This is a genomic window from Lentzea flaviverrucosa (assembly GCF_003350445.1).
Taxonomy (GTDB): domain Bacteria; phylum Actinomycetota; class Actinomycetes; order Mycobacteriales; family Pseudonocardiaceae; genus Lentzea; species Lentzea californiensis.
Genome location: NZ_QQAU01000018.1, coordinates 57,672 through 169,881, shown reverse-complemented (window position 1 = coordinate 169,881; position 112,210 = coordinate 57,672). Strand labels below are relative to the sequence as shown.

The following is a 112,210-nucleotide window of genomic DNA, read 5'->3' as shown; positions in this document are numbered from 1 at the left end:
CCAATGCGCTCAGGTCACCTTGCGAGGGCGGGCGCGTAGGCAGCCGCGCGGGTCGGCTTGTGTCCGCTTGTCGCGTTCCAGCGGAGTGGTCACCAATGCACTCAGGTCACCTTGCGAGGGCGGACGCGGAGGCAGTGCCTGGGTCGGCTTGCGTTGGCCTGTTCCTGTTCCAGCGGGGTGGTCGCCTGTCGTGCGGGCGGTCGCCTTGCGTGGGTGGCCGGGCGGGCAGTACCGGGCCGGTGCGGGTCATCGCCGCTGCGCGACGATAGCGATTGGGGCTTGACCTCGAGCCTCTGGCGGGATGCTTAAACGGCCGGAAAAGGCCGGGCTGAAAAGCGCCCGGCCGTGCCCATGAGGGGAGCATCCCGCCCACTCAAGGTAAAGCCCCAATCGCGCAGTGCGTGGGTCACCACCGCTTATCCGGCAGGCCTAGGTTCACACGGCTCGGCTTCGCCCTTGCGACTGGCGGCAGGGCGGCTCGACTTCGCCGTTGCCCTGCGCGTGAGGAGGGACGCCTCGGCTCCGCCCTTGCGTTGGGCGGCAGGGTGGCTCGGCTTCGCCATTGCCCTGACCGTGCGGGGAGTCTCCTTGAGATGCCGCGCGTATCGACCAGTCGCCACCAGGTGCCGCGCCCCCTCGCTGCGACTTGCATGTCGGCGGACCTGTCTGTCGTTCGCGCGGCGACTGTCTGGCGGAGGTGTCCGTGCCAAATCGGAACTGAGCTTCTCCTGCCCCCGCGCTCGGTCCCGTGCTCGTGCTGGCCGGGACAGCAAACGGCCCCTGGTTCCGGAAGGAACCAGGGGCCGTGAGTGATGCGAGACGTCAGGGCTTGGGGAAGATGATGACCCGGCGCTGCGGCTCTTCGCCTTCGCTTTCGCTGTGCACGCCCGCGACCGCGGCGACGGCGTCGTGGACGACCTTGCGCTCGAACGGGGTCATGGGGTGCAGGCGGGCGCGTTCGCCTGAGGCGGCCACCTTTTCTGCGGTGGTCTTGCCCATCTCCGCCAGTTCTGCTCGGCGGCCTGCTCGCCACTGGGCGATGTCCAGCATGAGGCGGGAGCGGACTCCCGTTTCCTGCTGGACTGCCAGGCGGGTGAGTTCCTGGAGCGATTCGAGGACGTTGCCTCGGGGGCCCACCAGCTTGGCGAGGTCTTCGCCGCCGTCGATGCTGACGATGGCCCGGCCGCTTTCCACGTCCAGGTCGATGTCGCCGTCGTAGTCCAGCAGGTCCAGCAGGCGCTCGAGGTAGTCGCCCGCGATGTCGCCTTCCTGGACGAGCAGGTCCTCGGTCTTGCTCTGCGACTGCGGCTCGGCCGTGGTCTCGGACTCGGCTGCGGCCTCCGACGACGCCTCCACGTCGTCGGTCGCCTGCAAGGTCTCCGACACGATGTCTCCTCTCCGGGGCAACGCCCGAAATCAGCGGCGCTTCTTGCTGCCCGGCTTCTTGCTGGTGGATCGGCCTGGGGTCAGGCCGGGGATCTCGGTGTTCGCGTTGCCGTTCGTGGCGTCGTCCGTCGAGGCCTTCGGCGGTCCGCTCGGGCCCGCGGTCGGCATGCGCTTGGCGCCGTTGGCCGGCTTGGCTCCGGGGGCGGGCTTCTTCGGGTTGACCGGCTTCGCACCCGGCTTCGGAGCGAGGGCCTGGCGGGTCTCGACGACCGTGGCCTTCTTCTCCTCTTCCTCGGAGTCGATGCGCTTGTAGACGAAGTGCTGCTGGCCGAGGGTCCACGCGTTGTTGGACAGCCAGTACAGCAGGATCGCGACGGGGAAGAAGAAGCCGCCGGCGAGGACGCCCAGGGGGAAGATCCAGAGCGTCAGCTTGTTCATGATGGCCGTCTGCGGGTTGTCCAGCGCGGCCTGGTTCTGGCGGGCGACCGAGTGGCGGGCCGTGAAGTGGGTCGCGATGGACGCCACGATCATCAGCGGCACCGACAGCAGGATGACGTTCAGGCGCTCGGTGCCGTACTGGGCCAGCTGGTCGCCGGGCATCGTGATGAACGTCGAGAGGTTCGTGCCGAAGAGCTTGGCGTTGACGAACGAGTCGACGCCCTGCTTGTCGAAGAAGTAGACCTCGCCCCAGCCGGGCTTGAACGAGCGCAGCACGTGGAACAGGCCGATGAACACCGGGATCTGCACCAGCATCGGCAGGCAGCCGCCGAGCGGGTTGACGCCGTGCTCGGACTGCAGCTTCTGCATCTCCTGCGCCTGGCGCTGGCGGTCGTTCGGGAACTTCTTCTTGATCTTCTGCATCTCCGGCGCGAACTCCTGCATCTTTCGCATGGAGCGCACCTGGCCGACGAACGGCTTGAAGAGGATGGCGCGGAGGGTGAAGACCAGGAAGATGACGGCCAGTGCCCAGGCGAAGCCGCTCGACTCACCGAAGACCTTGCCGAACACCCAGTGCCAACACCACAAGATGAAGGACACCGGGTAGTAGATGAAGTTGAGCACGGGAGCTACTCCTCGGTGGATACGTCGGGGACCTGCCGCCTCGGCGGAACGGGGTCCAGGCCTCCAGGGTGCCAGGGTCCGCAGCGCAGCAACCGGCGGATGGTCAGCCAGGTCCCTCGAAGTGCGCCGTGGACTGTCAGGGCTTCCACCGCGTACGCGCTGCAACTCGGGTAGAAGCGGCAGGTCGGCGGCAGCAGCGGCGAGATGAACTTCCGGTAGAAGTGCACCGGCAGCAGCGCGACCTTCGCGGGCAACGTGGTCATCGCAGCACCTTGCGCAGGGCAGAAGAGAAATCGGCGGCGAGTTCGGAACTCGACGCCTCGGCTGCTGGAGCCAACGCCCGGACCACGACGAGAGTTCCCGGCGGCATCTCTGCCAGGGCGGGACGCACCACGTGGCGCAGGCGCCTGTAGACGCGGTGGCGTACCACCGAGTTGCCCACTGCCTTGCTCACGACGAAGCCCACCTTGGACGAATCCAAGGTGGGCACGTCAGGCTTCAAGACGTGGACGACCAACCGGGGTCGTCCGGCGCGGCGGCCTCTGCGGACCACCAGGCCGAAGTCCTGGCTGCGGGTGAGCCGGGCGGCCGGTGGTAGCACGACGACGCTGCGCTTACCAGCCGCGGTCAGGCGGACAGAGTCGCACGGCCCTTGCTGCGGCGCGCGGCCAGAATGGCGCGGCCGGCGCGGGTCCGCATGCGCAGCCGGAAGCCGTGCGTCTTCGCGCGGCGGCGGTTGTTGGGCTGGAAGGTGCGCTTACCCTTGCTCACGGTCGGTCTCCCGGTGCTTCACTGCTGACAAAGCCTTGTGGTTGTCCCCGACGGCAGTGGACGTAGGCGCGCGAAAGGCGCCCGTCGCAAGCGGGAGACTCGTACGAGGGTACGCATGCCCGGGTGCGCCGACCAAATCGGGGTGGGCCACGCCACGTCTTGTGAGCCGTGCCGGGCCTTGTTACCGTTCGTCCTTCGCGCTGCCGGGGCTGGCGTGGGAGCCGCCACCGACCGGCAACACAACGCACCTTTTAGTGCACAGTTGTGGATAACTCTGTGGATACCTCTATTCTCCGTGTCCACGTGTGGAGTCTTTGGCTCCGGTGGAGGGGAGGGGAGCGCGGAGGTGTCGAACCAGCAGGTCGATCTTGGTCTCGTGTGGGCCGAGGTGGTGCAGGAACTGGCGACCAGCCACCTGTCCCCCCAGCAGCGCGCGTGGATGAGGGTCACCCGTCCTATCGGTTTGCTGGATGGAACGGCACTGCTCGCTGCTCCCAGTGACTTCGCGAAGGAAGCGATCGAACGCGCATTGCGCGATCCGATCACCGCCGCGCTGTCCCGCAGGCTGGGCCGGACCGTCTCCCTGGCGGTGAAGGTCGACTCGCCGGAGCCGGTGAGTCCCGTGAGCCCGCCGACCACGCCGATCCCGGTCCACTCGATCCAGCCCGTGGCGCCGGTCCAGATCCCGCCGGCTCCCGGCGTTCCGAACGGCGACACGCCCGGCTCCGTGATCACGGACGACGTGGGCGCGGCCGACGGTGCGGAGGAAGAGGTCGACGAGGCCGGCGACGCGCTCGCCGCCGTCACCGAGATCTGGCCGACGTTCAACACCGCCAACGCGGCGGTCGGCGCGGCGTCGAACGCGAACCTCCCGTACACGCGGCCCGCGAACCCGTCGCCGTCGCAGACCCGGCTGAACGAGAAGTACAACTTCGACACGTTCGTCATCGGCGCCTCGAACCGGTTCGCGCACGCCGCGGCGGTCGCGGTGGCCGAGGCTCCCGCCAGGGCGTACAACCCGCTCTTCATCTGGGGTGAGAGCGGCCTCGGCAAGACGCACCTGCTGCACGCCGTCGGGCACTACGCGCAGCGCCTGTTCCCCGGCATGCGCGTGCGGTACGTGTCGACCGAGGAGTTCACCAACGACTTCATCAACTCGCTGCGTGACGACCGCAAGGTCGCCTTCCAGCGCCGCTACCGGGACATCGACGTCCTCCTCGTCGACGACATCCAGTTCCTGGAGGGCAAGGAAGGTACGCAGGAGGAGTTCTTCCACACGTTCAACACGCTCCACAACACGAACAAGCAGATCGTGGTGTCGAGCGACCGGCCGCCCAAGCGGCTGGAGACGCTGGAAGACCGCCTGCGCACGCGGTTCGAGTGGGGCCTGATCACGGACATCCAGCCGCCCGAGCTGGAGACCCGGATCGCGATCCTCCGCAAGAAGGCGGCTCAGGACAGGCTCGCGGCCCCGGCCGACGTGCTGGAGTTCATCGCCTCCCGCATCGAGCGGAACATCCGCGAGCTCGAAGGCGCGCTCATCCGCGTCACGGCGTTCGCGTCGCTCAACCGCCAGCCGGTCGACATCCAGCTCGCCGAGATCGTCCTGCGCGACCTGATCCCGGACTCGCACGCGCCGGAGATCACCGCGCCGATGATCATGGCGGTCACCGCCGAGTTCTTCCAGGTCTCGATGGACGACCTGTGCGGCCCCGGCAAGACGAAGGCGCTCGCGCAGGCACGGCAGATCTCCATGTACCTGTGCCGCGAACTGACGGACCTGTCGCTGCCGAAGATCGGCCAGACGTTCGGCGGCCGCGACCACACGACGGTCATGCACGCGGACAAGAAGATCCGCAAGGAGATGGCCGAGCGCCGGCGGATCTACGACCAGGTGCAGGAGCTGACGTCGCGCATCAAGCAGCGCGCCCGCCACACTCCCTGATCCACCCGGGTGGCAACGAAGGGGTCCTCCATCGCGGAGGGCCCCTTTTTCGTGTGCCCGGAACGCAGCGGGCGACCGGGCCCCGGCGCCCGGGGACGCGACCGGTGGGGTGTGAGACGGACACCCGGGGACGCGGCCGCGGCTCGACGGCCAACACCCGGGGACGACTTCGGCGCAACGATGGGACTGCATCAGTACGTGCGCCTCCAACCACCACCACGCGCCGCACACGTACCCGGGTAGACGAGGCTCGAACCGCCGCGCGGCGAAGCTTTCTGTTCGTCCCCTGCACTCGAAGGGGTGGGGACAACTGGAAAAGTCTGTGGCCCCGGCCACGATCTGGCCACAGAAGCCTGTTGAACACCCGGGTACAACTGGCCCACACCCGGGGACGCACCCGGGGACAACTGTGGACGATCTGTGGATCGAGACCTGTGCACAACTGGTTGTCCCCGGGTGGGCCGATCTGTCCCCGGGTGTTGTCCCCCCTTAGTCCACATGGTGGGTGACACCTTGACCTGCATGTTTAAGGGCTGTCCCCACAATCCACAACCCTTACTGTTACTGCTGTTTGATCTCTTCTAGGAAGAACTCAAAAGCAAAACAGCGTGGACAACTCCCGGGGATCGGTGGCCGAACCCCGAAGTGACGGGAAGGGCCAGGACGCTCTAACGTTGGCGCTCCGCACCTCGGTCAGCCGAGGTCGAGGCTCCCTGACCCCCACTGGCACGTTGTCGTGGTCGGGCTTGTCGACTGTCGAGGAAAGGACGCCTCATGAAGATCCGCGTCGAACGCGACGGCCTGGCCGACGCAGTCGCCTGGGTCGCTCGAAGCCTTCCGTCCCGTCCACCGGTCCCCGTGCTGGGCGGCGTGCTGCTCGACGCGGAGTCGGACGACTCGCTGACGGTCTCCGGGTTCGACTACGAGGTCTCCGCCCAGGTCGGTGTCCCGGCGACGATCGCCGACGGTGGCCGCGCCCTGGTCTCCGGGCGTCTTCTCGCCGACATCACCAAGGCGCTGCCGAACCACCCCGTCGAGATCGCGGTCGACGGCTCTCGAATGATGATCAGCTGTGGCAGTGCCAGGTTCAGCCTCCCGACGATGCCGGTCGAGGACTACCCGGCCCTCCCGTCGATGCCCCAGCTGATCGGCGAGCTCCCCGGCGAGGTCTTCGGTGAGGCGGTCAGCCAGGTCGCCGTCGCGGCCGGCAAGGACGACACGCTCCCGATGCTGACCGGCGTCCGCGTCGAGATCGGCGAGGGCAAGCTGACCCTCGTCGCCACCGACCGGTTCCGGCTCGCCATGCGGGAGTTCCCCTGGGAGCCGGACGCAACCCTCGGCGAGGTCGCGGTCCTCGTCCCGGCCCGCACCCTCGGCGACGCGGCCAAGACGCTCGGCTCGTCCGGCGCCAAGGTCGAGATGTCGCTCGCGGCCAACGACGGACTGCTCGGTCTCTCCGGCTCCGGCAAGCGGACCACCACCCGCCTGCTCGACGCGGACTTCCCGAAGTACCGTCAGCTGCTGCCCTCCGAGCACAGCGCCGCGGCGATCATCGACATCGACGCGCTGCAGCAGGCGATCAAGCGCGTGTCGCTCGTCGCCGAGCGCGGCACCCAGGTGCGCCTCGAGTTCGTCGACGGTGGTCTTCGTCTCTCCGCCGGTGGCGACGACGAGGGTTCGGCCGAGGAAGAGCTCCCGGTCGAGTACACCGGCGACGCGGTCACCATCGCGTTCAACCCGGGCTACCTGCTCGACGGCCTCGGTGCGGTCCGCACGCAGAAAGTCCACTTGTCCTTCACCACACCCAGCCGACCGGCGTTGCTGAAGCCGGTGGACGAGGATGGGAACGTGGCGCCGGGCTACCTGTACCTGCTCATGCCCGTTCGCCTTCCCGGCTGAGAAAACCCTTACCGGGTACCAGAAGAACGTAGGGGAGAACACCGTGCAGCTCGGACTCGTCGGCCTCGGCAAGATGGGTTTCAACATGCGCGAGCGGGTGCGCCGGGCCGGTCACGAGGTGATCGGCTACGACCGCAACCCCGAGGTCAGCGACTCGGAGTCGTTGGCGGACATGGTGTCCAAGCTCGAAGCGCCGCGCGTGGTGTGGGTGATGGTGCCCGCCGGCGACATCACCCGTGACACGGTGAAGGAGCTGTCCGGGCTCCTGTCACCCGGCGACCTCGTCGTCGACGGCGGCAACTCCAAGTTCACCGACGACCGGGTCCACGCGGACCTGTTGGCGGAGAAGGAGATCGGCTACCTCGACTGCGGCGTGTCCGGCGGTGTGTGGGGCCTCGAGAACGGCTACGCGCTCATGGTCGGCGGCGACGCCGCGCACGTCGAGCAGGCGATGCCGATCTTCGACGCGCTGCGTCCCGACGGTCCGCGCGAGGAAGGCTTCGCGCACGCGGGCAAGGTCGGCGCCGGCCACTACTCGAAGATGGTCCACAACGGCATCGAGTACGGCCTGATGCAGGCGTACGCCGAGGGCTTCGAGCTGCTCGACAAGACCGACGTCGTGGACAACGTGCCCGCGGTCATCTCGGCCTGGCAGCGCGGAACCGTCGTGCGGTCGTGGCTGCTCGACCTGCTGGTGCGGGCGCTGGAGTCCGACCCGGAGCTCGACGACCTGCGCGGGTACGTCGAGGACTCGGGCGAGGGCCGGTGGACCGTCGAGGAGGGCATCAACAACGCGGTGCCGCTCCCGGTGATCTCCGCCGCCCTCTTCGCGCGGTTCCAGTCGCGGCAGGAGGACTCGCCCGCGATGCGTGCGGTCGCCGCGCTGCGCAACCAGTTCGGTGGTCACTCGGTGCACCTCGCCGGACCGTCGTCCGGCGCCGGCAGCACCCAGGGCTAGCGAGAGTGCACGTCAGACACCTCCAGGTCAGCGACTTCCGGTCGTGGGAGCTCGCCGACCTGGAGCTCGAACCCGGCGCGTCAGTGCTCGTCGGGCGCAACGGCCAGGGCAAGACGAACCTGGTCGAGGCGCTCGGGTACGTGGCGACGCTGGGTTCGCACCGCGTCTCCACCGACGCGCCGCTGATCCGGCACGGCGCCCAGCGCGCCGTCGTGCGGGCGGCCGTGGTCAACGACGACCGCGAGCTGCTCGTCGAACTGGAGATCACCGCCGGCAAGTCGAACCGGGCGCGCATCAACCGGGGTCCGGTACCGCGTCCGCGTGACGTGCTCGGGATCCTGCGCACCGTGTTGTTCGCGCCGGAGGACCTCTCTCTCGTACGGGGCGATCCGAGCGACCGGCGGCGGTTCCTCGACGAGATGCTCGTGCTGCGCACACCGCGTTATGCCGGTGTCCGCAGTGACTACGACCGTGTCCTGAAGCAGCGCAGCGCGTTGTTGAAGACGGTGAAGCACTCGCGATCGGCGGACCTCTCGACGCTCGACGTCTGGGACGGGCACCTCGCCAAGCACGGCGCGGAGCTGCTGGCGGCGCGGTTGAAGCTGATCCGCGACATGGCGGATCACGTGACGTCGGCCTATGCGGAGGTCGCTCCGGAGTCCCGTCCGGCGCTCATCGCGTACCGGTCGAGTGTCGGCGACCTGCCGGAGGACCGGGAGAGCATCGAGGACCTGCTGCTGGCCGAGCTCGACCGGGTGCGGCGGCAGGAGATCGAACGGGGCGTGTGCCTCGTCGGCCCCCACCGCGACGACCTGGACCTGACGCTCGGCGAACTGCCGGCGAAGGGCTACGCCAGTCACGGAGAGTCATGGTCTTTCGCGCTCGCCCTGCGACTCGGCGGATACGAACTGATGCGTGTCGACGGCATCGAACCGGTGCTCGTGCTGGACGATGTGTTCGCGGAACTCGACCGCGGCCGGCGTCGGCAACTGGCGAAGGTGGCGGCCGCCGCCGAGCAGGTGCTGATCACCGCGGCGGTGGCGGAGGACGTTCCGGACGAGCTGGTCGGTGCCCGGTTCGAGGTCCACGGCGGGGAGGTTCGGCGTGTCTGACTCGGAGGCTGACTCTCGGGGTTCAAAGCCCCCACATGTAGCTCGATCGGGTGTGTCTGCCCACACATCTGGGGACAAGTCTGTGGATGGTGTGGATAACTCCGTCACAAATCCGGACTTGTCCACAGGTTCATTCACACCTGAGGGTGAGCAGCTCAAGGGTTCGGACCTCGCCCGAGCTGCTTTGGAAGCGGCGAAAGCGGCCGCGAAGGCCCGCGGGCGGGTGCCGGGGAGCAAGTCGCAGGGCCGTCCGGTCAACCGTCGGCGGCGTCGCTGGTCGGGCGCGGGCCCGGACGACCGCGACCCCCAGCCTCTCGGCCGGATCGCCTCCAGGATCGCGGCGGACCGCGGCTGGGTCGAGCAACTCCAGGGTGGCCAGGTCTTCGGTCGTTGGGCAAAATTAGTAGGTGAGGACGTCGCCGAGCACGCGACACCAATCGCTCTCAGTGACGGGGAACTGACGGTCCAGGCGTCGTCGACGGCGTGGGCCACCCAGCTGCGCCTGCTGCAGCGCGAGCTGATCAAACGGATCGCCGCGGGCGTGGGCAACGGCGTCGTCAAAAGGCTCAAGATCAAGGGACCGGACGCTCCCAGCTGGCGACACGGCCCCAGGCACGCGCCTGGGCGCGGTCCGCGTGACACCTACGGGTGAGGTCCTGTCAAGGGCTCAGCGGCGATTCTGTGGCGCAACGAGTGTTCACCTGCGGATTTGAACCCCCTTTTCAGCGGTCCTGACCCGTCTGATGGCGCTTGAGGCGCTCTGTGACCGAATCAAAGGTGTCCTTGACCCCGTTCTGTCGGGGTGCACCGGTAGAATCACAGAAGCGTCACCCATCACCGTGCGGGTCCTGCCCGCATCAGCGAGGAGACTCCAGGCCCGTGTCAGCTAAGAAGAATGAGTACGGCGCGTCCTCGATCACCGTCCTCGAAGGCCTCGAGGCAGTGCGCAAGAGGCCGGGCATGTACATCGGCTCGACCGGCGAGCGCGGTCTGCACCACCTGGTCCAGGAGGTCGTGGACAACTCCGTCGACGAGGCGATGGCCGGTTACGCGACGAAGGTCGACGTCACCCTGCTGGCCAACGGCGGCGTCCGGGTGATCGACGACGGTCGCGGCATCCCGATCGACATGCACCCGGTGGAGAACGTGCCGACCGTCGAGGTCGTCATGACCAAGCTGCACGCGGGCGGCAAGTTCGACAGCGACTCCTACGCGGTGTCCGGCGGTCTGCACGGCGTCGGCATCTCCGTGGTGAACGCGCTGTCCACCGCCGTCGACCTCGAGATCAGGCGCCAGGGTCACGTCTGGACCCAGCGCTACGAGGCCTCCAAGCCCGCGCACGAGCTGCGCCAGGGCGAGGCGACCGACGAGACCGGCACCACGACCACGTTCTGGGCCGACCCGGAGATCTTCGAGACCACGACGTACAACGTCGAGACGATCGCGCGCCGGCTGCAGGAAATGGCGTTCCTCAACAAGGGGATCACCATCATCCTGCGCGACGAGCGGGTCTCGGAGGAGGACGAGGAAGCCGACGCCGAGGGCCACCAGGCCGCGGTGAAGGAACGCGTCTACCACTACCCGGGTGGTCTGGAGGACTTCGTCCGCCACATCAACCACACGCGCGAAGCGGTGCACCAGAAGGTCATCGCGTTCGAGGCGAAGGGCCAGGACCTCGAGGTCGAGGTCGCGATGCAGTGGAACACCGGCTACACGGCCTCGGTCTACACCTTCGCGAACACGATCAACACGCACGAGGGCGGCACGCACGAAGAGGGCTTCCGCGCCGCGTTGACGCGCGTCGTCAACGAGTACGCGCGTGAGAAGAAGCTGCTCAAGGAGAAGGACACCAACCTCACCGGTGACGACATCCGCGAGGGTCTCGCCGCGATCATCTCGGTGAAGTTGAAGGAGCCCCAGTTCGAGGGCCAGACGAAGACCAAGCTGGGCAACAGCGAGGCCAAGTCGTTCGTGCAGAAGTCGACGAACGAGCACCTGGCCGACTGGTTCGAGCGCCACCCCAACGAAGCGAAGACGATCGTCACCAAGGCGGTCTCGTCGGCGCAGGCCCGCATGGCCGCGCGCAAGGCCCGTGAGCTGGTCCGCCGCAAGGGCGCGCTGGACATCGGCGGCCTGCCGGGCAAGCTGAAGGACTGCCGCTCCACCAACCCGGAGGAGTGCGAGCTCTACGTCGTCGAGGGCGACTCCGCCGGTGGCTCGGCCAAGGAAGGCCGGGACTCCATGTACCAGGCCATCCTGCCGATCCGCGGCAAGATCATCAACGTGGAGAAGGCGCGCATCGACCGCGTGCTGAAGAACAACGAGGTCCAGAGCATGATCACCGCTCTGGGCACGAGCATCCACGACGAGTTCGACCTGTCGAAGCTGCGCTATCACAAGATCATCCTGATGGCCGACGCCGACGTCGACGGCCAGCACATCCGCACGCTGCTGCTCACCCTGCTGTTCCGCTTCATGCAGCCGCTGCTCGAACACGGCCACGTCTACCTCGCCCAGCCGCCGCTCTACAAGATCAAGTGGCAGCGGATCGAGCCGGAGTACGCGTACTCCGACCGCGAGCGCGACGGCCTGATCAAGGAAGGCCTCGCCGCCGGCAAGAAGCTCGGCAAGGACGACAACATCCAGCGCTACAAGGGTCTCGGCGAGATGAACGCCGCGGAGCTGTGGGAGACCACGATGGACCCCGCGAACCGGGTGCTCCTCCAGGTCACCATGGACGACGCCGCCACCGCCGACGAGCTGTTCAGCGTGCTCATGGGTGAGGACGTCGAGGCGCGCCGCTCGTTCATCACGCGCAACGCCAAGGACGTGAAGTTCCTGGACGTCTGAGTCCGGTCCCTTCTAGACATCCACGGCTGGCGAAGAGGAAAGAAGAACCGTGACTGAGACGACCCTTCCGCCGGAGCACGACCGCACCGAGCCGGTCGACATCCAGCAGGAGATGCAGAACTCCTACATCGCGTACGCGATGAGCGTCATCGTCGGCCGGGCACTGCCGGACGTGCGTGACGGGCTCAAGCCCGTGCACATCCGCGTGCTCTACTCGATGTTCGACTCGGGCTTCCGGCCGGACCGCGGCTACAACAAGTGCGCCCGCGTCGTCGGCGACGTGATGGGCAACTACCACCCGCACGGCGACTCGTCGATCTACGACGCGCTCGTGCGGCTCGCCCAGCCGTGGGCCATGCGGTACCCGCTGATCGACGGCCAGGGCAACTTCGGCTCGCCGGGCAACGACCCGGCCGCCGCCATGCGCTACACCGAGTGCCGCCTGACCCCGCTGGCCATGCAGATGCTCGCGGACATCGAGGAAGAGACCGTCGACTTCCGCGACAACTACGACGGCCGCATCCAGGAGCCGACGGTCCTGCCGTCCCGCATCCCCAACCTGCTGATCAACGGCAGCTCGGGCATCGCGGTCGGCATGGCGACGAACATCCCGCCGCACAACCTGCGCGAGGTCGCGTCGGGCGTGGTGTGGGCGCTGGACAACTGGGAAGCCTCCGACGAGGAGACCCTCGAAGCCGTCATCGAGCGGATCAAGGGCCCGGACTTCCCGACGCACGGCCAGATCCTCGGCAACTCGGGCATCCAGGACGCGTACCGCACCGGCCGCGGCTCGGTGAAGATGCGCGCGGTCATCGAGGTCGACGAGGACGCCAAGGGCCGCACGATCCTGGTCGTCACCGAGCTGCCGTACCAGGTCAACCCCGACAACCTCGTCGAGAACATCGCCGCGCTCGTGCGCGACGCGAAGCTCACGGGCATCTCGAACATCGCGGACGAGTCGAACAGCCGCCGCGGCATGCGCATCGTGGTCACGCTCAAGCGCGACGCGGTGGCGAAGGTCGTGCTGAACAACCTCTACAAGCACACCCAGCTGCAGTACTCGTTCGGCGTGAACATGCTGGCGCTGGTCGACGGCGTGCCGCGCACCCTGCGGCTCGACCAGATGATCCGCCACTACGTGAAGCACCAGATCGAGGTCATCGTCCGGCGGACCAGGTTCCGCCTGCGCAAGGCCGAAGAGCGCGCACACGTGTTGCGCGGTCTGGTCAAGGCGCTCGACCACCTCGACGAGGTCATCGCGTTGATCCGCCGGTCGCAGACGCCGGACATCGCGCGCACGGGCCTGATGGAACTGCTCGACGTCGACGAGATCCAGGCGAACGCGATCCTGGAGATGCAGCTCCGCCGCCTCGCGGCCCTGGAGCGCCAGAAGATCATCGACCAGTTGGCCGAGATCGAGGTCGAGATCGCGGACCTCAAGGACATCCTCGCGAAGCCGGAGCGCCAGCGTGCCATCGTGCGCGACGAGCTCATGGCCATTGTGGACAAGTACGGCGACGACCGGCGCACGGAGATCATCCCGTTCGACGGCGACGTGTCCATGGAGGACCTGATCGCGGTCGAGGACGTGGTCGTCACGATCACGCGCACCGGCTACGCGAAGCGCACCAAGACCGACCTCTACCGGGCGCAGAAGCGCGGCGGCAAGGGCGTGCAGGGCGCACAGCTCAAGCAGGACGACATCGTCGCGCACTTCTTCGTGTGCTCGACGCACGACTGGATCCTGTTCTTCACGAACAAGGGCCGCGTGTACCGCACGAAGGCGTACGAGCTGCCCGAGGCGAACCGCAACGCCCGCGGCCAGCACGTCGCGAACCTCCTCGCTTTCCAGCCGGAGGAGGAGATCGCGCAGGTCATCCAGATCAAGAACTACGAGGTGTCGCCGTACCTCGTGCTCGCCACCCGCAAGGGCCTGGTCAAGAAGTCGAAGCTGACCGACTTCGATTCCAACCGATCGGGTGGTCTTATCGGCATCAACCTCCGCGAGGACGACGAGCTGGTCGGAGCGGTGCTCTGCTCGGCGGACGACGACCTGCTCATGGTCTCCGCCGACGGCCAGTCGATCCGCTTCCACGCCACCGACGACGTGCTGCGCCCCATGGGACGTGCCACGTCAGGCGTGCAGGGCATGCGGTTCAACGCCGATGACGAGCTGCTTTCCGTCGGTGTCGTCCAAGAGGGTTTGTTCGTTTTGGTCGCGACGGACGGTGGGTACTCGAAGCGAACGCCCATCGAGGACTACCCGGTCCAGGGGCGTGGCGGCAAGGGTGTGCTGACCATTCAGCACGACCGTCGTCGTGGCAGGCTGGTGGGCGCGCTCATCGTCGACGTCGACGACGAGCTCTACGCCATCACCTCGAGCGGCGGGGTCATCAGGACTCGGGCCGAGCAGGTGCGCAAGGCTGGACGGCAGACGAAGGGCGTGCGGCTGATGAACCTCGGCGAGAGCACCACTTTGATCGCCGTCGCACGCAACGCGGACGAGCCCAGCGACGTCATCATCAGTGAGGCGTCTGCCTCGGAGGACTCTGCCGCTGACGAGGCAGTCACCCCCACCGACTCGGCTGAGTAGTCGGCATCGCTAGCGAGAGGTCAAGGACAAGCTCGTGACTCCACCCGAGAACCGCGAAGGTCGGGACGCGGACAAAACCGCGGTGATCACCAAACCGACTCCGCAGAACTCCGCGCAGAAGCCGGCGGAGAAGAAGGCGGACTCGGCTGCGGCCTCCGGTTCCTCGGGTGGAACCGCGCAGGACAAGACCAAGCCCGTGTCGGCGGAGAAGGCGGCCGAGGCCGTACCCGCCCAGGAGAAGCCGGCCGCGACTGCGGCTCCGGCCACTCCCGCACCGACCGCCACGCCGACCCCGGCTCCTGCTCCGGCCGCCACCCCGGCTCCGGCGGAGGAGAAGACGGTCTCGCTCGGCGGCGCCACCGCGGCACCCGCGCCCGCCGCCGACGAGCCGGTCGTCGTCTCGACACCGCCGCCCTGGCAGCGAGTGACGAACGACACGGAGGCTGCCCACAGCGACGCCACCGAGACGTACGTGGCTCCGGGCGCACCGCCCGTCCCGTCCGCAGCCGAACCGGCCCCGGCGTTCCCGCAGACAGACCCGGACACCGTCAAGGTCCAGAAGCCCGTGGTCACGGGCTCGGCCGTGCCGGTCGGCCTGGGCAGCAGCCGCACGTCGGTGAACATGGGCAACAGCGGGGCCCGCCCCGCCGCGTCCAGCCCGTCGTCCCGCCGTCCAGGCCGTGGCCCGCGCCGCGCCTCGCTCCAGGTGAAGCGCGTCGACCCGTGGTCGGTGCTCAAGCTCGCCCTGGTGCTGGGCGTCGCACTGTTCTTCGTCTGGCTCGTGGCGGTCGGCGTGCTCTACGGCGTCCTGCACGGCATGGGCGTCTGGGACAAGATCAACAGCACCGCGAACGACCTGCTCCAGGCCAACGAGCCGGGCGAACCGTTGATCAGTGCCGGCCGCGTCTTCGGCGTCTCGGCGATCATCGGTGCCGTCAACATCGTGCTGTTCACGGCCCTCGCAACCGTTGGCGCGTTCGTCTACAACGTGTCCGCGGATCTGGCCGGCGGTTTGGAGTTGACGCTCTCCGAGCGTGAGTGACCCCCGATTTGGGAGCGGCGAGGACGATCCTGTAAGGTTCTCCTCGTCGCCCCAAGGGGTGACGGTTGATCGAGGGCCTATAGCTCAGGCGGTTAGAGCGCTTCACTGATAATGAAGAGGTCGGAGGTTCAAGTCCTCCTAGGCCCACTCGATTCGGGGCTTACCGTGTAGGCGGAATGCGCCTACCTTTTTCCGAATCATCGTTCCTCATCTGGGGGCCAAGCCCCCAGACCCCCGGCCGGGGGCAAGCCCCCGGAGCCCCCATCACCGTTGGTCAGTCGGCTCTCGCCGTTCTGCTGTAACGTGGTGGGGTCGCTTACTTTTTCGGTCTTTGGGAGGGATTCGAAGTGGCTAAGAAGATCATCGCACTCGTCGTGGTCGCCGGTGCGGTTCTGTTCTTCGTCAAGCGCAGCCGTTCGGCCAAGGCCGACGCGGACCTGTGGCGCGAGGCCACCGCTCCCACCGACTGATCTTTGCTCTGACGGGCGGCCCGCCGCCCCCAGACCAGGGGACGTAGCTCAATTGGCAGAGCACCGCCTTTGCAAGGCGGGGGTTAGGGGTTCGATTCCCCTCGTCTCCATCCGCTTTCACCGAAGCCCTGTTCGCGCCGTTGCGAACAGGGCTTCAGTGCATTCCGCACATCACGTCACGCCGAGGCGAGCGACTTCTTCGGCGCCTTGCGCAGGGCGTCGATGCTCCACGCGCCGGCACCGGTGAACGCCAGCAACAGGAACGCCCACGAGTAGATCGCCGCGAGCTCGCCGCCGTTCTCGATCGGCAGCAGGGCCTTCGGCTGATGCACCACGAAGTAGGCGTAGGCCATGGCGCCGGAACTGAGCAATGCGGCCCAGCGCGTCCACAGTCCGATGACGATGAGACCGCCGCCGATCAGCTCGATGAGGGCCACGGGGCCGGACGGCCACGAGAGCAGATCGACTCCCTTGGACAGCTTCTGGACGCCGTGGAACACGAAGAGCAGACCGATGATGATGCGGAAGAGCGCCAGGGCGTGCTCTCGTCGTTGCTCCAGGAACTCCATGATCGGGTCCTTCCAGGGCGGGGATACAGGGGCAAAGGCACAAAAGGTATGGACCAATTTAGAGTGTCCCGCTAGAGGCGCTTTTGGTATCTGGTTGACTGTTGCCCCTATGAAACGAGCACTGCTGCTGCCCCTGCTCGGCGTCCTCGCCGCATGCGGCACCCCCGTCGCCCAGGACGTGCCGGTTCCCACGACCCAGCCCCAGCCGGTCACGACCACTACCAGCGCGGCTCCGACAGTGCCGCCCGCGCCCCAGCCCGCGAACGACGGCACGTGCCCGTACCTGGCGACCGGTTTCGTCGCGGAAGCCAACGGACAGCGCGTACCCAAAGTGAAACTGTCAACGGACGAACCTCACCCGGCGTGCTTCTTCTACGCCACCGCAACTGAGATCCAGTTGACCGTGCAGGTCTACGCGGGGGATGAGCGCGTCGCGAAGCTCATCGTGAACAAGGCGGCGCCGGACGGTTCACAGCCCGCGAGCTCGCCCACCGGCTGGACCGGAGGGTACGTCAGTAGCGAAACCGGTGTCGTCTACGCCGTGGCGAAGGGCGACGCCGCTGTGGTCGTCACGAGCAACCAGAAGCAGTCGATCAAGGCGCGCCGCATCGCCGAAGAGGCGATCAAGGGTCTGAAAATTTAAGTGCGCATGACACCGCCCCCGCGCGAAAGTGCACGGGGGCGGTGGAAGACACGACGAACGTCAGCGGTCGCCGTACTTACTTGATCGGCTCCTTCTGGGAAGGCACCTGCCCGTTGAGGACGGGCTCCGCGTGCGGAACCTGGTCCTCTTCCTGCAGGTGGACCTCCTGCGGCCGGCGCGTCATCGCGACGTAGCCAGCCGCCGCGGCCGCGACCAGGAGACCGAGCACCCACGGCCAGCGGCGGCGCTTCGGTGCGTCCGCACCGAGCTGGGCCGCGGCCTTGCGGATCTCCTTGGCACGCACCTTGGCGTCCTTGCGCGCGCTCTTCGCCGCCTTCTTCACTTCCTTGCGCACGACCTCGGCCTTGCCCATGAGGTCGGAGCGCGTCTGTGCGCTCTTCTTGGCGAGGCGCTTGCGAGAGCGACGCGTCTGCTTCTCCCAGTCCTCGGCCTTGCCCATGAGCGTGTCAGCCCGCTCGACGAGTGCGCCGCGAACCTGATCCGCCGTGATGCCACGTTCGGCAAGCTTGACCTCAGCGACGTGACCAGCGCGAACGACACCCTGACGCGCGGCCTTCAGACCGGTGCCGACAGCCTTGCCAACGTTCTCGCCGGCTCGGGTCATGACGTCCACCTCGTCCATCTCTGCTCCACGGTTTGTCGTCCGGTGATGTCATAGAGGTACCCATCGTGCCCCTTTCTGAACATGTCCGCCCGTGGATGGCACGATGGGGTGGTGGCTGACAGCAACGAATCCTTCGTCGGGACCAAGGTGACGGCGACCCTGCACACCACGCAGGGCGACATCCGCATCAACCTGTTCCCCGACCACGCCCCCAAGACGGTGGCGAACTTCGTCGGGCTCGCCGAGGGCACGAAGACCTACACCGAGGCGAACGCGAGTGGCACGAAGACGGGTCCGTTCTACGACGGCACCCTCTTCCACCGCGTCATCGCGGGCTTCATGCTCCAGACCGGCGACCCGACCGGCACCGGTCGCGGTGGCCCCGGCTACCGCTTCGCGGACGAGTTCAACTCCGAACTGCAGTTCAACAAGCCCTACCTGCTCGCGATGGCGAACGCCGGCCCCAACACCAACGGCTCGCAGTTCTTCGTGACCGTGGCGCCGACGACGTGGCTGAACTTCAAGCACACGATCTTCGGTGAGGTCGCCGACCAGGAGTCGCGCAACGTCGTCGACGCCATCGGCGGCACCACGACCGGTGCGGGCGACCGTCCGGTCAACGACATCAAGATCGAGCGGATCACGATCGAACGCGCGTGAGCAACGCCCCCGTGCCACCGGACGGGCCGATCGGAGCGCAGCCGGACATCCCGGTCTGCGCACGTCATTCCGATCGGCCCACCCGGCTGCGCTGCAGCAGGTGCGACCGTCCGGCGTGCCCGGACTGTCTGCGCGACGCCTCGGTCGGCATGCAGTGCGTCGACTGCGTGAACGAGGGCGCCCGCACGGTCCGCCAAGCCCGCACGTCCGCGGGAGCGGTGGTCTCCACCGGCCGCCCGATCATCACGCAGGTGATGATCGCGCTCAACGTGCTCGCGTACGTGGCCACGGTCGTCCAGTCCGGCAGCCCGATGAACAACTCGCGGGCCGGCCTGTTCACCACGACGTCGATGATCCCGGAGCTCACCGCCAACGGTGAGTGGTGGCGAATCCTCACGTCGGGCTTCATGCACTTCGGCCTGATCCACCTCGCGCTCAACATGGCCGCGCTCTTCGTGGTGGGCCCGGTGGTCGAGCAGGAGCTGGGCAAGCTGCGGTACAGCGCCGTCTACTTCCTGTCGCTGCTCGGCGGCAGTGCGGCGGCGTTCTTCTTCGGCACCGTCTGCCAGCAGCTCGCCGGAGCGTCCGGCGCGGTGTTCGGCCTGATGGGCGCGCTGCTGATCGTGTTCAAGCGGCAGAAGCGCGACATCTCGACGATCCTCGTGGTCGTCGGCATCAACCTGGTGTCGAACCTCTTCACCAACGCCTCGCTGCTCGGGCACCTCGGCGGGTTCGTGATCGGCGGCCTGCTGACGCTCGCCCTGGTCAAGGCGCCCGCGAAGAACCGCAACGCCTACCAGATCGGCGCTGTGGCGGCGGCCGCGTTGTTGCTCGGGGTCATGTTCGTGCTGCGTGCCTCCCAACTCGACACAGCAGCCGAAGTGATCCTGGAATACGCCAGGACCTGCCGCTAGAACCGGTTCACGGCCGCAGTGCGTGCAGCACGCCGGCGACTTCTTCGGGATCGGCGCCGAGGTCCATCCTCGTGAGCACCACGAGATGGTCCTCGGCGTCGAGTTCCAGCGTCTGCTGTTCCCTGCCGAGCCGGCGAGTGGTCTGCAGCTTGACCTTCACCTCGTGCCAGGGCAGCTGCGTCCTGCCCGTCAACCCGCGCACGGTGAGGCCGTCGGCGTCCGCGGTGAGCCTCGGCCGCGCGACCGAGAAGAACAGCGCGAAGAAGGTGACCATCAGCGTCACCAGCCCGATGAGGAGACGGCCGGCGTTGTCGTCGGCGGTGATCGTCGCGATGGCGAAGGCACCGACAGCCAGCCACGTGGCGGCGACCTGCGCGGCCGGAGGGGACCAGGTTCGAGTCACACTGTCGAGTGTCCCGCATGAATTGTGGACAACCGAACGGGCCCGCATGAGGGAAAACCGTCGCTTGTGCATTTTGGTGCAAAGTTGTCCACAGGACTTGTCCCCAATGGGGATGACTTACAGCCGTGTGCTTCGGTGACGCTGGGATGAACCAGGTGAACCTGGGGCGAACAAAGGTCGGCCCGGACGTGTGACGTCCGGGCCGACCAGTACGAACGGTGACTTGCCGAGCGCTCAGCGCCAGCGCATCGTCATCAGCAGGCCGATGATCATCAGCGCGAAGCCGATGGCGAAGTTCCACGCGCCCAGCTCGAGCATGAACGGGATCTTCTCGGCCGCGATGTAGTTGACGACCAGCCACGCGAGGCCCAGCAGCATGAAGCCGAGCATGACAACGACGTAGACCGGGTGAGACGGCCCCGCTGCCTTTACCTTGACCGGCGTGCGGCGGTCGGTGGGTGCGGTGTAGACCGCCTTCTTCCGGACCTTCGACTTGGGCATGCTGTCCTCGCCTGACGTGGATATCCGTGAGTGACGCGAGTTTACGTGCACTACTCGGTAGACACGTTAACGTAGCGACGGTGGTCAGCGAACCATCCTTGTAGACGCAGTTGTTTTCAGTTCACAGTCCGCGCGGAGGTTCTCAGGTGAACTCGGGACCCCAGCAGCCGCCTCCACGGCGTCCTGTACCTCGTCGAGATGACCTGCACCACGTGCGGGCCACACCGGCCCCCCACCCCGTGCCGCCGCCCGAGGCGACGCAGTTCACCAGTGCTTTCTCCGGAAGCCTGCCCCCGAACGCGCAGCAGCGCCCGCCGTTCCCCGGTCCGCCCTTCCCTGCCCCGCCGCCGGGCACGCCCGCTCGTGGCATGCCCCAGCCGGGCCGACCGGTGCCGCCTCCCGGAACGCCGCCGGGCGGAATGCCCCGCAGGCCGATGCCGATGCCGCCGCCACGTCCCCGCCCGGTCGACCCGCCCACCGAGGTGATCCCGCGCGTCGAGGACGACTACGACGACGAGTACTACGACGATGACGAGTACTACGACGACGAGCCCGCGGCGAAGGACGCCCCGCCGCCCGACAGCACCGCGCGCAAGGCCGTGCGCGGCGTCGGCGAAGCCCTCATCACGATGGGCCTGGTCGTCCTGCTGTTCGTCGTCTACGAGGTCTACGTGACCGACCTGCTCTCCGCGGAGAAGCAGCAGGACGCGACCGCCGCGCTCGACTCCGAATGGAGCTCGAACGTCGTCACGCCGCCCCCGGCCGACCCGAACCGCAAGTCGCAGCTGAACCTCATCGAGGGCAAGGCCTTCGCGAAGATGTACATCCCGGTCTTCGGCAACGACTGGAAGTTCTCCGTCGTCGAGGGCACCACGGACAAGCACCTCGAAATCGGCCCCGGCCACTACAAGGACACCGCCCAGCCGGGCGAGGCGGGCAACTTCTCCATCGCCGGCCACCGCGTCGGCAAGGGCGCGCCGTTCAACGACCTCGACCTGCTCCAGTCCTGCAACTCGATCGTCGTGCAGACCCAGACCCAGTGGTACGTCTACCGGGTGCTGCCGATGAGCAGCGAAGTAGCCGGCTGGGCCTCGAACCCGAAGTCGAAGGAAGCAGCCTGCGCCGGCGTGGCCCCGCTGTCGACGACGCTCGGCGACGCCTACGCGAAGACCGTAGGCCAGGAGATCGTCGTGCCGACCCAGGGCGAGGTCATCGCCCCCATCCCGCACCACGTGGGCGCGGCCGTGCCCGCAGACAAGCAGGCAAGGCTGCTCACGCTGACGACCTGCCACCCGCGCTTCTCCGACAAGCAGCGCCTGATCGTGCACGCCATCGAGACCAAGAGCTACCCGGTGGCCGACGGCTTCGCGCCGCCCGAGATGACGGAGGGCTGATGTACGGCTGGATCTGGCGGCACCTGCCGGGCCCGCTGTTCCTGCGGGTCATCGAGGCCGTCGTGCTGGTCACCGGCATCGTCGCGCTGCTGATGTTCGTGGTGTTCCCGTGGGCGGAGCCGAAGCTGCCGTTCAACAACGTCACCACGCAGTGAGCCGCTCCTCGGTGAGCCGCAGTTCAGGTCGCCTGACCGGGTGATGTCCGGCGGCGATCATGGAGCTGGACCCGCTGTTTGTGCAGCTCAGCTTGGTGTTGGGTTAGCGTGGTCTTGTGCGGCGGGGGAGTTGTCCACAGGATGTCGGGCGGCGCAGGAACCAAAATCTCGCCGTCGTCGTTGCGCATGAGGAAGCGCGCGGGGGCAGCGGGCACCAGGCTCGCCGTCCTCCTTGTTTCAGAGGCCGGTGGACTGCTCACCGGCCAGCTGCTGGCAACGCTGAAGCCTTGAAGCCTTGAGGCCGGTGACCGCCGGTCGCTGAGCCGTTCGTCGGCGGTGCGGACGATCTCCGCAGGCGAGAGCCTCGCAGGCATGAGGTCGACGTTGTCGAGTTCCATGCCGAGCGCCCACAGCTCGGTCTCGCCGTTCTCGCGATGGAGTCTCAGGCCGGCACGAGCCGGGCAACGTCCCGGGCGAACCACCAGGAAGCCTGCTGCTGGGTCATCGGCTTGATGCCGAGTTCGACGAGCAGGTCGCACACGAGCCAGATCGCGTCCTCGGCCGCCACCCTGAGACCGGCGAGGTCGCCGTTGAGGCGCAGCAAACGGTTGCGGAGCTCGGTGTTCACGGACCCAGTGGCCGCACGGACCCAGTGGCCGCACGGACGCGACCGAGATAGGTGAAGCCGCCACCGCGCGAACACGCGATGGCGGCTTCATCGGGGACGGCGCTCACGCCGTTCAAGTTCAGCCGTGCAGCCCCACACCGTGCAGCGCTCAGCCGTGCAGCCGTGCAGCCCCACACCGTTCAAGCTCAGCCGTTAGAAATCGCAGTCATCTCCTCGCGAGACACGACCTTCACGCGCTGACGCCCGTGCGCCGCACCCAGCGCGATCTCGTGGGCGTCGAGCCGGCCCCAGCCCTCGTTGGTCACGAACGGCACGCCGCGCTGCTCCAGGAACTCGACCACTGCCGCAGGCGACGGCGACGTGGCGAGGGGGAGTGCGGGGGCGTCCTCGAGGAGGCTGGTGATGGTCTCCAGGGCGTCGCCCTTGGTGTGGCCGATGAGGCCGATCGGGCCGCGCTTGATCCAGCCGGTCGTGTAGACGCCGGGCATGGGCACCTCGTCGAGGTCCAGCACGCGGCCGGCGAGGTGGGGGATCGTGCCCGAGACGTGGTCGAACGGGAGGTCGGCCAGGTGTGTCGAGAGGTAGCCGACGGCGCGGTAGACGGCTTGGACGTCCCAGTCGGTGAAGACGCCGGTGCCTCGGACGTTGCCGTCGCCGGTCAGTTCCTGGGTTTCGGTGCGCAGGCCGGTGACGCGGTCGGAGCCGAGCACCTCGACCGGTGCCTCCAGGAAGTGCAGGTGCAGGCGGCGCCAGCGGGTGCCCACGTCGCGGATCGCCCACTCCTGGAGGGTCTTCACGATCATCTCGACCTGCTTGTTGGTCCTGATCGCGTGCATCGAGGCCTCGTCGAACTCGATGCCCTCGGCGTGGACGATCACCTCGACGTTCGGCGAGTGGTCGAGTTCGCGCAGTTCCAGTGGCGTGAACTTGGCCTGGGCCGGGCCGCGGCGGCCGAAGACGTGCACGTCCGTGACCGGGGACGACGCCAGGCCCTCGTAGACGTTCTCGGGGATCTCGGTGACCAGCAGCTCGTCTGCGGTCTTGGCCAGGATGCGGGCCACGTCCAGGGCGACGTTGCCGACGCCGAGCACCGCGACGGACCGCGCTTCCAGCGGCCAGGTGCGCGGGACGTCGGGGTGGCCGTCGTACCAGGACACGAAGTCCGCGGCGCCGTAGCTGCCGGGCAGGTCGATGCCGGGGACGTCCAGAGCGCGGTCGGCCGAGGCGCCGGTGGAGAAGATGACGGCGTCGTAGAACTGGCGCAGGTCGTCGAGCTTGATGTCGACGCCGTACTCGACGTTGCCGAAGAAGCGGACCGACGGCCGGTCGAGCACCTTCTGCAGGGCCGTGACGATGCCCTTGATGCGCGGGTGGTCGGGCGCGACTCCGTAGCGGACTAGGCCGTAGGGCGCCGGCAGCTTCTCGAAGAGGTCGATCTGCGCGTCGACGTCGGACTTGGTGAGGATGTCGGCGGCGTACACGCCCGCCGGTCCAGCGCCGACGACCGCGACGCGCAAGGAACGACTCATGACACCTATTTTAGGCAAGCCTTACCTGAGCGGAGACGAGAGCTAACTCACTCGACTCGACCGACTAGGCTCTCTCCATGCGCGTGCTCGTGGTCGACAACTACGACAGCTTCGTCTACAACCTGGTCCAGTACCTGGCTCAGCTGGGTGCGGAGTGCGTCGTGCGGCGCAACGACGAGGTGGACCTCGACGAGATCGGTAAGGTCGACGGTGTCCTCGTCAGCCCCGGCCCCGGTACACCGGAGCGCGCGGGCGCGAGCATGGACGTCATCAAGAAGTGCGCCGACACCGGCAAACCCGTCTTCGGCGTGTGCCTCGGCCACCAGGCCATCGGCGTCGTCTGGGGTGGCACGGTCGACCGCGCGCCCGAGTTGCTGCACGGCAAGACCAGCATCGTCTTCCACGAGGGCAAGGGTGTTCTCGCCGGCGTGCCGCAGCCGTTCATCGCGACGCGCTACCACTCGCTGACGGTGCTGCCGGAGACGATTCCCGCGGAGTTCGAGGTCACCGGCAAGACCGAGACCGGCATCGTGATGGGCATGCGCCACAAGGAACTCCCGGTCGAGGGTGTGCAGTTCCACCCCGAGTCGGTGCTGACCGACGGCGGCCACCGGATGCTCGCGAACTGGCTGAAGGTCTGCGGCTTCGAGGTCCCCGAGTCCACCGTCGCGACGCTCGAGAACGGCATGCGCACGCTCGCCGCGGCCGCGCGCATCTGACGAAAGACGAAAGGGGCGGCTTCCCAACGGAAGCCGCCCCTTTCACGTTCCGCGGATCAGCCGCCGCCGATCCCGAGCTGGGCCACTGTGACGTTCACCGCGGTGCCCCGCGTGATCGCGGTGCCCTTGGCGATCTGCTGCGTGAGCACCTTGTCGCGCTTCGACGGGTCGGTGTTCTGGACCTTCTCGACGTTGAAGGAACCGTTCCAGCCCAACGCCCTGAGCTTCTGCTCGGCTTCCTTCTGCTCCAGGCCGACGAGGTCCGGCATCTCGAGCTGGTTGCCTTTCGAGACCGTCAGCGTGACCGCCGTGCCCTTGTCGACCTTGCTGTTGGCCTGCGGGTTCTGCGTGAGGACGGTGCCCTCGGGCTTGGCGCTGTCGACCGGGTTGATGACGACCTTGAAGCCGGAACCCTCCAGGGTCTGGCGAGCGTCGGCCTCGTCGTCGCCCAGCACGGACGGCACGTTCACCCGGTCCGGCGCCTTGCCGAGCTGGATGGTGATCGTGCTGCCCTTCTTCTGCTTCACGCCGACGTCGGGGGTCTGCGCCGCGACCTTGTTGGCCTTGGACGCGTCGTCGACCTCGATCGACTCGCCCTGCGCCAGCTTGAAGCCGTTGGGGTCCTTGTCCAGGATCTGCTGGGCCTCTGCCGCGGTCTTGCCCTTCAGATCGGGCACGACGCCCTCACCGGGAAGCGCGCCGATGGAGATGGTGACCTTGGTGCCCTTGGCCAGCGAGGTGCCCTCGGCCGGATCGGTGCCGATCACCTTGTTGATCTGGTCTGCCGTGCACTTCGGCGCGGCGCCGGCCGGACCCGGTTCGCAGGGAACGTTCTCCTGGGCCGGCACGAGACCCGCCTTGGTGATCGTCTCCTTGGCTTCGAGCGCGCTCAGACCGATGACCGACGGAACGGACGCCTTCTCCGGCGCCGCGTTGTCGTTGCCCATCAGGTTCGTGGTGATCCACGCGGCGAGACCGAGGACGGCCACGCACAGGATCACCACGAGCGTGATCATGATGGCCTTCTTGCGCCGCGCGCGACGCTCTTCTTCCTCGTCGGCGATCGGGTCGTAGTCGTCGTCCGGCTCCGACTTCAACGCAGCCGGGCGGTGCCTTCCACCGGACACGACCTGCGTGCGGGCGGGACGCGCCGCCGCCTGCTCGTTCATCACGGCGGTGCGGTCCTCGGCCGTCATCACGGCGGGCGCGGACGGACGCTGGCCCGACAGCACGCGCACCAGGTCTCCGCGCATCTCCGCAGCCGACTGGTAGCGGTTCGCCGGACCCTTCGACATCGCCTTCAGCACGATCGCGTCGAGCTGCGGCGACACCTTCGGGTTCAGCTGCGACGGGGCCTTCGGGTCTTCCCGCACGTGCTGGTACGCGACCGCGACGGGCGAGTCACCGGTGAACGGGGGCTCGCCGGTGAGCAGTTCGAACAGCACGCAACCGGCCGCGTAGACGTCGGAACGGGCGTCGACGGACTCGCCGCGCGCCTGCTCCGGCGAGAGGTACTGGGCCGTGCCGATGACGGCGGCGGTCTGGGTGACCGCGGCCTGGCCGTCGTGCAGCGCGCGGGCGATGCCGAAGTCCATCACCTTCACGGCACCGGACTTCGTGATCATCACGTTCGCCGGCTTCACGTCGCGGTGGACGATGCCGTGCCGGTGGCTGAAGTCGAGCGCGGCCGAGACGTCGGCCATGACCTCCATCGCGCGCTTGCCCGACAGCGGACCCTGCGTCTTCACGATGTCGCGCAGCGTCCGTCCGTCGACGAACTCCATCACGATGTACGGCAACGGGCCGTACTCGGTCTGCGTCTCACCTGTGTCGTAGACGGCGACGATCGCCGGGTGGTTCAGGGCGGCGGAGTTCTGGGCCTCACGCCGGAAACGTTCCTGGAACTGGGAGTCACGGGCGAGGTCGGCCCGCAGCACCTTGATCGCCACGTCTCTGCCGAGGCGGACGTCCCGCCCCTTGTGGACCTCGGACATGCCGCCGTACCCGAGAGTCTCACCCAGTTCGTAGCGGTTTGAGAGCAGTCGCGGAGTGCTCATCGGTGCTTCGTCCCGCTCCTCGTCGACGGTGTTCCGAACTCGGTTCTGGTCTTGCTCATGGCGCGCACGTCACCTTCACCTGCGAGCCGACCGGCACCTCGCCTGTGGGCGCGATGGCGGTGACCCGGCACTTCTTCAAATCGCCCGGAGCTGTGCCCTGCGCGCTCTGCACCTGCGGCTCCAGGCCGTGGTCGATCAGGTCGATGCTGACCGCGTCACCGGAACGGCCGATGTAGTCGTCCTCGTTGATCCGCATCGGCTGACTGCCCGGTATCCGGTCAGCGGAGTCGGGCTTCGCCTGACCGCTCGCCGGGGCGTTCGGGTTCGCCGTGCTGGACGTCGTCGGCCGGCCGCCTTGCCCGGTGCTGCCATTGTTCTTGACGGTCAGCTTCCACAGAACTACCACGCCGACCACCAGCAGCACAGCCACCAGGAAAGCGACCATAACCCAGACGACGGTCCGGTTTCTCGCCGCCGGTGTCGGCATGGGGGTGAACGTTCCGGTCTGGTGCACCGGCTGCATCCCGGTCTGGTGCGCCGGCTGCATCGTCGGATGGGTACCGGGACGACCCTGTCCTCCCGGGTGGTGCGCCATCTGCGGTGGAATCGACAGCGGCTGCGACACCTGCGGAGGAGGCGGAGGCTGTGGTGCCTGCACGACCTGCTGTTGCTGCTGCTGCGGGATCACCTGGGGCATCGTGAACCCGGACGGCGTCGGCAGCGGCTGGCCCACCCGCACCGCGCTGACGGCCGCGGCGAACTCCCCGCCGGTCCGGTAGCGCTGCCTCGGATCCTTCACCAGCGTGGCCTCGATCAACGCCCGTGCACCCGGCGGGACGTCCGGCGGCAACGGCGGCGCGATGTCGCGGATGTGCATCATCGCGACCGTCACCGCGTTGTCCGAGAGGAACGGCCGATGACCGGCCATGCACTCGTAACCACACACTGCCAACGAGTAGACGTCGCTCGCCGGTTCGGCCTCGCCACCAAGAGCCTGCTCGGGCGCGATGTAGTGCGCGGTGCCCATCACCATGCCGGACCGCGTCACGGGTGCCGCGTCCACGGCCTTCGCGATGCCGAAGTCGGTGATCTTCACCTTCCCCGACGGCGTGACCATGATGTTGCCGGGCTTCACGTCGCGGTGCACGAGCCCGCGTTCGTGGGCCGCCTGCAACGCGTTCCCGGTCTGTTCCAGCAGGTCGAGCGTCACGTCGGCGGTCAGCCGGCCCCGGGAGATGATCGTCGCGAGTGGTTCGCCCTCGACGAGTTCCATCACCAGGTACGCCGTGTCCTCCGGCCCGTCCGCGACCGACGCGGTCTCGCCGTAGTCGTGCACCGACGCGATGCCGGGGTGGTTGAGCGACGCGGTCATCCGCGCCTCGACGCGGAACCGGTGCAGGAACTCGGGATCTCCGGAGAGCTCCGCCTTGAGCACCTTCACCGCGACGCGGCGGTCGAGCCTGTCGTCCGCCGCTTCCCAGACCTCGCCCATGCCACCGACCGCGATCCGCCTGCTCAGGCGGTAGCGGTCGGCGAGGAGCTGGCCCTTGGTCAGCATCAGCGGCCTGCCAGGTACGCGTTCATCACGGCGCGCCCGATCGGAGCGGCGACCTTGCCACCGGTGGCACCCAGCCCGCGGTCGCCACCGTCCTCCACGATGACCGCGATCGCGATCTCCGGCTTCTGGGCCGGCGCGAACGCGATGTACCAGGCGTGCGGCTTGAACTTCGTCACGTCGGAACCGTGCTCGGCGGTACCGGTCTTGGACGCGACCTGCACGTTCTGCAGGCGGCCCTCACCACCGGTGTTGATCTCCGACTGGATCATCATGTCGCGCAGGGCGTTGGCGTTGGCCGTGCTCATCGCGGTCTCGACCTGGTCGGGCTCGGTGTCGTCGATAGACTTCAGGTCCGGGCCGAGGATCTTCGACACCAGGTACGGCTGCATGCGCTTGCCGTTGTTCGCGATCGTCGCCGCGATCACCGCGTTCTCCAGCGGGGTGATCTGCACGTCGCGCTGGCCGATGCCGGTCTGGTAGAGCGCCGCGTCGTCCGGGATCGGGCCGAGCGTCGAGGTCTCGACGACCAGCGGCACCGTGAGGTCCGGGTCGTTGAAGCCGAACTTCTCGGCCTGGCGGCGCAGCTTGTTCGCGCCGAGCTGGCCCGCCATCTCACCGAACGCCGTGTTGCACGACTTGGCGAGCGCGGTCTCCATCGACACCGTCTCGCCGGGACCGCACGGGGTGCCGTTGAAGTTCGGCAGCGGGGTCTGGCTGCCGGGCAGCGTGATCGAGCCCTTGGCGGTGTACTGCGTGTCCTTGTTCTTGCCGTCGGCCAGTGCCGCGGCGGCGACGAGGACCTTCAACGTCGAGCCGGCCGGGTACAGGGCCTGCGTCGCGCGGTTGACCAGCGGGTCGCCGCCGTCCTTGGAGGTGAGCTGCTTCCACGCCGCAGCCTGCTCGTTCACGTCGTGGCTCGCGAGCAGGTTCGGGTCGTAGGACGGTGTGCTGGCCATCGCGAGGATCTCGCCGGTGTCCGGCTTGATGGCGACGACCGAGCCGGTGAAGCCCTTCGCCACCAGCTGGTCGTACGCGGTCTGCTGCACCTTGGCGTTCAGGGTGAGCTGCACGTTGCCGCCGACCGGGTCACGACCGGTGATCAGCGCGGAGATGCGGCGCGTCAACAGCCTGTCGTCCGAGCCGTTGAGCAGGTCGTTCTCGGCGCGCTCCATGCCGGAGGTGCCGTACGTGACCGACAGGTAGCCGGTGACGGGCGCATAGGCCGGACCGCTGTTGTACGTGCGCAGGTACCGGAGACGGTCAGTCGTCTCCTTGACGTCCGCGATCACCGTGCCGTCGGCGATGGTGATCAGACCGCGCTTGCGGGCGTACTCGTCGAGCAGAACCCGGCGGTTGTAGGCGTTCTTGCGCCACTCGTCGGCGTTGATCACCTGGACCCACGTGGCGTTGCCCAGCAGGAGCAGGATCATCACCATCATGGCCATGCCGACGCGGCGGAGCGGTGTGTTCATTTGGGACGCTCCACCATCACAGTGTGCTGGTCGGCGATAGCCGGCTGTTGCGGTTTCGGCTTCGCGACCCGCTGCGGGGCCCGCGCCGCCGCAGAAATCCGCAGAAGCAACGCGACCAGGATGTAGTTCGCGAGAAGTGAGGAACCGCCGTAGGACAGGAACGGCGCGGTGATACCCGTCATCGGGATCAGCTTGGTGACGCCGCCGACGACGATGAAGACCTGGAAGCAGACCGCGAACGCGAGACCGCCGCCCAGGAGCTTGCCGAAGCTGTCGCGCACCGAGATGGCGCCGCGCAGGCCGCGCAACGCGAAGACCATGTAGACCAGCAGCAGTGCCGCGAAGCCGACGAACCCGAGCTCCTCGCCGATCACGGCGGTGATGAAGTCGGTGTTCGCCTCGGGGATCATCTCCGGGCGGCCGGCGCCGAGGCCCGCACCGCCGATGCCGCCGGTCGCGAGACCGAACAGCGACTGCGAGATCTGGTACCCGCCACCGATGATGTCGTAGCGGGCGATCGGGTCCTGCCAGTTCGCGACGCGCTGCTGCACGTGGTTGAAGAGCTTCCACGCGATGACGGCGCCGCCGGCGAACAGGCCGAGACCGAGCACGACCCACGCCGCTCGTTCGGTCGCGATGTAGAGCAGCACGAGCACGATGCCGAAGAACAGCAGCGAGGACCCCAGGTCCTTCTGGAGCACCATGACCGCGACCGTGACGCCCCAGGCCGCGAACAGCGGGCCCAGGTCACGGGCACGCGGCAGGTCCATGCCGAGGAAACGGCGGCCCGCCACGGTGAACAGGTCTCTCTTCGACACGAGGAACGCGGCGAAGAAGACCATCAGGAGGATCTTGGCGAACTCACCCGGCTGGAGCGACAGCGGACCGATGCGCAACCAGATCTTCGCGCCGTTGATCGTCGGCGCGATGAAGCCGGGCAGCACACCGGGGAGCAGCAGCGCGACCAGTCCGACGAGACCGAACGTGTAGCCGAAGCGCGCCAGCATCCGGTGGTCCGGGAGGAACTTCAACGTGGCCGCGAACATCAGCAACCCGATGCCGGTCCAGATGACCTGCTTGAACGCCACCGGGTCCCACGTGGAGCCGTCCGGGAAGACGGTGCCCTCCAGGGCCAGGTCGATCCGGTGGATGACCACCAGTCCGAGCCCGTTGAGCAGTGCGACGCACGGCAGGATCGCCGGGTCGGCATAGGGCGCCCACCTGCGCACGGCGAGGTGGGCACATGCGAAGAGTGCGAGGTACGCGAGACCGAGGTAGAGGATCCTCAGGCTCAGCGAGCGCTCCTGGTTCAGTTCGACCAGGATCAGCGCCAGCGTCACGAGACCGGCGGCGAACGACAGCATCACCAGTTCGGTGCCGCGTCGTGTCGGCGCCTTCAGCCCCGGCGACGTGTTGGTCGTCGCCGACGCGCCTGGTGAACCTTCCCCGGCGGGGACGGGCGAGCCCATCAACTACGGACCCTCCCGGCATTCCACACCCGGCTTTTGCTGGGAGGGGGTGAGCGAAGGCTCGGTGGAACCGGTCTCCGGGTTCGGAGAGCCGTTGACGGGCGGCGTGTTCGGAGTGCTGGACGGAGTGCTCGGCGTCGTCGACGGCGTCGTGCTGGTCGACGAGGTGTCCTTGCACAGCGGCAGCATGTGCTCCGTGCGCAGCAACCGGACCGCGGCGCGGGCGCCGTCGAGTCCGTTGTCGCTGCGGATGCCCGCGGTGATGGTCTTCCGGCCGGCTTCCTGCAGGTCGTTCAGCGTGATCGGGGTGCAGCCCGTGGATCCGGGCGGGCACGAGTCCTCGACCTTGGACGACAGCTTGAAGCCGAGCACCGAGCCGTTGAGGCCGCGGAAGATCGCGACCTGGCCGGTCTCGGTGGCGCCGACGTAGAACTGGGTGTTGAGCCACAGCTTGCCGCCGACCGCCACGACACCGGTCAGCAGGAGGAGCACGAAGATGATCGCGAACGCCTTGATGGCGTTGCGCTTCTTGCGCTTCGGGTCCTGCGGAGGTGGTGGCGGTGCGTCCATCCGCTGCGGCATCGGCGGGCGCTGCTGCGTGAGCGCGCTCGCCCGCGACGCCGCGGAGTCGGGCGGGGTGTTGTGCTCCTCGCTGCCGTCGCCGGCCGCGCCACCGAGGATCGGGTAGTCGTCGCCGAAGTCGACGTCCTCGACGTCCGCCACGATCACCGTGACGTTGTCGGGGCCGCCGCCCTTGAGCGCGAGCTCGATCATCCGGTCCGCGCAGGCCTGCGGGTCGGGGATGCGGATCGCCTCGTCGAGCGTCTCCAGGCTCACGACGCCGGACAGACCGTCCGAGCAGAGCAGGAACCGGTCGCCGACGCGCGCTTCGCGCACCGTGAGGCTGGGCTCGAAGTCGTGCCCGGTGAGGGCGCGCAGCAGCAACGAGCGTTGCGGGTGCGTGGCGGCCTCGTCCGGGGTGATCCGGCCCTCGTCGATCAACGACTGGACGAACGTGTCGTCGTGCGTGATCTGCGCGAAGGAGCCCTCCCTCAGGAGGTACGCGCGCGAGTCGCCGATGTGCACGAGCCCGAGGCGGTTGCCCGCGAACAGGATGGCCGTGAGCGTGGTGCCCATGCCCTCCAGGTCCGGGTCGCTCGTCACGAGCTCGGAGATGGCGCCGTTGCCACTCGCGACCGCGTCGCGCAGCTTGCCGAGGAGGTCGTCGCCGGGCTCGTCGTCGTCGACGTGCGCCAGCGAGGCGATGACCACCTTGCTCGCGACTTCACCGGCGGCGTGGCCACCCATGCCGTCGGCTACTGCGAGCAGGCGGGGGCCCGCGTACACGGAGTCCTGGTTGTTGGCGCGAACCAGGCCCCTGTCGCTGCGGGCCGCGTATCGAAGAACCAAGGTCATGAGCGCAGCTCGATCACCGTTTTGCCAATGCGGATCGGGGTGCCGAGAGGTACGCGCAGGGGTGCGGTGACCTTGGCTCGGTCTAGGTAGGTGCCGTTCGTGGAACCGAGGTCCTCCACGTACCAGTCGGTACCGCGCATGGACAGCCGCGCGTGCCTGGTCGACGCGAAGTCGTCGTCCAGCACGAGGGTGGAGTCGTCAGCGCGGCCGATCAGGATCGGCCTGCCGTCGAGCGAGATGCGGGTGCCTGTGAGCGCCCCGTGGGTGACCACGAGTTGCCGAGGTGCCTTGCTTCCCCTCGCCGGCTTCTCGGACCTCCGGAATCCGGGCAGACCTGATGCCCGGAGCCCTGAGGCTGCGTAAAGATCAGAGCGGACCACACGTAGGGCGGCCAGCACAAAGAGCCAGAGGAGCACGAGAAAGCCCGCTCTGGTCAGCTGCATCACCAGCTCTGGCACCGGTTGTAACCGCTCCTGCCTTGAGTTGCTTACCGACGCCCGTATCGACCTCTAGCCCGCGGTGCGGAAAACCAGTGACGAGTGGCCGATGCGGACGACGTCGCCCTCCGCGAGCTGCCAAGTCTGCACTGGCGTGCCGTTCACCGTGGTGCCGTTTGTCGAACCGAGATCAGCGAGCATCGCATTCTGCCCGTCCCAGGAGATTTCCAGGTGGCGCCTGGAGACCCCGGTGTCCGGGAGGCGGAAGTCGGCTTCCTGCCCACGACCTACGACGTTTCCACCCTGCTTCAGGTTGTACGTCCGGTTGGATCCGTCGTCGAGGTGCAGCGTCGCGTTGAGCTGACGGTTCGCGCCCTGGGTGGCCGGCGGGGCGTATCCGCCCTGGTTGTAGCCCTGGTCGTAGCCGCCCTGCTGGCCGTAGCCCTGCTGCTGGCCGTAACCCTGGTCATAACCGCCGGCGGGCTGCTGGCCGTAGCCCTGGTCGTAACCGCCGCCCTGCTGGCCGCCGGCGTAACCCTGGTCGTAGCCCTGCTGGCCGTAGCCCTGCTGCTGGCCATAACCCTGGTCCTGGCCATAGCCCTGCTGCTGGCCGCCGCCGTAGCCCTGGTCGTAGCCCTGCTGCTGGCCGTAGCCCTGGTCGTAGCCGGTGGCGGGCTGCTGGCCGTAGCCCTGGTCGTAGCCCTGCTGGCCGTAACCCTGCTGGCCGTAGGCCGGGTCCTGTCCTGGTTGGCCATAACCCTGCTGCTGGCCGTAACCCTGCTGGTCATAGCCCTGCTGCTGGTCGTAGCCCTGCTGGCCGTAGCCGCCCTGACCATAAGGGTCCTGGGCGGGCTGGCCCTGTCCTTGTCCGTAGCCGGGAGGCTGGCTCATGGGTCGGTCTCCTGCGGTGCGAGGTGGTGCTGACCGTCGGCTGGCCGCTTTCACGTCGGGGTCGACGGACGAGCTGGTTCGGAACTGTCCGGTGTGCAGCGCCTCGGAGCGCTCCAGGGAGACTACGACGTCACCATAGGTATCCCATCCGGACTCGGCCAGGTGCTCTCGCAGGCCCTCTGCGAGAAGCTGTGTGATGCGTAGTTCATCCTGCTCGTCGCCCGCAAGTCGTTCGTGGTCCTGAGGCCCGAGCAGCACCTTGTAGTGGTTGGGGGCTAGCAGTCTGCCACCCGCGAGCTCGCGGATGTTGCTGTCACCCTCCCGATGCAGTGCCTGTGCCACCTCTTGGGGCACGACGCTGCCGCCGAACACGCGCGCGAAGGTGTTGCCGACCAGACCTTCGAGCTTGCGCTCGAAGCGTTGCAGGCCCATGTCGACTCCTTCCGTTCATGCCGATCGGCCCGGGCTCCTGTACCGATCGTATCCGGGTACGACCAGCCCTACAGGGGGCGATTAGGAACCTGGTTTGGACGCGTGCTAGTGTTTCCAACGTCTCCAGGGGCAAGTGGCGGAATGGCAGACGCGCACGGTTCAGGTCCGTGTGTCCGAAAGGACGTGGGGGTTCAACTCCCCCCTTGCCCATCGAAAGACAGATGGAACCCCCCTCGCGGAATCGCGAGGGGGGTTCTTTCGTTGATCGGCAGTATCGGATTCCTTGATCTACCAGGTGATGTCTGTCACTCGTTCGGGGGGCGCCATGTGGGCGATAGCGGCTGCCGACTTCGGCGCTGAACTCGAACTCGTCGAGGTTCCCCGGCCCACGCCAGAACCAGGTCAGCTCCTGGTCCGGCTGTTCGCGGCGAGCGTCAACCCGTTCGACCGCAAAGTCGTGAACGGGATGCTCCGCGGTTCCGCTCCTCACCAGTTCCCACTCGTTCCCGGAACTGATGGTGCGGGTGAGGTGGAAGGTTCCGGAGAGAGGATTTTCGGCACGTTCTTCCGCCGTCCCGTCGGCGGCGGAACATACGCCGAGTACGTCACAGTTCCGGCCGAGAACGCGTTGGCGCCGTTGCCGGAAGATCTGGATCCCGCCGTCGCCGCCGCATTGCCGACCGCGGGTATGACCGCTTTGCAGTTGGTCGAGTCACTGGGCACCGCGCAATCCGTGCTGATCGTCGGTGCCTCGGGCGGCGTCGGGTCGTTCGCCGTCCAGATCGCGCGTGCGGCGGGCAAGCGGGTCATCCCGATCGGCCGCGGCGACTCCCTCGTGGAGGCCGACGCGCTCATCGACCTCGTGAGCGCCGACCGTTCGTCGTTCGAGGCGAACGCGCGTCACGCGCCGCTCGCCTTCAACACCAACTACGTTTCCGCTGATCCGGGGCAGAACTTCGGCCTGAAGGGGTCGCGGGACATGTTGGTGCGACTGGCGTCCATGGTGCAGTCGGGTGACCTGGAAGTACCGATCGGCCGACGCGTGCCGTTGCGCGAGGCGACCGACGTTTTCGCAGGTCACGAGCCCGGCAAAACAGTGATCATCATGTAGGTGGTCGTTCTGGCGCGGTGAACGGTCGGCGGACGGTGACCGGTGCCGCTGACCGGCTTTTTGCCCACACGCCTGGCGCACACACCCTGAGCAGCCTTTTTGGTGCGTCCATCCGGATTAACGTCACCCAGACGGCAGCACAGCAGGACCGAACTCCCCTCGCCACTCCTCGACCGGTCACCGACCGGTCGGCGCCGTCGATCGCAGGGGGTCCTGTGACCTGGGGGCGGGCCGCGCGCTTCCTGCTAATTCTTATGCCAGAGCACGAGTCGAAACGCGGCGGATCTCCCGCCGCGGGTGACGAGGAGGCACTGGCGTGAGCAGCACCCCAGCAAGGATCGCGGCGCTCGACAGCTCGAACGGTCTGTCGACCACCCCGGTCCCGGTTCCGGAACTGCCCGCGTCCGTCGAGGAGCTGGCTGCCGCTGCGGCGATCCGCCTCGGCTGGCACGGCGTGGTTCTCCCCGAAATGGTCCTGATGGGCCGCAAGGTCGTCGTCGTGGCCGAACTCCTGGCCGACGCCCACGCCGAGCGCGTGTGCGTGGGTGCGGGCCCCGAGGCCGACAAGACCACCGTCTCCACGTGGGTGTGGCCGGAGATGGAAGGCCGCGTTCCCCCCGCCGCGGTGCGGATCGTCGGCGTCCTGGCCGTCGCCCGTCACTGGAGGACCGCCCTCGCTTCCGCCGTCCCCTTCGCCCGCTACGGCAACGCCGCGGTCGTCCTGCCCGAGTCGGTCGCGTTCTCGCACGACTACCTCGCGAACTGCCTGCCGCGCGTGCGCCGCTACGGCGTCTCGGTGCTGCTGGCCGACGACGAGAAGGACCTCTCGGTCGACGTGTCCGGCCGCCAGGAGAACGCCCCCTCCGAGGACACCGCCATCACCCGCTGGGTCAACGAACTGGTCTACGAGCAGGTGCTCGCCACCGCTTCCTGATCTACGGTCGGGCCATGCGAGTAGTCATAGCCGGCGGACACGGGCAGATCGCGCTGCTTCTCGAGCAGCAGCTGGCCACCCGTGGAGACGCCGCCACAGCACTGGTCCGCAATCCCGACCACTTCGCCGATGTGCAGGAAGCCGGAGCCGTTCCGGTGTTGTGCGACCTGGAGTCCGCTGATCTGGACTCGGTCGCCGCGTATTTGAACGGTGCTGATTCGGCCGTGTTCGCCGCTGGTGCCGGCGCCGGATCTGGTGCCGCCCGCAAGGACACCGTGGACTACGGAGCCGCTGCGCTCTTCGCCTCTGCCTGCGTCGAGGCCGGGGTGCGGCGGTTCCTGCAGGTGTCCACCGTCGGGATCGAGTCCGCGGACTCGCCGTCGGTGGACCCCGAGTTCGCGGTGTACCTCAAGGCCAAGAAGCTGGCCGAGGACGACCTGAAGCCGCGTGACCTCGACTGGACGATCCTGCGGCCGGGGCCCCTGGTGAACGACGCGCCGACCGGGCTGGTCACGCTGGCCGAGTCCCGGCTACCGCGGTCGTCCGTCACCCGTGCCGACGTCGCCGCCGTGCTGGCCGAGCTGCTCAACGCTCCCAACACGATCGGCAAGACGCTGGAACTGGTGAACGGCGAGACGCCGGTCGCCGACGCCGTTCGCGTGATCCTTTAGGGCGATACACGCCCTAGCCGAGCACGCGGTCCAGGTAGGGGTTCGTGAACGTCCTGCCTGGATCGACCTCGTCCCGCACCCGCAGGAAGTCGTCGAAGTGCGGGTACAGCGGACGGAGCTCCGTCGCGGTCAGGTCGTGCATCTTGCCCCAGTGCGGGCGGCCGCCGACCGACGCCGCGATGCTCGCGTACGCGTCGAAGAAAGCCTTGTACTGCATGCCGAGTGCCTGGTGCATCGAGATGTACGCGGTGTCGCGGCCGTTCGCCGTGGAGAGCCAGATGTCGTCGGCCTGGGCGACGCGCACCTCGCACGGGACGATCAGGTGGTCGCGCTCTCCCAGCTTGGCGGCAACGGCCTGGAGTTCGCGGATCACGTCCATCAGCGTCTCGCGGGGGATCGAGAACTCGGTCTCCACGAACCGCACGCGCCTGGGCGTCACGAAGACGTTGTGCGAGTAGTCCGAATAGGACCGCTCGGAGATCAGCGAGCCGCAGAGTTCGTTGAGGCGCCTGGTGTAGCGGGGGAAGGTCTTGGCGACCTTGGTGACCGCGCCGAACGCGGCGTTCTCCATGACCTCGTACTCCCAGGCCTGGCGGAGCTTCGAGAGCGGGCGCGCGGCTTCGGTGATCCTGTTGTTGCGCTTGAGGATCACGCGGTCGGAGTGGGTGAACCAGTGGAACTCGACGTGGTCCTCCACGGCGCAGAGGTCGTCGAACTGCTCCAGCACGGCGTCGAGGCGGCCCGGGGCTTCCTGGGCCTGCAGCACGAAGGACGGGACGCAGCGCAGGGTCAGGGTGCTGATGACGCCCAGCGCGCCCAGGCCGACGCGGGCGGCGTTGAAGAGGTCCGGGCGTTCGGTCCGGGAGCAGGTGACCACGGAGCCGTCGGCGAGGACCAGTTCCAGCGCTTCGATGGCGGTGGCGAGGACGCCCAGTTTTCCGCCGGTGCCGTGGGTCGAGGTGGAGACCGCGCCGGCGACGGTCTGGGCGTCGATGTCGCCCAGGTTCGGCATCGCGAGGCCCAGGCGGTGGAGGTCCGCGTTGAAGACGCGCAGGGGAGTGCCGGAGCGGACGGTCACCAGCCCGCTTTCCGCGTCCGCGCGTACGATTCCGGTCCAGCGGTCCAGGTCGAGCGCGGTTTCCGGGGCTACGGCGATGTCGTTGAACGAGTGGCCGCTGCCCCGCGCGCGGACGCGGCCGCCGGAGAGGACGGCTGCGGCGATCTCGTCCGTGCTGGACGGGTGGACGACGCGCGCAGGCGTGCACGAAGCCGTTCTAGCCCAGTTCGTCCACACGCGAACCTCCACGAGAGAGTGTGACCTGCGAGTAACGTAAGTGAAAGCTCTTCACGTTTCAAGGGTTCAGGACGTACCGTCAGAGCATGCGCCGAACTCGACTCGATGCCGCGACGAAGGACCTGGATCCTCCGTTCGCGATCGTCGACCTGGATGCCTTCGACCACAACGCGGCGGACCTCGCCCGTCGCGCTGCCGGTCATCCGATCCGGGTCGCGAGCAAGTCGATCCGCGTGCGCGAACTGGTGAGCCGGGCGCTCGAACGGCCCGGTTACGCCGGCGTCATGTGCTACTCGCTGGCCGAGGCCCTGTGGCTGTCCGAGCAGAACGTCACCGAGGACCTGCTCGTCGCCTACCCGACCGCGGACCGCGCGTCGTTGCAGAAGCTCGCGGCCAACGAGACCGCGCGCCAGCGCGTCACGATCATGGTCGACTCCACCGAGCACCTCGACTTCGTGGACGCCGCGATCGGGCCGCACGCCGACATCCGGGTCTGCCTGGAGCTCGACGTCTCGTGGCGACCGCTGCCCGGCGTCCACATCGGACCACGCCGTTCGTCGATCCACACGCCACAGCAGGCCAAGGCGCTCGCCGCGAAGATCGTGCAGCGGCACGGTTTCAAGCTGGTCGGCGTCATGGCCTACGAGGGACAGATCGCCGGCCTGGGCGACAACCCGCCGGGCCAGCCGCTGCGTGCGATCGGGATCCGGCTCATCCAGAGCAAGTCCGGACCAGAACTCGTCGAACGCCGGACCGCCGTGGTCACCGCGGTCCGGCAGGTCGCCGACCTGGAGTTCGTCAACGGCGGCGGCACCGGCAGCCTGGAGCTCACCGGCTCCGACCCGTCGGTCACCGAGCTCGCGGCGGGCTCCGGCCTCTTCGGACCGACCCTGTTCGACGGCTACCAGGCGTTCAAGCCGGAACCGGCGGCGCTGTTCGCGTTGTCCGTGGTGCGCAAGCCGACCAAGCGGGTGGCCACGCTGTTCGCCGGCGGCTACATCGCGTCCGGCACGCCGACACCCGACCGCCAGCCGTCGCCGTACCTGCCGGCCGGCCTGAAGACGCTCGGCCTCGAAGGCGCGGGCGAGGTGCAGACGCCGGTCACCGGCAAGGCGGCGGAGCAGCTGCGGATCGGCGACCGCGTCTGGATGCGGCACGCCAAGGCGGGTGAGCTGTTCGAGCGGTTCGACGAGGTGCACCTGGTGCACGGTGACCGCATCGAGCGCACCGTGCCCACGTACCGCGGTGAGCGCAGGAACTTCGGCTAGGCGGGCAGGCGCGACGACAGGTAGCCCCTGACCAGCGCCCTCGCCTCGGTCAGGATCGCCTGGTCGCCCGTCGGGTTCTTCCGGAACGCCATCTTCATCACGGCGTCGGCGGCCTCGACGGCGATCGCGATCGGCAGCTGGACCTCGTTCATCGGGATGCCGAACTTGCCCGAGATCAGCTCCGAGATCTTGTCGGAGATGACGGCGTTGTTGTCGCGGCGGTCGTCGAGCAGGCGCATGTCGACGACGTCGCCGAAGTGCAGCTTCCCGAACGCCGGGATCTCGCGGTGCATCGTCACGTAGACGTCGAACACCGTGTCCACGGCGTCCCACCAGTGCTCGAGCGTCGCCTGCTCGAGCCGTTCGGTGATGCCGAGGGAGAACTTGTCGACGTTGCGCAGCGTCAGCGCCTGCACGACGGCTCTTTTGTCAGGGAAGAACTGGTAGAGCGAACCGACTGCCACGCCCGCTCTCTCCGCGATCAACGTCGTGGTGACGCCGTCGTAGCCCACCTCGTCGATGAGGGTCGCGCAGGCCTCGAGCATGCGCTCGACTCTCTTGGCGCTGCGCTGCTGCACGGGCTGACGGCGAAGCGGGGTGGTGCTCGTCACGGCGACTCCCAGTAGTTCGGGTACTTCCATCTTGCCTGTTGTACGGCTCTTTCACTTCCCTGAACCTGTCAACACGCCTACGATCCGAACAAGTTTCACATTTGGAGGATCGATGAGCGACTTCCTTTGGGGAGTGTCGACGTCCGCGTTCCAGATCGAGGGCGCGTTCGACGCTGGCGGCCGAGGCCCCTCCGTGTGGGACGAGTTCTCTCCTGTACACGAGAACCAGAACGCTTCCGTTGCGTGCGACCACTACCACCGGTGGCGTGAGGACGTTGCGCTCATGACGCAGCTCGGCGTGAACGCGTACCGGTTCTCGATCGCGTGGCCGCGCATCCAGCCGTCCGGCAAAGGACCTGTCAACGCCGAGGGCCTCGACTTCTACGACCGCCTGGTCGACGCGCTCGTCGACGTCGGTATCGCCCCCGTCGCGACGTTGTACCACTGGGACACCCCGGCGGAACTGGAGGCCGAGGGCGGCTGGCTGACCCGGGACGTCGCCGACCGGTTCGCCGACTACACGGCGCTGGTCGCAGACCGGCTCGCCGACCGCGTGAAGCTGTGGATCCCGATCAACGAACCCGCGATGGTGACGTTGCAGGGCTATGCGATCGGCGAGCACGCTCCCGGGAAGGCGTTGCTCATCGACGCGTTGCCGACCGCCCACCACCTGAACCTCGCTCACGGCCGTGCGGTCGAAGTGCTCCGCTCGTTCAACGCGCAGGCCGTCGGCACGGCGAACAACCACACCCCCGCCTGGCCGGTTGGGCCGAATGACGTAGCAGCCGCCGAGGCCTACAGCGAAATTCACAACTGGATCTACGCGGACCCCATGTTGTCGGGCCGATATCCCGACGCAGTCGCCGAGCTTCTGCCTATCGCCGATGGTGACCTGGCCACGATCCACCAGCCGCTCGACTTCTACGGCGTGAACTACTACAACCCGACGCGGCTCAGGGCGCCGTCCGAGGGCAACCCGCTGCCGTTCGAACTGGTGGAGATCGACGAGTACGAGCGCACCGGGTTCGGCTGGCCGATCGTGCCGGCCGGGTTGACCGAGATGATCACGACGCTGCGCGAGCGCCACCCGGACCTGCCGCCGGTGTACGTCACCGAGAGCGGCTGCAGCTTCCCCGACGAGATCAACGACGCCGAGCGGATCTCCTACCTCGACGGACACCTCAAAGCCGCGCAGGATGCGGACGTCGCCGGGTACTTCGTGTGGTCGCTGCTCGACAACTTCGAGTGGGAAGCCGGGTACTCGCAGCGGTTCGGCCTGGTCCAGGTCGACTACGAGACGCAGGCACGCACGCCGCGCGACTCGTTCCACTGGTACAGAAAGGTGATCAGCGGTGAGTGAAGCCCTCGCTGAGCCGGTGGTGCGGGTTCGCCGCGGCTGGATGGCCTGGCTGTTCTGCGCGAACCTCGGGTTGTGGCTGGCGGTCTACGCGCCGATCCAGGTGCTGCTGCCGCAGCAGGCCGAGATGCTCGACAAGGCCGACAAGGAGCTGGTGTTCGGCATCGTCACCGGCTTCGGCGGCCTGGTGTCGTTGCTGGTCGTGCCGTTGATCGGGTTCCTGTCCGACCGCACGACCTCGCGGTTCGGCCGTCGCCACCCGTGGACGCTGGCCGGTGCCGTCATCGGTGCCGTCGGTCTCGCCGTGCTCGCCAACGCGCCGTCGGTCGTCGTGATGACCATCGGCTGGTGCCTGGTGCAGGCCGGTATCGGCGGCATGCTCGCCGCGCTGACCTCGGCGGTGCCGGACCGGGTGCCGGTCGAGCAACGCGCCCAGGTCGGCGGGCTGATCGGCATCAGCCAGATGCTCGGCACGGTGCTGGGCGCGGTCGTGGTGACGCTGCTGGTCAGCGGACTGACCGCGGGCTATCTGGCGTGCGCGGTCATCGTGCTGGTCGGCGCCGTCTTCTTCGTCCTGCGCACACCGGACACACAGCTCGTCGTGAAGCCGGTCAAGCCGACGTTCTGGATCTCGCCCAGGCAGAACCCCGACTTCGCGTGGGCCTGGGGTGGTCACCTGATGATCAACCTCGGCAACGCGTTCGGGACGCTCTACCTGCTCTACTTCCTCGGCGACGTGGTCCACCACGAGTCGCCGGAGGACGGGCTGCTGGTGCTCATGGCGCTCTACGGGGTGGCGCTCGCCGCAGGAGCGGTGCTGTTCGGCGCACGGAGTGATCGTTCCGGCCGCCGCAAGCCGTACGTCTACGGTGCCGCGGCCGTGATGGCGCTGGCGGCGCTGATCCTGGTGGTCTGGCCGACCTGGATCGGCGTGCTGATCGCGTCCCCGCTGCTCGGTGTCGGTTTCGGCACGTACTGGGCCGTCGCGATCGCGCTGCTCACGCAGGTGCTGCCGACCGCGTCCGACCGGGCCAAGGACCTGGGCGTGCTCAACGTGGCCAACGCGTTGCCGCAGGTCATCGCCCCCTTGCTGACCGCGTTGATCCTGGCCAACCTGGGCGGTTACCGCGGTCTGTTCGCGGTCTCCGCGCTGGCGACGACGCTGGCCGCGGTGTTGATGAGTCGAGTGCGATCGGTGGTCTGATGCAGCTGTCGGGCAAGGAAGTTCTGGTCACGGGGGCGTCCCAGGGGATCGGCGCGGAAGCGGCGTTCCGCTTCGCCGCTCACGGCGCGCACGTCCACCTTGTGGCCAGGAGCGCCGAACTGCTGGATCTGCAGGTCGAACGGATCAAGGAGTTCGGTGGCTCGGCGACCGCTCATCCGGCGGATCTGTCCGACGCCGAACAGATTCGAGCACTCGCCGAGGACGTTCCGGCGCCGGATGTGCTGGTCAACAACGCGGGCGTCGGGCGCTGGCTGTTCCTCGACGACACGTCGTCCGACGAGCTCGTCACCATGACCGCCGTGCCGTACATGGCCGCGTTGCTGCTGACCAGGGAGTACCTGGGCGCCATGCGGTCGCGCGGCTCCGGCTGGATCGTCAACGTGAACTCGCCGGTGTCACGGCTGCCGATCCCCGGCTGCGTGGGCTACCAGTCGTCGCGGTGGGCTTTGCGCGGCCTCACGGCCTCGTTGCGCCTCGACCTGCGCGGAACCGGCGTCGGGATCAGCGAAGTGGTGCCCGGCAAGGTTTCCAGCGAGTACTTCACCAACAACCCCGGTGCGGAAGAGCGCATCCCGGCGATCGCCCGGCTGATGATCCCCACGGTCACGCCGCAGCAGTGCGCGAAGGCGATCGTGGACGCCGTGGAGAAGGAACGCGCCGAGCACCTGTTCCCGTGGCAGCTCAAGGCGTTCGAGATCTCCGGCCGGCTGTTCCCGGGCCTGACCTCGTACCTGGCCTGGAAGACGGGCACTCACCGCTAGAAGCAATGAAAACGACCCTCGTCTGCGCGGGAGGTGCAGACAAGGGCCGTGGTTGGTGACCGCGGACCGGCGACGGTCGGGGAGGGAAGGTGCACGTCACCGGCCCGCGGGAATCTGTGGAGTTGTAAAAGCTGACCGGGGCCCGCGATGTCGCGGTCGGGGGTTCGCACATCGCGGGCCACCGGTCAGTAGGCGGTTTGCAGACCTGGTCGTGTCGGGGGGACGCCAGGTCGGTCGCAAACGCCCGTTAGTGGGCTCGAGCCACCGCGCGGCGGGACCGGGTGACAGGAGGAGTCACCGGGGCCTCGCGCAGATGGCGAGCCGGGCGCGGGGCGAGTCCGCCCGCGACCAGGTGTTCGTACGCGGCGCGCCACACCGAGCAAGGTGACTTCTGCTGGCGCCAGCGGCCGGAACATTCGGGGCAGTTGCCCTTCTCGTCCGGCTCGTGCGCTGCCAGCAGAGCACGCCATCCCTCGGTCAGCCGAGGGAGCTCGGATCGAGCCACCGACAGGAGGGACGGGGCGTCCGCGCGGCTCGCCAGCTCAGTGAGCAGGTCGAGGCGTTCCCACACAGCGTTGCGAAGAACCTGTCCGAGGATCGCGTCCATTGAACGTCACCGTCACCTTTCCGCCTGGTCGGCGGCTTCGCGTAGCACGGCCCTGAGCTGTACGAGCTGGTCGTGGGACAAGACTGCCGTCTCCCCGGGAGGGCCTACCAGGACCACTTGGCCCTGAACGACCTTCACGGTGAGCTGGCGGTCCCGGTCGACCACGTCGCCGCAGCTGATCTGCCACGTCCGACGTTGCCCGGTCATGCCGCGCCATGTGGATTCGGTGTCACCCGTCTCCACAATGGAGGTGGAGCCTGAGGAGGAGCTGTCCACTATTAGGTCGTTCCTCTCCGTGCTCACTCGCTTACCGGAATCCAGATTGCGATGATTCATCCCGGAACGGGACGTCACAGCGCTGACCGGTGGAAGTCTTACGGTGAGCGGTAAGCGGTGTTCGGCAGAGCCGATCAGCTCCGCCGAAGAGGACTTCTCGGGCTCGGGGACCTGCCCCTAGTCTGCCGATGACGCCCAACGGACTGTGAGGGTGCGCGATGAACACCATGAGTTCCCAGGGCTCTCCTATCCCCACCGAGGTGTGGGACCACCAGGAGATGCGGGACGCACTGGCCCGACGAGAGATCAGCTCGGTCTACCGGCTGCTCCGAAGGCACGGCGTGTCCCAGCGCCAGATCGCGGCGCTCACTGGGCAGTCGCAGTCCGAGGTCTCGGAGATCCTCAAGGGACGCCAGGTGATGGCGTACGACGTCCTGACGAGGATCGCCATCGGCCTGGGTGTCCCACGTGGATACATGGGTCTCGCCTATGACGAGACAACGGCAGTACGGGTGGCCGCGACCGCGGACTCACCCCATCCTGAGGAGGACGAGTCGGTGAAGCGTCGGAAGTTCCTCGCGCACGCCGCCGCCGTGACAGTGGGCGCGGCCGTGTTCGGAGCGGACTCCGGGTCGTGGGTTTCACACCCCACACAGACTCCGGCTCCGGGACGCATCGGGATGACCGATGTGCGCCAGGTCGAAGCGGCGACGCGGGCTCTGCGTGCCCTGGACTACCAGTACGGCGGCGGTTCCTGCCGCGACGCGGTGGTCGCCCAGCTGTCCTGGGGACAGCAGATGCTCGGTGCGAGCTCCACGGACATCGTTCGCCAGCGGCTCTTCGTCGCCTTGGCGGACCTGCACAACCTCGCCGGCTGGACGTCGTTCGACACCGGCCTGATGGACTCGGCCCGCAACCACTTCGGTCAGGCGCTCGACCTCGCGAAGCAGGGCGAGAACGAGGCGCTGATGGCGAACATCCTGTACCGCATGGGCCGCGTCTACTTGCACCAGAACGCCCCCGACGACGCGCTGAAGGTGTTCCAGCTGGGCCAGCTGGCCGCGCAGAACTCCGGTTCCGAACTGGCCGTGGGCATCCTGTGCGCCAACGAGGCCTGGGCCTACGCGAAGATGGGTTCCGACGAGCAGGCGCTCAAGCTGCTCGGCCGCGCCCGGGACGAGTTCTCCCGTTCGAACATCGCCGAAGCGCCCGCCTGGGCCCGGTTCTTCAACGAGATCGACCTCTCGTCCATGATCGGCACGGTGCACACGGAGCTGGCCCAGACGGTGGACGCCAAGTACACGAGGACCGCGATCCCCGCGCTGTCCAAGGCGATCAACAACTTCGGCGACGAGTACGCCCGCAGCCGCTCGTTCAACCTCACCTCGATGGCGATCAACCACCTGCTCGAGGGCGACATCGACCACGGCGCCAAGATCGGCCGCCAAGCCGTTGACCTGTCGGAAAGCCTCAAGTCGGTGCGCACCAAGCAGCGCATGGAGCCGCTTCGCCAGGAAGCCGACAAGCGCCGCAACAACCCCGAGGCCCGCGAGCTCGCCGACCGCGTCGCGCGGTTCACCGGCACCGAGTCGGCCGCCTAGTCCCCATCTCGTTTGGGTCCTATAGCACCCCTTTTGGATGGCGTGGGACACGAACCGGTAACGCCAGGACCTTCGCACACGAATGCAGCATCGACGGGCGAGAAATCCACGCCTAAGGTGCGGCAGGTCGGGGCGAAGGACGAGGTGCGGCGCGTGAGCATTACTCGGAGGTGGCGTTCCAAGAGAGCGCTGCGGTCCGCGCAGTTGCTCGACGAGGTGGTGGACACCCAGCTACCGCTGCTGGCGGGCTTCGACGAGGAGCGCAGGAGACGGTCTGCCGACTACCTCGCCGAGCTGGTGGCGTTGGCCCAGGACTACCGCTACTACGCCAACGGCTGGATCGACAGCCGTGAGCTGGACCGCCGCGGCCAGCGGACGATGAACCGGCTGGCGCGGATGCGTGAAGAATCTTCGGCCCGACTGATCACCGACTAGTCCGTTCGCGCGCAGCTCGTCGTGCCGATCGGACCACTCGCCGAGTCCAGTCGAAGTCGTGAATGTTTCACGTTGAACATTCGGCCGTTCTCACCAGGGCACGGTCCCGGTGTGGTCGAACAGGCCCCCGGTCGGACCGTCGTCGGGCAGCGTGGCCAGCCTGACCGCGGTCCTCGCACCGTCCTCCGGCGTCTCGTGTCCCTGGAAACCGTTGAACTCGGTGGCGACGTAGCCGGGACAGGCACCGTTGACCTTGATGCCGGTGAGCTCCTTGGCGTACTGGACGGTGATGGCGTTCAGGAACGTCTTCGACGGCGTGTAGACCCCGTTGACGTCACCCAACTCCACACCAGGCGTGGTCTGCAGGGCCAGCGAGGAGAGATGGCTCGACTGGTTGACGATCCGCGGCCGCGCCGACCGTCCGAGCAGCGGCAGCATCGCGTTGGTGACCCTGACGACGCCGATCACGTTGGTCTCCAGCACCTCCCTCAGGCTCTCCGCCGTCGTGGCCGAGGGCGCCATGGGCCACGGCCCCGCGATCCCCGCGTTGTTCACCAGCACGTCGAGACGGCCGAACCGTTCGTCGAGCAGTGACACGGCGGAAGCCACGCTCTCGTCGTCGGTCACGTCCAACGGCACAGCGAACGCGTCAACGCCGTTCGCACGCAGTTCCGCCACCGCTTCCTCGCCGCGTTCGCGGTTCCGTGACCCGACTCCGACGCTGACGCCCAGCGCCCCGAGGCCTGCCGCGATCTCGTATCCGATGCCCTTGTTCGCGCCCGTGACCAGCGCAATCGTCTGTTCGCCCATGCATTCGATCGTGGTCTGGAACGCCGGTAGAACCAACATCACTTCGGTGCCGCAGCGATACCCGGCCGGTATGGATACCGTGGTGGGGTGGAGACCCGAGAGCTCCGGTACTTCGTGGCGGTCGCCGAGGAGCTGAACTTCGGCCGTGCTGCCGACCGCCTCGGCATCGCCCAGCCACCGCTCTCGCGGGCGATCGCCCAGCTCGAACACCGGCTCGGCGTCGAACTGCTGACCCGGACCAGCCGCAGGGTCTCGCTCACCGGCGCCGGTGAGGTGCTGCTGGAAGAGGGCAGGGCGATCCTCGGCGCGGTCGCGGCAGCCGAACGGCGAACCCGTGCGACTGCGGCCGACCGGCCGTCGCTGGTGCTGGCCGCCAAGGCCGGCAGCTCCGGTGAGGTGCTGGCGAAGCTGCTCGACGCGTACGCCAACGAGCCCGGAGCGGTGCCCGTCGAGCTCCTGCTGTGCGAGTCGAACACCCATGTCCCGCTGCTCGACGGACGGGCCGACGTGGCGTTGCTGCACGAGCCGTACGACCCGACGACGGGCCTTGACGTGGAGGTCCTGACCACCGAGGGCCAGGTAGCGGTCATGCAGGCGGCACACCCGCTTGCCGGCAGGTCCCAGGTGCGCGTGGCCGACGTCAGCGCCCTGCCGGAACTCGCGCGCTGGCCCCGCCGCGACGGCACCTACCCGGACGGCGCCGGGGCCGAGGTGCGCAACCTGACCCAGCTGTTCCAGCTGATCGAGCTCGGCCGGGCCGTCGCCGTCCTGCCGGAGGTCACCCGCAACGGGCTGGCCGAGGGGCTGGTCGCGGTTCCGATCGCCGACGCACCTCAGGTGACGACGGTGATCGCGTGGCCGCCGCACAGCCGGTCACGCGCACTCGCCGACCTGGTCAGGGTCGCGACGGGCTTCAGCTGACCGGAGCGCGGCTCAGCACGACGGCGAGCCCGAAGGCGACACCCATGATCGTCACTTCCAGGATCGCCCACTGCACGATCGCGGTGACCTTGTGCTGGGAGATCTTCGGCAGCAGCCGCCACCGGACGTGCGCGCCGAGCACCGCGATCAGCCCGGCGCAGACGGTCTTGCCCAGGAACAGCAGCCCGTAGCCGGTGGTGAACAGCGACTGCGGGAACGGCACGACCGGGTTGAGGACCAGCTCCAGCAGCCCGTTGAACAGGCCCGTGACCGCGACGACGACCAGGCTGACGGTCGCGATCTTCGAGAACCTCGGCAACGCGATCGCCAGCAGTCCTTTGCGGTAGGCGACCAGCGCCATCAACGCGCCGAGCCCGCCGGTCCACGCCGCAGCGCCCAGCACGTGCAGCTCCATGGAGACCATCGAGTAGTCGTGGTACTTCCAGTTGGAGGCGTGCCCGGTCACCGGGATCGGCAGCAGCCCGAACATCGAGACGAGGATGCGCAGCTCAGCGGGTACGGACTCGCCGCTGCGCACGGCCATCACGCCGACGACCAGGTAGACGAACGCGCAGGCCGCGCTGAACAGCAGGCCCTTGCCCGCGCCGACGTTCGCGATGTAGTCGATCGCGTTGGCGACGCTGACGTCGCTGCCCGGCCGCAGTTCGGCGGCCTGCAGGATGATCGCCGTCAGTGCGGTGACGACCCAGACGGCGGCGGCGATGACCGCGGCCGGCCGGGCGATGCGCATGACGGGTTCGGTGTGCGTGGGCCGGTCGAAGCCGAGCAGCTTCGGCAGGATCGACAGCCCGACGACGATCGTCGCCGAGACGTCGAGCAGCACCCGTGTGACCGGCAGGCCGTACCGGACCGCCGCCCCGGCGTCGACGACCCCGGCGACCACGACGGGTGGTGCCAGCACGAGGCCGAGCGCGATGCCTCCGAGTGCGCCGAACACGAGTCCGGCGAGCACGCGGTAGTGGGTGGGGGCGGCGGTCCGGACGTCGCTCATGCCTTCGCGCCTCCGCCTCGCAGGGCGAAGAACACGCCACCGCCGAGCAGGACCACGGCGCCGGCGATCCAGACCCAGATGGGCAGGCCGTCGCCCGAACCCGAGTCGCCGGACGCGGCATTGTTCGGCGCCGCGGTGGGCGTGCCCGTGCCGTCCTTGGTGAGCGTGAACGTCAGCTCACCCGAGACGGGGTGGCCGTCCGCGGACAGGATGCGGTAGCCGATCTTGTACTCACCGGCCTTGCCCAGGGCGTTGACCTTCGCGGAGACCGCGGTGTCCTTGATCGTCGGATCGCCGGCGGCCTCGTAGTGACCGCCGTTCGAGTCGACCACCGAGATCGCGTTGATGCCCTGGCCGCCCTGGACGTCCTGGTCGAACGTCAGCGTGACCGTCGAGGGACCGACCTCCAGCGACGACTTGTCCTTCGGGTCGCTGCCGATCAACGCGTTGTGCGCCGCCGCGGGGGCGGCCGTGACGAGCACGGCCGCACCGGCGAACAGGAACGCGATCAGAGCGCGCTTCATGCCTTGCGCCTCGAACGCAGGATCGCGCCGACACCGAAGCCGAGACCCAGCGCACCGACGGCCAGACCGGCGCCACCGAGGTAGCGGGCGGTCTTGTCGGAACCGGCGGACGCCTCGTGCGTGTCGGTGCTGCCGGCGGCCGGGGTCGTGCCGTGGCCACCGTGGCCGTCGTCGCCGGCCTTCTTCGCGGCGAGCTTCAGCGCGGGCGCCGGGTGCTCCGGCTCCTTGCCGTCGGCACCGGCGGCCTGGCTCCAGTCCACGACCTCGCCGTTGTCGTAGGTCTGCTTGGTCGGCAGGAGCAGAGTGTCCTTCTCCGGCAGCGTGCCGAGGGCGACGTAGAACTCCTGGTACTCGTTGACGCCGATCTTCGTGCCGGCCTCCGCGGTCCAGGTGATCGAGGTGAACGCCTCGGTGATCTCCTTGCCGGCGACCGTGACGGGCTTGTCGAGCTTGCCCTTGACCGCCTCGGCCTTCCAGCCGGTCATCGGCCTGGTGCGCACCGAGGTCAGCGGCGTGTCCTGCGGCAGCGTCACCTCGATCTTGGTGGTGCCGGCGTTGTCGCGCTCGTTCGGGACGCGGAACGCGAAGGTCGCGCGGCCGCCCTGGGTGAACTCCGCGGGCTGGGCGCTGACGTGGGCCGACGCGATGGTCGGGGTGCCGAGGACGGCGATTCCGGCAACGGCGAGAACGGCGAGCGTGCGCACGCCAAATCGATTTGTCGACATGAAGTTGTGGCTCCTGATGCCAAAGGGGTCTGCAGAGGGATACGGATGATCAGGAGCCACAGGGCGGGCCACGCCGCCCATTCGCACGCGACGTTTCCAGGTGGTGCGCGTTCTGGAGGTACGGCGTGCCGGTGAACGTCCGCACCGGCGTGGAGACCGGCAGCGGCGTGAGCCTGCGGGGGATCAGGCGGGTGACGGCGGCGAACAGCCTGAACAGGGCGTTCTCGGCGTGGAACAGCAGGATGCCGGTCAGCGTCGCGGCGACGAGGTGCGCCACGAACATCTGACCGGTGAGCGTGTTGTTGTGCTCGTGGTTGACCCAGGTCAGCAGCAGGTGCTGCGCGAGCTGGGCCGTGCCGAGTCCGGCGATGACCGAGAGCTTCCCGGTGCGCTTGTCGGCCAGTGACGCCGCCGCGAACGCGATCAGCACCACCAGCGGCAGCGCGTGGATGAACTCGGAGATCTCGCCGCCGCCCAGCCCGTGGGCGGTGATCGTGAGCGCGGCGGACGTCAGCGCGAGCGCGGCACCCCGAAGGGTGCGCAACTCACTCGTCCGTGTGCTCACGAGGCTTGAGGGTAATCGGAGGAGTTTGGCCAGGTCTATGAGTGGGTATCAAGGGCCGCATGACCGTTCAATGCGACAGGCCGGGCCGTACCGACCGGGTTGTGTTCGGCGTTGCCGCAGGTCTCACGCTTGCGTTCGTGACCTGGGGGATCGTAGGAACAGACTCGCTGGCCGCCGCCTCGAAGGCCGCGCTCGGCTGGATCATCCAGAACCTCGGATGGGCTTTTGTGATCTCGGCCTCCGGGTTCGTGGTCTTCGCCCTGTGGCTCGCGTTCAGCCGGTACGGGAAGATCCCGCTCGGCCAGGACGACGAGAAACCCGAGTTCAAGACCGTGTCCTGGGTCGCGATGATGTTCAGCGCCGGCATGGGCATCGGCCTCATGTTCTACGGCGTCAACGAGCCGCTGACCCACTTCGTCAAGCCGCCGCCCGGCACCGAGGGCGATCCCCTCGAAACCGCGATGGCCACCACGCTGTTCCACTGGACGCTGCACCCGTGGGCGATCTACGCCATCGTCGGCATCGCCATCGCGTACAGCAGCTTCCGCCGCGGCAGGTCCTCGCTGATCAGTTCGGCATTCACGCCACTGCTGGGCCGTCGTGCCTCGTCGGGCTGGGGTCGCGCCATCGACGTGATGGCCATCTTCGCGACCCTGTTCGGCTCGGCCGCCTCCCTCGGTCTCGGCGCCCTGCAGATCGGGAGCGGGCTGGAGGCGGCCGGCTGGGCCGGTGACGTCGGCAAGGGCGTGCTGGTCGCGATCATCGCGATCCTGACCGTGGCCTTCGTCGCGTCCGCCGTCTCGGGTGTCGCCAAGGGCATCCAGTGGCTGTCGAACATCAACATGGTGCTGGCCGTCGTGCTGGCGCTGTTCCTGTTCGTGGTCGGCCCGACGATCTTCATCCTCAACCTGGTGCCGACCGCGCTCGGCGACTACTTCCGCGAGCTCGCGGACATGGCCGGCCGGACCGCCGCCTCCGGTGGCGACGCGACCGAGACGTGGCTGTCCGGGTGGACGATCTTCTACTGGGCGTGGTGGATCTCGTGGACGCCGTTCGTCGGCATGTTCATCGCGCGGATCTCGCGTGGCCGCACGATCAAGCAGTTCGTGGCCGGCGTGATCATGGTGCCGTCCGCGGTGTCGCTGGTGTGGTTCGCGATCCTGGGCGGCACGGCGATCTTCGAGCAGCGCAACGGCGTGGACCTCGCCGGTCAGGCGTCACCGGAGTCGCAGCTCTTCTCGCTGCTCGACCAGTTCCCGCTCGCGGGGGTGGCCGGGGTGATCGTCATGGTCCTGGTGGCGATCTTCTTCGTGTCGGGCGCCGACGCCGCCTCGATCGTGATGGGAACGCTCTCGCAGGAGGGCACCATCCAGCCCAAGAAGCCGGTGGTGATCTTCTGGGGCGTGCTGACCGGTGCCGTCGCCGCGGTCATGCTGCTGGTCGGCGGGTCGAACGCGCTGACAGGGCTGCAGAACCTGACGATCATCGCGGCGCTGCCGTTCATGGTCGTCATGGTCGGGCTGTGCGTGTCGCTGGCCAAGGACCTGCGTTCCGACCCGATGATCAGGCGTGAGGAGCGCGTCGCCGAGGTGATGGAGGAGGTCACCGCGCACCTCGACCCCGGTCAGGTGGTCGAGGAGGCGGCGGTCAAGGCCGTGGCCGAGGTGACAGGCAGGACGCCGGACGTCAGCGCACGTTCAGGCGCCTGAGCAACTCCTGCTCCAGCACCTCCAGATCAGTCCCGACGGCCCGGTGCGCTGCTTTGCGCCGGGCCGTCGGCATGCGTTCGGATGCGCGAACAGCGGCGAGCAACTGTGCCAGCCGGGCCTCGGTCTTCGAAACCCAATCGGAATCTGTTGCCCGCAATGTCTCGAGCGACTCCGAAAAGCCGACAATTCGCGCGTGCAGCCGGGCGCCGTACCCGGAGTACCTGCCGATGTCCGCGACGTCGACACCGAGCCTGCGCGCCCGGTACCTGTCGTACTGCTCGCTCAAAACCCCAGCTCCGCGGGCGATCACCGGAGCCAGCACCGGAATGAGCGCGGGCGCCACCACCTTCGCGACACCGACCAGGTTCTTGGCTCGGCCGGGCGTGAAGCCGGCCTTCGCTTTGCGCGCCATTCGGGTACACCTCCTCCGTCACGTGAAACTTACTGCCCAGGTTGCCGACACATCAGATGGACGCGCGACATACTCTGCATCCTGTGACTTCCCAGGTGCAGCTAGACGCCGGCGTGGTCACTCGTTGTCGGCGGCGGGTGCACCTCGAAAACGATCCGGAAATGCGCGACGCCCCCAAGGCGGCGCCGGATCCGGCTTCGGAACAACGGAAAGCGGACGCGGCGAGCCATCGTCGCGCGGTGGCGGACGCGCTCGGCCGGATCGTCGGCTCGAACCTCTTCGAGGTGCCGAGCGGACCGGACGTGCGCAGCGCGGACCGCGAACGCGTGACGCTCGCCGCCATGGAGATGGGCGCGCAGTACATCTGGGGCGCCGCGCTGCCCCGTGATCCACGCGGCGGCCGTCGAGGCGGAATCGACCTGCTGGTCAAGGACTCCACCGGTTACGTGCCGGTGCTGGTGGTCCGGCACAAGATCACCGATCCGGGCCAGGGCGCCCGCACGAGCCCGCTGACGATGCCGTTGCCCGACGGCAGCCGCACGGACCCGCACCGCAAGGTTCGCCCCCAGCCCCGCGACCAGCTGCGACTGGCCCACGCGCAACGGCAGTTGCAGGCCGCCGGCTACGCGCGCAACGGGCGCGCCACCGGCGGCGTGATCGGCATGGACGCGGACGTCGTGCTGTGGCACGACCTCGAGGCCCCGACGTGGCCCGGCGGCCGCAACGCGCTGGCCGAGTACGACGCCCGGTTCAGCGACCGGCTGTCCGTGGCGCTGGCGGCCGCGAACGAGAAGGACCCGCTGGCCCGCCCCTCGCGCATCGTCGACTGCAAGACGTGCCCGTGGTGGCCGACCTGCGACCGGGACCTGAAGCAGGGCAGGGACGTCAGCCTCGTCGTGCGCGGTGAGGACGCGGTGGCGTTGCGCAAGATCGGCCTGTCCACTGTGGACAAGCTGGCTGAGCTCGACCCGCTGGCCGAAGGCCCGGTCCAGCTCGTCGGCATGCCGTTCGGCGACGCCGTGGTGCTGGCGCGGGCGTGGCTGCGCGACCTGACGCTGGTGCGCCGCGTGCCCGAGATGAACGTGCCGCGCGCGGACGTCGAGGTCGACGTCGACATGGAGAGCTTCGGCGATCTCGGCGCGTACATGTGGGGCTGCCTGCTGTCCGGAAAGGACATCGACGAGGAGCAGGGCTACCACGCGTTCGTGACGTGGGACGCGCTGCCGTGCGACGACGAGGCGCGGTCGTTCGCCGAGTTCTGGACCTGGCTGACCGGCATCCGGTTGCGGGCCAAGGCACGCGGGCTGTCGTTCCGCGCCTACTGCTACAACGAGCTGGCGGAGAACCGCTGGCTGCTGGCGTCGGCGGAACGGTTCGCGGGCAAGCCGGGGATCCCGAAGGTCGCGCAGATCAAGGAGTTCATCAACTCGGACTCGTGGGTGGACCTGTTCGGGATCGTCCGCGAGCAGTTCCTGTGCGCGCACGGCAAGGGCCTGAAGGTCATCGCGCCCGCCGCCGGGTTCTCGTGGCGTGATCCCGAGGCCGGTGGCGAGAACTCCATGCGCTGGTACCGGTCCGCGGTCGGGATGAACGGCGACGAGCTCGACGTCGACCAGCGGCAGCGGTTGCTCTGGTACAACGAGGACGACGTCCGGGCCACCCACCGCCTGCGCGAGTGGATGACCTCGGACGCGATGACCCGTCTGCCGTTCGCAGGAGACCTCTAGCGAGGCGCCATGCGCAGGGCGCCGTCCATGCGGATGACCTCTGCGTTCAGGTAGTCGTGCTCGATGATCGAGAGCGCGAGCTGCGCGTACTCCGACGGCTGGGCCAGGCGCTTCGGGAACGGGATGCCGGCGGCGAGGCCCGCGCGGAACTCGTCCGAGACCGTGGCGAGCATCGGGGTGTCGACGATGCCAGGCGCGATGGTCAGCACGCGGATGCCGACGTTGCTCAGGTCGCGGGCGGCCGGGAGGGTCATGCCGACGACGCCGCCCTTGGACGAGGCGTAGGCGACCTGGCCGATCTGGCCGTCGAACGCGGCGATCGACGCGGTGTTGATGATGACGCCGCGCGCGCCGTGCTCGAGCTCCTCGGTCTTGCCCATGGCCGCGGCGGCCAGGCGCAGGACGTTGAACGTGCCGATCAGGTTGACCTCGATGATCTTGCGGTAGAGGTCGAGGTCGTGCGGGCCCGACTTGCCGACGGTGCGGGACGACGGGCCGATGCCCGCGCAGTTCACCGTGATGCGCAGCGGGGCGCCGGAGCCGGCTGCGGTGTCGACGGCGGCCTGGACCTCTTCGCCCGAGGTCACGTCGGCGGCCAGGTAGGTGACGTTCTCGATCACGTCGGCGTTCGCGATGGCGCTGGGCAGGTCGAGCGCGAACACCTGCGCTCCACGCGCCGCCAGCGCACGTGCCGTCGCGCCGCCGAGGCCGGACGCGCCACCGGTGACGATGGCCGCGGTACCCGAGATCTCCATGCCTTCATCCTCCTCGAAGCGAACTGCTCGCGAGGAGGTTAACGCTCGTTACCTGGAACTCAACGGTCGGTCCAGTGGAGCAGGGCCACCAACGGCACCGCGGCCACGAGCGCGAGGCCGATGAAGATCGTCGCGATTCCCAGAATTCCCATGTGTAGAACTGTGCCGTTCGACGGTGTTCGAAACATCGTCCGCGTCGGTAGACCTCTGGTAGGAGATCTGTCACGGTCCGCTACGACCAAAGTCGTACCGGCATCAGGGTCTACTCCGTTCGGTCCTGGGGTGTAGGTCACTTGGAGTCACTCAATATAGTTAGCCTCGCGTACCTTTGTGATGTGTTCACCACGCGCCCCGAACTCGTCGGCACCTTCGGCATGGTCGCTTCGACCCACTGGCTGGCCTCCGCGTCGGCCATGGCGGTGCTGGAGGACGGCGGCAACGCCTTCGACGCCGCCGTGACCGCGGGATTCGTCCTGCAGGTCGTGGAACCGCACCTCAACGGCCCCGGCGGGGAGGTGCCGATCATCTTCTCCGCCGCCGGTGCGGCTCCGCAGGTGCTCTGCGGGCAGGGCGTGGCGCCCGCCGGAGCGTCGATCGAGCACTACACCGATCTGGGTCTGTCGCTGATCCCCGGCAGTGGACTGCTGGCCGCGACGGTGCCGGGCGCGTGGGACGGATGGCTCACGCTTCTGCGCGACCACGGCACCAAGACTCTGCGTGAGGTGCTGGACCGCGCGATCGGCTACGCCCGCGACGGCTTCCCGCTCGTCGAACGTGCCGCCTACACGATCGGCATGGTCTCGGACCTCTTCCGCGACCACTGGCCGACGTCCGCCGCGCAGTGGATGCCCGACGGCGTCCTGCCGGCTCCCGGCGGCCGGTTCCGCAACCCCAAGCTCGCCGACACCTGGGAGTGGCTGCTGGCCGCCGCCGAGGCCGCGGGTGCCGATCGTGAGGCGCAGATCGAGGCCGCGCGCCGGGCGTGGTCGCAGGGGTTCGTCGCCGCGCAGATCGACGAGTTCTGCCGTTCGGAGTTCCGCGACGACTCAGGACGTGACCACGCGGGTCTGCTGACCGGTGCCGACATGGCGTCGTGGGAGGCGTCCTACGAGGACGCGCTCGTCGCGGACTTCGGCGAGTGGTCGCTGGTGAAGGCCGGCGCGTGGACGCAGGGACCCGTGCTGGCGCAGCAGCTCCGGTTGCTGGAGGGCCAAGACCTGTCCTATGTGGACGGCAAGCCCACCGCGGAGACCGTGCACCTCGCCGTCGAGGCGGCGAAGCTGGCGTTCGCCGACCGCGAGGCCTGGTATGGCGACGTTCCGGACGTGCCGCTGGAGACCCTGCTGTCGCGTTCGTACGCCTCGGAACGCCGTGCGCTGATCGGCGACACCGCGTCCTACGACCTTCGCCCCGGCTCACCCGACGGCCGCGAACCGTTGCTGCCGAAGCACATCATCAGCGGTCCGTCGGCGCTGGTCTCCGACCCGACCGGCGCGATCGGCGAACCGACCGTGGAACGCTCCGGCGTGACGCGCGGCGACACCGTGCACGTGGACGTCGTGGACCGCTGGGGCAACATGGTCTCCGCGACCCCGTCCGGCGGCTGGCTGCAGTCGTCGCCGACGATCCCGTCGCTCGGCTTCTGCCTGGGCAGCCGCGCCCAGATGTTCTGGCTGGACAAGGGTCTGCCGAACTCGCTGGCCCCCGGCAAGCGCCCGCGGATCACCCTGTCGCCGTCGATGGCGCTGCGCGACGGCCGTCCGGCACTGGCGTTCGGCACTCCCGGCGGCGACCAGCAGGACCAGTGGCAGCTCGGCTTCTGGCTGGCGCACCAGGCGGGCCTGAACCTGCAGGAGGCGATCGACTCGCCGATGTGGCACTCGAACGCGTTCCCGAGCTCGTTCTACCCGCGAGCCTGGACACCGGGCGAACTCGTCATCGAGTCCCGCGTAGGCGCCGACGTCCTGGACGAACTGCGGCAACGCGGCCACCAGGTGGTGGACGCCGGCGAGTGGACGCTGGGCCGCATGTCCGCCGTGGCAAGGGATGCCGCGGACGGACTCCTGCGCGCCGGCGCGAATCCCCGCGGCGCGCAGGGCTACGCGGCAGGCCGGTAGCGCCAGCCACCGATGACCTCGGTGCCGTCGTGGACCATCGATCTTCCTGATGCCCAAGGCGTTCCGCTGCGGGAAAGAGGAACGGCGCCCGATTCGAGGGGGAGGGAATCGGGCGCCGCCCCGGCCAGGAAGGTCTGGTCAGATCAGATGTCGAGGGCCGCGGCACCCGTCGGCACGCCGGTCGGCTCGCTCAGACCGAGCAGCGTGGAGGCCGGCAGACCGGTGGCACCGGCGTCGACGTTCTCGACCAGCGCGGCGGCGTTGAGTTCCTGCGCGTTGATGGCCTGGATCTTGCCGGCCGCGTCGGCGGTGTCCACGGACGCGAGGTCGCCGACGGTGGCGATGTCGCCCAGCTGACCACCGAGGTCGGGCGTGGTGTGAACGGCGGCGGACCCGGTGTCCGCGTTGGCGATACCACCCAGGCCGAGCATGACGGTAGCGCTGCCGAGGGCAACAGCGGCCCCCGCGACGGTCTTCCTGAGGTTCATAGGCGCGAACGTGTCGTGTCCGGACCCTCTACATCAAGCTGTGTAACTCAGGCGAGGGAAGTTCTTCATCCTTTAGGGGGCGTCAACGCACAATTGCCGTGCCAACCCGATCCGGGCCGCCGCACACATCGAGTTGCTACCGAACGTCATGATTCTGGTCGTATTGGACACAGCAGGTCCGTCGACCGGCAGGACGGGGTTCGTCATCGCCGCGCCCCGTCGGGCAGCGTTCATCAGCGCCGTAAAGCGCGGCGACCTCGAAAAAGAGCTGACGGACCGGCTAGGCGATGGCCCCCGGCGGCAGCTTCAGCTTGAACGGCAGCGTCGTCACGACGGCCAAGTCCGAGGCCGTCGCCTTCATCAGCGTGGGGGCGTTGCGCGCGCCGGGTTCAGGCAGGTCGAGCAGCCTGTCCACAGCCTCGATCAACGGGCCCTCGTAGATCCACACGGCCTGTGCCGGGCGAGCCGAGTCGCGGACCGCGGGGAGTCGTCCCGCGCGCGCCTCTGTCTCCGACCAGAACAGGATCGAGTCGATGAAGCCTCTGCGCTGCTTGAACGCCATGATGCGGTCGAGCTGCCCGGCGTCGTCCCTCAGGTGGAGGAACTGAAAGCCACTCTCGCGCAGCTCGATGACCTTGTTCAGTGCGTGGTCCATGGCGCACCTACCCCTGTGAGGTCCCCTTCGGGTGACTGATCAGTCATACGACCCGAAAGGATCGTACGGTAAGTCAACGTTCCGCCGTAAGACGTACTCCGAACGAGTATCTCAATTGGCAGACGTTTGTGGCGCAGGGTAATCGTTGGCCTTCTTGGTAGAGGAAACGGCCAGGAGGACCGCTACGGTTCGCACCAAGAACGCCAAACCGCCCAATGTGACTAATGTCACGGTGATCAACATGTGTCGCCTCCGGGTGGTGACTTACACATGTAGACGTGTAGCACTCGCCAGGGGTTGCAAGCGGGACCGACTCACTGCACCGGCCGATTCGTCGGCAGCCGGTCTCTTCGCTGGCCGTTCTGCTCCTGCTTCGCGAGCAGCGACGCCACTGAAATGGCCTGGGTCGCGCTGTCCTCCAGCCGGCGTCTGCGCCGGCTGTCGTCCGGGTCCTCCGACGGGTACGCGGGCACGCGCGGAAGCAGCGCCGTCTCCTCCTCGAGCGAAGGCGAAGGCTCGGCTCGCTCGCGCAACCGTGGAATCTCCACTGTGACCTCAGCGGTGACGACCTGGGGAGACGACGGGGTTTCAGCAGGGCGGGAGCGGCGGGACAGCTTGCGTGCGAGGACGTGGCTCGGCTTCTCGACCAGGCGGTAGCTCACCTCCACGACGAGGAACAGCCCGGCGACCGCCAGTGGCATCGCGAGCCACAGGGGCAGGGCCGGGCGCATGAGGCTCAGCAGGCCGAAGGCGACCAGACCGTGCAGGAGGTAGATCGAGTAGCTGCGCTCGGACAGCGCCGTCCAGATCTTCCGCTCGCGCAGCCTGGGCTCGGCGAACAGGCCGACGAAGAAGCACAGGACGGCCACCATCAGCGCGAGGTTGTACGAGGAGTCCAGGCGACCGAGTTTCAGATGTTCGCCGAGCACGTACAACGACCACGCGAGGCTGAAGAAGACGCCGCCCGCCCACAGCGGGATGCGTTTCGTGGTGGTGGCCCAGATGATCTGCCCGAGGATCGGTATCGGCAGGTAGGAGACGTTCACCGCGAACAGTGCCCACGACGGTCCCAGCTCGCGCCGGGACATCAGCACGACGAACACGAACACCAGCATGATCGCGATCGCCAGCCAGACCTGGCGACGCAGAACCGGCAGCAGGAGCACCAGGAGGATGTAGAAGATGACCTCTACGACGAGGGTCCAGGCCACGCCGACGAGGACGACCTGGGGAACGATCAGGTAGTTGATCACCAGGGAGTTGGTGACGATCGTCCACAGGGTGATGTCGTGGTTCCTGCCGACGACGACGGCGTGCGCGTCGGCGCCCAGCGTCATCACCAGCGCGGTCAGCAACACGACGAAGATCATCGGGATGTACACGCGGACCGCGCGGTTCGCGGCGAAACGCCCTTGCCCCTGCTTCATCGCTATCGGTGTCACGACGAAGCCGCTGACCAGGAAGAAGAACGGCACGGCGATCTGCCCGATGCCCTGCAGGCCCATGTGCATCGGGTCACTCGTCAACGCGTCGACGAAGGTGAAGACCGGTGAGTCGTCGCCCTCGACCTTGGCCACCCACTGCTCGGACAGGTGGCTGTAGACGACGAGGAGCGCCGCCACTGCGCGGCCGATGTCGACGAACGCGACTCTGGTCTTCTGAGCCTGGTCGGCGGCGGTGCGTTGCACACTCCGGGTAACGAGTGACATACCAGGTGGATACGGTTCAGCTCAAGAGTTGGTCTTCCGCTTCTCCCACCGGCGTACGGCGTTGTTCGCGGGCATCTCCACGAACCGGTGCAGAACCTCGGTCACGAGCGCGGTCAGCGCGAGCCCCATCAGAGCCACGAGGTTCGGGTCGAGAACGTCCATCAGCGTGTCGAACAGCGGGTACATGCAGCTCAGGTGAACCAGGTAGATGGCGTAAGTGCGCTTGGACCACCCCCGGATGAACGCCGAACGGGTCACCGGCCCGGACGCGGACACCAGCACGATCGTCAGCAGCACGGCGACGAACAGCGTGCGGGGCACCGAGTCGCCCTGCGAGGTGTAGCCACCCACCTTGTCCGCCCACGTGAACAGCACGAAGTGCGTCGCGCCGATGGCGGTGCCGGCGATCGGGTTGACCTTCCCGGAGTGCACCAGCGAGATCAGCTGGCCGATGCACAGCACCGGGAGGTACGCGCCGAACTGCCCGATCTGGTGTGAGGTGTTGGTGGAGAAGCCGTCGGTGATCAACAACGTGATGAAGCACAGCGGCACGGCGGCCAGCGGCGGGATCCACGGCCTGCGGCGCAGCAGGGGGATGGTCACCGCCACGTAGGCGTAGAAGACCACCTGGATTGTGAGCGTCCACGTCACCGCGACCAGCGCGACGAACGGCTCCTGGAAGTAGTTCACCAGGAACATGCCGCTCACCATGTCGCCGAAGGTCAGGTCGTTCTCCTTGGCCGACGAGACCTGGAAGCCCAGGTTGATCAGCAGCCAGACCAGCGGAGTCACCACCCACAGCAGCGGCATGATCCGGATGACGCGGCGGCGCAGGAACTGCAACGGGCGCTCCCGGTCGGCCACGTGCGTCACGACGACGCCGCTGACCACCAGGAACAGGGCCACGCCCATGAAGGACAGCCGCGGATTCAGGTGCAGTGTGCCGACGACGTCCCGCTCGACCCAGTGCGCCAGCCAGAAGTCCTGGTCGCGCAGGGTGAACCAGGCGGTGAGGTGGGTCAGCACCACGCCGACCGACGCGATCACCCGCAACAGGTCGAGCCCGTGCATGTAGCCCTTGCCGCCCACCTGGGGCGTGGCCTGGACGTCCGGCTTGGTCAACGTATCGGTCATGACAGCCGCTCCAGGGCACGATGCACGCCCTCAGCGCACAGACCGGACGCCGCGAGGGCGACCGGAATCGCCAGCACCAGCGGCATCCAACCGCTCTGCAGCCCGAGCGTCGCATAGCCGACCACGAGGATCGAGAAGAACAACGGCAGCGCGCGGACCGCCAGCCAGCGCACCGGTGCGCGGCCGGCGATCGAGGCGCCGCGCGGCAGCGCGATGAGCATCAGCAACACCGCGTAGAACGCGCTCAGCGGATGCCACCAGTCGCTCAGTTCGGGGAACAGCCGGTCGTGCACGACGAGCAGCACGACGGCCGCGATCCCGAACCCGGTGCCGAACCGGGCGTTGAGCCTGCCCGTCCGGTACAGCCAGGCCAGTTGACCGATCAGCAGCAACGGCAGGTAGCCGGCGACGAGCCCGAGTGCGTGCAGGAACGGCGACGCGTCGGCTTCGTTCGCCCAGCCGCCCAGGAGGACCAGCGCACCGACGACCTCCAGCTGCACGATCACCGCGATCAGCGTGTGCTGCAGCAAGGGCCGGACCGCGAGCACCAGCAGCACGAACAGCAGGGTCGCCGTGACCGGGGCGTCCAGCGCGAACAGCGACGGCTGGCCGAACAGCCGGGGTACCAGCAGCAGGTTCGTGAGCACCGCCGCGAACGACAGCTCGGCGTCGGCCGGATCGGTCAGCGGAGTGGCTCCGAGGAGCACGAGCAGCATGCTGACCAGCACCGCGCCCACCGCCACCGGGACAGCCGTGCGACTCAGCAGCCGCACGAACTGACGCGCCGGCAGCCGGCACGCCGTCTCCGAGATGAGGTAACCGGCCACGAGCAGCAGCAGCGCGACGCCGAGGAACCCGAAGTCCTCACCGATCCCGGTCGGCTGGTTCACCCAGCTGCGGATCGTGACCAGCAGGCCGGGCGACTGGCCGAAGCGGCTGGTCCAGAGCCCGAACAGGTAGCTGTAGCCGACGAGGACTACCCCCGCCGCCGCGAGCACGGTCAGGCCGGGCACGCGCTTGGTCCGCACCACCTGGTCAACCATCGGCCGGCAGCACTTCCAGTTGCCTGGCCAGCAGGGCGGTGAACCGCTGCCGCACGTCGTCCGCGCTGTTGGCGTGCAACTCCAGTCGCACGACCAGGTCGCGGTGCACGTAATGCACGCGCGCAACGGCCTTGCGCTGCTCTTGGGTGCCCTGGAGCGGGAAGACCTCGGTCTGGCGCTGCACCGACGTCGGCTCGGGATAGCGCCTCTCGAACCCGGCTTCGAACTGGTATGCGTCGAGGGCGTCGGCCGCGGCCAGCGCCGCGTCCCTGTCACGCAGCTGCACGACGGCGACGATCACCTTGCCCTCGGGCCGGCGTGAGGCGACGGCCACACGCGCCGCACCGGCATCGCCCGACTCGTAGGCCTCGATCTCGGCCGGGCCCAGGAACTGCATGTTTTTCACCTCGGGCCAGCTGCGCACGTAGGCGTAGCTCTCCAGCCCGGACTCGAAGTCGGCGACGGCGAGCGGATCGGCGGCCGCACGGCCTTCCTCACCGGTCGGTTCCAGATTGCGCGCGTTCATCGGCAGCGGCTGTCCTCCCCAGATCAGCCACCCTCCGAACATGACGCCCGCCAGCGCGACCACCACCGCGACCGCACTCAGCAGCCCGGCGGGCCGGACGTTGCGACGACCGTCCTCCACGCGGCCAACCCTTTCCCCCAGATGAACGAACCAGAAAACGACGAACGGACGGCGACCGCAGTCGCCGCCCGTCGATTGTCGCAGGAGGTCAGGCCAAATTTCCCAGCTTTACGCAGGTGAGCTGGGTCGCAGCCACAACGTCGTGAATCCGGAGGCCGATCTGTGGGCCTCGTCGATCAGTTCCGCGTCCGAGTACTCACTTCCGGTGGTGCCGTTCTCACGCACCGGTGACGGCTCGTAGCCGAGCTTGCGGTAACCCGCGAGCACCTGCGCCGGATCGTCACCCAGCTCCTCGATCGTCCGGGGGTCGAACTCGCACACGACGTGCGGCCGGTCCCTCTCCAGCACCGCGGTGAGTCCGTTGAGGGCCCGGTGGTCACGACCCTGGAGGTCGATCTTCACCAGCGAGATCCGGGCTGCTGTCACCTCGTCGCGGCCGTCGAGCCGGACCGCGGGGATCACCACGCCGCCCACCGCCTCGTCGGAGGCGTCGTGCGCCCGGTAGTCGCCGCTGTTGTCCTGCTCCTCCTGCACCAGGCGGATCTCGGTGTCCGAGTCCCAGGCCGCCATCGCCAGAACGGTGACCGGAGCCCGGTCGCCGATGTTCACGGCGATGTTGCGGCGCAGGTACTCGGCGTTGACCGGGCTCGCCTCCACGGCGACCGCACCGGCCATGCCCGACGTGCGCTGCAACAAGCGCAGCGTGTGGTAGCCGACGTGCGCACCGATGTCGAGGAACGTGCCGTCGCCCACCAGTTCGGCCATGAGATCTGCCTCGCCGACCTCCCACGAGCGGTGGTGCGCGAGCCACGGCAGCACGACGCCGTCCTTGGGCATGATCAACGTGCCCGCGTCGCACACGACCACGTCGGCGTCCGTCGGCACCGGCGCGTGCCGCAGCCGTTGCACCTGGTAGACCGCCTCGATGTCCTCGGCCAGGTGCGCGAATCGGGCCTCGTCGTCATCGAGCCGGTGGTCGCGCTCGGCGAACATCTCGAACGTCTTGCGGTCGCTCGCCTCGAGCCGTTCCCAGACCTTGTCGAGCCGCTCGTCCACGGCCGCGGCGAGAGACTCCGCCCGGCTGCTGGACAGATCGGCCACGGACCTGTCGATCCTGGTGACGTCCTGCCTGACCTCACGGTTCTGATCGGCGATCTCGGACACCTCGTGCTCGATGACCGTGAGCCGCTCGTTGTGCCGTTCGACCGCTTCCAGCCGGGTCATCATGGCGCTGAGCGTGTTCTCCACGCCGTCGACAACGGTGCCGAGCACCCTGCGCTGGTGCACGTCGTAGTGGTCGATCGAGCGCAGCACCGCGCGCCGCAGCACCGGCGCGAGCGGGATCCGGGACGCCGTTCCCGCCTCTGCCCGCCACAGCAACGCCTGCCGGGAGTCGCGCAACGGCTGCAACGGGTCGTCGGTCCGCTGCCCCGCAGGCGAGGCCTGCGAGCGCTTCCAGCTCTCATACGCGGCTTCGAGCTGCTCACGCACCCACGTGGCCGCCGCCTGCATGGACCTGCTGCGCAGCACGTGGACCCGTGCGGCCCGTCCGCGCCGTGCGGCCTCGTCCGGGTTGTCCGCGACCTCGCGCATCGCGGCAGCCGCCGCGTCGAGGTCGGGGTCCGCCCAGTGCGAGTCCTCCGGGTACGGGTAGTTGCCCTTGCCGACCGCGACGAGCTCGTAGGGCACCGGCCAGCCGGTCCGCTCGTCCAGGAACTCCGTGGTGCTGGAGTAGTCCGTCGAGATCACCGGCAACGCACGGGCCATCGCCTCGGCGACGGTCAGGCCGAAGCCCTCGCTGCGGTGCAACGAGACGTAAGCGGTGCTCGTCGCGTACAGCTCGTCGAGCTCTGCGACGCTCAGGTACCGCTCGACCAGTTCGATGCGCTCGTCCCCGGCGATCAGGACGCGCAGCCTCTCCGCGGTGTGCGGGTGCTTCGTGCCGTTGATCGCCTTCAGCACGAGACGAACGTCATCGCGCCCTTCGAACGCCCGCTGGAACGCCTCGACGACGCCCCACGGGTTCTTGCGCTCGCCGATGCTGGCGAAGTCGAACGCGAACAGGAACCGGGCCTGCCCGGTGACGGGACGCCGATCCGGTTCGCCGGGATCGCGCACCGGCACCGGGATCGTCCTGACCGGCACCGTCGCGTGCTTGGCCAGCGCGTCACGGCAGAAGTCGCTGACCGTCCAGACCTCGTCCAACTCGTGGAACGCCGCGTGCATGTGCTCGGGGAAGTCTTCGAGCTCCCACGCCCACAGCCCGATCCGATAGCGGTGGTGGCCGACCTGGGGACGATGCCGCAGCACCGCCCGCGTCTGGTCGGCGTTCACGCACAGCAGGCTGACCGGGAAGCGCGGCTCGCCGACCGTGTCCGGCTCGTCGAGGCCCTTGCGGTTCGTGACCAGCTCGTCCTCGACCACGGACACGACGGGCACACCGCTCGTGTCGATCGCGTCGTGCACGATCCTGGCCATCTCGCCGACACCGAGCTCGGCGGTCAGGTAGCCGACGACGTTGACGCCGAACGCGTCCTCGGGCTCGGTCAGCTCACGCGGCTCACCCGGCAACGCCCACGTGGGCAGCGCCTCCTCGCTGATGCCGCTGGTGCGACACCACGAACGGAAACCCTGCGCGTCCGCGCCGTGCGGGGCGGGGAAGGCGATCTGGAGGTCCGCACGGGATTCCCACACCGCGAGCGCGAGCCGGTTGAGCCCGCTGTCCTTCGGCGCGTTGTCCGGCAGTTCCGTCAGCCATTCCTTCAACGAGGCGTGGTGAACGGCGTCGAACGCGTGTGGCGGCGGATCCTGCTTCTTGCGCTCCGACTTCACCCACGCGTCGCGGAACAGCGTCCGCATCGCCGGGGTGATCTTGGTGCCGTCCGCCGCCTTCCCGAAGCCGTACGGGATCGACTCCAGCGTCTGCGCGTAGCCGTTCGCTTTGAGCTTCGCGCCGTAGGAGTCGCAGAGCTGCCGGACCACGGGGTGCTCGGACAGCAGCACCCGCGGGCGGAACGGCGCGTGGCTCGTCAGGATCCACGGACGTTCAGGCCGGTATCCGCTGTAGTGGAAGAACCGCAACGGTTCCCCGCCCGCGGTGAACCCGTCGGCCCCCTCGCGCACCGGGCGCTCGTGGACGTTCCAGTACGCGACGTTGAAGCCGGGGTCGCGCAGAACGGTGTTCGGGAACAACGCCGGCACCTGGTCGACCCAGCGCTGGTCGGTGAAGAGCTGCCTGTGCGGCGCGACGATGGCGTCGTGGCGCAGGCGTTCGGCCCAGAAGTCGAGGAACGCCTCCGAACCCGGACCGGTCGCGACGAAGCCCAGGTTGAAGATGCCGGACCCCATGATCGCCGCCTCGCTGGGCTCCTTGCCGTCACGGGGCAGCGGCTGCAGGAAGTGCGGCGTGAGCACGATGCTGTGCGCGATCGCCAGGCCCGCGAGCTCCGGCATCGGGGCGAAGACCTCGATGTCCGGATCGATGTACATGACGACGTCGCTGGTCTTGCGCAGCTCCCGCAGCAGGTACGGCTTGACGGCGGTGGCCAGCTCGGTGACCGAGTAGGCCGTGGCCATCCGGAAGTAGTCGTCCTCGTCGATCCCGGTCGCGCCGGGACCGACGATCTTCCAGTCGTGCTCCTGGACCTCGTGCCAGGGAGCGTCGATCACCTCGATCACGAAGTCGTGGCCGGGGTGGTGCCGCAGGTACGAGGAAGCGAGCACGCGGGCGGCGGGCAGGTAGTTCCCGGCCACCACCGTGCAGGCGGTGACCCGACGCTCGTCACCCATCAGCAGACAGTGCCTTCAGCTGCGCGTCCAGGGATTCCTTGAAGTTCTTCTGCGCGGCGTCGAGCGTCTTCGCCGACATGTCGAGACGGATGATCAGGTCCTTGCTGGTGTAGTGACCACGCACGCGGGAGTTCTCCGGAGCCTTCGCGTCCAGGTTGCCGACGAGCACGCCGTTCGGCATGCCGGTGGCCTCCGTCATCCCGTTGTTGATCTGGATGTCGTGCAGTTCCTTGGCGGCGATCTTCGCGGCGGCCGCGTCCTTGCCCTGGACGATGAGCAGGATTCCCTTGGAACCGTCCTCGGTCGTGAACTGGACGAGCTTCGTCTTGCTCGCACCCGCGGCGTTGTAGGACAGGATTTCGCTGTCCAGCAGGTACTTCAGCGTCGGAACCGGCGTGAAGTCCTTGACCTGCTTGTTCTCCGCGACCTTGCCAGGCAGCTTTCCAGCCGGCAACGGGTCCGGCGGAGCACTCGGCGTGGTGCTGGTCGACGACGTGGCGGTCGTCTGCCCACCCGCGTTGGGGTCGCTGCCGCCACGGCCCCACAGCCAGTAGGCGCCGAATCCGAGGCCCGCGAGCAGGACCACGGCCAGCACGATGCCGATGATCTTGCCCTTGCCGCCGCCACCGTCGGAGTCGTCGAAGACCTCCGGGCCGTGGCTCCAGCCGGACGAGGGCTGGTTGATCGAGTCGAAGTTGCCGCCGACCCACGGCGGCGGCGCTGACTGCTGCTGCTGTTGCTGCTGACCCCAGCCACCGGGTCCGGGCGGCGCGACGGGCGTGACGAACTGCGTCCGCTCCGCGTCGCTCGAGCGGTTCTGCGTGTTCACCACCTGGGTGGCGTCCGGGTTGGGGTTCTGCTGCTGCTGAGGCGGCACCTGGTTGGGAACCACCTGCGTGGCGTCCGGGTTCGACGCGCTCGGCGGCTTCGCCTCCCACTTGAACGGGGCAGCGAATGGAGGCTGCTGAGGACTCTGTGCGGGTCCACCGCCGGCCGAACCGGAGAGGATCTCATCCCGGCGCCGCCGGTAGTCATCTGCCGAGATCCGACCAGAGGCGAGTTCTTGGTCGAGCTTCTGCAGCTCGTCTTGCCAGGTCACCCCTGGCACCCCCTTCCGCGCGAACATGAGACTCGGACATTGTGCCCGTGCCCTGTAATGCCTTCGTGCGGGCCTCTCAAGTCGTGACCTGGTTGTGGCGCTTTCCGGAGATAGATTGGTCACATGGTGTGGTTCGGACGAGGTAAACCGCAGGTCGTGCCCACTTCAGACGCCCTGCCAGGCCGTTTGGAGCCCCTGCCGGTGCCGGCCGCCCACGCGGTGTTCACCGACCGGCAGCTGCGGCCACCATTCCCGTCCGGCTGCCGGACCGCCACATTCGGGCTGGGCTGTTTCTGGGGTGCCGAACGCCTTTTCTGGCGAACACCAGGCGTGTGGACCACTGCTGTGGGCTATTCGGGCGGTACCACCCCGAACCCGACCTACGAAGAGGTCTGCTCGGGCCGCACCGGCCACGCCGAGGTCGTCCTGGTCGTCTTCGACCCTGCCTCGCTGCCGTTCCAGGAACTGCTGCGGGTGTTCTGGGAGGGCCACGACCCGACACAGGGGATGCGGCAGGGCGCCGACATCGGCACGCAGTACCGGTCGATGGTCCTGTACGCCGACGAAGGGCAGCGGATCACGGCCGAGGCTTCCGCGGCCGTGTACCAGCGGGCGTTGAACGAGGCGGGACGCGGGACGATCACCACGGAGCTGGCGCCGCTGGGGGAGTTCTACTACGCGGAGGACTACCACCAGCAGTACCTGTCCGACGCCAAGAACCCTTACGGGTACTGCGGGTTGGGTGGTACCGGTGTCTCGTGCCCGGTGGGTCTGAAGCTCGCGGAGCAGTGAGCGCTCAGCAGAAGATGAGACCGCACTGACGGGTGGTCGTGGTCGTCGTCGTGGTCGGCGGCCGCGGCCGGGTGGTCGTTGTGGTCGTCACGACCGGCGGTGCCTGAGTCGTCGTGGTGGTCGTGGTCGTGGTGGTCGTCGAAGTCGTCGTCTTGCTGGTGGAGCTCGAAGACGCTGCGGACGATGAGCTGGACACCACTGTCTGTGATGGAAGCTCGGATTCCGTGGGAAGCAGCGAGGGCGTGTTGATGAGCGAGACACGCGCCGGTTCGCCGCCTCCTGGAGCTGCCGGATCGCTCGCCACGAGCGACCCGACATACGTCCCCAGCACGCAAAACGCGGCGACGACCACGCCGACCAAAGCTCCGGTTGCGAGCCTGGCAGGCCCACTCATCGCCGCGAACACCCGGTCTGACTATCTCGTTCACTCGATTGGGTCAAGCAAACCGGTCTTTTTCTACTCGTTCACACCTTTGTCACTGTCACGCCCACTACGCCCTGTGACAGCGGTGCGATCGTTTTGAAGGCCTTGGGCGTCAGGTCGACGCAGCGGCCGGTGATGAACGGGCCTCGGTCGTTGATCCGCACGGTCACCGTTTTGCCGTTGGAGCGGTTCTTCACCTTCACGCGCGTGCCGAACGGCAGCGTCTTGTGCGCGGCCGTCAGTTTGTCGGGGTCGAAGCGTTCGCCGCTGGCGGTCGTGCCGCCGCCCGAGTAGTAGGAAGCCTTGCAGGTCTCCGCAGAAGCCACGGGCGAGAAGAGCACAGCGGTGGCGGCGAGAGAGGCCAGCGTGAGGCCGGCCGCCGCGAGGGTCTTTGCCATGGTGCAAGCAACTCACCCGCCGGCAAAGAGCCGCCTAACGCGCGCCTAACCGGGGAACTGCTCGGCCGCGGACACCAGCAGGTGCCAGTCGCCGTCCGGCAGGGTGCGCAGCCGATCGAGCAAAGCGGACATTCTGGACAGCAACGCTGGGTGATCGGCCCAGAACGAGTGATCTACTCTCAGTAGAGCGGCGAGCAGGTCACCGGGGTACAGGGCGACCGACCGCAGCGGGTCGCCCTCGACGTGTTCCAGCGCCAGCAGCGCGGTCACGTCCAGCCCGACCTGGTGCGTCACGAGCAGGTGCAACGACGTCGGTGTCAGCTGCCCGACGGGCAGATCGCGCAGCGCACACAGGTCCCGGTAGAGCTGGGTCGACGACGAGTCGGGCCTGCCCCAGTCGTCCTCGCTGAGGTTCGCCAGCGTTCTGTCCCGGTCCACGCACCCATAGTCCCCGCAAAGGCAGGCGCTAGCGGGCCGACCGAGGCAACGGTTCGGCATTGGGCGACTGCCACCCGACGCGGACGAGCACCTCGCCCTCGTGCAGCAACGGCTGCGACGCCAGGCCCCACACCGTTGACGCCAACAGCACGGCGCTGACCGCCTCGCCCATGCTCAACGAGTCGTGCCCGAGCATCCGCAACAGCACTCCGCTGCGCCGCGCCACCAGTTCCAGCTCGCAGTTCTCCGCGCGGGCCGCGTGCAGCAGCCACGTCAGCGCCGAGTCCGGCACCTCGTCGGCGAGGTAGGGCCGTGGATCGGTCCTGCGCAACGAGATCGCCGCCGCGGAGGCCACCTCGCAGGAGAACGGGTCCAGCTCCCAGCGCGGGTGCACCGACGCGACCTGGCCGTCCGGCTGCGGAGTGCGCAGCACGTGGCAGTCCCAGCCCATCGCCGACAACGCGACCCGTGTGTGGTGCAGGACCGCGCCACACGCGAGCAACGCCGTCTGGTCCGTGCGTGCCGTCACGAGCTCAAGGCACTCGTTGCCGTTACGCCATCGCCACGGCGGAACGATGCCGAACGACGGTGCCCTGGCGGCGAGTTTCAGCACTTCCTCGACGGTTCCCGCGTCGGGTGTGCGAACGCTGGTCCTCATCCGGACAGCGTCCCGGCGCCCGGCTGCGCGGAACCTGCGTCACGACTGCGCGGCCGCGACCACCAAAGGCACCGTCATCGCCGCACCGCGCGAGAAGTGCTCCTCGTACTCCTCGGGTCCCAACGCCTGCCGGCACAGCGCCACGCATTGGTGGTGCGACGCGGCGAAGTTCGCTGATCCGAAGAGCGGCAACCCGACTGACTGCCACACCCGGTCCGCCCCGCCCAGCAGCAACGCGGCGTGCGACGCGGACCCGGTGACCACCGAGATCAGCGCCAGCAGTTCTATGGACACCGCGATGCCCAGCAGGTCGTGGAACTTCTCCTTGATGCGCAACGACGACGTGGCCAGCTCGCGGGCCTCGACGACGTCGCCGCGTCCCATGGCCACGAAAGCCAGGACGTACAACGCGAACGCGCGCGCCCACAGCTCGCCGTTCTCCTCGCACACGACCCGTGCCTTGGTGCAGATCTCCGCCGCACGGTCGAGTTCGCCGCCGAACGCCGCGGTGATCGCCAGCGCCACCCGTGCCATGACCACGTTGCTGTCCATGTGCCCGAGTTCCGCGTGCCTGCGGTCGGCCTCGGCCAACAGACGAGCGCCCAGCGGCAGGTCGTCGTCGAACACCGCCGCCGCACCCTGCACGTAGGTCGCGTAGACGTCGGCGTCCTCGTCCTCCAGCAGCGCGGCCTCGGCGCGGCAGGCCTCCAGCAACGCCGGCACCGCAGAGGTGTTGCCCTGCAACGTCGCCAGGTACCCGGTGACCCACAACGCCTTGCAGCGCGCCCGCGACGGCTCGGTCTCCAGGGACAGCGCCCAGTCCAGCCAGTGCCGTCCCTCGGCGAACCGCCCGCAGCCCACCCAGTAGAACCACAGCGTCGCCGCCAGCCGCAGGCCCGAGTCGGCCTCGCCCGGCGTCGTCAGCGAGTGCTCCAGCGCCGCCCGCAGGTTGCCGCGCTCGGCGGTCATCGCCCCGACGGTCGCCGCCTGCCGCGGGGTGAACCAGGCCCGTTCCCCTTGCAGGGCAATGCCTGCATACCAGTCACGATGGCGCGTCTTCAGCCGTGGCTCCTCATCGGTGGCACGCAACCGTGTTTGCCCGAACTGGCGCATGGTCTCCAGCAACCGATAGCGCGCCACGCCCGCGTGTTCTTCGCGCTGCAGCACGGACTTGTCGACCAGCCCGTCGACCGCGTCGAACATGAAGTCCGCGGTCAGCGAGTCGTCCGAGCACACCGACTCCGCCGCGGCCAGGTCGAAACCGCCGGCGAACACCGACGCCCGCGCCCACAGCAGCTGCTCGCGCGGTGAGCAGAGGTCGAAGCTCCACTCGATCGTCGCGAACAGGGTCTGGTGCTGCGGCAACGCCGTCCGCCCGCCGTCGGTCAGCACCCGGAACCTGTCGTCGAGCCGTTCCAGCAGCTGCGCCGGGGTCAGCGCGCGCACCCGCAACGCCGCCATCTCGATCGCCAGCGGGATGCCGTCCAGCCGCCGGCACAGGTCGGTGACGGCCTGCTCGTTCGCCGCCGTGATGACGAACGAGCCGGGAATCGCCGCGTCAGCGCGTTGGGCGAACAACGTCGCCGCCGGATACGGTACGGACAGCGGTGCCACGGACATGACCTGCTCGCCGTAGACCCGTAGCGCGCGCCGGGACGTGGCGAGGACACGGAGGTTCGGCGCGACCCGCAGCAGCGTGTCCACCAGCACCGCGCAGTGGTCCACGACGTGCTCGCAGTTGTCCAGCACCAGCAACGCGTCCTTGCCGGCCAGGAACTCCGTGAGCACGCTCAGCTGCCCGCGCCCGGTCTGGTCGACCACGCCCAGTGCCTCGGCGACGGTGTGCGGCACGAGAGCCCTGTCGCGCAACGCCGCGAGCTCCACCAGCCACACGCCGTCCGGCGGGTGCTCGCCGCGCGCCACGTGCAGCGCGAGCCGCGTCTTGCCCACCCCGCCGACGCCGATCAGCGTGACCAGCCGGTGCTTCCTGATCAGGTCCGCGACGTGCGCGGTCTCCGGGCGGTCCACGAAGCTCGACCGGTCGGCGGGCAGGTTGCCGCGCACCACGACCGGCGTGCGTTCCGGCAGGTCGAGGCGAGGATCGGCGGTCAGCACCGCCTGTTCGAGGTCACGCAGCCGGGGACCGGGCTCGATGCCGAGCTCGTCGACCAGGACGCCGCGCGCCCGCTGGAACGCGGCCAGCGACTCGGCCTGCCGCCCGCACCGGTAGAGCGCGATCATCAGCTGCTCCCACAGCCGCTCGCGGAACGGGTGCCGCTCGACCAGCGCGTTGACCAGCGGCGCCACCGCGGCGTGCTCTCCGAGCGCGAGCGAGCACTCCATCAGCTCCTCGGTCGCGTCCATGCGCAGGTCGGTGAGCCGTGCGGACTCCTGCCGCGTCCACTCACCGGGACGGCAGTCCGCGAGCGGATCGCCCGTCCACAACGCGAGGGCTTCGCGCAGCATCTTCGCGGATGCCAACGGCTCATCGCTGTGCCGTGCCGCTGCGACGAGCGCCTCGAACCGTGCGACGTCGACGGTGTCCGCGGGCGCGTTCAGGACGTAACCCGGCTCGCGGGTGGTGATCAGCTCACCGAGCCCGGCGTCACGGATCTGGCCGCGCAGGCGTGCGAGCAGGCTGTGCAGCGTCTTCGTGGCGGACGCGGGCACCTCGTCCGACCAGAGCGCGTCCACGAGCGCACTCCTCGGCACCGTCTCTCCCGGGTTCAGCGCCAGCCTGGCCACGAGGGTTCTCTGTCCCGCACTGCTGAGCTGAACTGCTCCGTTCGGGCCGGTGAGTTCGAGCGGCCCGAGCAGGCGGATGATCACGTTTTTGGTCCTGTCGTCAGCCCCCGACAAAGGCCGGAACCGCGCAAAGATAGCGCAATGGAATTCGACCCGAGAATCAACGCCCAGCGCGTCACCACATACGCCGACCTGCGTGCCGTGCTGGCTGATCCGGTGACGTTCTCCTCCCGGAACATGGCAGGTCCGCAGGTCGCGGCCGTAGCGGCGCTGATGCCGCCAGAGCAGCGGCGATTACTTGAATTGATGTCCTCGCTCAATGCGGCGGACGGTGCCAGGCATGCCCGAATTCGTGCGTCGGCGAACCAGAAATTCACTCCAACGGCCGTGCGCCACATGGCTGACTCAATTAGGGAACGCGCGAGGACCATGCTCGACGAACTGCCGGAAGAAGCCGAGTTCGTCAGCGAGTTCGCCGCACCGTTCGCGCTCGGGGTCGTCGGTGACGTGCTCGGCGTGCCCGAAGCGGACTTCCCGCTGTTCCGCGAGTTCGTGGCACCCGTGCTGGAACTGACCAGCGGCGAGGAGGTCAGCGAACGCGCGCTCGGTTCGTACTTCGCCGGGATGAACGAGTTCTGCGCCTACTTCGCGCGCTCGGACGCGTTCCGCGGCGGCCAGCTGTCCGAGCAGGAACGGCTGTCGCTGTGCCTCGCGGTCGTCGTGGCCGGCACCGACTCGACGACGAACATGCTGGCCAGCACGTTCCTGCGACTCGACCGCAAGGAACGCCGGCTGGGCGGTGTGGTGGAGGAGGTGGTGCGGCTCGACACGCCGTTCACCGGGTTCTTCCGGACGGCGACGTGCCCGGTGACCACGGGCGGGGTGAGAGTCGGGAAGGGCGAGCACCTGTTCCTCGACTACGCGGCCGGCAACCGCGACCCGAAGGTGTTCAGCGAGGGCTTCGACCCCGGCAGGCCGTCCGTGCCGGGACATCTCGGCTTCGGGCACGGCCCGCACTACTGCCTGGGCGCCCAGCTGGCCCGGCTGGAGGGCCGGATCGTCGCCGAAGAGCTGCTCGACCGCTCGTCCGAGGTGGCCGAGCAGCCCGGCGACGTGCGCTACCGCAGGCACCTGATCAGTCACGGGCCCGCGGAGCTGTGGTTCAGGCCAGGGCAGCGTCGAGGGTGATGTTCTCGACGGCCGCGAGCGCCTTGGAGACCGGGCAGTTCGCCTTGGCGCCCTCGGCGGCCGCGACGAAGTCCTCCTGGGACAGGCCCGGCACGTTGGCGCGGACGGTCAGGTGGATGCCGGTGATGCCGACGCCCGCCTGGAACGAGACCTCGGCCTTGGTGTCGATCGAGGTGGGCGGCGTGCCCGCACCGGTCAGGCCGTGCGAGAGCGCCATCGAGTAGCAGGCCGAGTGCGCGGCGGCGATGAGCTCCTCGGGGCTGGTCTTGCCGCCCGCCTCCTCGGCGCGCGCCTTCCAGTCGATGTCGAAGCTGCCGCTGTTGGAGGTGGCGAGGCTGACGTTCCCCTTGCCCTCGACGAGGGAGCCTTCCCAGTGAGCGTTTGCCGTCTGCTTGATGGCCATGATCTCCAGGTCCTTGTCGAACGGGCTCGATCAGGTTGATGCGAGCGGTCTGGGACCACCTTTTCACGGGTCGCCCCCGAGATCACCTCGAGAACGGCGTGAACAACCGATAAACGCGCGGGGGGCTTGGGGGGGGCTTGGGGGGGTCCCCCCCCCAACATCATGGCGAAACGAAAAGGCCCATGCTCTTCATGAGCATGGGCCTTCCCGAGTGGAGCGGATGACGAGACTCGAACTCGCGACCCTCACCTTGGCAAGGTGATGCGCTACCAACTGCGCTACATCCGCACTGCCTTACGGGGAGAACTATACAACAGCGTCTAGACGGCATCTTTCGAGGGGGGTTCCAAACCGGCCAGCAGTTGATCTACCTCGTCCAACTGCTCCTTCGGCCAGCGCCACTCCCACAGCGCCCGGACCTTGGGCAGCACGTCGACCGGCAGCCACGCGGCCACCTCCTCGCGGAGGTCCCAGTCGTCGAACACGTGCTCGTAGAAGCTGACCAGTGCCGCGTTCTCCAGGAACTGCTCCGGCTGGTGGAAGCACCAGTGCGCGAAGCCGTACGCGCGCCGCAGCACCTCGTCGTCCTGCGCGCGGTGCGCTTCCTGCGCCAGCTGGGACAGCTCGGAGAAGAAGACGTGGCAGGACCACTCCTCGGTTTCGGCGACAGCCCGGAGTTCCGGCACCAAGGCCGAAGCACGTTCTCGCCAGTCCACCACGTGCGTGACGATAGTCGCTGGATCTTGTCCCGCCGACCGTCCGACGCCCACCTGTGACCGTCCTGTCACCGATCGCGTTGCGCTGATCGGCCCACGCCGAACGGATGGTCTTGTATATCGACCTGTTCTCATCGAGGAGCAGGTCTGGCCCCTTGTGGCATGTTGAGGCCTGTGATGGTCGACGAGAACGAGGTCGACCGGGACCTGCTCGCCAGGGTGCGCGAGGGAGACGACTCGGCCTACGGCGAACTGTTCTCCCGGCATGCGGACGCGATCCGCCGTTTTTCTCTCAGGCACGTCCGGGAGGCGGCCGAGGCCGACGACCTCACCGCTGAATCGTTCTTCCGCATGCTGCAGGCGATCCGCCGCGGCAGCGGGCCCACCGACCACGTCCGCACGTACCTGTTCACCGTCGCGCGCCGGGTCGCGTGGGAGTGGAGCGGACGGCGCCGCGACGTGCCGGTGGAGGACGAGGAGCTGGGCCGTCGCGTCGAGCCGGTGAGCGACAACGCCACCAGCAGAGCCGAGCACAACCTCATCTCCAGGGCTTTCTCCAGCCTGCCCGAACGCTGGCGGGTCGTGCTGTGGCGCGTCGAGGTCGAGGGCGAACGCCCCGCCACCGTGGCACCGCACTTCGGACTTTCGCCGAACGCCATGTCGGCGTTGGCCCGGCGTGCGCGCGAGGGGCTGCGTGCGGCGTACCTGCAGGCCCACCTCGCGGCCGACGACGGGCGGTCGTCGTGCGCGGCGATCCGGTCGAAGCTCGGCACCTACACCGCGGGCGGCGTCCAGGGCGTCGAGGAACGCCGGATCCGCGCCCACCTCGACACCTGTTCCGCCTGCACGCAGCTCTACACCGAGCTGAACGAGGTCTGCGCGACGTTGCGCGCCAGCGCGGCGTACCTGGCCGTGCCGGCGCTGGGGCTCGCGTTCGCCGGGAAGGTGTTCCTGACGAAGGCGAAGCTGGCGTTCGCGGCGGCGAGCGTGGCGACCGTCGGCCTGTTCGGGACGATGGCCGCGGTGTTCAACGGCGCCGCCGGTGTCGCCGTGTTGCAGCCGGACCAGAACCCGGTGATCGCCATGGAGACGTCCGGGTCGTCCAGTTCCGAGCACAGCCAGGGGCTCGTGGTGGCCCAGCCGCCCCCTCCCGAGCAGCAGCGGGTCAAGCCTCAGGAGAACGTGGTCAACCCCGGTGGGCAGCGCCAGGAGACCGTGCGCAGGACCGCCTCGTCCGTGCCGGCGCCGACCAGCGAGCAGCGCCAGGACCCGCCGGTCGAGCGGGCCGAGAAGATCGTCGAGTCGTCCGAGCAGGCCGGCCTGGTCAGCACGGCGGCGACGACGTCGCGTGACATCAAGTCGCTCGACGTGCAGTCGTCGTCGTCCGGAGCGCCGACGCCGTCCTCCCAGCCGTGCTCGTCGCCGCGGACCACGGTCACGACGGCCACGCTCTACCCGACAGAGCCACGTCTGAACTGACGGTGACGATCAAGCTCCGGCGAGTTCACCCACAAGGCTCTGCCCGCGCCAGGTACGGTTTGACCAAGACCGACCTAGCGTGGGAGACGGGTACATGACGCGGCTGGTGCGCGGTGCTGACGGGCGGATGTGGACGGTCCACAGCCGCATCGAGTGGCGCAACCCGGTGGAGTCCGACGACTTCGAACACGACGTCAGCGGCGGTGCTCTGCCCGGCATCATGATGGGCGGCATGCTCGTCGTGATGGTGGTCGTGCTGATCGCCTGGACGCCGGAGCAGGTCGTCGTGCCGGCGTGGCTGATCCTGGCGCTGATCTTCCTGTTCGCCTTCTTCCCGGTCCGCTGGGCCCTGCGCCGCCCGCACACGCTGGTCGCGGAGAGCAAGGCCACGGCCGACGAGCTGCCACCCGAGCGGTGGATCGGCTCGGTTCGCGGCCCGATGGCGGTGCGCCAGGAGGCCTCCCGGGTCGCCCGGACGATCGAGATGCACTCGCTGCCGGACGTCGAAGGCCCGTTGCAACCCGTCGACTGATGCGACACTGGACCGGTGCCCGAACTACCCGAGGTAGAAGCACTGGTCCACCACCTGCGTGAGAACGCGGTGGGCCGTGTGGTGCATCGCGTCGACGTGGCTTCGCTGCAGGTGCTGAAGACGTTCGACCCGCCGTGGACAGCGCTGCACGGCCAGGAGGTCGTGGCCGCGCACCGGCACGGCAAGCACCTCGACCTGGAGGTCGCGGACGGCCTGCACCTGGTCGTCCACCTCGCCCGCGCCGGTTGGCTGCGCTGGGCCGACACCATGTCCGCACCACCGCCCAAACAGGGCCGCGGACCACTGGCGTTGCGCGTCCACCTCGGTCCGCCCGGCCAGGGGCCAGGGTTCGACCTGACGGAAGCGGGCACGAAGAAGGGGCTCGCGGCGTGGATCGTGCGCGACCCGAAGACGATCGCGAGCGTCGCCAGGCTGGGCCCGGACGCGTTGGGGATCACCCGCACGCAGTTGGAAGACCTGTTCCACAAGCGCACCGAGCGGCTCAAGACCTCGCTCACGGACCAGAGCCTGATCGCGGGCATCGGCAACGCCTACTCCGACGAGATCATGCACATGGCGCGGCTCTCGCCGTACGCGACGGCGGGCAAGCTGAACTCGGAGCAGCTCGACCACCTGCACGAGGCCATGCTCACGACCCTGACCGATGCGGTCGCACGGTCCGTTGGGCAGGACGCCGCTCGTCTGAAGGGTGAGAAGCGGTCGGGGTTGCGGGTGCACGCGCGCACGGGGCTGCCGTGCCCGATCTGCGGTGACACGGTTCGTGAGGTGTCGTTCGCGGACAAGGCGTTCCAGTACTGCCCGACGTGTCAGACCGGCGGCAAGCCGCTGGCCGACCGCCGGTTGTCCCGCCTGCTCAAGTAGTCCCGCTGCTACGTGACGATCAGGACCTCCAGGGTGCGAGGGCCGTGCACGCCCTCCACCCGGCTGAGCTCGATGTCGCTCGTCGCCGACGGGCCGCTGATGAACGTCAGCGGTCGCGTGGGTTCCAGCCGCTGCAACGCCTCCGGCACCGACGCCGCGATCTGGTCCTGGCGGACCACGCACAGGTGGTAGTCGGGCAGCAGGGTGAGCGCGCGGCGTCCCTGGCCCTCGCTGCCGTCCAGCACGATCGTGCCGGTGTCCGCGATCGCGACCGCGCACCCGGTGAGCACGCCGTCGGCCTGGTCGAGTTCCCCGATGGTCAGCGGCTCGTGCAGCCAGGTGACGCCGTCGATCAGCCACTCGGCGGGAAGGCCTTGCGGCGCAACGATTCTCTTGCCCTTGAGGAGAGCCAGAGCTTCGGGTACGTCCGTCACCGTGTGCACGATCGCGCGGTAGTCGGCGACCCGTTCGGCGAACAGTTCGACGCCGCCCGGCCCGGTCTGGTCGTAGCCCCGGACGACGGGCACGGCCGCCGGCACCTGTGCGTTCCGGATGCGCTGGAGGATCTCTTCTCGTGCGGCTGAATTGATCATTCTTGGCAACGGTTCTTCCTCCACCAGGCGCGGAACGACTCGGCCGGTGGCGCGGGCACGTCGCGCGACGACGTCCACCTCGACCCCGGCCACGGCAGTGACGTGATCTTGCCGTCCCTGGCCAGGAAACGGGCCAGGGAACCGGCTTTCTGCGCCTTCTCGTAGCGCGAGGCCTCCCGGAAGATCCACGCGGCGGCCGCCATCGCGACGGACTCCGGCGTGCGACCCTTGGCCTCCACGACCTCGGCGCGCAGGTGCGTGAGGACGGACGGGATGTCGATCCGCACCGGGCAGACCTCGAAGCAGGCGCCGCAAAGCGAAGAGGCGTAAGGGAGTGAGGCCGCCTGCGGGTCGTGCATGTCGCCGACCAGCTGCGGCGTCAGGATCGCGCCGATCGGTCCGGGGTAGACCGAGCCGTACGACTTGCCGCCGGTGCGTTCGTAGACGGGGCACACGTTGAGGCACGCCGAGCAGCGGATGCACCGGAGTGCCTGGCGCCCGACGGAATCCGTGAGCGTCGCGGTGCGGCCGTTGTCGATCAGCACGAGGTGGAACCGCTGGGGCCCGTCGCCGGGCGTCACACCGGTCCACACGCTCGTGTACGGGTTCATCCGCTCCGCCGTGGACGAGCGGGGCAGCAGCTGCAGGAAGACCTCGAGGTCCTGCCACGTCGGCACGAGCTTCTCGATGCCCATCACGGTGATCAGCGTTTCCGGCAGCGTCAGGCACATCCGGCCGTTGCCCTCGGACTCCAGCACCACGATCGACCCGGTGTCGGCGACGGCGAAGTTCGCTCCCGAGATCGCCACCTTGGTGGTCAGGAACTTCTCGCGCAGGTAGACGCGGGCGGCCTCGGCGAGGTCCGCCGGTTCGTCGGAGACCTCGATCCCCATGCGGCGCTGGAAGATCTCGCGGATCTCCGAGCGGTTGCGGTGGATCGCGGGCACCAGGATGTGCGACGGCCGGTCGTCGCCGAGCTGCACGATCAGCTCGGCGAGGTCGGTCTCGATCGCGCGCACGCCACCGGCTTCGAGGGCCTCGTTGAGCCCGATCTCGGCCGTGGCCATGGACTTGACCTTGACGACCTCGTCGGCCTGTTCGGCTCGGCAGAGGTCGAGCACGATCCGGTTCGCCTCCTCGGCGTCCCGCGCCCAGTGGACGACGCCGCCGCGGGCCGTGACCGTCTCCTCGAGCTGCACGAGCAGGGTGTCGAGGCGTGCCAGGACGTCGTCCTTGATCTGCTCGCCGGCGACCCTGAGCATCTCCCAGTCGGTCATCTCGGCGACCGCGGACTCCCTGCGCCCCCGGATGGTGCCGGTGGCCTTGCGCAGGTTCTGCCGCAGCTGGGTGTCCTGCAAGGCCTCTCTCGCGGCCTTGGGGAACGTCGGGCTGCCCAGCCACGTCACCGGGTTGCGAGCCACGGGTCCTCCTCCGTCGAAGCCAGGATCTCCGCCAGGTGCACCGGCCGCACGCCCGTGCGCAGCCGCGAGAGCCCGCCGCCGATGTGCATGAGGCAGGAGTTGTCACCGGCGGACACCACCTCGGCGCCGGTGTCCAGCACGCACCGCATCTTGTCCGCGAGCATCGCCGTGGACGTCTCGGCGTTCTTCACCGCGAACGTGCCGCCGAAGCCGCAGCACTGCGTCGCGTCCGGCAGTTCCACCAGATCGAGTGCCTTCACGGCCCTGAGCAGCGCCAACGGCTTGTCGCCGACCCCCAGCATGCGCAACGAGTGACACGTGGGGTGGTAGGTGACCCGGTGGGGGAACCAGGCGCCGACGTCGGTCACGCCGAGCACGTCGACGAGGAACTCCGCGAGCTCGAACGTGCGCGGCGGGGACTCACCCAGGGTGGGGTGGACCTCCCGGACCATGCCGGCGCATGACCCGGATGGCGCAACCACGTAGTCGTAGCTCCCGAAGACGTCGGTGTACTTGCGCGCCAGCGGCTTCGAATGCTCCCGGTAGCCGGTGTTGAAGTGCATCTGGCCGCAGCACGTCTGATCGAGCGGGAACTCGACCGAACAGCCGAGCCGCTCCAGCAGACGCACCACGGCACGGGCCGTCTCCGGGAAGAACGTGTCCGTCAGGCAGGTTGCGAACAGTGCCACTTTCACGGGGACACCCTCTCCCCAAATTCATCGGATGTCTACCCGGACCGGTGGACCGTACGGGGGTACGCCGGGCGCGCCTCTTGCTATAGGGGTGCCCCACAGCACAGCATGTGCACCGTGGGCGACCTGTTGACCGAGCGCGCCGTGCTCGGTGTCATCGCGACCCTGGCCGTTCTGGGCCTCTTCGTGATGCTGTGCCGCGCTCGACGTGTCAGCACCTCCGTCGAGGATGCTGTGATGGACATGCTCGACCGGATGTCCAAGGCGTCGAGCGACCTCCGCGCGGGCTTGACCCAGGAGGCCGCGGACAAGGCCACACCCCACCTGCGCGAGATGCTGCGGTGCGTCGCGGTCGCCATCACCGACGAAGAAGGCACCGTCCTGTCGTGGGACGGCGGCGCGAACGACCACTACGAGTACCTCCGCGACACGGTGGCCCGTGCCATCAACAACTGCCACAAGGAACACGTCGACCACCGCAAACTCGGCTGCGAGCTGCAGGGTCCGTGCTCACTGCACAGCGTCGTCGTCGTGCCCCTGGTCGTCGAGGGAGACGTCGCCGGCACGTTGATCGTGGTCTCCGGCGTCGCCTCGAAGCGCCAGATCCGCATGGCAGAGGAGACCGCCCGCTTCGTCTCGACCCAGCTCGAGCTGGAAGTCGTCCAGAAGCAACGCCAGGCGCTCGCCCAGGCCGAGGTGAAGGCCCTGCGAGCCCAGATCTCGCCGCACTTCGTCTACAACGCGCTGAACACGATCTCCTCGCTGATCCGCACCGACCCCTCGCACGCCCGTGAGCTGCTGCAGGAGTTCGCGGAGTTCACGCGCTACTCGTTCCGCACCGACGGCTTGTTCACGACCCTCGCCGATGAACTGACCAACATCCATCGCTACCTGACCATCGAACAGGCCCGCTACGGCGCCCGGCTGAGCGTCAGGCTGCGCATCGCCCCCGAGGTCCTGCAGGTCGTCCTGCCGTTCCTGGTCCTGCAGCCCCTGGTCGAGAACGCGGTGCGCCACGGCCTGGCCAAGAAGCCCGGCGGCGGCATGCTCACCATCACCGCCGAGGACAACGGCAACGAGGCCCTGATCAGCGTCGAGGACGACGGCGTCGGCATGGACCCCGACCGCCTCGACGACATCAAGGACGCCCACCAGACCGGCGCGCACGTCGGCATCGGCAACATCAACGACCGCATGCGCACGGTGTTCGGCGCCGAGTACGCGCTGGTCGTCGAGACGGCACCGAACGCGGGCACCAAGGTCATCCTGAAGGTGCCGAAGTTCGCCCGCAACGTGCTGCCGAACCTGAACATCGGGTCTCAGATGACCGACGAGCCGATGACGGCGGAGCAGGCCGCGATCCGCGCCTGACGTGCGCTGATGCCCCGTTGAGAAGTTGCAAGGTCAATCATGCTCAACCCGGACGCGCATCGTGCCGATTGTGGTGTTGACCAATGAACTGCCGGCCGTTTGAAAGAACAGACGCCGCCCGCGAGCAAAGGCCATCATCCAGTGCAGGAACAAAAAGCACCCGAGCGCGTCCGCGTCTGCATCAAGTGCACCGCCAAGGGGTTCAGCAGCTGCAAGTGCTGACGAGCACCCGGTTCAGCGAGCCGCGACCGCCAAAGTCGTGATCAGCACGACGGCGCACACGCTCCAGCTCACCCACATCCAGTAGATGTGCATCGGCGTCGGCCCGGCTGCGTTCTGCCTGCCCCGGTCGTCCCACCACTCGACGTACCGTTCGAGCCAGCGGATCGGGTTGAACGTCACAGCCCGAACCTAGCACCTTGTGTTCCAGGTCACGCGGGAGCAACCGACCACCATCGAGGCTCCCGCGTGTCCGCGAAACGCACGTACTGTCGAGTACATGAGCGTCACGGACAAGATCGCGGCCCGGCTCCCGAGGGTCATGGACCGGGGTGAGCGGCCGCCGGTGGTCGCGGCGGTGCGGTTGCACGGGGTCATCACCCCGCAGTCCTCGCCTGTCGCGCGCAACACGATCAACCTCCAGAACGTCGAGTCGGCCATCAACCGGGCGTTCGACAACGAGCGCCTGATCGCCGTGGCGCTGCTCATCAACTCTCCGGGTGGCGCGCCCACCCAGAGCGCGCTGATCGCCGAGCGCATCCGTGAGCTCGCCACCAAGAAGCACGTGCCTGTGCTCGCGTTCTGCGAGGACGTGGCGGCGTCGGGCGGCTACTGGCTGGCCTGCGCCGGTGACGAGATCTATGCGCACGGCACCTCTCTCGTAGGGTCCATCGGTGTCGTGAGCGCCGGGTTCGGGCTCAACGGCCTGCTGGACAAGGCCGGTGTCGAGCGCCGCGTCTACACGGCGGGCGAGAACAAGGTCCGGCTCGACCCGTTCCAGGCCGAGAAGCCCGAGGACGTCGAGTGGTTGAAGTCGCTGCACGCCGATCTGCACGAGCAGTTCAAGGCGTGGGTCACCGAACGCCGCGGGGCCAAGCTCAAGAGCGAGGAAGACCTCTTCAGCGGTGAGGTCTGGACCGGTACCAAGGCCCAGCAGCTCGGTCTGATCGACGGCATCGGCACCATCCGGACCGTCATCGCCAAGCGCTTCCCGGACGCCGAGCTCACGATCGCGGAGCCGCGCAGGCCGTTGCTGGCCAAGCTCGGACTGACCGGAGCGTCCACCCGATCGGGCGATCTCGTGACGCAGGTGCTCGCGAGCGTCGAGGAACGTGCTCGCTGGTCCCGATTCGGGCTGTGAGCATCAGTTCGGTTTCACAGGGCGTGTCGAGACCTACCTCGGCGTAGACATGACCGCACATTGATGGGCAAGATGCCCGACACAGTGAGTACCCATGACAACACCGGTCTCCTCGTCCTCGCAGTCGATGACGAGGCCCCTGGGCTGAGCGAGATCAAGTTCCTGCTCGAGAGCAGCCCTCACATCAGGCGCGTCCTCACGGCCTTCGACGCCGCCGAGGCCCTGCGCATCCTGAGGGGTGACTACGAGCAGGAGGTCATGGCGCGGACGAAGGCCGGCCTGCCTCCGGTCGACGCGGTGTTCGCGGACATCAACATGCCCGGACTGTCCGGAATGGACCTGGCGCGGGTGCTCAGCGCGTTCCGGTACCCGCCCGCGCTCGTCTTCGTGACGGGGGTCGAGGAACGCGACGCGCTCGTCACGGCGTTCGACGTCGGCGCGCTCGACTTCATCAACAAGCCGATCAACGAGGAGCGCGTCCTCAAGGCGATCTCCCGGGTCGCGGACAGGGTGGGTCGCACGGCGGCACCGGCGAACCCGTCGGGCCAGGCCGCGCAGAACCCCGCCGAACCGACCGACGACGAGGTCATCCCCGTCGAACTCGGCGGCACCATCAAGCTCGTGCCGCGCGCGTCCGTGCGGTACGTCGAGGCGCAGGGCGACTACGCCCGCCTCCACACGCAGGACGGCAGCCACCTCGTCCGCATCCCGCTCGCCCAGCTCGAGGAGCGCTGGGCGAACGCGGGTTTCGTGCGCATCCACCGCTCGTACCTGGTGGCGTTGCCGCTGGTGAGCGAGCTGCGGATGACGGCGAACGGGTACGCGGTCGTCATCGGCACCGGTGACGGTGCCAAGGAGCTCCCGGTGAGCCGCCGGCACACCAAGGAGCTCAAGGAACGGATCGTGCGACCGCCGAAGAGCGGCTGGTGAGCAGGCACGACGCGGGAAAGCCCGAGCCACCCGCCCGGGAGGCCTGGCTCGGCGAGCAGGGCAGCAGGCCTCGCCGCCGCAGGGTCGTGCTCGCGGACTCCACGAAGAAGAGCGGCAAGGCCTTACGGACGATCATCGAGCTGGAGGAGCAGACCAGCGTCGGTGAGAAGCTGGTCCGCGACCTCATCCGCCAGCAGCTCAAGTCCGCGTTCGGGATCGCGTTCGCCGTCCTCATCGGGATGTGCCTGCTCCCGATCACCTTCTACCTGGTCCCCTCGATCGGGGAACTGAAGATCCTCGGCATTCCCATCCCGTGGCTCGTGCTCGGTCTCGCCCCCTTCCCGATCCTCTACGGCGTCGGGTGGGTCTTCCGCAGGCAGGCCGAACGGCACGAACGCGACTTCGTGAACATGGTCGACCGCTGACGTGAACGCCACCATCTACAGCCTCAGCGCCATCGTCGCCGTTGCGGCCGTGACGTTCCTGCTCGGCTACGTCGGGTCGCGCAAGGCGAACACCACCCCGGACTTCCTGGTGGCCCGCCGCGCGATCCCGGCCACCCGCAACGCCGCCGCGATCTCCGGCGAGTACCTGTCCGCGGCGTCGTTCCTCGGTGTCGCCGGGCTCGTGCTCAAGGACGGCGTCGACGCGCTCTGGTACCCGGTCGGCTTCACCGCCGGCTACCTCGCGCTGCTGCTGTTCGTCGCCGCGCCGCTGCGCCGTTCCGGTGCGTACACGCTGCCGGACTTCGCCGAGGCCCGGCTGGGATCGGTGAACGTGCGGCACTTCAGCACGTTCTTCGTGGTGTGCATCGGCGTGCTGTACCTGGTGCCGCAGCTGCAGTCCGCCGGCCTCACGCTGACCACGATCACCGGCCTGCCCCCGTGGTTCGGCGGCCTGATCGTCACGGCCATCGTGGTGGTCAACGTGCTCGGTGGCGGCATGCGCGCGATCACGCTCGTGCAGGCGTTCCAGTACTGGGGCAAGCTCTTCGCGATCGCCGCGCCCACGTTCGTGCTCTTCGTGGTGTTCCTGGCCTCCCCGGACCGCGGCACGCAGCCGCTGAGCGACGACGGCGTGGTCAGGTTCCCGCAGGCCGAGAAGATCACCGTGGCCGAGCAGGACGTGAAGGTCCGCGTCGACGAGCCGCTCAGGTTGAAGGTGAGCGGCAAGATCGACGGCAGGGACGCGGACGGGTCGGTGTACTGGAGCCGCGGCGTCTACGAGCTGAGCCCCGGCACGACGCTGGAGTTCACCGCGGGCAGCCCGGTGCCGGTCGTCGAGGGCTCGCCGACGACGAACCGCGACTGGTCGCGCCCGCAGACCGGCGGCGTCTCCGAGCTGATCAGGACGTACTCGCTGATCTTCGCGACGTTCCTCGGCACGATGGGCCTGCCGCACGTCCTGGTGCGCTTCTACACCAACCCGGACGGCAAGGCGGCCCGCCGCACGGCGCTGCACGTGCTCTACCTGCTGGGCCTGTTCTACATCTTCCCGACGGTGCTGGGCGTGCTGTCGAAGCTGTACCTGCCGCAGTTGCTGGTGAACGGCAAGACCGACGCGGCGGTGCTGATGCTGCCCGAGACGATGCTGCCGAACCTGGGCGGTCAGATCGTCGGCGCGATCGTCGCGGCGGGCGCGTTCGCGGCGTTCCTGTCGACCTCGTCGGGACTCGTGGTGTCGGTCGCCGGGGTGGTGTCGACGGACATCATGCCGGGCAAGGTTCGTGACTTCCGGTGGGCGACGGTGTTCACCGGACTCGTCGGGATCGGTCTCGCCCTGCTGCTGCCGCGCTCCGACGCGTCACTGACCGTGGCCATGTCCTTCGCGCTGGCGGCGTCGACGTTCTGCCCGCTCCTGGTCCTCGGCATCTGGTGGAGAGGACTCACCTGGGTGGGCGCCGTCTGCGGCCTCGTGGTCGGCGGCGGCCTGGTCATCACCGCCCAGGTCGTCAGCGTCATCAGCTCCTACACCGGCCGCTGGGCGCCCGCGTTCATCACCCAACCAGCGCTGATCACGGTGCCGGTCGCGTTCATCATCATGATCGTGGTCAGCAAGGCGACGCGCAGACGGGTGCCGGCGGACGTCAGCCAGATCCTGCTCCGGCTGCACGCGCCGGACCCGCTCGGCTTCATCCAGGACCGCTCCATCGCCCGCTTCGGGACCGCCGAGGAGAAGGCCCGGCTGGCGGACGACAAGCGCAGGGGAGCCGGTCGGACACGCTGAGTAGCCACCGTTTCGAATGGGTGAAAATTGGTCACTCGAATCGGTGAACGGTGAACAAGGTCACGCAGAGTGCTGTTCGTCTACGCATACTGACCGTTCGTCGCATCACCCGACTGCTGGGCGCAACGGCACGATCGGGGTCTTACCTGAGTGACTCAAGTCTCCATACGGTCTCGACCAAGAACAGACCGCACCTGGAGGCATTACGTGCACGTCACGTTGCTGACACCTACGACGAGTACCGCGAGGAGGGGACTGTGAGCTCTGTTGACCACACCCCGTCTGAGTCGGCCCCGGACGCGCAACAGTGGGTCGACGTCCAAGCGAGCGATGACTTCATCGAGCTGAAGCACCGACTGCGCAAGTTCGTATTTCCCGTCACCGGCCTGTTTCTCGCCTGGTACCTGCTGTACGTGCTGCTGGCGGACTACGCGCACGGCTTCATGTCCACCAAGGTGTTCGGCAACATCAACGTCGGGCTCATCTTCGGTCTGCTGCAGTTCGTGTCGACGTTCGTCATCACGACGCTGTACGTGCGGCACGCGAACAAGAACCTCGACCCGTTGGCGGAGAAGCTCCGCGGTGAGATCGAGGGAGACGGCAAGTGAACGAGTCCAGCCCGATCCTGAACATCAGCATCTTCGGTGTCTTCGTCCTGATCACGCTCTTCGTGGTCATCCGGGCGAGCCGCAACACCAAGACCGCTGCCGACTACCTCGCCGCCGGTCGCGCGTTCACCGGTCCGCAGAACGGCATCGCGATCGCGGGTGACTACCTGTCCGCGGCGTCGTTCCTCGGCATCGCGGGTGCCATCGCCCTCAACGGCTACGACGGCTTCCTGTACTCGATCGGCTTCCTGGTGGCGTGGCTCATCGCGCTGCTGCTGGTCGCCGAGCTGCTGCGCAACACCGGCAAGTACACGATGGGCGACGTGCTGAGCTTCCGGATGCGCCAGCGTCCGGTCCGCGCCGCAGCGGCCACGTCGACGATGGCCGTCTCGTTCTTCTACCTGCTGGCCCAGATGGCTGGTGCCGGTGGCCTCGTCGCCCTGCTGCTCGGCATCACGGGCACCGGTGGCCAGGCCCTGGTCATCGCCGTGGTCGGCGCCCTGATGATCGCCTACGTCCTCATCGGCGGCATGAAGGGCACCACCTGGGTGCAGATCATCAAGGCGGTGCTGCTGATCGCCGGCGCCGGCATCATGACCGTCTGGGTGCTCGGCAAGTACGGCTTCAACCTCTCGTCCCTGCTCGGCGCCGCTGTCGACGCCGCGCCGAAGGCGGGCGAGAAGCTCCTCGGTCCCGGTCTGCAGTACGGCAAGACCGGCACCAGCAAGCTGGACTTCCTGTCGCTGGCGCTGGCCCTGGTGCTCGGCACCGCGGGTCTGCCGCACATCCTGATGCGCTTCTACACCGTGCCCACGGCCAAGGAAGCCCGTCGCTCGGTCGTGTGGGCCATCTGGCTGATCGGCATCTTCTACCTGTTCACCCTGGTCCTGGGCTACGGCGCCGGTGCGCTCGTCGGCCCGGACGCGATCAACGCGGCGCCCGGCAAGGCCAACTCGGCCGCCCCGCTGCTCGCACTGGAACTGGGTGGCCCGATCCTGCTCGGCCTGATCGCGGCCGTCGCCTTCGCGACGATCCTCGCGGTCGTGGCGGGCTTGACGATCACGGCGTCGGCGTCGTTCGCACACGACATCTACGCCAACATCATCAAGAAGGGCAAGGAGGAGGACAAGGACTCCGAGGTCAAGGTCGCTCGCCTCACCGCGATCGTCATCGGCCTGGTCTCCATCGGCGGCGGCATCATCGCCAACGGCCAGAACATCGCGTTCCTCGTGGCACTGGCCTTCGCGGTCGCCGCCTCGGCGAACCTGCCCACGATCCTCTACTCGCTGTTCTGGAAGAGGTTCAACACCTCGGGCGCGCTGTGGAGCATCTACGGCGGTCTGGTCGTCACGATCACCCTGATCGTCCTGTCGCCGGCCGTCTCCGGCTCGCCGACCTCGATGTTCAAGAACGCCGACTTCGCGCTCTTCCCTCTGTCGAACCCCGGCATCGTGTCGATCCCGGTCGCGTTCCTGCTCGGCTACGTCGGCACGATCCTGTCGAAGGACAAGGCCGACCCGACCAAGCAGGCCGAGATGGAGGTCCGCTCCCTCACCGGTGCGGGCGCCGAGAAGGCCACCGCTCACTAGTTCCTGTACGACGAGAACGGGCCGTCCTCCACGGGGGCGGCCCGTTCTTCGTGTGCAACCCTGCCGGTGCTGTCCGCGTATTGACTGCGAACGCGGCAGAAGCTTGGGGGACCGGAGTGCGACGAGACGAGGAGTTCTCGGAGTTCTTCACGAGCAGGTTCGACTGGGCACGGCGCACTGCGTACGCGTTGTGCGGCGACTGGTCGGAGGCGGAAGAACTGGCGCAGAACGCCTTCGTGAAGGCGTATGCGAAATGGCCGGCCATCAGGCGGGAAACGGCGGAGGGGTACGTCCGCACCATCGTGACGCGTCTGTTCCTCGACAGCAGGCGCCGTGGCCGAGGCCGCGAACACCCCGTCGCCGAGCTGCCCGAACACGGCGTCGGCGGTGGCTTCTCCGACCCCGACGCCCGGCTGAACGCGGCACTGCAACAGGTGGCGCCGAAACAGCGGGCCGCGCTCGTGCTGCGCTTCGTGCACGACCTGTCCATCGAACAGACGGCCGCCGAGCTCGGTTGCTCGGTGGGCAACGTCAAAAGTCAGACAGCCAGGGGTTTGGCGACGCTCCGCGAGGCGTACGGCGAACCGGTCAACTCGGAGAGTGCCTGATGAACATCGAAGACGAGCTGCGCGGAGCTCTCGACGTCTCCGCGCCGCCTCCCACGACGACGCTGGACGTGGTCATGAAGCGCGGCCGCCGGCGGGTGTTCGCCCAGCGCGCGGGCGCCGTGCTGGGCGTGTTCGCGGTGGTCGCCGGCATCGGGATCGGCGCCACGACGCTGAACCAGGCCGCACCGCCACCCGAGCAGGCCGACCGGCCGGACGCGGGTCCCGCGACCGTGGAGCACGTGTTGGACTGGCCGCGGGTCAACACGCCACCGCAGACGCCGTACGGGACGTGGTCGCCTGCGTCCACCGCGCCGCCGCCTCCCGGCTGGCTCCAGATCGGCATCCCCCTCTGCGACATCAAGCCGACGAAGCGACAGGACAAGACGGACGTGGGCGCGGTGGCGTTCAACCCCGAGGCCGTCGACAAGTGGCTCGACGAGGCGCGCAAGGTGCTGCCGGAGGTCACCATCGGCGTCGCGAGGCCCGCCGCGATGAGCACCAGCTACGAGGCCGACGTGTCCGACTCCCAGGGGATCGGCAGCATCAGGATCACCGTCGGCAAGTTCACCGGCACGCCGCTGGCGCACGCGAACGACTCGCTGTGGGAGACCGGTGACTGCGAGCCCGCCCGGCGGCTCCAGTCGGGCGGCTCGATCATGCAGCTGCACGGCATCAGGCCGTACGAGCCGTTCCGGTCGCTGAAGCAGGTGCTGAGGGTCTACCGCGTGGACAGCTCGATGATCCAGGTCGAACTGCACAACTTCGGCAGCCCGGACTTCGGCGACGATCCGCAGAGCCCCGGCACGCGGCGGCGCACCGGTGCGGGGCGCCTGACGCTGCCGTTGTCCGAAGAGCAGTTCTCCAGGCTCGGGCCCGTCTTCGCGGAGTAGGGCCGGGGGTGTGCCGTGCCGGAGGTTCACGTCCGTGCAACCTCCGGCATGGCAACATCTAGGGCGTGACTGTTCCAAGCGTGGAGATCGCCGACGTGCCGGCGCAGCTGCCCGAGGGCGCCGTTCTGCTGGACGTGCGCGAGCAGGACGAGTGGGACGCCGGCCACGCACCCGGCGCGCTGCACGTCCCGATGAGCGAGATCGGTGCCCGGCTCGAAGAGGTGCCGAACGACGTGCAGCTCTACGTCGTGTGCCGTGCCGGTGGCCGTTCCGCCCGCGTGACCCAGTACCTCAACGAGAACGGCTGGGAGGCCGTCAACGTCGAGGGCGGCATGCAGCACTGGGAAGCCGCCGGTCGTCCGCTCGAGGGCGGCACCGACGGCATGGCACCCGAGGTCATCTGATCGTGCAGCCGCTGCAGCCGATGCGCGTGGACTGGGTGGCGACTCCGCCACCCGGTGCGTACCCGCAGCCGTCGCACCGGTCGCAGCGGCCGTCCTACGGCGGCCCGCCGAACTACCCGGTCCCGCCGCGCTGGGGCTTCCCGCTGCTCGCGTGGCGCTGGCCCACGGCCGTGCCCGGCACGGTCGAGCAGGCCGACTCGGTCGACGGCGTGCGCCGGCTGGGCCGGACCGCGCAGAACTCGCTGTGGCTGCTCGCCGCCGTCGCCGTGTGGGGCGCGTGCTCCGAGATCTGGCGCTACGTGCTGGTCGCGCTGAGCCGGTACGGAGCCCTGTCCTCCGGTGTCGTGAGCACGTCGGACGCCATGGTGGTGTCCGCGTCGGCGATCACGATCACCGGCTGCTTCCTGTCGCTGATCCTCAGCATGCTGTGGGTGCGGCGGGCGCGGAACGTGGCCGCGACGCTCGTGGGCTACGGACCGTCGCGCCCGGACCGGGACGTGCTGATCAGCCTGATCGTGCCCGGCGTGAACCTGGTGGTGCCCGGCTCGGTGCTCGCCGAGCTCGAACACGCCGTGGCCCGCAGGCCCGCCGGCGAACGTCCCACCCCGTCGAAGCTCCTGCGCTGGTGGTGGGGCCTCTGGGCCGCCTCGGGACTGACGGTCGTGATCGTGGTCCTGTGGTCGTTCCGCTCCAGCACCCAGGCCCTCGCGGACGGCGTGCTGCTGCACGCGTTCGCCGACCTGCTGCTCGCCGGCGTCGCGGTGACGTCCGCGCTGGTCGTCCGCCGGATCACCACCCTGCTGCTGCCGGTGGACGCCGCGTCCGTCCGGCTAATGCGCGTGGTGGAGGTCAAGGACGCCCCCGAGCCGCCGCTGCGCTCGGTCCGCGCGTCCGGCTCGCCCCGCTGATCTGTTCAGGCGACGTTCGCCCTGCCGGACCTTCCGGCGTTCCCCGCCGAGTGCCAGGTTGGGGGAATGCGGACACTCATCGGTGCTCTGGTGATCGCACTGCTCACACCAGGCGCCGCCCAGGCACACCACCGGGACTTCGACCTCCAGGCGCACCGCGGCGGCATCGGCCTGACCGTCGAGAGCACGCTCAAGGCGTTCGGCAAGGCGCTCGAACTCGGCGTGACGACCCTGGAGCTCGACCTGCAGATCACCAGGGACGGCCGTGAGGTCATCACCCACGACCGCAGGACGAACCCGGCGAAGTGCCTCGACACCGCGCCCGCGTTCCCCGGCGACCCCGAGTTCCCCTACGCCGGCAAGTACGTGAAGGACCTGACGTTCGCCCAGGTGCGCACGCTCGACTGCGGCAGCACGAGGTGGTCGCAGTACCCGGACCAGGAACTCTCGCCGGGCGCCCGCATGCCCACCCTGGCCGAGCTCTTCGACCTCGCCCGCGAGCACCGCGCGTGGGGCATCCGCTTCAACATCGAGACCAAGGTCGAGGCCGCGGCGCCGCACGAGACCGCGCCACGAGAGCAGTTCGTGCAACGCGCCGTCCACGAGATCCGCCGCTCGGGCTTCCAGCGCAACATCACCGTCCAGTCCTTCGACTGGGGCACCCTGATGCGGTTGCGCGAGGTCGAGCCGCGCATCCCGCTGGTGGCGCTGACGCAGCCGGAGATGCTGCGGCCGGGTTCACCCTGGACGGGCGGCCTCGAGCTCGCCGACTTCGGTGGCAGCGTCGCGAAGATGGCGAGGAGCTTCGGCGCGGCAGCGCTTTCGCCGGTGCACGGCAACCCGCAGGGCGGCAAGGTCGGCGACCCGGACTACGTGCCGTTCACGACGAAGGCACTGGTGCGGGACGCGCATCGGCAGGGGCTCAAGGTGATCCCGTGGACGACCAACGATCCCGCGACCATGGGCAAGCTGATCGACGACGGGGTGGACGGGATCATCACCGACTACCCGGACCGGCTGCGGAAGGTCATGCAGGAGAAAGGTTTCAAGCTCCCGCGCAAGTACCGCGGCTAGTCCCCGCCGCCTCCGCCGTCACCGCCGCCGTCACCGCCGCTGTCACCGTCACCGGTGTCGCTGAAGTCGACGCCCCTGAAGACGCCGCCTCCACCGCCACTCGGGCGGTGGGAGTGGCGCGGTAGCTGGGGCAGGCCCAGCGTGGACCTGACGGTTGCCGAGTCCAGTCCCAGCCGGCGGACGATCCGTTCGGGAGCCCAGCGCAACTGGCGGTTGAGGGCTCTGACCACCGCGATGATCTCGCGCTCCGCCGCGGAGATCTCCGCGGCCCGTTCCCGCGCCAGCCGTTCGGCCTTCTCCCTCGCGGCGCGGACCAGCTCGTCGAAGTCCCGTCCGTGATCCTGCAGGTAGGTCGCGCGGTACTGCTGACTCGCGGCTGCTTCGGCTTTCCGCACGATCTCGGTTCGTGCCATGTCCCAGGCGAACCAGCGCTGCCAGCGCCCGAACCACACCTGCGGCTCCTTGGGCCCGTTCTCGTCCCACTCCTGGCGTGCACGCCGCTGCGCCTCACGCACCTCCCAGTCGCGTTCCCTGGTCAGCTCGTGCAGCGCGCGGGCCGCCGCTCGCGACTCGTCACCCAGCGACGTCCTGATGCGGATCTCCAGCGCGGCGTCGGCACGACGCAGCCACTCCGCCTCGTCGCTCACTCAGCGCTGAGCGGCAGCGAGTGCAGGCCGCGGATCACGAACTCCGCGCGCCGGCCGGGTTCCTCGGCCAGCACCGCGCCGGGCAGCTTGCGGTGCAACGACGACAGCGCCGCCTCCACCTCGATGCGGGCCAGCGGCGCGCCCAGGCAGTAGTGGATGCCCATGCCGAAGCCGAGGTGCTGGTTCTTCTCGCGGCCGATGTCGAGGACGTCCGGGTTCTCGAAGACCAGCGGGTCGCGGGCGGCGGCGCCGAGCAGGGCGGCGATCTTCTCGCCGGGTTCGATGACGTGACCGGCGATCTCGACGCGTTCGGTGGCGGTGCGTTCGAAGAGCTGCAACGGCGAGTCGTAGCGGATGAGCTCCTCCACTGCCGTGGGCAACAGCTCTGGGGAGAGGCGTTCCCACTGCGAACGGTGCTTCATCAGGGCGTAGACGCCGTTGCCGATGACGTTGACCGTGGCCTCGTGGCCCGCCATCAACAGGAGCACCGCGGTGGCGACGAGTTCGTCCTCGGTGAGCCTTGCGCCGTCGGTGTCGGTGACGGCGACGAGGTCGGACACGAGGTCGTTGCCGGGGGAGACGCGGCGCAACGCGATCAGCTCGCGCAGGTAGGCGACGAACTCGGTGGCGGCGCGTTCCGCGGCGTCCTGCTGCTCGACGGGCAGGCCGTACTCGTACATCTTCACGATGGCGTTCGACCACGGCTGGAGCAGGTAGCGGTCCTCACCCGGCACGCCGAGCAGTTCGGCGATCACCTCTACCGGCAGCGGCGCGGCGACGTGGGCGAGCAGGTCGGCGTGGCCCTGGTCCTTGATCTTGACGACGAGTTCGTCGACGAGCTTGTCGGCCAGGTCGGCGACCCACGGGCGCAGGCGCTCGACGTGGCCGCGGCCGAACGCGGCGGCGACCAGGCGGCGCAGGCGGGTGTGCGTGGGCGGCTCGTTCTCCAGCAGCGAGTTGCGGTGCAGCAGGTTGAAGGCCATGAACTGCTCGACCGGCTTCACGTCCGACCAGATCCGGCCGAGCGAGCGGTGCCGCAGGACCGCGGAGCAGGCGGCGTGCGAGACGGCGACAGCGACGCCCAGCTTTTCGTGGTGATGGACCTCACCGGCTTCGCGCAGGGCTGCGAAGGCCGGGTACGGGTCGGCGATGAACTCGGGATCACGCTGGTCGAACGTCACAAGGCGGGACGGTAGGTCGCGATCCGTGTTTCGTCCACGCCGATTTGATTGATGACTCAAATTGTTGTCGAGGAACTATCGTTCGGGGTGTGCAGCAGCCTGCGATCGTCGCGCACCGCGGCGCGTCCACAGACCGTCCCGAGCACACCATCGGCGCCTACGAGCTCGCGCTCGAAGAGGGTGCTGACGGCCTTGAGTGCGACATCCGGTTGTCGAAGGACGGCGAGCTCGTGTGTGTGCACGACCGCACGCTCGCCCGCACGTCGAACGGCCGTGGCACGGTCAGCGCGCTCACGGTCGAGGAGCTGAAGACGTTCGACTACGGCAGCTGGCACCGCCACGGTCAACCGGCCGGGCTGCTGGTGCTCGACGAGCTGCTGGAGCTGGTCAAGGACACGAACGTGCAGCTCTTCGTCGAGACCAAGCACCCGGTCCGGTACCGCAACGAGGTCGAACGCAAGCTCGCCGAGGCGTTGAAGAGGCACGGGCTGAGCTCGCAGATCGTCATGATGTCGTTCTCGCCGACGGCGGTGAAGGCGTTCCGCGACCATGCTCCGGACATCCGCACCGTGCTGCTCCTGGACCGCCTGGGCCGGTACCGCAGCGGTGCGCTGCCGTCGTTCGCCGACTACACCGGGCCCGGCGTGCACCTGCTGCGCAACGACCCCGGCTACGTGGATCGGGCGCGGCGCGCCGGTCACGAGACCTACGTGTGGACGGTGGACGGCGCCGAGGACGTCGCGCTGTGCCGTGACCTGGGGGTCCGCTACCTCGCGACCAATGCCCCGGCGAACACCCGCCGCCTGCTGACGGCTAATTTGGCCACCTAGACAAGCCTGAGCACGAGGAGGGCCAAGGTGGCCAAGCGGACCGCGGTCAAGGACGCACCGAAGGACGGCATCAACCCGAAGCAGCCCTGCCCGTGCGGGTCCGGCAAGCGCTACAAGGCCTGCCACGGCGCGCCCGGCGGCGCGACGGACGTGATCGTGTCCCGGCCGTTCGAGGGCCTGGCCGCCGAGTGCGAGCTGATCGCCCTGCGCGAGTTCGTGCCGTCCGCGATCGTGAAGCTGCCGGTCAAGGACGGGCGCGAGGTCACGCTCGCCACCGTGCTGCCGATGGCCGCCGCCGGTCTGATCCGCGGCGACGACGTGCCGTTCGTGGGCCTGCAGGTGCAGACGCGGTCCGGCGACATCAGCCGCGACCTGGCGCGCGCGGTGCAGTGGGCGCAGCAGGCGAAGACCGGTGACGTGCTGCCGGTCGTGGGCCCGGACGCCGGCGAGAACCCCGCCCGGCTGCAGGACCTGCTCGACACCGGCGCGGACATCACCCCCGTGCTGCACACCGACTTCGTGTGGTGGATGCCGGAGGGCACCGAGCCGACCGGTGAGGTGGCGCTGTCCCTGGAGCGCGCGAACGCCGCGATCCTGCCGACCGAGCGCCTCGACGCCCCCGGCGTGAAGGCCGCCTACTGGGTCGACGCGGGCGACAAGGCGCACCTGCGCTGGGTCCGCCCGGAGCCCGAGGAGAAGCTGGTGCCCGCGATGGCCAGGCTGGCCGCCCGCGGTGAGCTCGACCTCGGCGAGGGCTCGCGCTACGCCGGTTCGTTCCGCGCGCACGGCCTGCTCGTGCCGGTCTGGGACCTCGACCGCGAGATGCACGCCCGCGAGTGGGCCGAGCCCGCCGAGGCACTGGGCAAGCGCCTGCTGGAGGCCCTCGCCTCCGACGAGCCGCTGTCCGACGCCGAACGCCGCGCCCGCGACGGCCTGCGCGGCCGTCAGATCACGCTTCGCTGACCCTGTCCACAGGGTTGTCCACAAGGAGCTGTGGATAAGTGCTGCTGCACATCATCTCGAAGGCCGACTGGGCAGCCGCCCAGTCGGCCGGCTCGATCGCGCCCGCAGGCGAGGACTTCGTGCACTGCTCCGATCGGGGAGTCGTGCACGTGACGGCCGGCAAGTTCTTCCACGGGCAGAGCGGGCTGTTGCTGCTCGTCGTCGATCCGAAGCTGCTGGACGTGCCGGTGCGGTGGGAGGCCGTGGCGGACTCGCCGCTGTGGTTCCCGCACGTGTACGGCCAGATCCCGGTCGCGGCGGTGGCCGAGGTGCACGACTTCCCGTGCGAGCCCGACGGTTCGTTCATCCTCCCGGAGGCTGTCGCCGCTCCGTGACGGCCCGGTACCGGAAATGACGGAACTGCCTGCGGCCGTTGCCTTTCCGTGATTAAAGTGGCGGCAACCGCTTCGCGGACCCACGCGTGAACACCCCGAGCCAGTTTGCTTCGGGGGAGGGGGCGTGCCGTGACGGCGGTGTTGCAGCTGGGATCAGCCGTCGAACACGGCGGGGGAAGAGCGGAAGCCGTGGGGGACTTCGCTGAGTTCGTGCGCATCTCGATGCCGGGACTTCTGCGTTACGGCCACGCACTGACCGGAAACCCGCACGACTCCGCGGACCTGGTGCAGTCAGTGCTGGAGAAGGTCGGTTCACGCTGGGTCGCCGTGCAGCGCAAGGGCGACGACCCGCTCGCGTACGTCCGCCGGGCCATGGCCAACACGCACATCAGCATCTGGCGCCGGCGCCGCCGCGAGAACCTCGTGGCCGACATCCCGGACAGTGGAGCCGTGGCTCCCGAGTTGAGCCGGCTCGAAAACGAACCGCTCTGGCAAGCACTGCGCTCGTTGCCCCCTCGGCAGCGAGCGGTCGTCGTGCTGCGCTACTACGAGAACCTCTCCGAGGCCGAGATCGCCCACGCGCTCGGAATCTCGTGCGGCACGGTGAAGAGCCAGAGCAGCAAGGCGATGGCGAGTCTTCGAACACGCCTGGGAAAGGACTGACCGGTGGGTGATCTAGACGATGATCTGCGCAGGCTCTTCAGCGACGATCGGCTGGACGTCCACTCCGCGCCGGTCTCCACCGAAGACGTGCTCCGCGGCGCGGACCGGCGCAGAAGGCGGCGCACCGCCATGGCCGGAACCTTCGCCCTGGTGACACTGGTCGGTGCCGGGATCGGGCTGAGCCGGCTCGGCGCGCCGTCGCCGGACAGCACGGTCGGTGCGCTCCTGACGACGTCCACCTCGGCCCCCACGACGTCCACGCCGCCACCTTCGGTCAGCACGGTCATCTCGACCGAGACCGTGACGGTGGGGCAGTCACCGAACTCGACCGGCGGCAACACCGGCAAGCCCAACCCCGGTGGCACGAGCAGGTCGAACTCGACACCGTCGTCGTCACCACCCACACCGGAGTCGCAGGCGGGCAGGTACGGAACGCTCGCGCTGGGAATGTCCGAGGCCGACGCGCTGGCGACGGGTTCGCTGGTCGAACCCAGCACCCCCGCCGATCCGGACGGCAGGTGCAAGGCCTACGCGACGAAGTCGGTGCCCAACGCCGACGCCGTGGTCGTCTCGCCGGCCAAGGGAATCGTGCGGATCACCATGCCGAGCTACGCCAAGACCCCCAAGGGAGTCGGCGCGGGTTCGGCGGTCTCCGACGTGAAAGCCGCCTACAAGAATTCCACGCAAAGCGGTTCCACTGTGCTCGCACCAATGTCCGCAACGCCTCCGTGGACATATGTGTTCGAGACTGACGGCGCCACGGTGACGGCCGTTTTCCTGCGCCTGAATGCGAACGACTGCGCGTCCGTCTGATAATGGTGCATTGCTGAGTTCCCGCTGCTCCTGATGGTGCAGCGGGACTTCGGCGTGCGCTTGTGCGCCCATTCCGTCGTGACTTCTTCGTGACTCTGACCTGCGCAACCTCGTTGTGGAGGTGACGTCTTACGGTTGTCTCGACAAACATGGGGGAAACCAAGATGAAGAACTCGATCAAGGCCGCATTCGTCACCGCGATCGCCGCTGCCGGAATTGCCGCGTGCACCTCCGCGCCGACGCCGGAACAGAATTCCGCTCCCGTCACGCCGATTCCCACCACGTCCACGTCCACGTCCACGTCTTCGATCGCGCCGCCGCCCGTCCAAGTGGTCACGGAGGTCGTCACCGCGACGGTGACCGCGCCGCCGCAGGCCATCGCGAAGGTGGACAACCGGCTCGGCTACGGCGGTCTCAAGCTGGGCATGTCGCTGGAGGAGGCGCGTGCCGCCGGTCTGACCGACCTGACCTGGGACAAGGCCGTCGGTGACAACTGCGTCGTGGACAGGCACGTCGCGATCTCCAAGGCGAACGGCGTCGAGCGGATCACGCTGCCCGCGGACGCCAGGACGTCCAAGGGCATCGGTGTCGGTTCGACCTTCGGGGAGGTGCAGCGGGCCTACCCGAGCGCCTCCGAGTACCGCTCCGGCTGGTCGGCCAAGGTCGCGGACAACGCGTACTACCACTTCATCGGCAGCTTCGACCTCGCCCGGTTCGGAGACGCGGACAAGATCCAGCGCGTCAAGCTCGTCGCGGGAGTCGTCAACTGCTCGATGGCCGATCTCTGAACTCACCGAACCGCTGTGCCCGCCCCGCTGGGGGTGGGGCGGGCACAGCACCCAGCACTCGACACAACAACGCTTCCTGGGGGAAGAAAGATGAACCGCTCGCTCAGCATCGTCACGATCGCCGCCGCTCTCGGCCTGGCCGCGTGCACGTCCACACCGCCGGCACCGGACAACACCGCCACGACCACACCGTCCAGCGCCACCGCCACGCCGTCGAACTCGGTGGTCACCCAGGTCGTCACCGAGACCGTGACCAAGCCGGTGGCGCCGCCGGCCAAGCCGGTGATCGGCTCGTTCGGCTACGGCGACCTCAAGCTCGGCATGTCGCTGCAGGACGCGCTGAACACCAAACTGATCGGTCCTGCCCTGAGCGGGGACAAGTGCACGCTCCACGACATCACCGGTACCGGTGAGAGAACGTGGATCTCCAAAGCGAAGGGTGTGGCATCCATGGGCTTCAGCGCCGGCATGTCCGCTGACGGCGTCGGTGTGGGCGCCACGGAGGAGACGCTCAAGGCCGAGTACACCAACCTGGTGCCGGCGGGGCCGAACTACTCCTACCGGGCCGAGGCCGACAACAACCCGAACGCCTACTTCCTGTTCGGCGTGCGCGAGGGCAAGCTCACCGGCGCCTACCTGATGAACAAGGGCCAGGACTGCCACAACAACTAGGCGAGAAGATCTCGGCCCGCGATGTCGAGATCCGCGTTTCGGCTCCGTCTCCCCGGTGACAGCGGCCAGGATGGTCGCGACCGCACCGAGGGAGACGACCCGAGATGGCCAAGTACCTGCTGCTCAAGCACTACCGCGGCGCTCCTGCCCCGATCAACGACGTCCCCATGGACCAGTGGACGCAGGACGAGATCTCCGCGCACGTCAAGTACATGAACGACTTCGCGGACAGGCTCAGGGGCACCGGCGAGTTCGTGGACGGACAGGCGCTCGCTCAGGAGGGCACCTGGGTCCGCTACGACGGTGAGGGACGGCCGCCGGTCACCGACGGGCCGTTCGCGGAGACGAAGGACCTCATCGCCGGTTGGATGATCATCGACACCGACAGCTACGAGCGTGCGCTCGAACTGGCGGCGGAGTTGTCGGCGGCACCCGGCAAGGACGGCAAGCCGATCCACGAGTGGCTGGAGATCCGCCCGTTCTACGGCCACGCGCCGACGATCACGGAGTAACCGTGGACGAGGCACTGCTCAGGAGCCTCACTCCGGCCGTGCTCGGCATCCTCGTCCGCCGCGGAGCTGATTTCGCGGCGGCCGAGGACGCCGTGCAGGACGCGCTGGTCGAGGCCGTCCGCGTGTGGCCGGAGGATCCGCCGCGGGACCCGTTGGGCTGGCTGGTCACGGTGGCCTGGCGCAGGTTCCTCGACGCCACGAGGGCGGAGACGGCGCGGCGCCGGCGTGAGGACGTCGTCGACGCCGAACCGGAGCAGGGGCTCGCGCCGGACACCGACGACACGTTGCAGCTCTACTTCCTGTGCGCGCATCCGTCGCTCACGCCGTCGTCGGCCGTCGCGCTCACGCTCCGGGCCGTCGGCGGGCTCACCACCCGCCAGATCGCGCAGGCCTACCTGGTGCCCGAGGCCACTATGGCCCAGCGCATCAGCCGGGCCAAGAAGACGGTCGGCGACGTGCGGTTCGACCGGCCCGGCGACGTCGCCACCGTGCTGCGCGTGCTCTACCTGGTCTTCAACGAGGGCTACTCCGGTGACGTCGACCTGGCCGCCGAGGCCATCAGGCTCACCCGGCAGCTCGCGGCGGTGATCGACCACCCGGAGGTCGCGGGCCTGCTCGCGCTCATGCTCCTGCACCACGCCCGCCGCGCCTCCCGGACCACGGCGGGCGGCAGCCTGGTGCCGCTCGCCGAGCAGGACCGCGACCGGTGGGACACCACGCTGATCGCCGAGGGCATCGAGGTCCTGCAGGCGGCGCTCGCACAGGACCGGCTGGGGGAGTTCCAGGCGCAGGCGGCCATCGCGGCACTGCACGCGGCCGCGCCCGTGGCCGAGGAGACCGACTGGGTGCAGATCGTCGAGTGGTACGACGAACTGCTCGCGCTCACGAACAGTCCCGTCGTCCGGCTGAACCGGGCGGTGGCCGTGGGCGAGGCGGACGGACCGCGGGCCGGGCTGAAGGCGTTGGCGGAACTGGACGACGCGCTGCCCCGCTACTCGGCCGTGGCGGCTTATCTCCACGAGCGCGACGGCGACCGGCGAACGGCCGCGAAACTCTATGCCGAGGCCGCCGGAAAAGCGTCGAACCTCGCCGAACGGGAACACCTCACCCGTCAGGCCGCCCGGCTCAACAACTGAAAGGACCGCCTGCCCCGAAACGGGTCAGGCGGTCCTTTTGTGATCAGGCACTCAAGCGTGCGGAGAAACTCAGATCTTGCCGCCGGCGGCGGTCGGGGCGCCGGAGTCGCCGCCCTCGTCGCCGACGCTTTCGCGGGTGAGGAACGTCTCCACGTAGAACATGTTGCCATCGGCGCGGTCCATGATCGTGAGCAGCGTCTTCATCGAGGACACCTCCTCGACCTGCTCCTTCAGGAACCACTGCATGAACTGCTCGCCGATGTAGTCGCTCTCCTCGCGAGCGGCCTTCGCGAGCGCGATGATCTGGTCGGTGACCTGCTGCTCCTGGCTCAGGGCCAGGGCGACGAGCTCACGCGGGGACTTGAACTCGTTGATCGGCGTCTCGACGCCGGGAACCGCGACCGCGATGTCGTTGTCCATCAGGAACTGCACGATCATCATGGCGTGGTTGCGCTCTTCGAGGGCCTGCTTGTAGAAGTGCGACGCGAGGCGCGGCAGGTCCTCGTTGTCGAACCACACGGCGAGCGCGATGTACTGCTGCGAAGCGGAGAACTCGTTGCCGACCTGAGCCCGCAGCAGCTCGTGGAAGTCCGACTTCCCGGACAGGAATTTCTTCACGTTCGAGGCCATGAGGAGTACGTTAACCCAAAACGTGGCGACTTGCATTCGAGGAAAAGCTAACCTTTGTTTGGAAAGGTAATCCAAACAAAGGTTAGGCGTTCCTAATCATTCAGACCAATGGTGCGCGGTCGATGGGGCACGACATGCAACGGGGACCGCCGCGACCGGAGCCCAGTTCGGAGCCGGCGATCCGCAGCACTTCGACGCCCGCGTCCTCCAAGCGCGCGTTCGTCTCGACGTTGCGCTCGTACGCCACGACGAGACCGGGAGCCACGGCGAGGGTGTTGTTGCCGTCGTCCCACTGCTCGCGCTCGGCGGTGACGACGTCGAGGCCGGTGTCGATCACCCGCAGCCGTTCGATGCCCATCGCCTCGGCCGCCGCCTCCAGGAACGGCACCGGGCCGTCCACCCGCACGCCGCCGTTGCCGTCGGAGCGCAGGGGGAAGGCGGTGAGCGAGTCGCTGATCGCCGGGTACATCACCACGGCGTCGCGGTCGACCATCGTGCAGACGGTGTCGAGGTGCATCGTGGCCCGTTCCTGCGCGATCGGCACCGCCAGCACCGTGTGCGCGAGGCCGTCCGCGAGAGCGGAGCGGGCGAACGACTCGGCGCCCGCCGGGGTGGTCCGCTCGCCGACGCCGATGGCGATCACACCAGGGGCCAGCAGCAGCACGTCGCCGCCCTCCAGTGGTGCCGAGTGCGCGCCGTACGCACGGCCCGTGCGGCGGAACCGCGGGTGGTAGGCGTAGATCAGGTCGGTCAGCGTCGTCTCGCGGTCACGGGCGGGCAGCGCGAGCGACGTGATGGCCACGCGGTCGCCGACCCACACCGACGAGTCGCGGGTGAAGAGCAGGTTCGGCAGCGGGTCGACGGCGAAGTCGATCGGCAGGTGCATCTTGCGCACCAGCGACGCGCCCTCGGCGGCCGGCAGTTCCTCGAACGTCATGCCGGTCATCAGCACCTGCGCGAGCGTCGGCGCGTCGAGCGACGTGAGGTGGCTGCGCAGCGCGTCGGCCAGGTCGATGCCCAGGCGGCGCTCGTTGACCGCGCTGTGGACGCCCGCGATGCGCGCGCGGTTGTCCTCCAGTGCCTGCACCAGCACGTCGGCCAGCAGCAGGACCTCGACGCCCTTGGAGGTCAGCGTCGCGGCGAACGCGTCGTGCTCCTCCTGGGCCCTGCCGACCCACGGCACGCCGTCGAACAGCAGCTGGTCGTTGTTGCGCGGGGTGAGCCTCTTGAGCTCGTTGCCCGGCCGGTGCAGCAGCACCGTGCGCAAGGGGCCGACCTCGCTGTCCACACGGGGTGCGGCGTCCGGGAGTGCTTCGGTCTCAGCGATCGTGTGCGCGGTCACCGATCGAGCGTAACCTTGAACAGCACAAATCGCCGCTTGTGAGCAAGAAAACGCAACGAATGTGGCGTGAAAACAGATTCGATCATCTGATCGTTAGGGCAACCAGCTGACTTTGCCGCGCAACATTGTGTAGCCCACGAAGGCGACCACGTCGAGGATCGTGTGGGCGATCACCAGCGGCCACAACCGCTTGGTCCGCTGCCAGTAGAAGCCGAAGACCAGGCCCATGACCAGGTTGCCGACGAACCCGCCGAAGCCCTGGTAGAGGTGGTACGAGCCGCGCAGCACGGCCGCCGCGAACAACGCCGTGTACTGCCGCCAGCCCAGCTGCTGCAGCCGCGTGATCAGGTACCCGACCACGAGCACCTCCTCCGCCCACGCGTTGCCGGCGGCGGCGAGGACCAGCGCCAGACTCATCCACCACTGGTTGTCCAGGGTGGACGGCTGCACGGCGAGGTTCAGCCCGAGCGCCCAGGCGGCGAAGTAGAACGCCAGCCCGGGGATGCCGATGATCGCGGCTAGCCCCAGCGCGCCCAGCGAGTCGGCGAGCTTGCGGGTGCCGTCGAGCCCGATGACGCGCAGCTTGATCCCCGTGCGCCACAACAGGTAGAGCCCGATGCCGCCCCACGCGGCGAGTTGCAGCACGCCCAGTAGCTGCGCCACGAGGTCCAGCAGGTCGGCGCGCGCCTGCGGGACGTTGATCGCGACGGACTGCTGGTTGAGCGGTGTCGGCTGCAGCAGGCTGTCGATCAGCCGCACGAGGCTGCGCAGGCCGGACAGCCCGAGCGTCATGCTGAAGACGATCAGCAGTTCGAGCTGGTAACCGCGCTTCTCTTCGGCGTGGATCAAGGTCACCCGCCAGACGCTACCTGCAGCGTTGGATCACCTCTGGGACAAGAACGGGCAGCCCATCAACCGGCGGAGCTCCGCGGCGAGTTCCTGGGCCGTGCTGACCGGCTTGGAGAACGCGATCCGCACGTCGTGGTCGTCGCACTCCGCCTCGACCCGCAGCCGCAACCCGAACCGGTCGAGCCCGAGCGGCCGCACGTTGCCGCTCCGCAGTTCCTCCGGCAGGTGGCGGGCGAGCTGGCCGACGACGTCGCGGTGCGCGGCCTCCAGGTGCCGCAGCCAGTTGTCCTCGTTGCGGCAGAACGGGTCCGGCGTCGCGCTCGCGAACTGCTCCGGCCTGATCGACGAGGTGCCCTCGGCGTCCGCGATCACCATCGACGCCGGTGTGAGCCTGAGCACCGAGGCGCCGTGGCCCGCGTCGAGCAGCCGGTGGTCCGGGCGCACGTCGGCGACGGCGAGGATCTCCTCGCGCGCCTCCTCGCCCTCCAGCGCGGAGACCCAGCCGGTCAGCCACAGCAGGCCGCGCACGGGTTCGCGCAACTGCACGGGAGCCTGGTCGGCGATCTCCAGCATGGCCGTCACCTCGGTCCGCGGCGTCTGCCACAGCTGCCCGACCAGCGGGTGTTCGTCGGCGAGCAGCAGGATCGTCGTTCCGCACGGGTGCACGTGGTGGAACAACGGGCTGGTGCGCGATCCGGACTGAGGAAGCAGTGCGGCGGAACCGTGGCGAGCCGCGATCGTGCGAGCGCGTTCTGCGGCGTGCGGCGCCGGTGGGCGCTTGATCTGGGTGTCGGTCACCGCTGCACCTCCTCGAATGTTAGGCAAGCCTAACTTAGCTTTGCGCTCCAAGGGAAGCTCCACCTGTACCTTGGACGCGTGGTCGTGCCCAACAAGCCGTCCACCGAGGTGACGGCGCTCGACGATCGGTGGACCCGGCACTGCGTGGACCGGGCGAGCCGCCGTGCCCTGGTGTGGACGGTGCTCGCGGGCGCGGCCTTCGCGCTCCAGTTCGTGCTGGTACTGGTGTGGTCTTGGTCCTCACCGGTGGCGCTGGTGCTGCTCTTCTTCGCCGCGGCCGTGCTCTGGTGGGTGACACGTAAGCGTCCGGTGCGTTTACCGGAAGGCGAACCGTGGCATTTCGCCCATGTGAAGTGGGAAGGAGGGCGTCTGGTCGTGTTGTCGTCGCCGCCTCTGTTGCTGACCTTGAGCGTCGGTCCTCTGCTTCGCGGACGGATCGCACGTCACCGGCGTGTGTGGTTCGTGCCACCGGATTCCGCCGGGAACACCTTCGTCACGTTCCGAGGAGTACCGCGGTTGATCCCGGCGCGTGTGCAGAGATGATCATCGAGAACTGGAGCGACACCTGTCTGGCGCGGGCGGACCGGCGCGCGGTCGGCCACATCTTCTTCGCGCTCGCGGCGCTCGGCGTCGTGCTCTTCATCGGCTGGCTCTGGCTCATCGTGCTGTCCGTGCCCGTGGTGCTGGAACTCGCCGCACCGGGGCTGCGGCACTTCCTCACCCGCCGCGGCACCCTCGAGCTGATCGAGCGGTTCCCGTGGCGTCCGGTGTCGGTGAGCTTCGTGCCGGGCCGGCGCATCGGGCGGCAGGCCTACCTGCGGGTCGAGGACTCGGAGAAGCACCTGCGGCTGCCCGAACTCCCCGAACGGGCCCGGGTTCTCGTGCGGCACACGGGGCGGATGTGGATCGCCGGCCCGGACGAGCGCGGACGAGTCGTCGCGATGACGCGCGGGCTCGCGTTCCTCACCCGCGGACGGGTCATCGACCGGTAGCGATGCCTTCGGCCTCTGCCCACTGCGTGAGGTCGTCCTTGCGCAGCGCGGCCGCCAGCAGCTCGGGGAACTTGTCCGGTGTGCAGGCGAACGCGGGTGCGCCCAGCGCGTGCAGCTTCGCGGCCAGTTCGTGGTCGTAGGCGGGTGTGCCGGAGTCGCTGAGCGCCAACAGGTTCACGACCGTGACGCCGCTCGCGACCAGCTCGCGGACACGGCGCTGCAGCTCGGTCTCCGAACCACCCTCGTACAGGTCGCTGATGATCACGACGACCGTGTCGACAGGCCTGCGGACCTGCGTCTGCGCGTAGGCGACCGCGCGGTTGATGTCCGTGCCGCCGCCGAGCTGGGCGCTGAACAGCAGGTCCACCGGGTCGCTGAGCTGGTCGGTCAGGTCGGCCACCTCGGTGTCGAACACGACGAGCTTCGTCGAGATCGACCGGATGCTCGCAAGCGCCGAACCCAGGACCGCCGCGTGCACCAGGGACTCCGCCATCGAGCCCGACTGGTCGACCAGCAGGATCACGTCCCGCATCGCCGCGGTCCGGCTGCGCCTGCGGTGCCCGATCAGGTCCTCGACGATCACGGTCTTGTGCTGCGGCTGGTAGTTCTTGAGGTTCGCCTTGATCGTGGTCGCCCAGTCGACGTCCTGCAACTGCGGCCTCCTGGTGCGCCGCGACCTGTCGACCGCGCCGCGGACGGCCTCGACCAGCCGGTCCGTCAGGCGCTTCTCGATGTCCTCGACCACCTTGCGCACCACGGCTTTCGCGGTGTCGCGGGTGCGGGCGGGGATGGCGCGCGAAAGTTGCAGCAGGGTGCTGACGAGGTTCACGTCCGGCTCGACCGACTGCAGCAGTTCGGGTTCGAGCAGCAGCTGCTTGAGGCCGAGCTTCTCGACCGCGTCCCGTTGCATCACCTGCACGACGGAGGTGGGGAAGTACTTGCGGACGTCGCCGAGCCAGCGGTGCAGCTGCGGGGAGCTGGCGCCGAGACCGGCACCGCGATCACCGCCACCGCCGTACAGACCCGTGAGCGCGCCATCACGCCGTTGGTCGTCCTCGCCCAGCTCGGACACGTCTTCCGCGCTCGGGCCCAGGAGCAACCGCCAGCGCCGTAGCCGCTCTTCGGTCATTTGAGCGCGGCCGCCACTTCTTCGGCCGCACGCACGACGTGAGGGCCGATGACGTCCGCGTCGAGCTTCTCCAGCGCCACGACACCCACGGACGCCCTGAGGCCGGGCACGCCGCGCACAGGTGCCGCGACGCCGTACGCGTTCGGCTGCAGCTCACCGGCCGAGACGACCCACGGCTCGCCTGGGTGGGAGATGGCCTTGCCGGCCGCCCCGCGGTGCACCGGGTGGCGGGAACCCACCCGGTACGCCACGTGGAAAGCGGTCCACGACGGTTCCACGACGGCGACGGCCTGAGCCTCGGTGCCGTCCGCGACCGTGAGGTGCGCGGTGGCGCCGACCTTCTCGGCGAGCTCGCGCAACGCCGGGTTGGCCGCCATGCGCAGCTGGGGGAGGACGTTGGAGGCGAGGCGCAGCACGCCCAGGCCGAGCCTGACCTTCGAGCCCTCCCGGCGCACGAGACCGCGCGCCTGCAGGGGCACGAGAAGCCGGTACACGGCCGCTCTGGACGCGCCGATGGCGTTGGCGAGCTCCGAGATCGACGGTGCCTCGGACTCCGCCTCAGCGACCGCCTGGAGCAGCGCCAGACCCCGTTCCAGGGTCAGCGAGCTCTCCTTCGTCGCTCCGACCATCACGCACTCCGAACTGTTCCCACCACCTCGGCGAGTCCGACCACCGAGCCACCTTCCCCGGGGGCCGTCGCGGTCAGCTTGACCGTGTCGCCGTCCTCCAGGAAGGACCTCGTGGAGCCGTCGTCGAGCTTGAACGGTTCCTTGCCGCCCCAGCTGAGTTCGAGGAACGAGCCGCGCTCGTCCTTCTCCGGTCCGGAGACCGTGCCGGAGGCGAACAGATCACCTGGGCGCACCGTAGCCCCGTTCACCGTCATGTGTGCCAGCTGTTGCACAAATGACCACGACATCTCCCGGAACGGAGGCCGCGCGACGATCGTGTCGTTCAGCTCCACGGTGATCGTGATGTCCAGGCCCCAGGGCTGGTCGCACGTCAGGTAGTCGTGCAGCTTGTTCGGCAGCGGCGGCGTGGGGACGCGTGCAACTGAGAACGCCTCCAGCGGCGTGATCCACGCGCCGATCGACGTGGCGAACGACTTGGCCAGGAACGGGCCGAGCGGCTGGTACTCCCAGGCCTGGATGTCGCGTGCCGACCAGTCGTTGACCAGCGTGACGCCGAAGACGTGCTCGGCGGCCCTGCTGGTGGACACGTTGGCCGCCTTCGGGCCGCCGCAGACGAAGCCGACCTCGGCCTCGATGTCGAGGCGCTCGGAGGGACCGAACTTCGGGCCGTCGCTGCCGCGCTTCTGGCCGTTCGGGCGGACGATCTCCGTGCCCGAGACGTACACCGTGCCCGCGCGGCCGTGGTAGCCGATCGGGAGGTGCGTCCAGTTCGGCGTGAGCGCGTCACCGTCGGGGCGGAACATCTTCCCGACGTTCTCCGCGTGGTGCCGGGAGCTGTAGAAGTCCACGTAGTCGCCGACCGTGAACGGCAGCTTCGCGGTCTCGATCCCGACGAGCTCCGCGCCCTTGGGAGCCGAGCTCGACTGGACGATCTCCCTGAGCTTGGCGCGCAGCACGCTCCAGATCGGGCGTCCGGCTCCCAGCAGCGGGTCCAGCGAGTCCTCCTGGAGGTACTCGCTGCACTTGCCCAGCGCGAGGCTCTTGAGGAGCAACGCGCGGTCGCCGACGCGGACGGCCACGCCCCCGTCGACGACGCCGTAGGGGAGGGTCTGCGGTCCGAACGGCTGGTCCTCGGTGAAGTTCGGGTCGCTGATCCAGCTCACAGCAGGCCCAGCCCCTCGAGGTCGGTGACGGGTTCGGAGAGCGAGCACGAGCCGTAGCTCGCGAACACGCCTCGCACGGCGTGCGCGGCCTGGTCGCTGAGCGCCTTGGCCTCGGCGGTGAGAGCCTCGGCGTCGGTGCTCGCGAGCGCCTCGCGGACGTCGCGGCCGCTGAGGGACCGCGCGGTGGCCACGAGGAGGTTCAGGAAGCCGTGGTGGGTGAAGCCCTGCTCGTCGGTGTGGCGGACGGCCTTGTGCAGGCCCGCCGTCGCCTTGAAGGCGACGCCGCCGCCGCTGACGACGCTCAGGAAGTCACCGACCTCCTCGACGCTCGGGAAGTTCTCCTGGGAGAGCCCTCCGCAGCGCAGCTTGGGCCAGCTGCCGTGCTCGATGACCCGGCGGACGCCGTCGAGCCACTCGGCACCGCCGCGGCGGGGTTCGACGACGCGGATGACGTCCTCGGGGACGAACTCCGACACGCGCTCGAGCCACACCTCGTCCACATCGGACGGTGCGGGCATCTCGACCATGCGCAGAGCGAGGAGCTCACTGCGGCTCTCGACGATCGACACGGCCTTCGGCACGCCGCCGAGGCCGGTGTCGATCACGAGGCTCAGTGCTATCGGTTTGGCCGGCTTGACCTTGATCAGTTCGGTGATCAGCTCGGCGAGACGGGAGGCAGGACAGAGGAAGAGACCCATGACGCCGGCCCACTCGCCGACTCGTCCGTCGAGGTGACCGCGCACCGCGTCGGGCATCGACGCGCTCCCCGGAGGGAACAGCGCGGCATCGTCCACAAGCCTCGCGAGCAGGGGCGGGGTACCGCGCGGACCGGGCGCACGGAGTTCGACAGCGCTTGACACGGCTGACACGCTAGCCGTGTACCGCCAACTGAACAAAGATGTCCGATAATCGAACGCATCGGAAGGACCCGGAGAGCACTCATGGCTTACTACCGCCAGGTGGGAGAGATCCCCCGAAAGCGCCACACCCAGTTCCGCAAACCGGACGGTGGCCTCTACGCGGAAGAGCTCATGGGAGTCGAGGGGTTCTCGGCGGATTCGGCACTGCTGTACCACCGGTACCTGCCCACCGCGATCGTCAACGCGGAGACGGTGAAGGACGAGCGCGGGACCGCTTCCCCGAACCTGCCGCTGAAGCCGCGGCACTTCAAGACGACCGACCTGACCTGGGCTTCCGACGATGTCGACGCCGTGACCGGGCGGCGCAAGCTGTTCTCGAACCCCGACGTGACCATCGGTTTCGTGGTGGCCAGCGCGCCGTCCCCGTTGTACCGCAACGCCTTCGGTGACGAGCTGCTGTACGTGCAGGCCGGTTCGGGCGTCATCGAGACGATCTACGGGGCGTTGGAGGTCGGCGACGGCGACTACGTCGTGATCCCGACCTCGTGCACCTACCGGGTCGTGCCGTCCTCGCCGATGTCGTTGCTCGTGCTGGAGGCGACCGGGCACGTCGGGCCTCCCAAGCGCTACCTGTCCAAGGCCGGCCAGTTCCTGGAGCACTCGCCCTACTGCGAGCGCGACATCCGGGGGCCCGAGGAGCCGTTGCTCGTCGAGGGCACCGACGTCGACGTGCTCGTGCGGCACCGTGCGGGGCTCACGCGCTTCACCTACGCGAACCACCCGTTCGACGTCGTCGGCTGGGACGGGCACCTGTACCCGTGGGCGTTCAACATCCGCGACTTCGAACCGATCACCGGCCGCGTGCACCAGCCGCCGCCCGTGCACCAGACGTTCGAGGGCCCGAACTTCGTCGTGTGCTCGTTCGTGCCGCGCAAGGTCGACTACCACCCGCTGTCCGTGCCCGTGCCGTACAACCACGCGAACGTCGACTCGGACGAGCTGATGTTCTACGTCGGCGGCAACTACGAGGCGCGCAAGGGCTCGGGCATCGGCATCGGCTCGCTGTCGCTGCACCCGTCCGGCTGCACGCACGGCCCGCAGCCCGGTGCCGTGGAGGCGTCCCTGGGCGTCGACTACTTCGACGAGACCGCGGTCATGGTGGACACCTTCCGCCCCCTGGAACTGGGCGAGGCGGCGGAGGCCTCCGAGGACCCGGCGTACGCGTGGACGTGGGCCCGTCGCGGTCCGGCCTGATTTTCTGTCGGAGGTCCTCGCTAGTTTGGTCTCGTGAGGACAAGAGCCGTTCCGATGCGCTGGCAGGGCCTGGGCAAGGCCCTGCCGGTGCTGTGGGGCCTCTAC

115 protein-coding genes, 4 tRNA genes and 1 pseudogene (1 of these 120 running past the window's edge) are annotated in these 112,210 nt (G+C 68.4%); 61 read left to right on the top strand and 59 right to left on the bottom strand.

What is annotated here, in order from left to right; all coding sequences use genetic code 11:
- Positions 1-822 precede the first annotated feature (822 nt).
- The 5 genes from DFR72_RS39790 to rpmH form a co-directional block, all read right to left on the bottom strand.
- The gene (locus tag DFR72_RS39790; protein WP_090072001.1) at positions 823-1,386 is read right to left on the bottom strand and encodes a Jag family protein; all 564 of its coding nucleotides are present in this window, start codon (positions 1,384-1,386) and stop codon (positions 823-825) included.
- Positions 1,387-1,416: 30 nt separating this feature from the next.
- Positions 1,417-2,448, bottom strand: coding sequence for a membrane protein insertase YidC (gene yidC / locus DFR72_RS39785; protein WP_090072002.1), 1,032 nt, complete (start codon positions 2,446-2,448; stop codon positions 1,417-1,419).
- A gap of 5 nt (positions 2,449-2,453) precedes the next feature.
- On the bottom strand, positions 2,454-2,711 hold the full coding sequence (yidD, locus tag DFR72_RS39780) for a membrane protein insertion efficiency factor YidD (protein ID WP_030480223.1): 258 nt from the start codon (positions 2,709-2,711) through the stop codon (positions 2,454-2,456).
- Complete coding sequence (gene rnpA, locus DFR72_RS39775; RefSeq protein ID WP_342768719.1) at positions 2,708-3,001, bottom strand: ribonuclease P protein component; 294 nt, start codon at positions 2,999-3,001, stop codon at positions 2,708-2,710. Before rnpA ends, yidD begins: the two co-directional genes overlap by 4 nt.
- A gap of 74 nt (positions 3,002-3,075) precedes the next feature.
- Positions 3,076-3,219 carry a 50S ribosomal protein L34 gene (gene rpmH, locus DFR72_RS39770; protein WP_030465619.1) on the bottom strand — a complete coding sequence of 48 codons (144 nt, stop codon included), beginning with the start codon at positions 3,217-3,219 and terminating at the stop codon, positions 3,076-3,078.
- A 346-nt stretch (positions 3,220-3,565) separates the two neighbouring features.
- Between rpmH and dnaA the strand changes: the two genes are divergently transcribed.
- The 11 genes and pseudogenes from dnaA (at position 3,566) to DFR72_RS39720 (ending at position 16,198) form a co-directional block, all read left to right on the top strand.
- Positions 3,566-5,164: a chromosomal replication initiator protein DnaA gene (dnaA, locus tag DFR72_RS39765; protein ID WP_090072004.1), complete on the top strand. Its 1,599-nt coding sequence runs from the start codon at positions 3,566-3,568 to the stop codon at positions 5,162-5,164.
- Positions 5,165-5,938: 774 nt separating this feature from the next.
- The gene (gene dnaN, locus DFR72_RS39760; protein ID WP_090072005.1) at positions 5,939-7,063 is read left to right on the top strand and encodes a DNA polymerase III subunit beta; all 1,125 of its coding nucleotides are present in this window, start codon (positions 5,939-5,941) and stop codon (positions 7,061-7,063) included.
- Between the two features lie 43 nt (positions 7,064-7,106).
- Positions 7,107-8,021 (top strand): phosphogluconate dehydrogenase (NAD(+)-dependent, decarboxylating), encoded by a 915-nt coding sequence (gnd, locus tag DFR72_RS39755; RefSeq protein WP_256240167.1) that lies wholly within the window; start codon positions 7,107-7,109, stop codon positions 8,019-8,021.
- A 5-nt stretch (positions 8,022-8,026) separates the two neighbouring features.
- Positions 8,027-9,133 (top strand): DNA replication/repair protein RecF, encoded by a 1,107-nt coding sequence (gene recF, locus DFR72_RS39750; RefSeq protein WP_090072008.1) that lies wholly within the window; start codon positions 8,027-8,029, stop codon positions 9,131-9,133.
- Positions 9,134-9,251: 118 nt separating this feature from the next.
- A complete protein-coding gene (locus tag DFR72_RS39745) occupies positions 9,252-9,785 on the top strand; it encodes a DciA family protein (protein ID WP_090072009.1) in 534 nt (177 codons plus the stop codon).
- A 227-nt stretch (positions 9,786-10,012) separates the two neighbouring features.
- The gene (gyrB, locus tag DFR72_RS39740; protein ID WP_090072010.1) at positions 10,013-11,983 is read left to right on the top strand and encodes a DNA topoisomerase (ATP-hydrolyzing) subunit B; all 1,971 of its coding nucleotides are present in this window, start codon (positions 10,013-10,015) and stop codon (positions 11,981-11,983) included.
- 49 nt (positions 11,984-12,032) lie between these two features.
- Complete coding sequence (gene gyrA, locus DFR72_RS39735) at positions 12,033-14,576, top strand: DNA gyrase subunit A (protein ID WP_090072011.1); 2,544 nt, start codon at positions 12,033-12,035, stop codon at positions 14,574-14,576.
- Positions 14,577-14,772: 196 nt separating this feature from the next.
- Entirely contained in the window at positions 14,773-15,618 is an 846-nt protein-coding gene (locus DFR72_RS39730; protein WP_425459940.1) for a DUF3566 domain-containing protein, read from the top strand.
- A 73-nt stretch (positions 15,619-15,691) separates the two neighbouring features.
- A tRNA-Ile gene (locus tag DFR72_RS39725) sits at positions 15,692-15,765 on the top strand.
- 200 nt (positions 15,766-15,965) lie between these two features.
- Positions 15,966-16,085, top strand: a pseudogene (locus DFR72_RS46555) (DLW-39 family protein); the annotation flags it as partial.
- 40 nt (positions 16,086-16,125) lie between these two features.
- A tRNA-Ala gene (locus DFR72_RS39720) sits at positions 16,126-16,198 on the top strand.
- Between the two features lie 66 nt (positions 16,199-16,264).
- Here the strand turns inward: DFR72_RS39720 and DFR72_RS39715 are convergent.
- Entirely contained in the window at positions 16,265-16,657 is a 393-nt protein-coding gene (locus tag DFR72_RS39715) for a DoxX family protein (RefSeq protein ID WP_090072012.1), read from the bottom strand.
- Positions 16,658-16,766: 109 nt separating this feature from the next.
- Between DFR72_RS39715 and DFR72_RS39710 the strand changes: the two genes are divergently transcribed.
- Positions 16,767-17,300, top strand: coding sequence for a DUF2020 domain-containing protein (locus DFR72_RS39710; protein WP_090072013.1), 534 nt, complete (start codon positions 16,767-16,769; stop codon positions 17,298-17,300).
- 76 nt (positions 17,301-17,376) lie between these two features.
- Here DFR72_RS39710 and DFR72_RS39705 read toward each other — a convergent pair whose 3' ends face one another.
- Positions 17,377-17,943: a hypothetical protein gene (locus DFR72_RS39705; RefSeq protein ID WP_090072014.1), complete on the bottom strand. Its 567-nt coding sequence runs from the start codon at positions 17,941-17,943 to the stop codon at positions 17,377-17,379.
- Positions 17,944-18,036: 93 nt separating this feature from the next.
- On the opposite strand from DFR72_RS39705, the gene DFR72_RS39700 reads away from it, so the two are divergent.
- Both DFR72_RS39700 and DFR72_RS39695 read left to right on the top strand, forming a co-directional pair.
- Positions 18,037-18,585, top strand: coding sequence for a peptidylprolyl isomerase (locus DFR72_RS39700; RefSeq protein WP_245983841.1), 549 nt, complete (start codon positions 18,037-18,039; stop codon positions 18,583-18,585).
- Positions 18,582-19,499 carry a rhomboid family intramembrane serine protease gene (locus DFR72_RS39695; protein WP_245983840.1) on the top strand — a complete coding sequence of 306 codons (918 nt, stop codon included), beginning with the start codon at positions 18,582-18,584 and terminating at the stop codon, positions 19,497-19,499. Before DFR72_RS39700 ends, DFR72_RS39695 begins: the two co-directional genes overlap by 4 nt.
- A gap of 7 nt (positions 19,500-19,506) precedes the next feature.
- On the opposite strand, the gene DFR72_RS39690 is transcribed toward DFR72_RS39695, so the two are convergent.
- Together DFR72_RS39690 and crgA are read right to left on the bottom strand one after the other, a co-directional pair.
- On the bottom strand, positions 19,507-19,902 hold the full coding sequence (locus DFR72_RS39690; RefSeq protein WP_170176612.1) for a PH domain-containing protein: 396 nt from the start codon (positions 19,900-19,902) through the stop codon (positions 19,507-19,509).
- 234 nt (positions 19,903-20,136) lie between these two features.
- Positions 20,137-20,403: a cell division protein CrgA gene (crgA, locus tag DFR72_RS39685; RefSeq protein ID WP_030465604.1), complete on the bottom strand. Its 267-nt coding sequence runs from the start codon at positions 20,401-20,403 to the stop codon at positions 20,137-20,139.
- Between the two features lie 212 nt (positions 20,404-20,615).
- Between crgA and DFR72_RS39680 the strand changes: the two genes are divergently transcribed.
- Positions 20,616-21,797, top strand: a complete 1,182-nt coding sequence (locus DFR72_RS39680; RefSeq protein ID WP_245983839.1) for a class E sortase — start codon at positions 20,616-20,618, stop codon at positions 21,795-21,797.
- Positions 21,797-21,952, top strand: a complete 156-nt coding sequence (locus tag DFR72_RS46050; RefSeq protein WP_090072017.1) for a hypothetical protein — start codon at positions 21,797-21,799, stop codon at positions 21,950-21,952. Before DFR72_RS39680 ends, DFR72_RS46050 begins: the two co-directional genes overlap by 1 nt.
- 23 nt (positions 21,953-21,975) lie before the next feature.
- Here the strand turns inward: DFR72_RS46050 and DFR72_RS39675 are convergent, their stop codons facing one another.
- The 3 genes from DFR72_RS39675 to DFR72_RS39665 all read right to left on the bottom strand — a co-directional run bounded on the left by DFR72_RS39675 (position 21,976) and on the right by DFR72_RS39665 (position 24,109).
- On the bottom strand, positions 21,976-22,350 hold the full coding sequence (locus DFR72_RS39675; RefSeq protein ID WP_114773942.1) for a hypothetical protein: 375 nt from the start codon (positions 22,348-22,350) through the stop codon (positions 21,976-21,978).
- A gap of 44 nt (positions 22,351-22,394) precedes the next feature.
- A complete protein-coding gene (locus DFR72_RS39670) occupies positions 22,395-22,580 on the bottom strand; it encodes a hypothetical protein (protein WP_090072022.1) in 186 nt (61 codons plus the stop codon).
- Positions 22,581-22,765: 185 nt separating this feature from the next.
- On the bottom strand, positions 22,766-24,109 hold the full coding sequence (locus DFR72_RS39665; protein ID WP_090072025.1) for an FAD-dependent oxidoreductase: 1,344 nt from the start codon (positions 24,107-24,109) through the stop codon (positions 22,766-22,768).
- A gap of 77 nt (positions 24,110-24,186) precedes the next feature.
- On the opposite strand from DFR72_RS39665, the gene DFR72_RS39660 reads away from it, so the two are divergent.
- Positions 24,187-24,828 carry an aminodeoxychorismate/anthranilate synthase component II gene (locus DFR72_RS39660; RefSeq protein WP_090072026.1) on the top strand — a complete coding sequence of 214 codons (642 nt, stop codon included), beginning with the start codon at positions 24,187-24,189 and terminating at the stop codon, positions 24,826-24,828.
- Positions 24,829-24,884: 56 nt separating this feature from the next.
- Here DFR72_RS39660 and pknB read toward each other — a convergent pair whose 3' ends face one another.
- The 7 genes from pknB to DFR72_RS39625 are packed head-to-tail and all read right to left on the bottom strand — an operon-like array spanning position 24,885 to position 34,560.
- Complete coding sequence (pknB, locus tag DFR72_RS39655; RefSeq protein WP_090072028.1) at positions 24,885-26,885, bottom strand: Stk1 family PASTA domain-containing Ser/Thr kinase; 2,001 nt, start codon at positions 26,883-26,885, stop codon at positions 24,885-24,887.
- Positions 26,886-26,940: 55 nt separating this feature from the next.
- Positions 26,941-28,443 carry a serine/threonine-protein kinase gene (locus DFR72_RS39650; RefSeq protein ID WP_090072030.1) on the bottom strand — a complete coding sequence of 501 codons (1,503 nt, stop codon included), beginning with the start codon at positions 28,441-28,443 and terminating at the stop codon, positions 26,941-26,943.
- Positions 28,443-29,915, bottom strand: a complete 1,473-nt coding sequence (locus DFR72_RS39645; protein ID WP_090072032.1) for a peptidoglycan D,D-transpeptidase FtsI family protein — start codon at positions 29,913-29,915, stop codon at positions 28,443-28,445. Before DFR72_RS39645 ends, DFR72_RS39650 begins: the two co-directional genes overlap by 1 nt.
- The gene (locus tag DFR72_RS39640; RefSeq protein ID WP_090072033.1) at positions 29,912-31,384 is read right to left on the bottom strand and encodes an FtsW/RodA/SpoVE family cell cycle protein; all 1,473 of its coding nucleotides are present in this window, start codon (positions 31,382-31,384) and stop codon (positions 29,912-29,914) included. Before DFR72_RS39640 ends, DFR72_RS39645 begins: the two co-directional genes overlap by 4 nt.
- 3 nt (positions 31,385-31,387) lie before the next feature.
- On the bottom strand, positions 31,388-32,800 hold the full coding sequence (locus DFR72_RS39635) for a PP2C family protein-serine/threonine phosphatase (RefSeq protein WP_090072034.1): 1,413 nt from the start codon (positions 32,798-32,800) through the stop codon (positions 31,388-31,390).
- Complete coding sequence (locus DFR72_RS39630; RefSeq protein WP_090072035.1) at positions 32,797-33,258, bottom strand: FHA domain-containing protein FhaB/FipA; 462 nt, start codon at positions 33,256-33,258, stop codon at positions 32,797-32,799. The genes DFR72_RS39635 and DFR72_RS39630 overlap by 4 nt, the downstream gene beginning before the upstream one ends.
- A gap of 51 nt (positions 33,259-33,309) precedes the next feature.
- Positions 33,310-34,560 (bottom strand): FHA domain-containing protein, encoded by a 1,251-nt coding sequence (locus DFR72_RS39625; RefSeq protein WP_090072036.1) that lies wholly within the window; start codon positions 34,558-34,560, stop codon positions 33,310-33,312.
- A gap of 127 nt (positions 34,561-34,687) precedes the next feature.
- Between DFR72_RS39625 and DFR72_RS39620 the strand changes: the two genes are divergently transcribed.
- The 4 genes from DFR72_RS39620 (at position 34,688) to DFR72_RS39605 (ending at position 37,276) form a co-directional block, all read left to right on the top strand.
- Positions 34,688-34,770: transfer RNA gene (locus tag DFR72_RS39620), tRNA-Leu, on the top strand.
- Positions 34,771-34,885: 115 nt separating this feature from the next.
- Positions 34,886-35,671 (top strand): NADP-dependent oxidoreductase, encoded by a 786-nt coding sequence (locus DFR72_RS39615; protein WP_090072037.1) that lies wholly within the window; start codon positions 34,886-34,888, stop codon positions 35,669-35,671.
- Positions 35,672-35,987: 316 nt separating this feature from the next.
- Positions 35,988-36,605: a hypothetical protein gene (locus tag DFR72_RS39610; RefSeq protein ID WP_090072038.1), complete on the top strand. Its 618-nt coding sequence runs from the start codon at positions 35,988-35,990 to the stop codon at positions 36,603-36,605.
- A 14-nt stretch (positions 36,606-36,619) separates the two neighbouring features.
- Positions 36,620-37,276 carry an SDR family oxidoreductase gene (locus tag DFR72_RS39605; RefSeq protein ID WP_090072039.1) on the top strand — a complete coding sequence of 219 codons (657 nt, stop codon included), beginning with the start codon at positions 36,620-36,622 and terminating at the stop codon, positions 37,274-37,276.
- Positions 37,277-37,289: 13 nt separating this feature from the next.
- On the opposite strand, the gene DFR72_RS39600 is transcribed toward DFR72_RS39605, so the two are convergent.
- Positions 37,290-38,570, bottom strand: a complete 1,281-nt coding sequence (locus DFR72_RS39600; protein WP_245983838.1) for a D-arabinono-1,4-lactone oxidase — start codon at positions 38,568-38,570, stop codon at positions 37,290-37,292.
- A gap of 86 nt (positions 38,571-38,656) precedes the next feature.
- Here DFR72_RS39600 and DFR72_RS39595 point away from each other — a divergent pair, with 86 nt between their 5' ends.
- Complete coding sequence (locus DFR72_RS39595; RefSeq protein WP_090072042.1) at positions 38,657-39,838, top strand: amino acid deaminase/aldolase; 1,182 nt, start codon at positions 38,657-38,659, stop codon at positions 39,836-39,838.
- On the opposite strand, the gene DFR72_RS39590 is transcribed toward DFR72_RS39595, so the two are convergent.
- The gene (locus tag DFR72_RS39590; protein ID WP_090072043.1) at positions 39,835-40,479 is read right to left on the bottom strand and encodes a TetR/AcrR family transcriptional regulator; all 645 of its coding nucleotides are present in this window, start codon (positions 40,477-40,479) and stop codon (positions 39,835-39,837) included. The genes DFR72_RS39595 and DFR72_RS39590 overlap by 4 nt on opposite strands.
- A gap of 82 nt (positions 40,480-40,561) precedes the next feature.
- Between DFR72_RS39590 and DFR72_RS39585 the strand changes: the two genes are divergently transcribed.
- From DFR72_RS39585 to DFR72_RS39575, 3 genes are read left to right on the top strand one after another with little or no spacing between them, the layout of a single operon-like run.
- Positions 40,562-41,809: a GH1 family beta-glucosidase gene (locus tag DFR72_RS39585; protein WP_090072044.1), complete on the top strand. Its 1,248-nt coding sequence runs from the start codon at positions 40,562-40,564 to the stop codon at positions 41,807-41,809.
- Positions 41,810-41,849: 40 nt separating this feature from the next.
- Complete coding sequence (locus DFR72_RS39580) at positions 41,850-43,010, top strand: MFS transporter (RefSeq protein WP_090072252.1); 1,161 nt, start codon at positions 41,850-41,852, stop codon at positions 43,008-43,010.
- Complete coding sequence (locus tag DFR72_RS39575) at positions 43,010-43,792, top strand: SDR family NAD(P)-dependent oxidoreductase (protein WP_090072045.1); 783 nt, start codon at positions 43,010-43,012, stop codon at positions 43,790-43,792. Before DFR72_RS39580 ends, DFR72_RS39575 begins: the two co-directional genes overlap by 1 nt.
- 247 nt (positions 43,793-44,039) lie before the next feature.
- On the opposite strand, the gene DFR72_RS39570 is transcribed toward DFR72_RS39575, so the two are convergent.
- On the bottom strand, positions 44,040-44,399 hold the full coding sequence (locus DFR72_RS39570; RefSeq protein WP_030480258.1) for a hypothetical protein: 360 nt from the start codon (positions 44,397-44,399) through the stop codon (positions 44,040-44,042).
- A 12-nt stretch (positions 44,400-44,411) separates the two neighbouring features.
- On the bottom strand, positions 44,412-44,702 hold the full coding sequence (locus DFR72_RS39565; RefSeq protein ID WP_090072046.1) for a hypothetical protein: 291 nt from the start codon (positions 44,700-44,702) through the stop codon (positions 44,412-44,414).
- 191 nt (positions 44,703-44,893) lie between these two features.
- Here DFR72_RS39565 and DFR72_RS39560 point away from each other — a divergent pair, with 191 nt between their 5' ends.
- Together DFR72_RS39560 and DFR72_RS39555 are read left to right on the top strand one after the other, a co-directional pair.
- Positions 44,894-46,276 carry an NsdA family TPR-like regulatory protein gene (locus tag DFR72_RS39560; protein WP_090072047.1) on the top strand — a complete coding sequence of 461 codons (1,383 nt, stop codon included), beginning with the start codon at positions 44,894-44,896 and terminating at the stop codon, positions 46,274-46,276.
- 153 nt (positions 46,277-46,429) lie between these two features.
- Positions 46,430-46,711: a hypothetical protein gene (locus tag DFR72_RS39555; protein ID WP_090072254.1), complete on the top strand. Its 282-nt coding sequence runs from the start codon at positions 46,430-46,432 to the stop codon at positions 46,709-46,711.
- 90 nt (positions 46,712-46,801) lie between these two features.
- On the opposite strand, the gene DFR72_RS39550 is transcribed toward DFR72_RS39555, so the two are convergent.
- On the bottom strand, positions 46,802-47,521 hold the full coding sequence (locus DFR72_RS39550; RefSeq protein WP_090072048.1) for an SDR family oxidoreductase: 720 nt from the start codon (positions 47,519-47,521) through the stop codon (positions 46,802-46,804).
- A gap of 87 nt (positions 47,522-47,608) precedes the next feature.
- Here DFR72_RS39550 and DFR72_RS39545 point away from each other — a divergent pair, with 87 nt between their 5' ends.
- Positions 47,609-48,442, top strand: a complete 834-nt coding sequence (locus DFR72_RS39545; RefSeq protein ID WP_090072049.1) for a LysR family transcriptional regulator — start codon at positions 47,609-47,611, stop codon at positions 48,440-48,442.
- Here the strand turns inward: DFR72_RS39545 and DFR72_RS39540 are convergent.
- The 4 genes from DFR72_RS39540 to DFR72_RS39525 all read right to left on the bottom strand — a co-directional run bounded on the left by DFR72_RS39540 (position 48,435) and on the right by DFR72_RS39525 (position 51,268).
- Positions 48,435-49,454, bottom strand: a complete 1,020-nt coding sequence (locus tag DFR72_RS39540) for a copper resistance D family protein (protein ID WP_090072050.1) — start codon at positions 49,452-49,454, stop codon at positions 48,435-48,437. The two genes, DFR72_RS39545 and DFR72_RS39540, sit on opposite strands and share 8 nt — an antisense overlap.
- Entirely contained in the window at positions 49,451-49,978 is a 528-nt protein-coding gene (locus DFR72_RS39535; protein ID WP_090072051.1) for a copper resistance CopC family protein, read from the bottom strand. Before DFR72_RS39535 ends, DFR72_RS39540 begins: the two co-directional genes overlap by 4 nt.
- Entirely contained in the window at positions 49,975-50,682 is a 708-nt protein-coding gene (locus tag DFR72_RS39530; protein ID WP_342768714.1) for a YcnI family copper-binding membrane protein, read from the bottom strand. The genes DFR72_RS39535 and DFR72_RS39530 overlap by 4 nt, the downstream gene beginning before the upstream one ends.
- Positions 50,683-50,752: 70 nt before the next feature.
- Entirely contained in the window at positions 50,753-51,268 is a 516-nt protein-coding gene (locus tag DFR72_RS39525; protein ID WP_143086972.1) for a hypothetical protein, read from the bottom strand.
- Positions 51,269-51,327: 59 nt separating this feature from the next.
- Here DFR72_RS39525 and DFR72_RS39520 point away from each other — a divergent pair, with 59 nt between their 5' ends.
- Positions 51,328-52,977, top strand: coding sequence for a BCCT family transporter (locus tag DFR72_RS39520; protein WP_090072054.1), 1,650 nt, complete (start codon positions 51,328-51,330; stop codon positions 52,975-52,977).
- Here the strand turns inward: DFR72_RS39520 and DFR72_RS39515 are convergent.
- Complete coding sequence (locus DFR72_RS39515) at positions 52,955-53,389, bottom strand: DUF6474 family protein (protein ID WP_090072056.1); 435 nt, start codon at positions 53,387-53,389, stop codon at positions 52,955-52,957. The genes DFR72_RS39520 and DFR72_RS39515 overlap by 23 nt on opposite strands.
- A 56-nt stretch (positions 53,390-53,445) precedes the next feature.
- Here DFR72_RS39515 and DFR72_RS39510 point away from each other — a divergent pair, with 56 nt between their 5' ends.
- The gene (locus tag DFR72_RS39510) at positions 53,446-55,116 is read left to right on the top strand and encodes a TM0106 family RecB-like putative nuclease (RefSeq protein ID WP_090072058.1); all 1,671 of its coding nucleotides are present in this window, start codon (positions 53,446-53,448) and stop codon (positions 55,114-55,116) included.
- Here DFR72_RS39510 and DFR72_RS39505 read toward each other — a convergent pair.
- Positions 55,113-55,871, bottom strand: a complete 759-nt coding sequence (locus tag DFR72_RS39505; protein ID WP_090072060.1) for an SDR family NAD(P)-dependent oxidoreductase — start codon at positions 55,869-55,871, stop codon at positions 55,113-55,115. The genes DFR72_RS39510 and DFR72_RS39505 overlap by 4 nt on opposite strands.
- A 335-nt stretch (positions 55,872-56,206) precedes the next feature.
- Here DFR72_RS39505 and DFR72_RS39500 point away from each other — a divergent pair, with 335 nt between their 5' ends.
- Complete coding sequence (locus DFR72_RS39500; protein ID WP_090072062.1) at positions 56,207-57,988, top strand: gamma-glutamyltransferase family protein; 1,782 nt, start codon at positions 56,207-56,209, stop codon at positions 57,986-57,988.
- 143 nt (positions 57,989-58,131) lie between these two features.
- Here DFR72_RS39500 and DFR72_RS39495 read toward each other — a convergent pair whose 3' ends face one another.
- From DFR72_RS39495 to DFR72_RS39460, 8 genes are all read right to left on the bottom strand, one after another.
- Positions 58,132-58,476, bottom strand: coding sequence for a hypothetical protein (locus DFR72_RS39495; RefSeq protein ID WP_090072064.1), 345 nt, complete (start codon positions 58,474-58,476; stop codon positions 58,132-58,134).
- Between the two features lie 280 nt (positions 58,477-58,756).
- Entirely contained in the window at positions 58,757-59,131 is a 375-nt protein-coding gene (locus tag DFR72_RS39490) for a hypothetical protein (protein WP_089907541.1), read from the bottom strand.
- Between the two features lie 314 nt (positions 59,132-59,445).
- The gene (locus DFR72_RS39485) at positions 59,446-60,840 is read right to left on the bottom strand and encodes an acyltransferase family protein (protein WP_090072066.1); all 1,395 of its coding nucleotides are present in this window, start codon (positions 60,838-60,840) and stop codon (positions 59,446-59,448) included.
- Between the two features lie 21 nt (positions 60,841-60,861).
- A complete protein-coding gene (locus DFR72_RS39480; protein ID WP_090072068.1) occupies positions 60,862-61,974 on the bottom strand; it encodes an acyltransferase family protein in 1,113 nt (370 codons plus the stop codon).
- Positions 61,971-63,017 carry a hypothetical protein gene (locus tag DFR72_RS39475; RefSeq protein ID WP_090072069.1) on the bottom strand — a complete coding sequence of 349 codons (1,047 nt, stop codon included), beginning with the start codon at positions 63,015-63,017 and terminating at the stop codon, positions 61,971-61,973. The genes DFR72_RS39480 and DFR72_RS39475 overlap by 4 nt, the downstream gene beginning before the upstream one ends.
- A complete protein-coding gene (locus DFR72_RS39470; protein ID WP_090072070.1) occupies positions 63,010-63,663 on the bottom strand; it encodes a hypothetical protein in 654 nt (217 codons plus the stop codon). The genes DFR72_RS39475 and DFR72_RS39470 overlap by 8 nt, the downstream gene beginning before the upstream one ends.
- A gap of 108 nt (positions 63,664-63,771) precedes the next feature.
- The gene (locus DFR72_RS39465) at positions 63,772-67,452 is read right to left on the bottom strand and encodes an FkbM family methyltransferase (RefSeq protein WP_090072071.1); all 3,681 of its coding nucleotides are present in this window, start codon (positions 67,450-67,452) and stop codon (positions 63,772-63,774) included.
- A complete protein-coding gene (locus DFR72_RS39460; protein WP_143086973.1) occupies positions 67,445-68,551 on the bottom strand; it encodes an SHOCT domain-containing protein in 1,107 nt (368 codons plus the stop codon). Before DFR72_RS39460 ends, DFR72_RS39465 begins: the two co-directional genes overlap by 8 nt.
- Positions 68,552-68,674: 123 nt before the next feature.
- Between DFR72_RS39460 and msrA the strand changes: the two genes are divergently transcribed.
- A complete protein-coding gene (gene msrA, locus DFR72_RS39455) occupies positions 68,675-69,343 on the top strand; it encodes a peptide-methionine (S)-S-oxide reductase MsrA (RefSeq protein ID WP_090072073.1) in 669 nt (222 codons plus the stop codon).
- A 465-nt stretch (positions 69,344-69,808) separates the two neighbouring features.
- Here msrA and DFR72_RS39450 read toward each other — a convergent pair whose 3' ends face one another.
- From DFR72_RS39450 to DFR72_RS39435, 4 genes are all read right to left on the bottom strand, one after another.
- A complete protein-coding gene (locus tag DFR72_RS39450) occupies positions 69,809-70,093 on the bottom strand; it encodes a septal ring lytic transglycosylase RlpA family protein (protein WP_211335698.1) in 285 nt (94 codons plus the stop codon).
- Between the two features lie 117 nt (positions 70,094-70,210).
- Positions 70,211-70,603 carry a contact-dependent growth inhibition system immunity protein gene (locus DFR72_RS39445; RefSeq protein ID WP_090072075.1) on the bottom strand — a complete coding sequence of 131 codons (393 nt, stop codon included), beginning with the start codon at positions 70,601-70,603 and terminating at the stop codon, positions 70,211-70,213.
- A 28-nt stretch (positions 70,604-70,631) separates the two neighbouring features.
- The gene (locus tag DFR72_RS39440) at positions 70,632-71,261 is read right to left on the bottom strand and encodes a hypothetical protein (RefSeq protein ID WP_090072076.1); all 630 of its coding nucleotides are present in this window, start codon (positions 71,259-71,261) and stop codon (positions 70,632-70,634) included.
- Between the two features lie 39 nt (positions 71,262-71,300).
- Positions 71,301-74,090 carry an AfsR/SARP family transcriptional regulator gene (locus DFR72_RS39435; protein ID WP_143086974.1) on the bottom strand — a complete coding sequence of 930 codons (2,790 nt, stop codon included), beginning with the start codon at positions 74,088-74,090 and terminating at the stop codon, positions 71,301-71,303.
- 312 nt (positions 74,091-74,402) lie between these two features.
- Between DFR72_RS39435 and DFR72_RS39430 the strand changes: the two genes are divergently transcribed.
- Positions 74,403-75,194, top strand: a complete 792-nt coding sequence (locus tag DFR72_RS39430) for a cytochrome P450 (RefSeq protein ID WP_170176611.1) — start codon at positions 74,403-74,405, stop codon at positions 75,192-75,194.
- Here the strand turns inward: DFR72_RS39430 and DFR72_RS39425 are convergent.
- From DFR72_RS39425 to DFR72_RS39415, 3 genes are all read right to left on the bottom strand, one after another.
- Entirely contained in the window at positions 75,169-75,597 is a 429-nt protein-coding gene (locus tag DFR72_RS39425; RefSeq protein WP_090072083.1) for an OsmC family protein, read from the bottom strand. The two genes, DFR72_RS39430 and DFR72_RS39425, sit on opposite strands and share 26 nt — an antisense overlap.
- 212 nt (positions 75,598-75,809) lie before the next feature.
- Positions 75,810-75,885: transfer RNA gene (locus DFR72_RS39420), tRNA-Gly, on the bottom strand.
- 32 nt (positions 75,886-75,917) lie between these two features.
- Positions 75,918-76,316 carry a DUF7674 family protein gene (locus DFR72_RS39415; protein WP_090072084.1) on the bottom strand — a complete coding sequence of 133 codons (399 nt, stop codon included), beginning with the start codon at positions 76,314-76,316 and terminating at the stop codon, positions 75,918-75,920.
- Positions 76,317-76,475: 159 nt separating this feature from the next.
- Between DFR72_RS39415 and DFR72_RS39410 the strand changes: the two genes are divergently transcribed.
- The 3 genes from DFR72_RS39410 to DFR72_RS39400 all read left to right on the top strand — a co-directional run bounded on the left by DFR72_RS39410 (position 76,476) and on the right by DFR72_RS39400 (position 79,206).
- Positions 76,476-77,792, top strand: a complete 1,317-nt coding sequence (locus tag DFR72_RS39410) for a sigma-70 family RNA polymerase sigma factor (RefSeq protein WP_090072085.1) — start codon at positions 76,476-76,478, stop codon at positions 77,790-77,792.
- 94 nt (positions 77,793-77,886) lie between these two features.
- Positions 77,887-78,324 (top strand): DUF983 domain-containing protein, encoded by a 438-nt coding sequence (locus DFR72_RS39405; protein WP_090006686.1) that lies wholly within the window; start codon positions 77,887-77,889, stop codon positions 78,322-78,324.
- Between the two features lie 15 nt (positions 78,325-78,339).
- On the top strand, positions 78,340-79,206 hold the full coding sequence (locus DFR72_RS39400; protein ID WP_090072087.1) for an Fpg/Nei family DNA glycosylase: 867 nt from the start codon (positions 78,340-78,342) through the stop codon (positions 79,204-79,206).
- A gap of 8 nt (positions 79,207-79,214) precedes the next feature.
- Here the strand turns inward: DFR72_RS39400 and DFR72_RS39395 are convergent, their stop codons facing one another.
- The 3 genes from DFR72_RS39395 to DFR72_RS39385 are packed head-to-tail and all read right to left on the bottom strand — an operon-like array spanning position 79,215 to position 81,909.
- Positions 79,215-79,799 carry a LutC/YkgG family protein gene (locus tag DFR72_RS39395; RefSeq protein ID WP_090072088.1) on the bottom strand — a complete coding sequence of 195 codons (585 nt, stop codon included), beginning with the start codon at positions 79,797-79,799 and terminating at the stop codon, positions 79,215-79,217.
- On the bottom strand, positions 79,796-81,220 hold the full coding sequence (locus DFR72_RS39390; RefSeq protein ID WP_090072089.1) for a LutB/LldF family L-lactate oxidation iron-sulfur protein: 1,425 nt from the start codon (positions 81,218-81,220) through the stop codon (positions 79,796-79,798). Before DFR72_RS39390 ends, DFR72_RS39395 begins: the two co-directional genes overlap by 4 nt.
- A complete protein-coding gene (locus DFR72_RS39385; RefSeq protein WP_090072090.1) occupies positions 81,202-81,909 on the bottom strand; it encodes a (Fe-S)-binding protein in 708 nt (235 codons plus the stop codon). Before DFR72_RS39385 ends, DFR72_RS39390 begins: the two co-directional genes overlap by 19 nt.
- A 111-nt stretch (positions 81,910-82,020) precedes the next feature.
- Here DFR72_RS39385 and DFR72_RS39380 point away from each other — a divergent pair, with 111 nt between their 5' ends.
- Positions 82,021-83,283 (top strand): sensor histidine kinase, encoded by a 1,263-nt coding sequence (locus DFR72_RS39380; protein ID WP_090072091.1) that lies wholly within the window; start codon positions 82,021-82,023, stop codon positions 83,281-83,283.
- 234 nt (positions 83,284-83,517) lie between these two features.
- Here DFR72_RS39380 and DFR72_RS46045 read toward each other — a convergent pair whose 3' ends face one another.
- Complete coding sequence (locus DFR72_RS46045; protein WP_166048541.1) at positions 83,518-83,685, bottom strand: hypothetical protein; 168 nt, start codon at positions 83,683-83,685, stop codon at positions 83,518-83,520.
- A 97-nt stretch (positions 83,686-83,782) separates the two neighbouring features.
- Here DFR72_RS46045 and DFR72_RS39375 point away from each other — a divergent pair, with 97 nt between their 5' ends.
- The 11 genes from DFR72_RS39375 (at position 83,783) to DFR72_RS39325 (ending at position 93,880) form a co-directional block, all read left to right on the top strand.
- A complete protein-coding gene (locus tag DFR72_RS39375; RefSeq protein ID WP_090072255.1) occupies positions 83,783-84,643 on the top strand; it encodes a S49 family peptidase in 861 nt (286 codons plus the stop codon).
- 63 nt (positions 84,644-84,706) lie between these two features.
- Positions 84,707-85,573 carry a LytR/AlgR family response regulator transcription factor gene (locus tag DFR72_RS39370; RefSeq protein WP_177224642.1) on the top strand — a complete coding sequence of 289 codons (867 nt, stop codon included), beginning with the start codon at positions 84,707-84,709 and terminating at the stop codon, positions 85,571-85,573.
- Positions 85,570-85,998: a hypothetical protein gene (locus DFR72_RS39365; protein WP_090072092.1), complete on the top strand. Its 429-nt coding sequence runs from the start codon at positions 85,570-85,572 to the stop codon at positions 85,996-85,998. Before DFR72_RS39370 ends, DFR72_RS39365 begins: the two co-directional genes overlap by 4 nt.
- A 1-nt stretch (position 85,999) precedes the next feature.
- Entirely contained in the window at positions 86,000-87,799 is a 1,800-nt protein-coding gene (locus DFR72_RS39360) for a sodium/solute symporter (RefSeq protein WP_090072093.1), read from the top strand.
- Between the two features lie 257 nt (positions 87,800-88,056).
- Positions 88,057-88,407, top strand: coding sequence for a DUF485 domain-containing protein (locus DFR72_RS39355; RefSeq protein WP_090072094.1), 351 nt, complete (start codon positions 88,057-88,059; stop codon positions 88,405-88,407).
- The gene (locus tag DFR72_RS39350) at positions 88,404-89,996 is read left to right on the top strand and encodes a solute symporter family protein (protein ID WP_090072097.1); all 1,593 of its coding nucleotides are present in this window, start codon (positions 88,404-88,406) and stop codon (positions 89,994-89,996) included. The genes DFR72_RS39355 and DFR72_RS39350 overlap by 4 nt, the downstream gene beginning before the upstream one ends.
- Before the next feature lie 116 nt (positions 89,997-90,112).
- A complete protein-coding gene (locus DFR72_RS39345) occupies positions 90,113-90,604 on the top strand; it encodes a SigE family RNA polymerase sigma factor (protein ID WP_090072098.1) in 492 nt (163 codons plus the stop codon).
- Complete coding sequence (locus tag DFR72_RS39340; RefSeq protein ID WP_090072099.1) at positions 90,604-91,494, top strand: hypothetical protein; 891 nt, start codon at positions 90,604-90,606, stop codon at positions 91,492-91,494. The genes DFR72_RS39345 and DFR72_RS39340 overlap by 1 nt, the downstream gene beginning before the upstream one ends.
- 65 nt (positions 91,495-91,559) lie before the next feature.
- Positions 91,560-91,898 carry a rhodanese-like domain-containing protein gene (locus tag DFR72_RS39335; protein ID WP_211335696.1) on the top strand — a complete coding sequence of 113 codons (339 nt, stop codon included), beginning with the start codon at positions 91,560-91,562 and terminating at the stop codon, positions 91,896-91,898.
- Positions 91,899-91,900: 2 nt separating this feature from the next.
- Entirely contained in the window at positions 91,901-92,806 is a 906-nt protein-coding gene (locus DFR72_RS39330; protein ID WP_245983836.1) for a DUF4328 domain-containing protein, read from the top strand.
- A 66-nt stretch (positions 92,807-92,872) separates the two neighbouring features.
- Positions 92,873-93,880 carry a glycerophosphodiester phosphodiesterase gene (locus DFR72_RS39325; protein ID WP_090072101.1) on the top strand — a complete coding sequence of 336 codons (1,008 nt, stop codon included), beginning with the start codon at positions 92,873-92,875 and terminating at the stop codon, positions 93,878-93,880.
- Here the strand turns inward: DFR72_RS39325 and DFR72_RS39320 are convergent.
- On the bottom strand, positions 93,877-94,527 hold the full coding sequence (locus tag DFR72_RS39320) for a hypothetical protein (RefSeq protein ID WP_090072102.1): 651 nt from the start codon (positions 94,525-94,527) through the stop codon (positions 93,877-93,879). The genes DFR72_RS39325 and DFR72_RS39320 overlap by 4 nt on opposite strands.
- Entirely contained in the window at positions 94,524-95,708 is a 1,185-nt protein-coding gene (locus tag DFR72_RS39315) for a cytochrome P450 (protein WP_090072104.1), read from the bottom strand. The genes DFR72_RS39320 and DFR72_RS39315 overlap by 4 nt, the downstream gene beginning before the upstream one ends.
- Positions 95,709-95,797: 89 nt before the next feature.
- Here DFR72_RS39315 and DFR72_RS39310 point away from each other — a divergent pair, with 89 nt between their 5' ends.
- The 9 genes from DFR72_RS39310 (at position 95,798) to DFR72_RS39270 (ending at position 102,459) form a co-directional block, all read left to right on the top strand.
- Complete coding sequence (locus tag DFR72_RS39310) at positions 95,798-96,538, top strand: glycerophosphodiester phosphodiesterase (protein ID WP_090072105.1); 741 nt, start codon at positions 95,798-95,800, stop codon at positions 96,536-96,538.
- A gap of 27 nt (positions 96,539-96,565) precedes the next feature.
- A complete protein-coding gene (locus DFR72_RS39305) occupies positions 96,566-97,501 on the top strand; it encodes a DUF5926 family protein (RefSeq protein WP_090072106.1) in 936 nt (311 codons plus the stop codon).
- Positions 97,502-97,539: 38 nt separating this feature from the next.
- Positions 97,540-97,875, top strand: a complete 336-nt coding sequence (locus tag DFR72_RS39300; RefSeq protein WP_090072107.1) for a DUF952 domain-containing protein — start codon at positions 97,540-97,542, stop codon at positions 97,873-97,875.
- A 129-nt stretch (positions 97,876-98,004) separates the two neighbouring features.
- Positions 98,005-98,538 carry a SigE family RNA polymerase sigma factor gene (locus DFR72_RS39295; protein ID WP_425459938.1) on the top strand — a complete coding sequence of 178 codons (534 nt, stop codon included), beginning with the start codon at positions 98,005-98,007 and terminating at the stop codon, positions 98,536-98,538.
- Between the two features lie 3 nt (positions 98,539-98,541).
- On the top strand, positions 98,542-99,351 hold the full coding sequence (locus tag DFR72_RS39290; RefSeq protein WP_090072108.1) for a hypothetical protein: 810 nt from the start codon (positions 98,542-98,544) through the stop codon (positions 99,349-99,351).
- 164 nt (positions 99,352-99,515) lie between these two features.
- Positions 99,516-100,139: a hypothetical protein gene (locus tag DFR72_RS39285; RefSeq protein ID WP_143086975.1), complete on the top strand. Its 624-nt coding sequence runs from the start codon at positions 99,516-99,518 to the stop codon at positions 100,137-100,139.
- Between the two features lie 90 nt (positions 100,140-100,229).
- Positions 100,230-100,811, top strand: a complete 582-nt coding sequence (locus DFR72_RS39280) for a hypothetical protein (RefSeq protein ID WP_090072111.1) — start codon at positions 100,230-100,232, stop codon at positions 100,809-100,811.
- A gap of 104 nt (positions 100,812-100,915) precedes the next feature.
- A complete protein-coding gene (locus DFR72_RS39275; RefSeq protein WP_090072112.1) occupies positions 100,916-101,323 on the top strand; it encodes a YciI family protein in 408 nt (135 codons plus the stop codon).
- A 2-nt stretch (positions 101,324-101,325) separates the two neighbouring features.
- The gene (locus DFR72_RS39270) at positions 101,326-102,459 is read left to right on the top strand and encodes an RNA polymerase sigma factor (protein ID WP_090072113.1); all 1,134 of its coding nucleotides are present in this window, start codon (positions 101,326-101,328) and stop codon (positions 102,457-102,459) included.
- 69 nt (positions 102,460-102,528) lie between these two features.
- Here the strand turns inward: DFR72_RS39270 and DFR72_RS39265 are convergent, their stop codons facing one another.
- The 4 genes from DFR72_RS39265 to DFR72_RS39250 all read right to left on the bottom strand — a co-directional run bounded on the left by DFR72_RS39265 (position 102,529) and on the right by DFR72_RS39250 (position 106,078).
- A complete protein-coding gene (locus DFR72_RS39265) occupies positions 102,529-103,089 on the bottom strand; it encodes a ferritin (protein WP_090072114.1) in 561 nt (186 codons plus the stop codon).
- A 100-nt stretch (positions 103,090-103,189) separates the two neighbouring features.
- Positions 103,190-104,377, bottom strand: a complete 1,188-nt coding sequence (locus DFR72_RS39260) for an arginine deiminase (RefSeq protein ID WP_170176618.1) — start codon at positions 104,375-104,377, stop codon at positions 103,190-103,192.
- Between the two features lie 147 nt (positions 104,378-104,524).
- On the bottom strand, positions 104,525-105,223 hold the full coding sequence (locus tag DFR72_RS39255) for a CPBP family intramembrane glutamic endopeptidase (RefSeq protein ID WP_090072267.1): 699 nt from the start codon (positions 105,221-105,223) through the stop codon (positions 104,525-104,527).
- 90 nt (positions 105,224-105,313) lie between these two features.
- The gene (locus tag DFR72_RS39250) at positions 105,314-106,078 is read right to left on the bottom strand and encodes a DUF2470 domain-containing protein (protein WP_090072116.1); all 765 of its coding nucleotides are present in this window, start codon (positions 106,076-106,078) and stop codon (positions 105,314-105,316) included.
- Between the two features lie 78 nt (positions 106,079-106,156).
- Between DFR72_RS39250 and DFR72_RS39245 the strand changes: the two genes are divergently transcribed.
- Positions 106,157-106,621, top strand: a complete 465-nt coding sequence (locus DFR72_RS39245; protein WP_245983835.1) for a hypothetical protein — start codon at positions 106,157-106,159, stop codon at positions 106,619-106,621.
- Entirely contained in the window at positions 106,618-107,070 is a 453-nt protein-coding gene (locus tag DFR72_RS39240; protein ID WP_090072118.1) for a hypothetical protein, read from the top strand. The genes DFR72_RS39245 and DFR72_RS39240 overlap by 4 nt, the downstream gene beginning before the upstream one ends.
- On the opposite strand, the gene DFR72_RS39235 is transcribed toward DFR72_RS39240, so the two are convergent.
- Genes DFR72_RS39235 through DFR72_RS39220 form a run of 4 tightly spaced genes read right to left on the bottom strand, consistent with a single transcriptional unit; the run spans position 107,057 to position 110,851 of the window.
- Positions 107,057-108,199 carry a VWA domain-containing protein gene (locus DFR72_RS39235; protein ID WP_036016296.1) on the bottom strand — a complete coding sequence of 381 codons (1,143 nt, stop codon included), beginning with the start codon at positions 108,197-108,199 and terminating at the stop codon, positions 107,057-107,059. The two genes, DFR72_RS39240 and DFR72_RS39235, sit on opposite strands and share 14 nt — an antisense overlap.
- Positions 108,196-108,828, bottom strand: a complete 633-nt coding sequence (locus tag DFR72_RS39230) for an IclR family transcriptional regulator (RefSeq protein WP_090072121.1) — start codon at positions 108,826-108,828, stop codon at positions 108,196-108,198. The genes DFR72_RS39235 and DFR72_RS39230 overlap by 4 nt, the downstream gene beginning before the upstream one ends.
- Complete coding sequence (locus DFR72_RS39225) at positions 108,828-109,991, bottom strand: fumarylacetoacetate hydrolase family protein (protein WP_090072123.1); 1,164 nt, start codon at positions 109,989-109,991, stop codon at positions 108,828-108,830. The genes DFR72_RS39230 and DFR72_RS39225 overlap by 1 nt, the downstream gene beginning before the upstream one ends.
- Positions 109,988-110,851 (bottom strand): hypothetical protein, encoded by an 864-nt coding sequence (locus tag DFR72_RS39220; RefSeq protein WP_090072125.1) that lies wholly within the window; start codon positions 110,849-110,851, stop codon positions 109,988-109,990. The genes DFR72_RS39225 and DFR72_RS39220 overlap by 4 nt, the downstream gene beginning before the upstream one ends.
- An 81-nt stretch (positions 110,852-110,932) precedes the next feature.
- Between DFR72_RS39220 and DFR72_RS39215 the strand changes: the two genes are divergently transcribed.
- Both DFR72_RS39215 and DFR72_RS39210 read left to right on the top strand, forming a co-directional pair.
- Positions 110,933-112,105, top strand: a complete 1,173-nt coding sequence (locus DFR72_RS39215) for a homogentisate 1,2-dioxygenase (protein WP_090072127.1) — start codon at positions 110,933-110,935, stop codon at positions 112,103-112,105.
- Between the two features lie 33 nt (positions 112,106-112,138).
- On the top strand, positions 112,139-112,210 hold the 5' portion of the coding sequence (locus tag DFR72_RS39210; protein WP_143086976.1) for an SWIM zinc finger family protein. 1,092 nt of this gene lie beyond the right edge of the window; 72 of the gene's 1,164 nt are visible here — the first part of the coding sequence; it begins with the start codon at positions 112,139-112,141; the stop codon falls past the right edge of the window.

Excerpts from the sequence above, each read along its gene's own strand:
- DFR72_RS39540 (WP_090072050.1), bottom strand. The coding sequence starts at position 49,454 with ATGAGCGACGTCCGGACCGCCGCCCCCACCCACTACCGCGTGCTCGCC.
- DFR72_RS39375 (WP_090072255.1), top strand. The coding sequence starts at position 83,783 with ATGAGCGTCACGGACAAGATCGCGGCCCGGCTCCCGAGGGTCATGGAC.
- DFR72_RS39490 (WP_089907541.1), bottom strand. The coding sequence starts at position 59,131 with ATGGACCACGCACTGAACAAGGTCATCGAGCTGCGCGAGAGTGGCTTT.
- DFR72_RS39575 (WP_090072045.1), top strand. The coding sequence starts at position 43,010 with ATGCAGCTGTCGGGCAAGGAAGTTCTGGTCACGGGGGCGTCCCAGGGG.
- DFR72_RS39255 (WP_090072267.1), bottom strand. The coding sequence starts at position 105,223 with ATGACGCTCGGGCTGTCCGGCCTGCGCAGCCTCGTGCGGCTGATCGAC.
- DFR72_RS39275 (WP_090072112.1), top strand. The coding sequence starts at position 100,916 with ATGGCCAAGTACCTGCTGCTCAAGCACTACCGCGGCGCTCCTGCCCCG.
- DFR72_RS39570 (WP_030480258.1), bottom strand. The coding sequence starts at position 44,399 with ATGGACGCGATCCTCGGACAGGTTCTTCGCAACGCTGTGTGGGAACGC.
- DFR72_RS39240 (WP_090072118.1), top strand. The coding sequence starts at position 106,618 with ATGATCATCGAGAACTGGAGCGACACCTGTCTGGCGCGGGCGGACCGG.
- DFR72_RS39640 (WP_090072033.1), bottom strand. The coding sequence starts at position 31,384 with ATGGGCTCGCCCGTCCCCGCCGGGGAAGGTTCACCAGGCGCGTCGGCG.
- yidD (WP_030480223.1), bottom strand. The coding sequence starts at position 2,711 with ATGACCACGTTGCCCGCGAAGGTCGCGCTGCTGCCGGTGCACTTCTAC.
- DFR72_RS39715 (WP_090072012.1), bottom strand. The coding sequence starts at position 16,657 with ATGGAGTTCCTGGAGCAACGACGAGAGCACGCCCTGGCGCTCTTCCGC.
- DFR72_RS39265 (WP_090072114.1), bottom strand. The coding sequence starts at position 103,089 with ATGGCCTCGAACGTGAAGAAATTCCTGTCCGGGAAGTCGGACTTCCAC.
- DFR72_RS39595 (WP_090072042.1), top strand. The coding sequence starts at position 38,657 with ATGCGCCGAACTCGACTCGATGCCGCGACGAAGGACCTGGATCCTCCG.
- DFR72_RS39645 (WP_090072032.1), bottom strand. The coding sequence starts at position 29,915 with ATGAACACACCGCTCCGCCGCGTCGGCATGGCCATGATGGTGATGATC.
- DFR72_RS39585 (WP_090072044.1), top strand. The coding sequence starts at position 40,562 with ATGAGCGACTTCCTTTGGGGAGTGTCGACGTCCGCGTTCCAGATCGAG.
- DFR72_RS39590 (WP_090072043.1), bottom strand. The coding sequence starts at position 40,479 with ATGGAAGTACCCGAACTACTGGGAGTCGCCGTGACGAGCACCACCCCG.
- DFR72_RS39550 (WP_090072048.1), bottom strand. The coding sequence starts at position 47,521 with ATGGGCGAACAGACGATTGCGCTGGTCACGGGCGCGAACAAGGGCATC.
- DFR72_RS39605 (WP_090072039.1), top strand. The coding sequence starts at position 36,620 with ATGCGAGTAGTCATAGCCGGCGGACACGGGCAGATCGCGCTGCTTCTC.
- DFR72_RS39480 (WP_090072068.1), bottom strand. The coding sequence starts at position 61,974 with ATGACCGATACGTTGACCAAGCCGGACGTCCAGGCCACGCCCCAGGTG.
- DFR72_RS39665 (WP_090072025.1), bottom strand. The coding sequence starts at position 24,109 with ATGAGTCGTTCCTTGCGCGTCGCGGTCGTCGGCGCTGGACCGGCGGGC.
- DFR72_RS39395 (WP_090072088.1), bottom strand. The coding sequence starts at position 79,799 with ATGATCAATTCAGCCGCACGAGAAGAGATCCTCCAGCGCATCCGGAAC.
- DFR72_RS39430 (WP_170176611.1), top strand. The coding sequence starts at position 74,403 with ATGGCTGACTCAATTAGGGAACGCGCGAGGACCATGCTCGACGAACTG.
- crgA (WP_030465604.1), bottom strand. The coding sequence starts at position 20,403 with ATGCCCAAGTCGAAGGTCCGGAAGAAGGCGGTCTACACCGCACCCACC.
- DFR72_RS39705 (WP_090072014.1), bottom strand. The coding sequence starts at position 17,943 with ATGGACGAGGTGGACGTCATGACCCGAGCCGGCGAGAACGTTGGCAAG.
- msrA (WP_090072073.1), top strand. The coding sequence starts at position 68,675 with ATGGTGTGGTTCGGACGAGGTAAACCGCAGGTCGTGCCCACTTCAGAC.
- pknB (WP_090072028.1), bottom strand. The coding sequence starts at position 26,885 with ATGAGCACTCCGCGACTGCTCTCAAACCGCTACGAACTGGGTGAGACT.
- DFR72_RS39380 (WP_090072091.1), top strand. The coding sequence starts at position 82,021 with ATGTGCACCGTGGGCGACCTGTTGACCGAGCGCGCCGTGCTCGGTGTC.
- DFR72_RS39675 (WP_114773942.1), bottom strand. The coding sequence starts at position 22,350 with ATGGAACTCGACAACGTCGACCTCATGCCTGCGAGGCTCTCGCCTGCG.
- DFR72_RS39465 (WP_090072071.1), bottom strand. The coding sequence starts at position 67,452 with ATGGGTGACGAGCGTCGGGTCACCGCCTGCACGGTGGTGGCCGGGAAC.
- DFR72_RS39370 (WP_177224642.1), top strand. The coding sequence starts at position 84,707 with ATGGGCAAGATGCCCGACACAGTGAGTACCCATGACAACACCGGTCTC.
- DFR72_RS39560 (WP_090072047.1), top strand. The coding sequence starts at position 44,894 with ATGAACACCATGAGTTCCCAGGGCTCTCCTATCCCCACCGAGGTGTGG.
- DFR72_RS39615 (WP_090072037.1), top strand. The coding sequence starts at position 34,886 with ATGTGGGCGATAGCGGCTGCCGACTTCGGCGCTGAACTCGAACTCGTC.
- DFR72_RS39425 (WP_090072083.1), bottom strand. The coding sequence starts at position 75,597 with ATGGCCATCAAGCAGACGGCAAACGCTCACTGGGAAGGCTCCCTCGTC.
- DFR72_RS46050 (WP_090072017.1), top strand. The coding sequence starts at position 21,797 with ATGTACGGCTGGATCTGGCGGCACCTGCCGGGCCCGCTGTTCCTGCGG.
- DFR72_RS39230 (WP_090072121.1), bottom strand. The coding sequence starts at position 108,828 with ATGGTCGGAGCGACGAAGGAGAGCTCGCTGACCCTGGAACGGGGTCTG.
- DFR72_RS39325 (WP_090072101.1), top strand. The coding sequence starts at position 92,873 with ATGCGGACACTCATCGGTGCTCTGGTGATCGCACTGCTCACACCAGGC.
- DFR72_RS39405 (WP_090006686.1), top strand. The coding sequence starts at position 77,887 with ATGACGCGGCTGGTGCGCGGTGCTGACGGGCGGATGTGGACGGTCCAC.
- DFR72_RS39660 (WP_090072026.1), top strand. The coding sequence starts at position 24,187 with ATGCGCGTGCTCGTGGTCGACAACTACGACAGCTTCGTCTACAACCTG.
- DFR72_RS39485 (WP_090072066.1), bottom strand. The coding sequence starts at position 60,840 with ATGTCACTCGTTACCCGGAGTGTGCAACGCACCGCCGCCGACCAGGCT.
- DFR72_RS39475 (WP_090072069.1), bottom strand. The coding sequence starts at position 63,017 with ATGGTTGACCAGGTGGTGCGGACCAAGCGCGTGCCCGGCCTGACCGTG.
- DFR72_RS39625 (WP_090072036.1), bottom strand. The coding sequence starts at position 34,560 with ATGGGCCTGCAACGCTTCGAGCGCAAGCTCGAAGGTCTGGTCGGCAAC.
- dnaN (WP_090072005.1), top strand. The coding sequence starts at position 5,939 with ATGAAGATCCGCGTCGAACGCGACGGCCTGGCCGACGCAGTCGCCTGG.
- DFR72_RS39520 (WP_090072054.1), top strand. The coding sequence starts at position 51,328 with ATGACCGTTCAATGCGACAGGCCGGGCCGTACCGACCGGGTTGTGTTC.
- DFR72_RS39340 (WP_090072099.1), top strand. The coding sequence starts at position 90,604 with ATGAACATCGAAGACGAGCTGCGCGGAGCTCTCGACGTCTCCGCGCCG.
- DFR72_RS39515 (WP_090072056.1), bottom strand. The coding sequence starts at position 53,389 with ATGGCGCGCAAAGCGAAGGCCGGCTTCACGCCCGGCCGAGCCAAGAAC.
- DFR72_RS39410 (WP_090072085.1), top strand. The coding sequence starts at position 76,476 with ATGTTGAGGCCTGTGATGGTCGACGAGAACGAGGTCGACCGGGACCTG.
- DFR72_RS39650 (WP_090072030.1), bottom strand. The coding sequence starts at position 28,443 with ATGCTGACCAAGGGCCAGCTCCTCGCCGACCGCTACCGCCTGAGCAGG.
- DFR72_RS39535 (WP_090072051.1), bottom strand. The coding sequence starts at position 49,978 with ATGAAGCGCGCTCTGATCGCGTTCCTGTTCGCCGGTGCGGCCGTGCTC.
- DFR72_RS39510 (WP_090072058.1), top strand. The coding sequence starts at position 53,446 with ATGGACGCGCGACATACTCTGCATCCTGTGACTTCCCAGGTGCAGCTA.
- DFR72_RS39710 (WP_090072013.1), top strand. The coding sequence starts at position 16,767 with ATGAAACGAGCACTGCTGCTGCCCCTGCTCGGCGTCCTCGCCGCATGC.
- DFR72_RS39235 (WP_036016296.1), bottom strand. The coding sequence starts at position 108,199 with ATGACCGAAGAGCGGCTACGGCGCTGGCGGTTGCTCCTGGGCCCGAGC.
- DFR72_RS39285 (WP_143086975.1), top strand. The coding sequence starts at position 99,516 with ATGAAGAACTCGATCAAGGCCGCATTCGTCACCGCGATCGCCGCTGCC.
- DFR72_RS39280 (WP_090072111.1), top strand. The coding sequence starts at position 100,230 with ATGAACCGCTCGCTCAGCATCGTCACGATCGCCGCCGCTCTCGGCCTG.
- DFR72_RS39440 (WP_090072076.1), bottom strand. The coding sequence starts at position 71,261 with ATGAGGACCAGCGTTCGCACACCCGACGCGGGAACCGTCGAGGAAGTG.
- DFR72_RS39215 (WP_090072127.1), top strand. The coding sequence starts at position 110,933 with ATGGCTTACTACCGCCAGGTGGGAGAGATCCCCCGAAAGCGCCACACC.
- DFR72_RS39580 (WP_090072252.1), top strand. The coding sequence starts at position 41,850 with ATGGCCTGGCTGTTCTGCGCGAACCTCGGGTTGTGGCTGGCGGTCTAC.
- DFR72_RS39495 (WP_090072064.1), bottom strand. The coding sequence starts at position 58,476 with ATGAACCTCAGGAAGACCGTCGCGGGGGCCGCTGTTGCCCTCGGCAGC.
- DFR72_RS39505 (WP_090072060.1), bottom strand. The coding sequence starts at position 55,871 with ATGGAGATCTCGGGTACCGCGGCCATCGTCACCGGTGGCGCGTCCGGC.
- DFR72_RS39635 (WP_090072034.1), bottom strand. The coding sequence starts at position 32,800 with ATGACCTTGGTTCTTCGATACGCGGCCCGCAGCGACAGGGGCCTGGTT.